Here is a 115,343-nt window from a genome sequence, read left to right on the forward strand (position 1 = left end):
AAATTACTTTGAAAATTGTAGCATACATATTAAAAAGAAATTTATGCTACTACCTCATGCAAAAATTTTTATAATTAAAACTAATACTACATTTTTTTATGTAAGTTAGTATTATGAGTAAAATTTCTAAATATCAATTAAAGGCATTTATTGGTTTATATATTTTTTGTATTTTAAGTGGGATTTTATTTTGTAGATATATAAATAAGCATTTTTTTAAATTCAACTGGCTTGTAAGTGGGTTAATCGTAGCTAATGCGTTCTTTTTATTATTGGTTAATGATGCGTATACATCAAATAAGCAAAGTATATGAAATTTTAAGCATAACACTTAATTCTCTTAGAAGTGGGCATTATATAATTTAAATTTGACACACAATGTACCTGACGAACTTTTAACCTTATGATTTTTATAACTAAGAAAGGATAGGATATGAAAAAGTTTAATTTGTCAGTATCAATAATTTTTGCTTTATTGCTATTTATAGCAGGGATTTCAAGCAGCTTTGCTATAAATATCGATGGAGAGGACAGCGTACCTCAAGAGGCTAATCATTATTATTTTGATAAATTTTTATATGATGATGGGAAGTTTCTTTATTTTTCGATACAAAAAGCTGATTCATCTATTCCAATAGAAGATAAAGACCTTAAAGTAGCTAAGATAGACTTAAATTTAAAATCAAATGCAGTTTTGCTATCTGATGACGAAAAAACTAAAATATTAAGTCAATATGAAAAACTAAACCTAAAAAAGGTTAGAATATGTGAAAATAGAGATGGATATAAAGGTGTTGATGAGGAATGTGTGCTTGGTAGGCAAAATAACACATTAATAGATAAGTCAAAAGGACTTTTTCTAATTGACTTAAAAGATTATATTTCTGATAACGATAAATTTTATGCAGAAAATAAAAATTACCAAAAAACGGATATTTATGTATCAGCTACACGTTTTGAAATTGATAAGGAGTATTATATCTATGGAATAAATACAAGATATAGCCTATCAATACCACCACCATATACACCCAGCTTTTATGACGTGATTGCGGTAAAAAATGGAAAAGTGTCAAAGTTGAACGTATCCAAAGAATTTGACTTAGATAAGGTTTATAAAAATTCCGACGGTTCATTTTTCTTAGCCGGAACAAATGAAAAAGGTAGATATGACAGACAGGAGATGATATACCACTTGTCTGCTGACGGCAAATTGACTAATATAAACAGCCTAGTCAGCAAACAGGGCATCAATGCAGGCTATATGGGCTGGCAAAATGACAAGTTAGTATTTTATGTAAATCAAAAGTACACTGGTATAGCTGCGCCAAATTACAAATACGAATTTTATCAGGTTGACAATAATTTAAAAGTTACTAAACGTACGGAAAAAAGGATTGTTGGGAAAAAAGACTATACTATGTATTTATTTAAAGGCGATATTTTTAACTATTTAAGTAGTCAAAATCACATTTATACCTTTGACAATTATAGCGAAAAAATAATAGATTTAACCGCAAATAAAGCCGGAAATATAGATTTTAATCCAAATAATTACAAGCTATCAGAGCCGATTGGTAAATTTGAGAGTACAAAAGAGGTTATAGAACTGTCTACTAATCCTGAGACAAATGGATTTAAGCCATTTCCGATATATAAAGTGGATAATAAACCGTATATAGTGGCAGAGGACCTTGTATATATAGGATTTGAGCATATATGGGATGAAAACTATCGCATATCTGCTTTTGTAGGTGCAGAGCCTAAAAAAGGAAATCCCGCAAGAAAATTTAATGATGGAGACATTTATCATAGTGACGTTGTGATATTAATTGATAACAACAAGGTATATGCAAAAAATATTGGAGGTTTCTCACTTATACCGGTAGATAAAAAAAATATTTATGGAATAGTAGACAAAAAAACTTATAAACCGGTAGTAATGGACAAGAACAATCCTGATTATAAATATGGACCGGAATATGCTAACAGAAAAGAAGTAAGTGTAAAAATACCTAACAAGGATAAAATAACAGTCAATGGGCAAGCAATAGATAACAAGACTAGGAAATATCCGTTTATAAAATACAAGGACATCACATATGTGCCTATGACTACTAGCGATATGAGCTTTATGGGAGCAAAAATTGACTGGAATTACAAAACTAGAAAATTATCAGTGACTACAATTGATAAATATGGAGCTTACATTCCTGATTTAGCCCAAAAGACAAATCCGCTAATAGGTACTGCGACTATACCTGAATACGACATAACAGTACAAGCTCTTAAAGTAGATAACACTAAAGAGCAGTATCCACTGCTGAACTTTAGAGACGTAACATATTTTCCGTTGACATGGAGATTTTGCACAGAGCAATTTGGATGGAATTATAATTGGTCAGAAAATATAGGACTGGTAATAACTAGCCACTGATTTAATAGAAAAAAATTTGAATTTAAAATGTTGCATGATGATATTTCTAAAAATATTTATGAATGGAATTCATTTTTTTATCCGGATGACTTAGATTTAGAAAATAGAAAAAAAGAATTAGTTCAAAAATTGGACAACCTAAAGTTTTTAATTTGGAAAAATGAACAGCATTTTGATGAAAATAGATTTTTTCTATAGCCTTAAATAAATTTTTGTTTTAAAAATAAATAAGAGTGTGTAAACCTATTTTGATACAGCCCATCAGTTCGATTAATTCTAGTATTGATTTATTGAATTGTATGTGTTATAATAGCAAAGTTAATAATATTCAAGGCAATAACAAAGTAACTATTGCCCATTATTCTATGAGGTGAAATAATGAAACCAGGAATACATCCAAATTTTAAAGAAGTGACAGTTCATTGTGCGTGTGGTAATTCATTCACTACAGCATCTACAAAAGACGAACTAAACGTAGAAATTTGTTCTGCTTGCCATCCATTCTTTACAGGTCTTAGTAAGAATGTTGAAAAGGGCGGTAGAGTTGAAAAATTCAACAAAAAATTCAACAGAAAAAAATAATAAAATTCTTAAAGGTGTGCTTAGGCACGCCTTTTTTATTTTGTAAAAATTTCCTACCAAATAAAACAATGTAATTACCTTTGCTAATTTATCAAATTTTTTAAGTTATTTTATGTTATTTGGGGTATTAAATCTAAAAATGTTAGCAAATTTATTATATAAATGGGGGATATTTTGGGACTTTTTGATTTTTTAATGGGTAGTGATATAAACCAAGGGTTTGAAGAATATAATCAAACGGATGGGGCTATTTTGCTTGATGTGCGTGAAAAGGATGAGTTTAGAGCAGGGCATATAGAGGGCGCAAAAAATTTGCCACTATCAGCTATACAAAAGGCAACTTCTACTTACAAAAATTTTGATACTCCATTATTTATTTATTGCCACAGTGGTGCTAGAGCAGGCAGTGCGCTTAGAGAGTTAAAGAAAATGGGTTATACCAATGTTAAAAATATTGGCGGAATAATTAGTTTTAAGGGTAAAATTGTAAAATAAAAAATGTGTGGATATTTGATTTAGTATCCACACATTTTTTGTTTTAATAATTTTTTTTGGTATACGTTATAAACTGGTAAGGAACAGGGTCTGCTCCCATGCCGGTTATTTGTTTGTCATACAGCTGTTCATTAATTTGAGGGAAATACACATCTCCATCAAAGGCTTTATCTATTAGGGTCACATATAATCTATCAGCAAGAGCAATTGTCATTTCGTATACTTTACCGCCACCTATTATAAATATTTCTTTATTTTCTTTTTTAGAAATATTATTGGCTATCGAAAAAGCATCTTCTATATTTTCTGCTACATATGCACCGTCTACTGTAAAATTTTTATCTCTAGACAAGATTATGTTTATGCGGTTTGGTAAAAGCTTGCCAATGCTATTGTAGGTGTTTCTTCCCATGATGACTATGTTGTTAGAGGTTAATTTTTTAAAATGAGCCATATCTTCTGGGATATCCCAAGGCATAACTCCATCTTTTCCAATAACTCTATTTTTATCATAGGCTACTATAATAGATACCATGAATTAGTGGCAACCTCCTGCACAAGTGGCACAACCACCAGCCATTGGTTCTATGTCAGGCTTTACAAAAAGTCCATGGAAACCATCTTGCTCAATATATTGGATTTCAAATCCACCAAATTCGTCTATTAAAGCCTTGTCAGCGACATATTTTATACCATCAAAATCATATTCATAGTCATTTTCTTGTAATGAGTCCTTTGCCACATTAAACATAGGTCCGTTGCAAGCCATTCCTGATATAAATATTCTTAAAGTATCTGTATCTTTCATATCAAGCCCTTCTAAAAGACTTTTCAATTCATCAGATGCTTTTTGGCTTATCTTTATACTTTGTTCCATAATTATCCCCTTTGCGATTAAATAACAATTATTATCTATTTTAATTATACACCATTAATTAGTTAAGTAAACAAATTACTTTACATCATATTTTGTTCTTAAATCATTGATTTTCTTAACATAAACCTCTTGCTGTTTTCTCTTTGTAAGACTTTGTTTTAATCTTTCCATTATTGCTTTAAGCTCTTGTTTAGGTTCTACTTTTTTATCTGTTACTTTGATTATATGATAGCCAAACTGGGTTTTTACAGGTTCACTTATTTCTCCAACTTCCATTGCAAAGGCTGCATCTTCAAACTCTTTAACCATAGCACCCTTACCAAAGAAGCCTAAATCTCCTCCTTTGTCCTTTGATGGGCATGAAGAATATTCCTGTGCAAGGTCTGCAAAGTCTGCTCCATCATCTAATTCACTTTTTATTTTCTTTGCCTCTTCTAAGTCCTCCACTAAGATGTGGCTAGCTTTTACCATGTTAGACTCTCCAAATTCTTCTTCATTATCTTTATAAAATTTTTCGACTTCTTCGTCCGTTACTGTAGCCTCCTGCATAATCTTATTTATTGCATATTGATTTATGAAATTTTCTTTCATTTGCTCTAATTCAAAATTAAAATCAGCATCATTTTCAAGCTCTTTTTCATATTCAATAGCCATCAGCTTTTGGTTGACTAATTCCTGAATTAGATAATGCTCTCCTTCTTCACCTTGAAACTGTGCAAGCACATTTGGAGCTAGACTTTTTTTCATAAAATCTAATTCTTTTTGAGTGATATTTTGACCACCAGCAGTTGCTAATACCTTTTCTTCCATTTAATTTCCTCACTATTGTTAAATTATAATAATATGTGCATACTAAGGTTTTAAATTTCTATATAAAATCATATAGCTGATTTACATCATTTAATATGATATTGTTACCTTGGCTTTTTAAAAATTCATAGTCTCTAAATCCCCAAGATACGACCAACAAATCAAGATTACTATTATTTGCTGTAAGTATATCTACCTCAGAATCTCCGATATATATGGTTTTATCACAAGAAGAGCCTACATGAGACAATACGTCATCAATCATTTTTGGAGATGGTTTTTTTTCTTCGCCCAAGATTTCTCCTCTTACATAATCCAGCTTGCCATCAAAAAATTTATTACAGATAATTTTTGCATAGGAGTCAGCTTTATTTGACGCTACACACACCTTTGCTCCCTTAGCTTTTATAAAATCTATAACATCTACTATATTTTCATAAGGTCTTGTGTTATCTAGCAAGTGGTCGGAATAATATGTTTTAAAGTCTGAAAATGTCTTTTCAAATCTAGGGTCGTCAACCTCCAAGCCGGAGGATAATTTAATTAAATTTTTTATACCATTTCCAAGATAGCTTTTTATCTCAAGGACATCTTTTTTTTCAAAATAATTTTTGATAAGAGCAAAATTTACTGCATTTGCTAGGTCAACAGATGTATCACATAGCGTGCCGTCTAAATCAAAAATATATGTCTCGTATTTAGCATTATATGACATGGTCATGACTCCTAACAATACAATATTTTCTTATTTAAAAAATTGCATAAAATATATTTATTAAACCATTAACTATTATATAGGTAACTGAGTTAAATATCAATTAAAAGTGTAGAAAATGTAATAAAAAAGGAGAGATTTCTCTCTCCTGAAAAGCTCTGCCTATCTTTTCTTTTTTCTAGCAGCTTCCATTTTTTTCTTTCTTTTTACACTAGGCTTATCATAGTGTTCTCTTTTTCTAACTTCTGACATAACACCGGAAAGGGCACATTGTCTTTTGAATCTTTTTAGAGCACTATCAAGCGACTCGTTTTCTTTAACTTTGACTTCTGTTGCCATTACATATCCCTCCCCTCAAAATAAACAATGTTATCAAAAATTAGTATACATACTAAACTTGATATTTCAGTATTATATAACGTTTTTAAGAAAATTTCAAGTATTTTTTAATATTTAGATAAATTAACCTGCCGGCCAGCCAAATTTTCTGCCTGCCATTAAATGAAAATGTAAGTGTTCAACAGTTTGTCCGCCATCTTCTCCAGTATTGCACACTACTCTGAAACCATTTTTAACATCCAGTTGTTCAACTATTTTGTTGATAGCGTCAAAAATTTTTCCGACCTGTGATGAATCCTTAACCTCAGTAATATTTTTATAATGATTTTTTGGTACTACAACAACGTGTACGGGAGCTTGCTTGTCTATATCTTCAAAGGCATAGACGTAATCATCTTCATATATCTTAGTGCTTGGCAACTCTCCTGCTATTATTTTACAAAAAAGGCAATCCTGCATACTACCTCCTAGTGAAATCATAAATTATTAAAATACGATACATGGTTTTTAATGAATACTGCTGTTTAAAAATATTTTATAACATTTCCATAGATTGTACCACAAAGAAATGCTTTATTCAAGAAAATTGGCACAAAAAAACCACTACTAAAAGTGGTAAATGGTGGGCCATCCGGGACTCGAACCCGGGACACCCTGATTAAGAGTCAGGTGCTCTAGCCAACTGAGCTAATGGCCCGTATCAAACAACTATGACATTATACGACAAGATTTATATTTTGTAAAGTGTTTTGTAAAATTTTTTTGATTTTTTTCACCGCATAGTGGTATAGAATATGAAATTTTATAAAAAAGTTGTAATTTTTGATATTTTTGGTATAATAATTAATTTATCAGAGCAATATAAATTTGTAGATTTAAAATATTATGGTATAAGGCAGGATTGGAAAGAAAAACTTTAAAAATTTATACATTTTTTGACTCCTATGCAAGAAATTTCATAGGAGTTTTTTTACTTTTATAGCATCAAAAATTTCATTTTATACTACTATATATTAAAAAAATCACTGCACTTTCAATCAGGCTTTAGTATTATGCATTTATTAATTTAAACGAATGATAAATTTCCATAGCAAGCAAATAATTTATTAAAATTTTTATTTAGATTGAAATACTATCATTTTCTTATTATAATAGAAATTGCGGATTAATCAAGGAGGAGTAATGGATAACAAACTTGTGAGAGCTAATATTTTTTCAAAAAACAATCTTATGAAATTTTTAAGGGTAAATATAGGTACTATTTTGGTAGCTGTCAGTTTACATTTTTTTACTGCGCCTGCACATTTGTCGGTTGGGGGTGCATCGGGTTTTTCATTGTTATTATCAACAGTTACTGGGATACCTATGTCGCTTATATATTTAATTGTGAATTTAATTTTAGTTGTGTTGGGTATTGTGACGATTGGGATGAGCTTTGGGGCACTTACTATATATTCATCAATAATTGGTGCACTGTTTTTGGGTGTGCTGGAAAAAGTATTTCCTATGAATGCTGCGTTTATTGATGATTTGTTGATAATACTTATTTTTGGCATACTAATTCAATCTTTGGGCATAGCTATGGTTTTAAACGCCGGGGCATCTACCGGTGGCTCAGATATAATTGGTAAAATTATTGAAAAATATACTTCATTATCATTTGGCAATGGTCTTATAATTTGTGATGGTCTGATAACTATAGGTGCTTGTGTCATTTTTGGACCTAGACTAGGTATGTATGGTTTATTGGGTGTAATGATAAATTCTCATTTTATAGATAGATTTATAGCAGGATTTAATAGTAAATACAATGTTACAATCATATCCAAGGAGCATGAGGCTATAAATAATTTTATTCTTGTAAGTGTTCATAGAGGTTCAACGGTTTATGAGGCTACAGGTGGATTTTCGAATAATACAAAAAAGATAATCACTACAATTGTTGACAGGAGAGAATATATTAAGATACATAAATTTGTAAAAAATATTGACCCGGTTGCTTTTTTATTTGTTTCAAATGTATCAGAAATAGAGGGTGAAGGATTTACTTATAGCAAAAATTAATACTATTCTCTAATAAAAGGCGGGGTATATCATCTCGGAGTGCTTTTCGCCTACGGCGATGGCTCACAATCTCCTTAGATGAACATAGCTCGCCTTTATTGATTATTTAATTAGGTATTAGTATAAATTATATATGAAAAATGACCAAAACAATTATTTTGGTCATTTTTTTAACATCTATTTAAATTATTTTACTTTTACCTGATGGAAAGTTTTTTTGCCTTTTTTAATCATTATTAGTCCATCTTTTAGCATTGATGAGTCTACTTTGAATGTCTTATCTGATATTTTTTCATCATTGACAAGTATTCCGCCTTGGTCGACTAATCTTTTTGCCTCTGATGAGGTAGGGGCAAGTCCGGTTTGTTTTAGTAAGGATACGATGTCAATACCTGTGTCTAAGTCTGTTTTATCTATAAAAGTAGTAGGGGCATTTTCTGAGGAGCTGTTTGATGCAAATATTGCCTTTGACGCCTCAAGTGCTTTGTCAGCATCTTCTTTTCCGTGGACTATTTTTGTTACTTCGTAGGCAAGAGTTTCTTTTGCTTTATTGATTTCGCTACCCTCTAATGCACCAAGTCTTTTTACTTCTTCCATTGGTAAGAATGTCAGTAGTCCTAGGCACTTTTCTACGGAGCTGTCTTCGATATTTCTCCAGTATTGGAAAAATTCGTAAGGGGTAGTTTTATTTCTATCTAGCCATACTGCACCGCCCATAGTCTTACCCATTTTTTTACCATCTGAAGTAGTAAGTAGGGTAAATGTCAGTCCGTAGGCTCTGCTTTGAGTTTTTCTTCTGATTAAATCTGTTCCTGCGAGGATGTTTGACCATTGGTCATCGCCGCCACATTCCAGCTTGCAGTTATATTTTTTGTTTAATGTATAAAAGTCGTACGCCTGCATAATCATGTAGTTGAATTCTAAGAAGGTTAAGCCTTTTTCCATTCTGCTTTTGTAACATTCAGCGGTGAGCATTCTGTTTACAGAAAAATCTGCACCAATTTCTCTTAAAAATGGAATATATTCAAGTTTCATCAGCCAGTCTGCATTGTAAGCTAATATTGCCTTATCATCAGAAAAGTCAATAAATCTTGACATCTGCTCTTTAAATTTTTCCGCATTGGCTCTGATATCTTCAATGCTTAGCATTTTTCTCATGTCAGTTCTGCCGGATGGGTCACCTATCATAGTAGTACCATCACCTATTAAAACAACAGGTCTATGTCCTGCTAGTTGCATATGTCTCATGGCGATTAGCTGCATTAAATGTCCTACATGTAGTGAGTCTGCTGTTGGGTCATAGCCTGTATAAAATGAAATTTTTTCGTTATCAAATAAATCTCTCAGTTCGTTTTCATCAGTAACTTGTGCTATAAAGCCTCTTTCTTTAAGCACGTCAAAAGCGTTTTGCATATTCTAACTCCTTTATATTTAGATGCTGATTGTAAATTTGTTAAAAAGTCAGCATGATTTTTCTTAATTATAGCATAAAATGAGTTTTTTTTCTACTTTTACTAATCATGATAGAAAATAACAAGCATTTATGATATAATTTCAGTTAATGCAATCAATTTTTCAATATTTTTTTAAAGATAGAATATAAAAGCTGATTTTTATAATTAAGGATTATAATGAAAATAGGAATTTTTGGCGGTACTTTCAATCCGATACATTTTGGACATATTTTTATTGCTGAATATATGGCAGATTATATGAATTTGGATAAGGTAATCTTCATACCATCTGGGATACCTCCGCATAAGGAGAATTTTGTAGATAAGTCGCATAGGGCAAAGATGGTAGAGCTTTCCATAGAGGGCAACGATAAATTTGAAATGAGCGATTATGAAATATCAAAAGTGGGCAAGTCGTATACTTTTGATACAGTTACTTATTTTATGGAAAATAATCCGGAATGTGAATTTTATTATATAATAGGGCAAGATGCTATACTATTACTAGATAAATGGTACAAATACAAAGCTCTAATGAAAATAGTAAAATTTTTGGTAGTGACTAGAGGACAAGACGTAAAGTCACAAATAGAGGAAAAATATGGTAATTCTGAGCATATAACCTTTATAGACACACCAAGCATAGAAATCTCCTCTACCCAAATCAGGCGAAGGGTAAAAGAAAATAGAAGTGTAAAATATTTTGTAAAGGATGAAGTTAATAAATATATTGAGGACAACTCACTTTATAAGCTATAATTTATAAAGGTAAATAATATTAATTATTGGAGGAAAAATTGGAAACTCTCTCAGAGATTATAAAAAAAGATTTACAAGAGGTTTTGGACGAAAAAAGATATATTCATACCCTTGGAGTAGTAAAATCAGCTATAGAGTTATCTAAAAAGTATGGAGTAGATGAGCAAAAATCAGAGCTTGCTGCATTACTTCACGATTATGCAAAAAATTTTGATTCTGAAAAAAAACAGGAGCTTAAAGAAAAGTATAATGTCAGGTATGACAAGGTAGAAGAGGTATCTAAACAGCTACAACACGCTATATTTTCTGAGGTAATAGCAAAATACAAATACAACATAAAAGACGAAGATGTTTTAAATGCCATAAGATTTCACACCACCGGCAGAAATAAAATGAGCAAATTGGAAATGGTTGTATGTCTTGCAGATTATATTGAAGAAAACAGAGATTTCCCAGGAGTCGATGAAATAAGGAGACTTTCCAAACTTAGCTTAGAGGATGCACTTTATTATGCGACAAATAACACAATAATACATCTATGTGAAAAAAATGTACTGGTGCATAAGGACTCTCTAAAAGCTAGAAACTACTTTTTAGAGAATTGTACTTTATTTAAATAAATAAGTAATATAAGGAAGTTAAATGGCAAAAAAAATTATTAAAAATTTAGTAATTGTATTTCTCACAATTGTTGTATTGACCGGAGTGTTATATTTTGCCTTGGCAATGTTATTTAACTGTGTAAAAAATAAAGGGCAAGATGAATTAGAGCTAAAAGATTTGCAAGAGCTATCAAAGTCGGTGGGCGATGAAAGAATAAACGTACTAATGCTAGGAGTTGACTCCCTTGATGGAAAAAATAAGGACAAAACCATGCGTACAGATACCATGATGCTATTGTCAATAGACCCTAAGACAAAAACAGGCTTTATACTGTCAATACCTAGAGATACAAGAGTACACGTGGAAGGCTCGGCAAAAAAATTCAATAAAATAAATGAGGCACACGCAATAGGAGGCGTTTCATATACCATTAAAAGTGTTAAAGAACTTTTAGGTATAGAGATAAACCATTTTGTAAAAGTGGATTATCAAGCAGTTAATAAGACAGTAAATGACATTGGCGGGGTTGAAGTAAATGTGCCTATGGATATGTCATACGATGACCCTTATGCAAAGCCTCCTCTTCATATAGACATAAAGCAAGGACCACAAATACTAGATGGAGATAAGGCAATGCAGTTTTTGAGATTTAGACATGGCTATGCAAACCAAGACCTAGGCAGGATTGAGTCTCAACAAAAATTTATACAGGCATTGATGGACAAGCTACTTTCACCTGAATCCATAGTGCATATTACAGATTATATAGATACATTTTCACAATATGTGCAGACAGATTTGGAATTTTCTGATATGCTAAAAATTGCATCAAAAGCAATAGAAATTAAACCATATAATATTAAAAAGGCTGTTGTACCGGGTAAGGCAGATTATTTGTATGGAATATCATATTTTATAGCTGATGAAGAGCAAATAAAGACTCAAATTAAAGAGCTTTATGATGGAGAAAAATATTATATAGATAAGCCTATACCTGAAGTCCAACCACAAAATACACAAAATGCTAGTGACAATGAAAATACAGCTAATGGTGATGATAAAGCAAAGCAACCTGATACTAAACAAAACAAACCTCAGCAAAATGTATATGACCCTTATGTGGTTGTCCTAAACGGTAGCGGAGGGCAAGGACTTGCCCAAAGGGCGAAAGACCTTTTATATATAAATAACATTGCAGTTGATGCCACATCTAATGCAGACAATTTTGACTACAATGAGACTATGATTTATTACAAAAATAATATCACCCTAGCTCAAGAGGCAAGAACAATACTTGGCACTGGCAAAATTGTTCAGGAAAATAAAGCCTATTACGATAAGCCAACGGATATATTAGTTGTACTTGGTAGTGATTTTACAAAATAATTTTTGAAAGGAAAATAATGCAAACAAGAGAAAAATTAAAAGCAATATACAAGGTTTTAGACGAAAAGCTGGCAAAAGATATTAAAGTGCTTAACATTGAGAAAATATCAAGCGTAGCTGATTACTTCGTTATAGCATCAGGCAGTAGCTTACGACAGGTAACAGCTTTAGAAGATGCAGTTAATGACGAATTAGCAAAATATGGAGAAAATCCAAGAAGTGTTGAAGGTAAAGTATCAGCGACTTGGATATTGATGGATTATGGCGACATAGTAGTAAATATATTTGAACCGGACGTAAGACAGACCTACAATCTTGAAAGATTGTGGGTAGATGCAAAAGTAGAAGATATGGAAACAGTCCAAGCATAGAAATATGCTTTAAAGTTTTTGTAGTATAATCTTAAAAGTCAAAAAAACAAAAAAGTTTTTAAATCATGCTCCCAAAAGTTAAAAAAATAAAAAGTTTTTGGACTATGCTCCCAAAACTTTACAAAAATATAACCTCTTGATATAATATTTATATATCAGGAGGTTTTTATGTTAATAAAAAGAGAGCCATACTTTTCAAAAATTTTAGGATATAAGGATAAAAAAATAATTAAGGTTGTAACAGGTGTAAGAAGATGCGGAAAATCCACTTTACTTAGTATGTATAGGCAGTATTTATTAGACAATGGAGTGGATACAGAGCAAATTATATTTATAAATTTTGAAGATTTAAAATATGAAAATATTTTGGACAAGTCTAGTTTATATGAATATCTGACTGAAAATATGTCAAAGGATAAAATGAATTATATTTTTTTAGACGAAGTTCAAAATGTTTCTGAGTTTGAAAAGGTTATAAATAGTGTATTTTTGCGTGAAAATGTAGATATATATATAACAGGCTCTAATTCTTATATGCTTTCAGGTGAATTAGCAACTTTTTTGACAGGTAGATATATTCAAATTGAGATGCTACCATTTTCACTTGCAGAGTATGAAAAAATATTAAATATAAGTGATAATTCAAAAGGGTATCGCAGTTATATTGAAAATACATCATTTCCCTATGCAATTAACCTAACTGAAAAAAATCAAAAAAATGAGTACCTAAAAGGAATTTATAATTCCATAGTCTTAAAGGACATAGTACAAAGAAAAAATATCACCGATGTCATGATGCTCGAAAGTGTGCTAAGATTTGTATCTGATAATATAGGTTCTATACTTTCCACAAAGAGTATAAGCAACTCCATGACTTCCAATGGCAGGTCAATTAGCACAAAAACAGTGGAGTCATATCTGAATTCATTTATGGAAAGCTATCTTATATATAAAGTGGACAGGTTTGATGTAAAGGGCAAGGAATACCTAAAAACACTTGAAAAGTATTATATAGTCGATGTAGGACTTAGAAATACTATGCTTGGCAAAATAAATGGGGCAGACCTTGGGCATATATTAGAAAATGTTGTATTTTTAGAATTAAAAAGAAGAAACTATGAATTATTCATAGGCAAGGTTGGTAGCTTTGAAGTTGATTTTGTGGCAAAAAAAGAAAATGAAATCAATTATTTTCAGGTAGCTCTAAGTGTAAGAGACGAAAATACTTTGCAAAGGGAGCTTAGACCACTTTTGATGATAAAAGACAACTATCCAAAGTATATATTGACGTTAGATGATGACCCACAAACGACATATGACGGTATTGTGATTATAAATGCGTTAGAGTTTTTGCAATCAAATTAATAGATAAAAAAGAGCTGAGTTTATAAAATATATAGACTCAGCTCTTTTGAAGTTTTATTAAATACTAAATTTATAAGTGGGTTAGTTTACGCAGTAATATTATAAGCATTATAATGCTAACAAAAGAAGAGATTGTTAATGAAATAAACCTTTTTTTCAAAAAGCTATATTCTTTAAATATTATATTTACTACCAAATAAATCACTATATCCACTATTGTAATTACTATAACAACCAATGGTATATAAATCACTTTATATCCTCACAAATTTTAATTTGATTGTAGATTAAAAAAATCTCTACAATCTCTTTTTAACTCGTTTATTTAAATCACTTCTTTTTAGCCATACTATTGAGCCGCATTTTTCACATTCCAGCTTGATATCCATACCCAGCCTAGATATCTTGAAGGTATTTCCTCCGCAGGGATGTTCTTTTTTCAGCATTACTCTGTCACCAAGAACATAGGGAATGACTAATAATTCATAGGCTGCATATTCAATCTCTTCAATATTTACAAATCCGCAATGTTTAAATCCATGTGACTTTAATATGGTCTTGTACTCGTCATTATTTTTGATAATGTGAGACCTAAGTGACCTTATTTGCTTTTTTTTGCAGGTATTTATAGCCAAAGTGATTATTTTATCTACTAAGTATGATGAATTGATGTCTGTTTGTATATTGTAAATTGAGACATAGTCAAAATTACTAAGCCATTTGCCGTTTTTTATGTTACTGTATGGCTCTAGCTCTTGTTTTTGAAATATAAATGATGCGACTTCATTAGCATTATCTAATACTAGGTACTTACCTGCAATTTCGTTTGATTTTTTAATTTCCAATTATTTCACCTTTATTTAAAGTAAGGTAGTGTCAAAAATAACACCACTGATATATATTAATAACTTAGTATTTCAAACATTTTCAATATTTTTTAAATAAAAATAGCAATGACTCCCATTTTTTGAAGTATAATTTGATTACATCACCAATCAAATTTACAAAACAAACAAGGGATTTCATTATTAACTTGCTTGATGATGCTCCTAATAGCCTTTTAAGTGGCAGATGTTGATTTTTCTTGGTTGGCAGTATGTTTTAAATGGTGTCAAGGGTAAATCTAACTACGCATTTAAGTGATTACAATACTTTAAAGACCATTTTGTTGTGATTTCATCACGGCTTTTTGTGGTGCTTTGAGTCATAATTTCGGCATTTTTTTAAACTATTTTTACTTTTTAAAGACACTATGTGGTCTTTTTTTATTGCTTTTTTGTGTGATAGTTTTTCATAATCTATTTTACACTACCTAAAGTAAAATATTATACAAATTTACTTCCCAAATACTGTTTAATCTTTTCTGAGTCATCATCACTTGTGACGGTAACCTTGTTGCCTGTTTCTATATTGTCGATAATTATTGTAACATCTTCTGATTTAAAATTTTTAATTACAGTTGACTCTAGTACAGGTCGTGTTTGCTTTTTATCTTTTTTTCCGCCGTCATATTCTTTTATATAGTAGCTACCCTTGAGGGTTAAAAATTTTGTGTAAGTTATCATTGTCTGCTCCTTAAAAATTATTGTAGACATTACAGCTTAATTACATCGTCTATATTAAGTGGCTTGCTAAAATATGAGCCTTGCATATTTTTGATACCATTTTTTAGTAAAAAATCACATTGTATTTTGGTTTCTACTGATTTTGCTATTAATACTATACCTGATAATTTTGAAAATTCAGCAAGAGAAGATATTATAACCTCATCTTTTTTGTTTACTCCTATACCGTTTATAAAAGCCTTGTCTATTTTAATAACATCTACCGGTAGGTATTTGAGGTAATTTAAAGAAGAGTAGTGTGTGCCAAAATCGTCTATGGCTATATTTACTCCAAGGCGTTTTAGACTGTCAAAATCTTTTTTTAGTACCTCCAATGGTTTCACCATGTATGTTTCAGGTATATCTATATATATTTTTTGTGGGTCAAGGTTATAGGCTTGAATTTTCTCACAAATCATGGCAATTATTTTTTGAGTGTCAAATTTATCAAAGCACATAGTTAATGAAATTGCTAATGAATGTCCGTTGACTTTTTCCAAGTCATGTAATTGCCTTAATATGGAGTCAATTGTCCAATGAGTTAGATTGTTTATAAAATCTGTTTTTTCAGCAAGAGCGATAAAATTTTGTGAAGATAAAAGACCTCTTTTCGGATGTTTCCATCTAAGCAATGAGTCATATCCATAGGTTTTACAATGCTGACTATCGGAAAAATGCACAACCGGCTGATAATACATAACTAACTCGTTATTTTCTATAGACTGATGCAAATCTTTGGCTAGGGTAAAATCTATTTTTACACCTGCAATGTCATGCTTAGGCTCGTATTTGGCATATTGACTTTTACCTTGAGCTTTTGCTTTATACATTGCAGCGCTTGCATGTTTTACTAAAGCGTCTATGTCTGTACCGCCACTAGGGTATGAGCTAAATCCGATAGAGGCTGATATTGAGATAGCACGACCATTTATTTGATATGGCTCTTTAAATACTTTTATAAACCTTATACCCAGTGCGTCTATCATGTCGTCTTGATTGGTATAATAATTTTTTATAAAAATGACGAATTCGTCTCCGCCAAACCTTGAAATTATACTATCTTGTGGCACATTTTTTTTGAGTCTGATTGCAATTTCGTTTAACAACTGGTCACCTAAATGGTATCCTAAAGTGTCATTTATATTTTTAAATTCATCTAGGTCAATGAAAATTACTATATGCTTTGTTATATATTTGTATGAGGTTTTCAGTATTTCATAGCACTGCTGTAAAAAGTATTCCTTGGAGTATAGACCGGTTAGGTAATCTTTAGTAGAAATCTTGAGCATTTCTTGCTCTGAGGCAACCCTTTTTTTAACCTGCTTTTCGATAAGACAGTTAATTTCGTTGAGTTTATTTGTGCTTTCCTCAAAAATTTTGTTTAGGTATTCATTTATAGCTGCAAGCTTTTTTTGGTCATTTACAATGAAGGTTACATCGTACAGTGAAACCATAACTAAACCGTTTTTTAGGAAATTCTTTTTACTGATATAAATACGGTCATCTAATTTTAACTCAAATATTTTATCCTCATCGACCTCAGACTCTATTAATTGCTTTGGAAATAGCTGATAGACATCCTTATAAGTCAGAGTCTTTTTGTCATCGAAATTAAAAAATGAAATGAAAGCCTTATTTAAATATAAAACCTTAGAGTCCTCTAAAATACCTATGGCTATTGGGATAGTGTCAAGAGTTTGAGAAATATAGTCCTGTTTAAATACCAACAAATAATTGTATTTCTTGAATACATAAAAAAGGGCACTAAGAGGAATTAAACCTATTTTGCAACTATAAGACGGGATTGTCACATAAGTCAGCTTAGGCAAGATAAAATCGCAAAAAATTAGCAAAATACCGCTTATAAAGTAAGCATACATCAAAATGATTGCAGACTCATTATCAGCTCTTGTTTTTGCATTATAGGCTAAATTGAAAAATATGATAATACACGATGACAAAATTAAAAAATAAAATGTGCCATCTATGTAAAACCTATAACTACCGTAAATATCATTTAATATTTGAACAAAATCATGTTCATCATCAAAAATAAAGTGAAGTCTTAGATATAAATTGGGTAAGCTAAGCAAGACTGCTGTAATAAATAAAACTACAGTTACATAGGGACTGAATATAATTGATTTATAATTTTTTTTGATAGAAATTTCTTTTGCGATTGTAAAAAAAGTGAATGCAAGAAATGGAGCTATCACCCTATATGTAAGTGAATAATAAAAATGCAAATGATAGCTGTCGATTATAAATGCAACATCTAAAACACAAAAGATGTTTAGCAATCCATATAAAAAGCTTGCAACACAAAAAGCAAAGGTAAGCTTATTTCTAGTACACGTATTTGCTATAGTAATTATGAAAAATATGTAAAAAAATATTGCTAAGACACTCAAATAGTCATTTATTAGCATTAGACCACCGTCGAAAAAAACATAAGATTGGAATATAGCTTAATTATAACATAAAAAGCTTGAACTTAATACATCAATTATGTGAATTAAAAAAAGTGCTTGGTAAGATTATTACCAAGCACTATAATTTATTGATAATTACTAACCAGTATACAATGTTAATTGGCAAATGCTTATAAGAATAGATATTTCAATATAAATAATAAAGCTAAAATATACATCAAAGGAGTAATTTTTTTGTATTTACCCTTAACGACATTCATTATAACATAAGTTATAACACCCATTGATATACCTTCAGATATACTGTAAAAAAATGGCATAGCAATTATACATATATAAGAAGGAATAGCATCAGCTGCATCATCAAATTTTATATTAATAATGTTGGTAAACATATAAAAACCAACTACAATAAGTGCAGGTGCAGTTGCAAAAGCAGGTATAGCTAAAAATATTGGAGACAAGAATAATGAAAGTCCAAATAAAATAGCCGTAGTAAGAGAAGTTAGACCGGTACGACCACCCTCAGTTACACCTGAGGCAGACTCTACGAAAGTAGTAACAGTGGAAGTGCCCAGCAAAGCACCAAGACAAGTACCTATAGCATCAGAAAGTAGAGCACCCTTTATTCTTGGCAATTTTCCTTCGCTATCTAACATTTTGGCTTTTGAAGAAACCCCAATAAGAGTACCGATTGTATCAAACATATCTACAAATAAGAAAGCCGCCATTACAACCACGAAATCAATAGAAAAAATATTGCTAAAATCCAATTTAAACATTATTGGAGAAATATCAGGTATAGAAAGACCATTAGAAAAATCAGGTAAAAGATTATAAAATCCAAGCTCAGGGTTTGGCACATAAAGACCTGATATTTGACAAATTACACCAAGAAGCCAAGTGATAAGTATACCTAAAAGAATATTCCCCTTTACATTTTTAACTACTAAAATGCCAGTGATTATTACACCAATTATAGCTAATAATACAGTAATACCCACATTGTTAAATGTTGCAGTAGTAACGTTGTGAGCTAAATTATATCCATCAACGGAAAATAATGTAACTAAGGTTGGACCTGCAATAACAATCTTTGCATTTTGTAGCCCTATAAAAGCTATAAAAAGTCCTATACCTACACTTACAGCAGATTTTAAATTGTATGGAATAGCATTAAATATTGCCTCTCTGACATCTGTAACAGACAAGGCAATAAAGACTATACCCTCAATAAATACAGCAGTTAACGCAGTTTGCCAGCTATATCCCATAGCTAATACAACAGTGTAAGAAAAATATGCGTTTAAACCCATACCGGGAGCAAGTGCAAAAGGATAATTTGCCAAAAATGACATCAACAACGTGCCTATCATAGATGCAATTGCAGTGGCAGTAAATACCGCACCTGAGTCCATGCCTGATGCAGATAATACAGACGGATTAACAGCTAGAATATACGCCATTGTCATAAATGTGGTGATACCGGCTGTTATTTCTGTTCGCAGATTTGTACCATTTTCTTTTAGTTTAAAAATACTCTCTAAATTCATTGAAACTCCTTTCATAATAAAGAGCAAAAATAAAAAATGATGAAAATAATTGCTGAAATATTAATTTTTCCTTAAAGAATAATTATATATTCAAAAAAATAAAAAGTCTACAAAAAAATATCATATAGCTTGAAAATATTAGTGAAATTTTTTAAAAATAAAATCACCTAAATATTTGAAGCTGTTCCTTTAGGAGAAGTTCAAAAATATTATAAGGTAATTTTTTGTTAATTGTTATTGTTTAAATAAGTCAGCACTTTTTTGTATTTTTTGATATATTTGTTTATACTTTTAAAGCATCTTTTTCACCGCAAGCGACATTTTTTGTCAGCGAACTTTTAAGTAAATGCAAAAGCTGTGATTTCATCACGGCTTTTTGTGGTGCTCTGAGTCATAATTTCGGCGTTTTTTTAAACTATTTTTACTTTTTAAAGACATTATGTGGTCTTTTTTTATTGCTTTTTTGTGTGATAGTTTTTCATAATCTATTTTATACTACCTTTAGTTATACTTTTTTCAAAATTATTATTAGAACTATTAGTACGTTATACATAACGCTTTCTCCGATTTTATAGTTTTTTGACAAATATATGGTATTATTTTTAAAAATTTTATTTTTATATTTTTTGTGTGCTATAGTCGTCTTAATTATCTACTAATTATACAAATACCATGGTTTTAAGTCAATAATTTTTGTTTTCTAGTTAGATATAGCATTAAATAAGTTTATAGCTTTAACATAATTTAATATTTATTTTTAATTTCTATAAAAAATGAACCTTTTTAGTAAATTTTGACTCTTATATGTAGATGCATCAAAAGAAGGGAGGAAAAGTTGGATAATAATAATATTGTTAAAGGCATAAAAGCCGGCGATAAAAATGCCTTTGATATTCTTTATCAGCAGTACAATCTTGAATTATTTAGGACAGCTTTTTTAATACTTGGCAATTCACAAGATGCGCAAGATGTCCTACAGGAAACTTTTATATGTGCATATATAAATATTAAAAGTTTAAGAGATGAAGAGAAACTAAAAGCTTGGCTATTTACTATAATGAAAAATTTTGCTTATAAAAAAATAAAAAAAAGAGATAGGGAAGTGCCTGATGAAAATATACTTTTAAAAGTTGATAGTTATTCAATGAAAAATGAAGAAATTGATTATTCTTGTGATGTCAAAATTGAAGATGCACTTATGAAAATAAATCCCAAGCAAAGGGAGGTCTTGGTATTATATTATTATAGTGGATTTTCAATAAAAGAGATTGCTAAAATTACAGGAAATTTTCAGGGTACTGTCAAATCTAGGCTACACTTAGCTAAAAAGCAATTAAAAAAGATTATAGAAAATGATTTTAACTTATTTGAAAGTGAGGGAATAAATGAGGGATAGTAATGAACAAGGATTAAATGAATTTATTAATAAAAAATTAACTGAGTCTACTGAAACGCTATTTCCCTCAGATTATGTTAAATATAAAATAGATTTTGAGATACAAAATCAAGTGGAAAATAGAGGGGAGCTTGTTATGAAAAATAAATTCAGATTAGCTATAGTTATGTGTTTATGTCTTGTATTTTTAGGTGTTGGCGGGTATGCAATAGGTAAGATTACCGGTGTGCTAAGCTCTACAACGTCATTTTATACTTATAAAAATTATGATGATATTGAAAAAGCTAAACAAACAAGCGGTTTAGAAAATGCTTTTGTACCTAAGTCATTATATTCAGGATATGAATTTGATGGTATAAATATAGTTGATGTTGCTGATGTAGATGACTCAGGTAATGAGCAAAATATGAGAAAAAGCTTGGATATAACATATAAAAATAAAGAAAATGAAAAAATTTATCTGTCTATAGATAAAAAAGTTGACAGCTATGATATTTCTAAGGGGCTTTACAAGGAAACTAAGCAATTTGACGGCAGAAATTTCTATTTTTCAAGAATTGAAAATCTTTATGTCAAACCAAATGCCAAGCTGAGTGCGGAAGAAGAAAAAAGGCAAAAGGAAGACCCATTTTTTAACGTAGGCTATGGTTATGCAGGCGATGGAGAAAGGGAGACTGTCGTATCAACTGATATAGTATTTGAAGATAGTGAAATGGTTTATAGTATACTATTATTTGACGATGTAGAGTCTGATGAAATGTTTAAAATTGGAGAAAATTTTTTCAACAAATAAATAGAGCAATAATTAGAAAAAAAGAGCCTTAGAAACAGTATTCCATAGGCTCTTTTATAAATTTATAATATTATTGAATATGTTTTAAGGTATAAAAAATGTTATTCAACTGTAACAGATTTAGCTAGATTTCTTGGTTTGTCAACGTTTAGTCCTTTATCTTTTGCTACTTCCAGTGCCAATATTTGTAGAGGTATTATTGATAGTATAGGTGCTAGTAGGTTGTCGCTATCAGGAATGTATAAAACTTTTTCTGATACTTTTTCTACTTGTTTATTTGACGCTTGGGTTACTGAGAATACTTTAGCACCTCTTGCTCTAACCTCTTCTATATTAGAAATCATTTTTGTGAGCATCACATCTTGTGTCATTATAGCAATTACGGGGGTGTCTTTTTCGATTAAGGCTATTGTACCGTGTTTTAGCTCTCCGGCAGCGAAAGCCTCAGCGTGGATATATGAGATTTCTTTTAGTTTTAATGAACCCTCTTGAGCTAGTGAGTAGTCGATAGTTCTGCCTAGATAAAAGGCGTGTTGCTTTTTTGATATAAATGCTGCAACGTCATGTATATTTTCTTTATGGTCTAATATATATTGGATTTTTTCAGGTAGGGCAAGCATTTTTGATATAATTTTGTGATAGTATTCTTTATTTATAGTGTAAAGCTTTAATGCAAAGTCAAGGGCGACAAGATAAAGGGCAACTATTTGCGTGGTGTAGGCTTTTGTAGATGCAACAGCTACTTCAGGACCTGCCCAAGTGTATATTACATCGTCTGCTTCTCTTGCAATAGAAGAGCCGACAACATTGGTGATAGCCAATATTTTTGCTTTTTGTTCTTTGCAATTTCTTAAAACTGCAAGAGTGTCTGCTGTTTCGCCGGATTGAGACATTAATATTACCAAAGTCTTATCGTCTATATGATTGTCGTTGTATCTAAATTCTGATGCTATATCACATACTACATATTTACCGAATAATTTTTGCATAGCTGCTTTGCCAACCACGCCTGCGTTGTATGCTGTACCGCAGCCGACTATGCAAATTTTATTAATATTTACTATAAATTCAGGGGTAATATTTTTAAAACCTAAATCTATATCCCCGTTTTCGTCTAATCTATGCTCAATAGTAAGTCTTATAGCCTCAGGCTGTTCGTTTATTTCTTTTTCCATGAAATAATCATATCCGCCTTTTTCGGCAGCCTCCATATCCCAAAGTATATGTTCTTTTTTCTTGTCGACTACATTTTTATATTCATCATATATGGTCAGTTTATTTGCGTTTGCGTATAAGATTTCGCCATTATCAAGATAATAAACGTCTTTGGTATATTTTAACAGGGCAGGTACATCAGAGGCAACGATGACATCGGTGCCAGTAACACCGGCTACAAGTGGGGAGTCTTTTCTTACAGCGATTAGTTCATGGTTGTGTTTAGAACTGATTACTGCAAGAGCATATGCTCCTTTCAATCTTGATACAGCTTTAAATACTGCATCTAAAAGGTCGCCTGAGTAATATTTTTCTATCAAATACACAACAACCTCTGTGTCTGTTTGAGATTTGAATTTAATTCCGTCTTTTTCCAGCTCATTTTTTAGTGTCATGTAGTTTTCTATTATACCGTTATGGACTATTGCAAAAGTCTTGTCGTCATTAAAATGAGGGTGAGCATTTTCATTAGATGGTGCACCATGGGTAGCCCATCTAGTGTGACCAATGCCTAGATGACCTTTGATAGGGTCTTTTTTTAGTTCATCTTCAAGTACGGAAAGTCTGCCCTTAAATTTTTTTATTTGAAGAGAGTCTCCATCATTTATTGCTATACCTGATGAGTCATATCCTCTATACTCTAATTTTTCTAAGCCATCTATTATAACTTCACTTGCCTCTTTTTCGCCTAAATAACCGATAATTCCGCACATACATATTCTCCTTAATATTGTAGACTATAATCTACTTGCTATATTTAAATTTTTCTAATTTATCTATCTAAAGTGTCAAACAAGATTTTTCTATTGAAAATAAGTTTATTTTCATATAAACTATAGTATAGTTTAATTTTAAAAATATGGTGGATACATGAAAAAAATATTGCTTTATATTACTTTGCTGGGTGCAATTATATCACTGGTGGTATTTTTTAGCAAGGAAAAAATTGCAAACAAAGATGACTCAAGCATTCCGAAAATTGAAGTGGGAAAAAACAGTTTCAACTATAAAAATAAAATGCAGGTGCTACCTTATAAAGATGGATTTATAATTTATGATGGTAATGACTTAGCGTTTAAGGACGATAAATTTAAGGACAAATTTGATGTCAGATTAAAGTCTGACAATTTTGTTTTAAAGACTTCTAAGGATGATTTCATATATGTGCTGGACAAATCTAATAGGATACTATACAAAATAGATAGCAGTGGCGACATTTCTTCTCAGGCTAAGTTTGTAGAGACGGGAATAGATGTATATCCTCTTGAAAATAAACAAGTCGTACTGCATTACTCCACTAGCGTTAAAACGGACGGGGTTATAATCTATGACAAAGACCTACAGGCGATAAATAACATCAGCTATCCAAATGCACTTATCAACGATATAATTTATGATAGCTATACAAAAAAAATTTTACTCAGTGCACAAACCTTAGACTACACTCAGATATTGAACGCAATTTACTCTTATAATGACAAATATGAGGTGCAAGAAATAAATCAATTTAAAAATCTTGTGACGACAGCTATGGAGGTTACAAACAATAAAATTTTCCTTTGTGACCCTCAAAGTGTGTATATAATGGATAAAGAGCTGACAGCTACTAACAAGATTGAGGCAGATGACTCATTTTCAAATGTAAGAGTTGTAAACGATAAAATTTACTTACAGGACGGACCTAAATTAGTAAAAATCTTTGACAAGGATGCAAAGCTTTTGAAAGAAATGGCATCAGATGAGCCGATTTTTAATATATATTTTAAGGACTCAAACCCGATTTTAATCGGGAAAAATTTCTTCACTTATCAAAATGAAAAAACAGATGTTACTCAAGATGTGCTAAAATCTGTTTTTGTGAATAACAAAACTTTGATTTTATTTTTTAGAAATTCATATCAAACTATAAAATTACAATAAATACTATATAGGGGGCATATAAAAATAGAAAACATAGATATTTTTATAATAATTTACAATTTATATAACATTTTAATATTTGGCAAAAGAGGTCTGCTAAAATCGGCGATAGTAAGTGTTGGGTTTGCTTTAAAGATACTGATAACATATTTTATATATACAAGTGGCTTATTTGAGCAGATTTCAAAAAATGATAGCGTAATAAGCTTTATAAACTGGATAAAAGAGCTTTTATTTAAGCAATTTCCGGCACTAAACCTTGCCAAGGACAGCTTGGATGGAGCAATCGTTGTAGTTTTAATTTATATAATCTTGACAATCATTTTTTGGATAATATATCCGATTTTTAGAGGTGTCGTATTGTCAAAAGATGATATGAACCTTGGTGATAAATTCTTTGGAGCAGTGTTAGGCTTTATTAAAGCTACCATATTTATAATGTTTATAATTTATGTATTGGATAAAGTTCCAAGTACAGTATTTAAATCAAACATACATCAGTTTATTGCAAATTCTAAACTTATTACACCGTATTTCACATATAACATATTTATGAATATTTTTGGAGCTTAATTAAAAAAAGAGGTAATTATGAAAAAATTAAATTTGGATGTGCGTGGCTTTGCTTGCCCAATGCCTGTCATAAAGACAAAAAATATGCTTGAAGAAAATGACGGCAGTTTGTCACTAGAGGTTATAGTGGATAATGATGTTGCAGTGCAAAACGTCACAAAATTTGCAAAATCACAAAATCTTGAAGTGACCAGCGAAAAAATAGGTGATGACTTTAAACTGATAATTAACAGGGACAATTCCAATGAAAATGGTGAATATCAGATTTCAAAACAAAATGACAAATCAGAACTAAAAGCTTTACAAAGCAGTTCTAACGGAGCACAGACATTATTAATTACCACAGATAAATTGGGCAAAGGCAATGATGAGCTTGGTGCAATATTGATGAAATCTTTCATTTTTTCATTAAAAGAGAGCAAGCCAATCCCGCAAAAGCTTATATTCTTAAATTCGGGAGTAAATCTTACAACTACAAACAAAGAGGCTATAGAAAATCTAAAAATTATGCAAGAAAATGGCACTCAGATAGTATCTTGCGGTACTTGCCTAGACTTTTACAATCTAAAAGACCAAGTAAAAGTTGGCACAATAGGAAATATGTATGATATAGTAGATAGCTTAAACCAAGCTACAAATAAATTTGTAATATAGAGGGAAAATGTTAGTTATTAGTTTTAATTCCACAAGTCAGGCAATGAAAGCAGACAAATTTTTTGATAGTACAGATATAGATAAAATGGTTGTACCAACTCCAAGAGCCATTAGTCAAAGTTGTGGCATTTCGATTAGAATAATATCAGAGCAACTGGAAGATGTAATTTCTATGCTTGAAAAAAATGAAATTGGGATAAAAGGGATATATAATGTGACAAAAGATGAGGCTCAAAAGATATATTAGATTAAATAAAATATTGTTTAAGGAGAAAAAATGTCAAATAAAGTAAAGATAAAAGATACAAGTGCAAAAAAGCAAACATCAGGCGAAAAAAAGACTGCATCAGTCCAAAATAAAGTCAATATAAATGGAGCAAAAGTAAGACCTGTCCAATCAGAAAGCTACAGCAAACAAAAAAGAGATAAGAGGAAAAAACAATTTGCAATAATTGCTTTAGTTGCTATGCTTGCAATGGTCGTTACAACTGTATTAGGCTCAGTAACTTCACTTTTCTAATATAAAACCTGTAAACAAACGTTGTTACACAGATTTAATTATAAATGAATTTTAAAGTGGTATAATTATACATGAGCAACCGTCTACTTGATATTGTAAAAATAAATTTTTGAGGATAATTATGAAAAAAGTAAAAAAAGCGGTTATACCGGCGGCAGGACTTGGTACAAGATTTTTGCCGGCTACTAAGGCTCAACCAAAGGAAATGTTACCCATAGTTGATAAGCCAACTCTTCAGTATATAATAGAAGAGGCGATTAACTCCGGTATAGAAGACATACTTATAATTACCGGAAGAAATAAAAAAAGTATAGAAGACCATTTTGACAGGTCAATTGAGCTTGAATTAGAATTAGAAAAATCAGGTAAGACAGAACTTTTAAAGATGGTTAGAGATATTAGCGATATGATTAATATCCAGTATGTTAGACAAAAATCTCCAAACGGACTTGGTCATGCAATACTTTGTGCAAAAAACTTTATAAATGATGAACCCTTTGCAGTCATACTTGGAGATGACATAGTCGACTCAAAGACGCCTTGCTTAAAACAGCTAATTGATGTATATGATGAGTACAATACGACAATCATAGGTGTGCAGGAGGTGCCAAAGGCTCAGGTTAATAGATATGGGATTATAGACGCAAAGTATATCCAAGATAGAGTATATCTGATAAATGATATGGTTGAAAAACCTGACATTGACAACGCACCGTCCAATATAGCTATTTTGGGAAGATATATACTTACCAGTGATATTTTTGATATTTTGAGCAAACAAAAGCCCGGTAAAAATAACGAAATACAGCTTACAGATGCACTAAAGACGCTTAGCACCAGTCAAGCTATGTACGCCTATGAATTTGAGGGCAAAAGGTATGATGTGGGTGATAAATTCGGATTTTTACAAGCAACTGTAGAATTTGCATTAAAAAATGAAAATCTTCATGACAGATTTGCGGCTTATTTAAAAGACATTGCAAAAAATTTATAAATAATAACAAACTCAGTATTTGAGGGTTATCTTATTATTTTGGAAAGGAAAACTATGAAACTAAGACATAAATTATTAAGTTTAAGTGCCGCTTTATTAATGGCAACAACTCAGGCAGGAGCGATAATATATTCCGATTTACAAGGATATGGCTGGGCATCAAATTATATTTATGATGTTACTAACAAGCAAATAATTGCAGGTTATCCGGACAAGACTTTTAAACCCGGCAACTCAGTAACTAGGATAGAATCTCTAGTTATGATGGCGAACTTATTTCCAAAAGCGGATATAGATAAAATTTATGCCGAAAAAGAACCCGTTTATAGAGAGTCAATGATTAAAAATGATATTGATAAATGGGCAAGACCATATGTAATATTTGCACTGGAAAAAGGAATAATACCAAATACCCCTGAAATGATTAGAGCTTTGGTAGATGTTAAAACCAAAAAACCAATAATTGCTATGAGGTATGAAGTAAGCGTCTTTTTAGTCCGCACATTGGGACTTTTAAATGAATTAAACAATTCTGCAAAATTAGATTATAAAGATACTAAAGACATACTTACTCAGGCAGTGCCTTTCATAGAGTTATTACAAAGAAAGGGCGTGCTGTCTAAAAAAGGTGATGGCAAAGGGTATTTCAATCCTAACAAAGGAATAACTAGAGCTGAAACAGCCGTAATGATATCCAATGCCTATAAATATTCGCCAAAAGCAAAAGGCACATCAACTGTATCACCAACTACACCGACAGCACCTCAAGTAAATACACAAGTAGTAGAAGGTACAATACAGCTTATAACATTAGCAGATAGTAATATTACAATCTCAGCTAAGGACTCTAAAGGAAATACTAATAATTACACAGTTAATAAAAATAATCTTGTGGTAAATCTTGACGGAGCACAGGTAAATATAAACAACCTAAAAGTAGGGCAAACTGCAAAATTCACCTTAACAAACGGAGTGCTATCTAAAGTTGATATGACTAGCGTTCAAGAGAGATTTTCAGGTAAATTGCTTACATTAGACTCAGCTAACAAAACTATGACATTAGAGCTGGCAGACAATAAGCAAATAAAAGCGTTTTTATTCAATGACACATCTAAGTTATATTTAAACGATAAAGAAGTAAAACCGGAGAGCTTACCACTTAACAATCCGATAGAAGTTTATGCTATAAACAACGTGATTGTTAAAGCAGCAGAAACTCAAACTATAGGCAATGCACAAGGTGAGGTTTTGGACTTCATAGACAACCTAATCACAGTGCAAACTGCTGATGGTAAAAAATCTTATAAAATAAATTCAAATACAAAGATTATAAGAAATGGAAGAACTCTTACAAACATTTATCAAATAGCAATAGGAGATAAGGCAAACATCAAGTACAACAACGATACAGCAGAAGAAGTATCTATTGAAACAAGTAGGGAAAAATACTATGGAGTGGTAATAAAATCTATAGAGCTAAATACCGGATATAACAAGATATTGGTTGGCGACAGAGATGGAAATGAACATTCATTTACTATCAATAGTGACAGCTCAATCAGAATAAATGACAAAAAATCCTCCGTATATGACCTAAAACTAGGCTACGAAGTAGATTTATACACCGATGGTGGACTTGTGGAAGAGTTAATTTCCAAGGGAGAATTTAAACAAGCAACCATTTCAGGAGAAATTATATTTATTGATACAATAGATAAATATATTGATATAACCACAAGTAAAGGCGAAAAATTGAGAATAAATTATAACAATGACACAAAGACAGAAAAATTATCAAACAGCACAAGTATGGACCCAAGAAATTTATTTAAAGGAGATAAAATTTCCGTAATTGGTGTAATGAATGGTGGAAATCTTCAAGCCACAATGATTATTGCCGACATAAAATAGTTTTTAAAATTTTTGGATAAAAATTTAATATACAATTCTGATAAAATGTGGAGGAAAAAATGAAAATATTTTTAGACACTGCCAATCTTGATGAAATTAAAGAGGGGGCAAGCTGGGGAATAGTTGATGGAGTTACTACAAACCCATCACTAATAGCAAAAGAAGGTAAAGACTTAAAGGAAACTATAAAAGCAATATGCGAAATAGTTGACGGACCAATATCTTCAGAAGTATTATCTGAAAACCATGAAGATATGATAAAAGAGGCAAGAGAATTAGCAAAAATACACAAAAATATCGTAGTAAAAATACCAATGACAATCGAAGGACTAAAAGCTGTAAAAGTATTGTCAGCCGAAGGTATACACACAAATGTAACATTGATATTCTCAGCAAACCAAGCCTTACTTGCAGCAAAAGCAGGAGCTACTTATGTATCACCGTTTTTAGGCAGACTTGATGATATTGGCATAGAAGGAATGGAATTGGTTAGAACAATAGTAGAAATATTTGACATCTACGGCTACGATACACAGGTAATAGCTGCAAGCATAAGACACCCTATGCACGTTATAGATGCAGCTCTAGCAGGCTCTCATATAGCTACTATACCAATGAAAGTATTAAAACAAATGGCAGCTCATCCACTTACAGATAACGGCATCGAAAAATTTAATAACGACTGGAAAAATGCTTTTAATAAATAAATCTTAATTAAATAAAACAAATCAAGTCAACTAGAGAAATGAAATTCAAGTTTTAGTATTAGACTGGAATGTATTTTCTCTAGTATGACTTTATTATGGCTTTTTAAAAGCTTAAAATATTAAGATATCAAGCAAATACGAAAAAATACCACACAACTTTGGAATTGTGTGGTATTTTTTCGTATTATAACCCCATCAACCAGTACGAATAAACAATCTCACTTTCAAAACTTAAAATTTTTTTGACTTTTGAAAGTAGTATATTATTTACTTTTAAAACTTTCAAGTTTGCCTATAATTGGATGCAAATGTGGGATGTTGGATGTCGGATACTCAAATAATGGGTAGCCTCTTAGGACCTATTCATACGAGAGGATACTTTGCGACTTTATAGCCAACAAAGATAAAATGGATATTGAAGTGTATGTTAAGCTAATTCGTTCATACTCTGATTACAAAGAAAAAGACATACATTCACTTCAAGAAATCTCGAAAAAAATGGGGATTGAAGATAAAGTGCGTGAAATTATGGAGGTAGCCTATGAATAAAGCAAAATTAACAGCTCTTTGCCATAAAATAAGTAAAGAAGTTCATCTCTCTTTTAATTTTGTAATGCTGTATTATTTTTTGGAAAGTATATTAAAAAAGTTGGCTGATAGCGAGTACAATGATAACTTTATTTTCAAAGGTGGATTTCTACTTTCTAATGTTGTAGGAATTGACTCAAGAAGTACAGTAGATATTGACTTTTTACTGAAAGATACACAGCTTTCTGAAGAAAATATCTTAAAAATGCTAACAGAAGCATTAAAAGAAAAAGATGATGATGAAATACTCTATGAAGTCCAAGATTTTAAGAAAATCAAGGAAGATGATGAGTATGGTGGATTTAGCGTAAATGTCCTTTGTAAAATGGAAAATATAAGGCAAGTAGTGCCACTTGATATTGCCACAGGAGATGTAATCACTCCACACCCGATAGATTATAGTTATATTAGTTCTTTTGGTAAAGAGGATATTTCGATTAAAGCATATCCGTTAGAAACAATGCTTGCTGAGAAGATACAGACGATTTATACAAGAGGATTTTTAAACAGCAGAAGCAAGGACTATTACGACCTTTATATCATTTATAAACTAAAAGATAAGGAAGTAGACACTGAAACTTTAAAAAGAGCTTGCAAAAGAACCTTTGAATAAAGAAAAACTGACTTAGATGTAACACTTTGATTGAAAGTTATCCATACACCTATGATAAAGACGATGCAGCAAGTCAAAAAGAGTTATTACAGATTAAAACAGACATCGGCTTTTGGAGCTTTAATGAACTTGTATCTGTAGATGAAGAAAAGCTAAAAAATGTACTCGGACTTGAAATAGATGATGATGGTAACTTTTACGATCCACTATCAAAAGATATTGACTTGGATAATGTCCCCGACAGATATGATGCTGACTTTAGGGACAGTAAAGTACAAAATATGGGAGATATGGACAAAAAAGAAAAATCATCAGTCTTAGAAAAACTAAGCGAGTACAAAGAAAAAGTACAGCAAGAAGATAGACAGCCAAGTGAAAGCATTGATAGAAACACAAAACAAAAAGAAGTGATTTAACCATAAGAAAGAGTATTTTAATGATGTAGTTATCTTAAAATGCTCTTTCTTTTATATTCAAAAATAAATTAAACGGAGGAATAAACTATGAGTTTAGAAAAAGGAAATGTTATAAAGACGAATTTATCTGATAACACAATGATTTTAGATGTTAAAAATAAAGAAAAACAAGCAGTCCTATTTACAGGTACTCAATTTGTATTAGCATCAGGCATAAGAGAAAACAAGGAGAGTGGAAAATTTGAATGGGACAATGGCAGATATGCTAATGAAATCAAAACCATTGCTGAAATGCAAAATAACAGCTTTGAAGCAATGAAAGAAACAATATCGTTTTTAACAGAATACAATCATAAGGATTTTACAAAAGCTTTAATTTCTATTGAAACTGGAATTGAAAATGAAGATCTCCTCGACAAAGCTTATGATGAATATATGGAAAATGACGCAATGACTTTGATTGATAATCAGTTCTATGATTATGTTGATAAGAGTGGATTGGAAAGGGCGATTGTCGAAAAAGAAAAAAACGGTAGATAACTCAAAAGAAGATTTAGAAAATAAGCAAACCGGAAAAGAAAAAGTAACTGAACAAAAATCGGATAGATCAGAAAAAGCTGATACTATAAATGTAACAGGAAGTATAGTAAAAGATGTGGGGGTAAAAAGCCTTATATCTAAAGACGGCAAAGAATATATAAGCCTTAAAGTAAATGAGGTAAAACCATTAAAAGTTAAACATCAGGAAAAGCAGGAAACAAAGGCTAAAGATGAAATCTCTGTGATGGATAAATTAAATCAGTACAAACAAAGATCAGAAAAAATAAAATCTGAACCTGTAAAAAAACTAATCGACAAAGAAATTTAATACTTAATATTTAAAAGGCAATAAAAAAGAGGTGTATGGAAAAAATTGCTATACACCTTTATTTTTATTGCTCATAAGTATAATTTATTTTTAATCTTGCACTTCCGGTAGAAGGTTTATACGGATTTGTATCAGCTGTAATTATAGATACTTTCCATGTTCCATTAGGTTTTTCGTCTTTAAATTCAGTGAAATTTACTTCACCACTTTTTTGTATAAGTTTTGAATATATACTACCATTAGGACTTTCAACATATAGTTTGAATGGAGAACCTTTTGAACTGAAAGTTACATTTGCAACAACAGTTGAAACTTTAGAATCTTTTGGTAAAGTTGGAGAAGGAATATTGTATTTTTTTGATTCAACTGCACCGGAGTATGGATTATATAAAGAATTCATAGTTCCAGTTTGACCTGAAAAGTAATTCGTTTTCGTAATGGCATAAGAATAAGAAGCACTATTAAAACTTGTATTTATGTTTGCAACAGGGAGAGCAAAAAATGCACCTGTAAATAGCAATGTACTCAAAAATAAAGATGTAAATTTTTTCATAACATTTCTCCTTTTATTAAATGAAAATTTCAGAGATTAAATAGTAATATCAATATGTGTTTCATCTAAAATTTTAGGATCAAAAGGCTCTCCCCATACCCAATTTGGATTATGCTGTTTTATTATGCTAAAAAATTTTTCGTCTTGATTACTAACTATTTTAGTTAATGTATGAGCAACATTTGCTTTGTCTTTTATTGGCTCTGTTGAGCTGAACTTCTTTATCATTTCATTTACTTTTGTTTTATCACCTCTTACAAGCCCATAGCCGTCGATCCATTCTTTTTTGTTTTGTTCTAAAAGTTTATTAACGTATTCTTGTTTAACAGGAACAATTTTTAAACTTGTCGGGTCAACATTTAAACGTCCTCTTGCTTCCGGATTTTGTTTTAAATAATATTCATCTACTTCCTCAGATGTCAAACGCCTATAAGAACCTGAATTTTGAATATTGTTTACCATATCGTTTATTGTCATGACTTAACCTCCTCTTTTATCATCCAATTATTTGGTATATCGGAAAATAAACAAAAAATCTTTAGAATTTAATATATAATATCTCTCTCATTTTCAATATATTAATCCGTATTTTTCTTTAGGTTCTGTAAATAACTCAACTTTCCCAGCATAAATTCCTAAATAAATTATTGATATAACTCGATTGCGAAGCAATCCAATTACTTAATTGACTTTCTATCATCCTTGTGATTTTCTTCGGTAATTCTTTGAATATATCAGTTAATATAATCATCAAACTTCTTAATGCTATTGAAAAATCCATGTCTTGGATATCTTCACAACAAACGTAAAATATTTCTCCTTGACTTTTTAGGTCATTTGTATTTCTTCTAATATACTCAATTATGACGTACCTCGTAAATACTATGGTTGTATGTGCATATATTGACATGTAGTCTCTTACTTGAAATTCTGTTTCAAGCTTCATAAGCGACTTAATGGCTTTAAAAAAACATTCGATAGACCATCTATTGCCATATATCCTTACTATTTCTTCGTCAGATAGTGTCATGTCAGTGCAAAGTATATACAAGCATTCACTTTTCTTGTTCCTGTTTTTTACAAATACAATCTTTACTTGTATTGCATCTTTAGTTGTTACTTTTAAAGAACCTAAAATGTCTGATACTTTGCTAAATTTCACGAGTCTTTGAAGCTGAACAAGCGTGTAAGATTTTTCATTGTAGATATATCTTTGCTTTAGCTGTTTTACCATTCATATTACTTCAAGACCTAATTCTGAAATGGACTTAAACATAGGCTCGTTTGTAAATCATGTGTCCATCAAAACGTATTCGGCGATTATACCACTATCCAAAGCATTTTTTAGGAGTTTAATTGTCGCTTTCGGTTTTGACAACATACTTTGTTTTCTGATTTTGTAACCGTTGCTTCTTTTGTCTAATTTGTCATTTGCTTCTTGATAACGGTTGGATTCTTTAGCAGAAGAAAGTAAATTAAAGCCAACAGGGACAAAGCTGTATCCATCAGTCCAGCCAAGGGTAAGCATTGTGAATCCTTTTACAAATGAATGTCCAGCATGGTCAAAAACTTTAGCAAGTAGTTCTACGTTTTTACTGCAATTCCTCTTAAAAACAGAATCATCTATTACAAAAGCTTTAACTCTATCAGGTTTAGTCAAATGTGAAAAATAAGATATTACCTTACAGCTTAGAAGTGATAAAAACTTAATCCAGTTATATGAATTATTTGAAAGAAATCGGTAGTAAGTGTTTTTAGAATTGGCTTTTTCCTTACGATTTGAGTTCAAAAATCTAAAAAGATTTTTACCTTGAAAAGCAAGCAAGAGAAGAAAGTTAAAAAGAACTGAAACAGGAACACCGCATGATTTAGAGATATTGGAATTACGAAGAAGAACAGACAATTTTAAATCTTTGATAGCTCTAAAAAAAGCATTTTGGGTATTTTCAAATTCATTATTTTGATATATCATTAAATTAGCACCTCTTTTTGTTTGTTTATTTGTGGTAATTTAATTATATCAAAAAGTTGGTGCTATTTTAATGTCAAGATTAATATTTTTTAACTAATTTAGTTTGAAAATTTAATGAGTATTATCTAATTTTTAGGTGGGAAAGTTGAGTTATTCAGATTTTAAATTTTATTATGTTTAGAATTATATTATAAGGATATATAATAATAGGTTAAAAAAATAAGATTTATATCTTAATATAGAAATAAATTAATGTGAGTGATTTATTTATATATTTATGGCATCTTAATATATTTCTAATATTAAAATATATAGTCTTATAAGGATTCATTTAAAAAAGCTTATATAAATTTTTTAAGTGGGTAAAAAAGTTTATCTTGGGTATAAATATAGAGATAAAAAGTATCAAAAAACTTTATATAAATTAAAAGGAGGACATAAATGTCACAAGTAGGAAAGAAAATGCCAGAGTTTGTTACTAATGGCTATAACCCAAAAAAAGAAGAATTTGTAACAATATCAAATAAGGATTTTGAAGGTAAGTGGAATGTTCTTATGTTCTACCCAGCAGACTTCACATTTGTTTGCCCAACAGAACTTGAAGATATGCAAGATCAATATGCAAAATTACAATCACTTGGAGTAGAAGTTTATTCTATGTCTTGCGATACACATTTCGTGCATAAGGCATGGCACGACCATTCAGAAGCTATCAGCAAATTGGAATTTACAATGTTAGCTGATCCTCACAAATCAATTGCTAGAGATTTTTATGTTTTAGATGAAGAAGCAGGACTTGCTCAACGTGCAACTTTTATTATAGATCCAGACGGAGTCATTCAAGCTGTAGAGGTTAATGCAGACGGAATCGGAAGAGATGCAAGCCAAGTTTATGACAAAGTTCGTGCTGCTCAATTTGTTCGTGAAAATCCTGGACAAGTTTGCCCTGCAAAATGGAAAGAATCAGGCAAAACTTTGACTCCAAGTCTTGACTTAGTTGGTAAGATATAATGTTAGACCAAAATTTAAAAAATCAGCTAAAAGAGTATTTGAAGCTTCTTGAAGGAGAAGTTGTATTTGCTCTAAGCTTGGATGATTCTGATAAGTCAAAAGAAGTTAAAAGCTTTGTAGAAGAAATTGTTTCACTATCAGATCTTTTAAAAATTGAAGAAAAAAAATTGGACCTAAGCCCATGTTTTAGCCTTTCATCAAATGGAAGATCTGGAATAAGCTTTGCTGGAGTTCCACTTGGTCATGAATTTGAATCTTTTGTGTTGGCACTTTTACAAATAAGCGGTCGTCCACCTAAAATTGATGACAATCAAGTGAGAAGGATTAAATCAATAGATAAAGAATTATCTTTTGAAACAGTAGTCAGCTTAAGCTGTCACAACTGTCCAGAAGTAGTTCAAGCTTTAAATATTATGGCTGTTTTAAATCCAAAAATAAGCCATCGTATGATTGATGGAGCAAGCTTCCAAGAATATGTTGATGGGCTTGGAGTTATGGCAGTTCCAGCAAGTTTTTTGAACGGTAAAAGTTTTTATAATGGAAAAATTAATCTAAACAAAATTCTTGATTTGGTTACTGGACAAAAAGAAGGACCTTCACTAAAAGATAAGCCAGTTTATGACCTTCTTGTAATTGGCGGTGGCCCAGCTGGTGCTACTGCAGCAATTTATGGAGCAAGAAAGGGAATAAAAACTGGACTTATAGCAAAAGATTTTGGAGGTCAAGTAAAAGAAACTTTAGCCATTGAAAATATTACAGGTTTTACCTATACAGAAGGTCCAAAATTTATGGAAGCTGTAAAAGAACATGTTTTAAAATATAAGGTTGATATAATAGATGAAGTTGAAGTTGAATCTATCCAAGAAGCTGACCTTATAAAAATTAAAACAGATTCAGGGGAGCTTCAAGCTAAATCTATAGTTATAGCTACAGGTGCTAAGTGGCGTTTGATAGGAATTCCTGGAGAAATTGAATTTAGAAATAAGGGAGTTGCCTACTGTACTCACTGCGATGGTCCACTTTTCAAAAACAAAAAAGTTACCGTTATTGGTGGAGGTAATTCAGGAATAGAGGCTGCAATTGATCTTGCAGGACTAGCAAAAGAAGTTTTAGTTTTGGAATTTTTACCAGAATTAAAAGCGGATTCAGTCCTTCAAGAAAAATTAAAAACTTTGAAAAATGTTCGTGTAGTTACTAATGCACAAACAAAAGCCCTAGAAGGTAAAGAAAAACTTGAAAGCATTGTTTATGAAGACCGAATAGGTGGACAAACTCATAAAGAAGCGACTGATGGATGCTTTATTCAAGTTGGATTGGTACCTGTTACTGAATGGATTAACGGAATAGAAAAGAATAAAAGAGGCGAGATAATTGTAGATCAAGTTGGAGCTACAAGTATGCCTGGAGTTTTTGCTGCAGGAGATTGCACTAACAGCGCCTTTAAACAAATAGTAATTGCACAAGGAAGCGGGGCAATAGCTGCCCTTGGCAGTTATCAATATTTGATGAGAAAATAAAATAAAAATCAAGAATGGACTCATGAAGAGTCCATTTTTTTAATTCTTTATTATGTGTAACTTGTCAAATTTTTTTGCAAGAGAAGGCAATTTTATTTATGTTTTTGGCTCGGAAATTTTTAGCACTTAAATATCAAAAAAATGCCCCATAAACATCATCTTGTGTTATGATTGTTTCGTCACAAAATAATCAAGGAGATGATGTAATGGAGCATACTAATTATATTAAAAATCACAAAAAAGGTCAACATATTACTTTTGCCCAAAGATGCAAAATTGAGTTTCTCTTAAAAAATAAAAAATCTCTTAATATTACTAACCAAGATTTAGCTGATGAAATTGGTGTAGCTCTTAGAACTCTTCAAAGAGAAATAAAAAGAGGTATGGTTTATGGTTTAAAAAATTCAGATTTGACTCTTAAAAATGAATATGTTGCTGAGTACGCACAACAAAAATATGAAGATAATATCAAAAATAAGCAAGGAAATTTAAAAATTGGTAAAAATATTGAGTTATCAATGTTTTTAGAAAAAGTGATCATTAATGAAAAGTGTTCACCTTATGCTGCTTTACAAAAAGCAAAACAAGAAGATATTGAAGTTAATATTTGTGAAAAAACTTTGTATAACTATATACATAAAGAGATATTTGTAGAATTGACAGCTAGTAATCTTGTGTATAAAAAGAAATATAAGAAAAAATACAAAGGACACAAAAGAATTAGAAAAAATGGAGCAATGAGTATAGAGCAAAGAAGCGATATAATAAATAATAGATTAGAACTTGGACATTGGGAGATGGACACAGTAGTAGGCACAAGAGAAGGAAAAAGTGCCTGCTTATTAGTATTAACCGAAAGAGTAAGCAGAAAAGAAATCATAAGAAAAATACCGGCTAAAAAAGCTGAATTTGTAGTAGCTGAAATACTTAAATTAAAAAGAAAATATAAAACATTTAATGATAGATTTAAAAGTATCACAACAGATAATGGAAGTGAGTTTATGGACTCAAAGTCCATACAAGATTTAAATGTGCTTTATTTTTATGCACATGCATATTGTTCAGGAGAAAGGGGAAGTAACGAAAACAACAATAAATTTATAAGAAGATTTATACCAAAAGGAACTGACATAAGCATAATATCAAAAAGAAAGGTACAAGAAATAGAAGATTGGATCAATTCATACCCAAGAAAGATGTTTAATAGAAAAAGTGCAAATGAAATTTATTTAGAAGAAAGAATTAAAGCTGCTTAAAAAGTTTTAAATTTTGTGACATTTACTATTGCAATTTACATTTGGAAATGGTCAGTGAAAAAAAGTATTGACAAGTAGGTTAGCTTATGCTAACATACTTATCGACATGAGTGTCGACAAAGAGGAGGGCAATATGATAAGAAAGCGTTTGACGCCTGCTGAAAGAAAAGAAGAAATCCTAAACATTTCACTCCGGGTTTTTTCAGAAAAAGGATACAAAAACACCAGCATGAGAGACTTGGTGAATGCAACCGGGCTTTCTGCAGGAGGTTTGTATCACCATTACAAAAGCACGGTAGAAATCCTATATGATTTAATGTTGCAGGGTTGCGTTTATCGTGAAAACAAAATCACGCAAAGCCTTAGGGAACTGACGGAGCCGTTGAGCGCAAGGGCTTTAGCAAAAATCATCGTTGATAAGGCTTTGGATAGCAATCCATTTATTCCTGTGTATGTGATGTTTTTACAGTCCATGCAGGAGAATGAACAACTGCTGTGCCTTTATCAAAAGCTTAGAGAACGCAGTATCGGCCATCTTACACAAATGCTGACGAATCATGGATATAAAGATTTTTCTGAGGAAACGTGGACGTTTATCAATGATTTTATCAATACGCTGATTCTAGGCTGCGAAACATTAGGCGTCCGGCAAGATTTTGTTTCTAAACGCCTTCTTCTGGAAAATATTATGGTTGATGTTTTAAAAGAAAATAGAAAAGAGATTGATTAAGATGAACAAAAACAGTCAGGAACTTCTAACGGAAAAACCGTTTAACATCATGTTAAAGCTCTCGCTGCCAGCCATCCTGGGCATGATCGTCATCGGGCTTTACCCATTAATGGACGGAATTTTTGCCGGTCAAATTTTGGGGGAGAAGGCGATGACCGCCGTGGGAATCGCAATGCCGTTTACCTATATTAACACGGGGGTCGCAACGCTGATCGGGGTAGGATCGGCGTCTCTGTTGTCCAGAGCGCTTGGAGCGCACAATCAGGAAAAGATTGACAAGATCATGGGAAATCTTTGTTTCTGGATTTTATTGCTGTCGTCTTTTGTTACAGTTTTGGGTTTTGTTTTTTGCAGACAACTTCTCATGCTCTTCGGTGCAGGCGGAGAGCTTTTGGATTTGTCCGCCCGGTATCTGCGCATCATTTTTATCGGTTCCATTTTTGTAAATTTTGCTCAAGCTGCCAATATGGTAATGCGTGGCGAAGGATTGATGAAACGAGCTATGCTGATTATGGCAATTGGAGCAGGTATCAACATCATTCTGGATCCGATTCTGATGACGCTTATGGGAGAGCGCGGCATAGAAGGTGCAGCGATTGCCACCATTACAGCGCAATTCATTCAGGCAATATTTACCCTTTGGTATTTCAAAGCAAAAAGTGAAGTTGTAAAAATCGGTAAGCTCAAACAGGAACCGGAAATATCCGGTGAAATGTTTTCCGTCGGCGTATCCGCAATGCTCATGCAGGTTTTAACGATCATCCAGCAGCGCTTTCTTTACAGCCAAGCGTTTCATTACGGTGGGGATACGGCGGCGGCTATTATGGCAGCCTCTTTAAGGATACAGGCCTTCTCTTTCATTCCGCTTTGGGGGATGAGCCAAGGGCTTCAACCCGCTATAGGCGCTAATTTCGGCGCGAAGCAATTTGCCAGAGTGAAAGAAATTTTTAACGTTTTCACGGTTAGCTCCATTGTTTTAGCGGCTTTCTTTTGGCTCCCGGGAGAAGCTTTCGCGAAACCCATTCTCCACTTGTTTGGTTTATCTGATCAAACGCTGGTTTTGGCTGTCCCAAGTTTTCGCATTATGTACAGCATCTTCATCATCTATGGTGTGATGATCATGCTCATGACGTTTTTCCAAGCGGTTGGAGACGGAAAAACAGCCGGCATTCTGGTCATGCTGAGGCAGATTATATTCTATATCCCAGTTGTTATTCTTCTTCCGCTTCTGTCTGGAGGGCAGGGCCTTTGGTACGTTTTGCCGATTGTTGACGGAGCCATCGTGCTGTTAGGTCTTTACAGGTATTATGCAACTGTAAAAAAATGGAGAGAACCCCTTGATGTTTCTCATAGGATGACAACACATAGGATACAGCCGGATTCAAAAATATAAAATGTGTTTACCGTGAGCTGATTATTTTTGTTATAAATTCAGCTTCCTTTTGCCTATCGGATACGCTGACAATACAAACAACGGTAATCATCAAATGGAATTTGGACGCGGAGGTCGCTATGTCACAAACGTCAGAAACGTCGTTTCACGCGAAAACGACAGGTAAAGGACGCAAAAATGTTATTTTTCGGAACGTAATCATCGTTGTTCTTTTAGTTTTTACTGTAGGCTTTTTCATCATAGGGTCTGCTGCATATTATCACTATTGCAGCATACGTAAACGCCCGCTAACATGAATCCGGATATCTCTAAATACGAGCATCTGAAACGTACCGAATACTTTGTCCCTTCGGATAAAGGTTTGAATCTTGCTGCCTACCTATATCAAAACACGGATGAAGTAAAAGATGGGTCAAAACCTCTTGTGGTTCTTTCGCATGGACTCGGTTTAGGCGGACACATCCTCTATATTGATGTTATTGATATTCTGGTCAACAACGGTTACCGTGTTTTTACTTATGATGCTACGGGCTGTGACAACTCAGAAGGGAAAGGTATTTATAGCTATGCGCAGGGGCTGAAAGATCTGGACACGGTTCTGACCTTTGTAAAGATGCAAGACGAATTTAGAGGGATTCCGATACTGCTTTGGGGTCATAGCTGGGGTGCGTATAATTCCTGCGCAGTTGCTCAAAACCATACTGAAGTCATCGGAATCGCGGCTCTTTCAGGATATAACAAGATGACACAGCCCATTGCCTGTAACGGTGTATCAGGGAAAATCTTTTACCCCTATATCACACTGTTTAATCGTCTAATCTCAGGTAGAATAGCGAATGTGACCGCCATAGAGAGTCTAAAGATGTCTCGGGCAAAAGTATTCATTGCCCATGGCACAAAGGATAAGATGATTAGCGCGAATATTGGCTATAATGATTTTTACAAAGCTTTCAAAGAGGATGAACGCTTTACGCTCACATGCCTGCAAAACAGACAACATATGAACATTTATTGCGATGATAAAACAGCGAAGTACAGGGCTTCTTTTGAAAAAGGGATGGATTTATCTGGCTACGCTGAAGCGGATCGGGAAATGTGGTACGGTGCGGATTCTGATTTGATGCGGCAGATTCTGAACTTCTATGCCGATTGTTCGGCTAATTACGAATGCAGCAAGTAAAAGTTGAAGCATAAAGTAATCTTTGTCACAATTCGGCAGAAACCAACATGAAGGAGTGATTTATATGAAAAGCAAAAAATGTGATTTTGATGAAGTGTTTGACCGCGCTTCGAACAGCAAGGAGCTTATGCACAATAAAGATTTACTAAAAGAGATAGGGAGTTTAAACCTTGACGTTCCTCATGAGGTTATGCAGCGGATAGAGAGTGATATTGAGCAAAGTGAAAACCAGCCTAAAATCAGTGTGAATGGCCTAAACAAAGCACTTATGAGCGTTGCTCCAGAGTACAAGGGCAGAATGCGGCTTTCTGTTATTTTTGCCTGCCTTGGGGAGATTTTTAGTTTCGCCTCCTATTTCTTTAGTGCTTACGCTGCCGGTTGGCTTATAAAAAGTGCCGGCGGCAATCCGACCGGTTTTGATGAACTTTTGAAATATGCTTTGCTCGCCATGGGTTCATTATTGCTTTACTTTACACTTACCGGATTCAGCACAATCATTTCACATAAAACATCCTTTTCCATACTTGAAAAACTTAGACAGACTCTATTTGAAAAACTGAAGGTGATTCCAATGGGATACCTGGTGGATAATCCGGTCGGTAAGATCAAGGTGATTATTATGGATCGAGTTGCGGATATGGAAGATTGGGTAGCCCATCTCATGCCGGAGCTGCCAAGCCGTCTTTTACATCCAATACTTTGTGTGATTATTTTGTTTTTCTTGGATTGGCGTATAGGCTTATCAATTTTCGCTCCACTGCCTGTTGTTTTTATAGGGATGGCGACGATGATGTACAAATACCGCAGCAGGATGGCTGTCTGGCTATCAAGCTATGCCAATGTTGCGGATAGAAGTGCTGAATATGTTCGTGGAATCCCTGTCATCAAAGCTTTTGCACAAGATAAGGTTTCTTACGGAAAATTTGCAGATGCAGTGAAATTCTATCATTTCTCCACAATGAAGTGGTGGAAGCAAAGCTGGTTTGGCAAAGCCTTAATGACTGCAGCAATGATGACGCCGCAGATAGTGAGTATGCCATTAGCTTTTTATTTATATGGGAACGGACAAATAGGCATCGAAACCCTACTTTTATCACTTATCCTGCCGATTGCCATTCTTCCGCAGGCTTATGCGATCATGATGAGTTTTGAACTCTTTCAGATGGCATCCAATACCTGGGTGTCTATACAAGAACTGCTTGATATGCCTGCCCAAAAACGCCCTGATGCTGGCAATAGAGTGGCTATCGACAAAAATAAAGGAATTAAATTAGACGATATAAGCTTTTCTTATCACGATGGAACTGAAGTATTGCACCATATCTCCTTTGAAACCAAGCCTGGCGAAGTAACCGCACTTGTAGGTCCTTCCGGCGGAGGGAAATCTACGATTGCAAAACTTTTGGCGGGTTTTTGGGATCAGTCGTCAGGTGAAATTTCTCTTGGCGGCGTGGATACGAGGAATATCTCGTTTAATCAGCTTGCTGAAGAGGTTTCTTTCGTTTCTCAAGATAACTTCCTGTTCGATGTAAGTATCAGGGATAATATTCGTCTCGGCAAGCCGAGCGCGACGGAAGAGGAGATTATTACGGCGGCAAAGGCTGCGCATTGTCATGAGTTCATCATGGAGCTGCCTGACGGGTACGATACCAAAGCAGGCGAAGCTGGCGGTGCAATGTCGGGCGGTGAACGCCAACGAATAACGCTTGCCAGAGCTATCTTGAAGCCCGCTTCAACCATTATTTTAGATGAGGCAACCGCTTATGCCGATCCGGAGAATGAAGCGCTTATTCAAGAAGCAATATCTCATCTTGTAAAGGGAAAAAATCTTGTGATCGTCGCGCATAGGTTGAATACCATCAAGCAGGCACATCAAATCATTTTAATTGATAAAGGTCAAATTATAGCCAAGGGCAGACATGATGATCTGATGAAAGAACCACTCTATGCAAGTCTGTGGAAACAATATTTAGGGGAGGAATAAGAGATGAAGTTTATCAGATTGTCGTTTAAATTAGCGGGACAGTATAAAAACCGCCTGAAAGCGGGAATATTCCTTATTTTTCTGCAAAACGCTTCCATGTTATTTGGCTTTTTCGCTCTCTTTCTTGCATTTGGTTGGATGAATGAGACTACCGACAGCCATATTTGGACGATTTTCGGCGTGCTGTTTGCTTCTTTCCTTTTCAATTTTCTGACAGGTTGGGCGAAAAGCGGTCTTAGCGATGGTGTTTTCTTTGGTATTTTCAAGGATTACCGACTTGCAGTCGGCGAAAAGCTTAAAAAAGCTCCTATGGGATATTTTGCCGAACAGAGTCTTTCAAGAATTATGGCGGCTTTTACTAATGTCATGAAAAGTCTTGAAAACTACTCGTCAATGAGTATTGACTTTGCCGTTTCCGGCATTTCAATATCCTTTTTCCTCTTGATTGGTATGTTTGGCGTAAATACTAAAATCGGAATTTTAACCTTAATTTGTTTAACTCTGATTTGGCTCTGTGTGTTTACTATGATAAATCAAGCAAAGAAAGAGATTGTCCGGGAACACGCTGCAATTACCAAGGTGGGTGACGCCCTTGTTGACAGCATTAGCGGTATTCCCGTGCTTCGCAGTTTTCCATTTGCGGATACGGGTGTTGTAGAAGAAATACATTCTAAATTGAAGAATGCTTCTGAGGAGCTCAGACTTTCTCAGGTACATTTTGAGATAGTTTTTGTTATTTGTTCAAGAATTTTTACGACCGTCATCAATCTTTCGAGCCTGCTTGTCACACTCTTTTCCTGTTATCTTTACACTAAGGGAGAGGTTTTATTGCCACAAGCACTCACCGTTTCGGCGGCAGGCTTTATGATTTTCGGAGGTCTAAAGCAGCTTGAAAATGCGGCAATACTGATGGTAAAAAACCCTGCCAACATGCAGTATTTGGACGAGGTTTTAGATATCCCTGAAATAAGCGACGGTACTTTGGAAGCCGTAAGAAATCAAGACATTGTATTTAACAAGGTAAGCTTTAGTTACGATAAGAGAAATCCGATTCTAAAAGATATATCATTCACTATTCCTCAAGGCTCAAAGACAGCAATAGTAGGACCCTCCGGCTCTGGGAAAACCACCATTATCAATTTGATATCCCGTTTTTATGACGTTGACAGCGGTGAAATCAGATTGGGAAACAGGAATGTACGGGATTATAAAGTCGAAAGTCTGCTTAAAAATCTCTCCCTTGTTTTTCAGGATGTATATCTTTTCCAAGATACCATTGAGAACAATATCCGCTTTGCAAATCCAAAAGCAAGCCATGAAGAAGTGGTGGAAGCTGCTAAAAAGGCGCGTTGTCATAATTTTATTATGGAACTTCCTGATGGCTATAACACCATGGTCGGCGAGGGGGGAAGCTCCCTTTCCGGCGGAGAAAAGCAGCGGGTTTCCATTGCCAGAGCATTACTTAAAAATGCACCGATCATCCTTTTGGATGAAGCGACCAGCTCGGTCGATCCTGAAAATGAATATGAGATTCTGGCGGCTATCGAAGAATTGTCAAAAGGGCATACAGTAATTTCCATAGCTCACAGACTTTCTACTGTGAGAAAAGCCGATCAAATCTTAGTGATTGATGACGGCAAATTAGTGCAAGAGGGTAAACATAGCGATCTGATAAACATGGAAGGTATTTACTCAATGTTCATCAAGGCAAGAGAACGAGCAGCCAACTGGAAATTATAAAAATGATAAATTTTTCCTGCAAACCATAACCAATTGTTGGGTTTGGTAATTAATAGCTTTTTCAAGAACGTACAGATTATTTTTAAAGCGACTAAGAACAAAATGATATGATACTCCATAAGTAGACACGGTAAATAACCAAAAGTACTTATGGAGGTTTTTTTATGGCAAAATCACCACATACTCCAGAATTTAGAGCAAAGGTTTCACAAGAATATCTTTATGGTTTAGGTTCATATCCTTTTTTATCAAGTAAATATAATATTGGACTTAAAACATTACAGTCTTGGGTCGCAAAGTATAAACTTTATGGTATATTAGCTTTTCAAAAAGCTACAGGTAATAAAAAATATACTTGCGAATTTAAAACAATGTGCGTTGAAGCAGTTTTATCTTGAGATGGAAGCGTTGATGATATAACAGCAAAATATAATATCTCTTCACGTTCTGTTTTAAGAAGTTGGATTTTGAAGTATAATGCTAATATAAAGCTCAATGATTATGATCCTAAAGCAGAGGTATATATGGCAAATTCAAGAAGAAAAACAACAATCGAAGAACGCAAAGAAATAGTTAAATATTGCATAGAAAATAATAAGAACTACAAGCAAACAGCAAGCTTGTACGATGTTTAATATAGCCAAGTTTATACATAGGTTAAGAAGTATGATGTAGATGCAGAAGAAGCATTAATAGATAAAAGAGGACATCATAAAACAGATGAACAAGTAGATGAAATTGAAAAACTTCGTCGTGAAAATTCAAGACTAAAGAAGCAACTTGAAGAAAAGGACATGTTGGTAGAACTGTTAAAAAAAAAGTGAAAGAATTAGAAGGGATGTGAGGCTGGGCAAACAAAGATATGAAAACAAGTATATGGCGATAAAATACTTCAACGATAACAAATCATGGAGTATAAAATGGATGTGCAATAATTTGAACATTGCAAGAGCTTCATACTACAAATGGCTCCATAGACAAATACCTGCTCAAGAACAAGAAAATATTAAATTAGCAGGATTAATCAAAGAATATGATGAAAGATTTAATCACATATTAGGATATAGAAGGATGGCCTCTTGGATAAACCATTTCAATCACACAAATTACAGCAAAAATAGAGTCCATAGAATAATGAAAAAATTAGGAATACATTCCTTAATCAGCAAAGAAAAGAAAAAAGTATAAAAATACTACAGCACAAGCAGTGTCAGAAAATATACTACAAAGAAATTTCTATGCTCCAGCCCCTAATCAAAAATGGGCAACAGATGTAACAGAATTCAAGATACCAGGAGAAAAGAAGAAATTGTATTTAAGTGCAATAATTGATTTGTATGATAGGTATCCAGTAGCCTACGTAATAAGTTGTAGAAATGATAACAACTTAGTGTTTAGAACGTTTGATAAAGCAATAAAAGACAATCAAGATGCAAAACCAATATTTCATAGTGATAGAGGATTCCAATATACAAGTAGAGAATTTCAAAGAAAACTCAAAGACCAAGAAATGCAGTAATCAATGTCAAGAGTAGGACATTGCATTGATAACGGACCAGTAGAAGGATTATTGGGAATAATAAAGTCACAAATGTATCAAATGTACGAAATAACAGATGAAAAATCTTTAAGATATGAGATTAAAGACTATATTAGATTTTATGCACAAGAAAGGCTTCAAGATAGATTCAACTGCAAGACACCATTAGAAGTTAGAACAGAGGCTCTATATACAAGTAAACCAATTGGATATCCAATACCAGAAAATAATAGAATATTAAAATACAAAGAAAAATGGACAGCATAAAAAAACTAGCACACAGTTTATTGTCGTGTGGTAGTTCAATAAATTTTTTTAGATATTTAACCTGTCTACTTGACAAGGTGCATATCACTATGGTAGGTGGATGTCTTTACTTTTTGTATAGTTTTTAAGATATTTCATATTATTGTATAGTAGCAAATGTATGAAATTTTTCATATAACTTGATATTATCTTTTATATAGTGTAAAATATTAAAGATTGATTTATGTGATAATAGATATTATCGTGGGTGTATAATCTTAAATGCAATTATTTTTGAGTTTATAAAGGTAGGAAAAACTTTGTCTGAAAGTAACAACAAAGCTGTAAAGACTGTAAGCTACATATTTATAATAACATTTTTGGGTAAGATTTTAGCCTTGGTAAGAGATATATTTTTGGCAAATCAGTATGGCACGAGTATGTATTCCAATGCTTTTTTGACTGCCAGTAGGATACCAAGGGTGCTTTTTGATGCAATATTTGCATCTGCTATCACGTCTAGCTTTATACCGATATTTAATAAAAGTATGAATAAAGAGGGAGAGCAAAAGGCATTCGAGTTCTCAGATGTTTTTATCAGCTGTATATCAATTTTTATGACAGCTATTATGATACTTTGTTTTATTTTTGCAAGACAAATTACGTCATTTTTTGCGGACGGTTTTGACGAACAAACCTTAAATCTAAGTATTAAATTGTTATATATATTACTTCCTACGATGATATGCACAGGACTTGCTTTTTCATTCACAGGGATACTACAGTCCATGGATGAATTTTTAATTCCTGCATCAATTAGTGTGGTTTTCAATTTAGTAATCATTTCATATTATTTCACTTTAAACCGTTTCTTTGGCATTTTCGGTTTAGCTGTATTTTATCTGATTGGCTGGATAATGCAGGTTTTAATACAAGTGCCATCTCTAAAGCGGATAGGATACAAATATAATTTTAAACCGCAGTTTGATCATCCATATTTTAGGGAAACTCTATTTTTAATGATACCGGTAATGGTGAGTACATGGGTACAGCCATTTAATATAATGATAAATGCAAAGTACGCATCTAGGCTTTATTTTGGAGCTGGGGTTTCAGCAATTGAGTTTGCAAACAATCTATATACAATGTTGGTTGGCGTTATCGCAATATCTGTAATGAACTTTATGTTTCCAAAGATTTCTATGATGGTTCAAAAAAATGAGGAGCAAAAGTTTAAAGATGCGGTTAGTGATACATCGCTTAGTACACTTTTTTTAGTGATACCTTTGATGTTTGGGGTTATGAGTCTGAGCGCTTCGCTTATATCGCTTATTTATGGCGGAAATAAATTTGATTCAAATTCTGTAAATATAACTTCAACTGCACTGTATTATTTTTCCTTAGGTATGCCGGGTTATTGTCTGCAAGCTATTTTTTCCAAGGTATATTTTGCTAAGGAAAATGGAAAAGTGCCAATGATTGCAGCTATTGTTGCTATAGCGGTAAACTATGTATTATGTATAATTTTGGTCGAGCCATTTGCAATAGGTGGAGTTGCACTTGCCTCTTCTATTTCTGTAACAGTAAACGCATTGATATTATTGATGTTTATGCAAAGAGATAGCATAAAATTGCTTGACAAGGATTTTTTGTCAGAAATTATTAAGATGGTGCTTGCGTCTGCTGTTATGTATATTATGATTAAGCTGGTCGGCTTGATTTTTGGGATTAGCTCTTCAAGCAGATTAATGATGCTTGTTAAAATTGGTATTCAATTTGTAGTTGGGGTTATAACTTATTTTATAATTGTCTTTATTTTAAAGACTAAACAGACAAAATTCATAAAAGACTTATTAAACTCAAAACTAAACAAAAATAGAGGTTCTAAATGAAATTAAATAAGATTTATGTTGTGATACTGCTACTTACTATTGTAAGCTCAATGTTTGTAGTATATAAAAGGACAGTGGTCGAGTCACCATACAAAACCTATGAAACAGTGATGGACTACGAAGATGTAAAAAACTTTGCAGATGCCACCGAAAGTGACCCTATAGATGTCGCTAAGGATTTTATGGATGTGGGTGTTAATTCATTTGCAATAAATGAAAACACTATCAGTTCGCTTAAAATCAATCAGAATTATGACATATCAGTCAATTATCATGGATTGGATATGTATATAACCGGTGACAAAAGTATATTAAATTATATCAAAAACGGCATAGCTGACGTTGCTAGTAGGCAAAGAAATTTGTACTTTAAAGACGACAATACGCTAGTTATAGAGGGAAGGTTATCAGATTTTTCTTATGGTAGCTATGATATTTTAAGGGACTATTCTGCAAAAAGGATAGGTCAAGACCGTAAAGTACAATCCATATTTGAAAATGTCGGTTTAGGTTTCACTGATAGTGAATTGGAAAAATTAAAGGCAAATGACATTCCTTTTAATTTAAGACCTGTTTATACTGAATTAGTGCAGGACTCAAAAAAAACAATAGACAGATATTTTGCCTATGTAAGAGAGTTTGTCAAAAATCCAAGTTTACTTATATTTAGTGGTAGAGAATTACTTGGTGGCGAAAAGGGTGTAGATTATTTAGCTCAAAAAATCAAGGAAACGGATATTATTCCGGTGACCATTGAAACCAGCGAGCAAGATGGCAATACAGATTTGCCAGGCATTAAAAAGCTGGCAAAATTGATAAATTATAAATTTACAAGACTTTTTTCCACCTTTACTTATATACAAGATAGATACGATTACAAAATACCGGGTCATCACAATGGTCAAGAAATAATGAACTCTTATTATAGAGCTATTACAGAAAGAAATATAAGGGTGATTTATTTTAAAGTATTTCGACCAAAAAATGGTGCAGTAATTACTGATATGAATTTATATAAGGTAAGATTTGATGAGTTAAATGCTAGATTAGCCGGTTACCATGGTATTTATCCGGTAGGTAAGGGGTTATCTGTAAATACTATGCCTTATATGGAAACTGGTAAGCTTATGCAGATGCTTGCTATGATAGGTGTAATAGCAAGTGGCTTGATAGTATTCGATAATATTTTTAAGAACACTACTAAATTTCAATATTCTATTTTAATATTGGGAATATTGGGAGTAGTGGCTGTTTCTAGGACATCTCAGTTTAGAACCTTAAATGTTTTATTTGGTCTTATAAGCACTATTACATTCTCATCATTGGCTGTTACAGTGCTGTTAAATGAAGTTAAAAAGGCAGAGATAATAAAAAGACATTTTGAAGATGGTACATTTATCCAGTTTTTACACGCATCTAAGGTTTTATTTTATGTTATGTGTATAAGTCTTTGCGGCACGTTATTTTTAGCTACACTATACGGCAATAGTGAGTATATGCTTGAATTTTCTAAGTTTTCAGGTGTAAAAATATCTCAGCTTACTCCGCTTATTATCATCGTATTATCATATTTAAGCATAATTGGTTTTTCGAAGTATTACGATAAAAATAAATCTATGATGGAGCAGGTAAAGCTCTTTTCAGGTTCATATATAAAGGTATGGCAGGCAGCTATTGTATTTATAATGCTTGCTGCATTAGCTATGATGCTTTTAAGAAGTGGACATAGCAATACGAATGTAGAGCCATCGTCTACAGAAATTCTTATGCGTAATGTCTTTGAGTTTGTATTCCCTGCAAGACCAAGAAACAAGGCAATCTATGTTGGCTATCCGGCGCTGCTTGCAATGATGATGTTTGCATATAAAAATAAATATAAAGTTATATATCCAATTCTTGCATTAGCTGCAACAATTGGGCAAACTGATATTTTAAATACATTTTCTCACATTAGAACTCCTTATATATTGTCACTAAAAAGAGTTGCAATAGAGTATGTGTTTGCTGTATTATTAACATTTGTTGTAGTATTAATTGTCCACTTGATATATACTTTTTACAGAAAAAGGAATTTAAAATAATGAGCAATATTTTGTTATCCGGATATTATGGTTACAATAATGCCGGAGACGAAGCCATCCTAAAATCTATAATAAATAATATAAAACAAATAGATAAAGATGCTGTTATTACAGTTTTGTCTGACAATGTGGAATTTACAAAGAAAAAATATTCCATAAATGCTACAAAAAGATTTAATCCGTTTAGCATACTAGCCTCACTATTAAGCTGTGATATTTTAATAAGTGGAGGCGGCACACTATTTCAAGATAAGACCAGCACTAGGTCGCTAGTGTATTACACAAGTATAATTAATTTTGCAAAATTCTTTGGCAAAAAAGTTATGATTTATGCAAATGGTATTGGCCCTTTAAATAAACCTAAAAATAGGAAAAGAGTAAAAAAAGCCATAGAAAATGCGGACATAATTACATTAAGAGACCAAGAGGCTTTAGATACAGTAAAGTCTCTTGGAGTTGACCGCAAAAATATATATCTTACAACAGACCCGGTATTTTGCTTGCAAGAGGATGAAAGTGGCTCAGTAAATGAAATTTTAGAAAAATCGGGGATTTCAATAGGTGACAGGTTTGTGGTATTATCTGTCAGAAATTGGGAGAATAAGGGGAAATTTATTGATATTTTTGCAAAAACTGCTGACTACATAAATACGAAATATAAGCAAAAGGTAATTTTTCTTCCGTTGCAGTTTCCGCATGACGTCAGCGTGATAAAAGAAATCCAGTCAAAAATGCAAAGTAAGTCCGTAATCATACAAGATATTTCTCCAATGCAAATGATGTCTATTATTAAAAAGGCTGACTATGTATTTGCTATGAGACTGCACGCATTGATATTTGCTGCAAATATGGGGACGCCGATGATTTCTTACAGCTATGACTCAAAGGTCGACAACCTTATGAACCAAATAAAAATGCCTTATAACTGTAGCTTAGAAAAAAGCACGTTACAAGACATTTTAGATACGATAGATAAAGTTGAAAATAATTTATCGGGCATAAAAGAAGATTTAATTGAAAATACAAGGCTAATAAAACAAAAATCACAAGAAAATCTTGATTTCATGAAACAAATATTTAGTTTATAATTAAGCGTTAAATTTTGAATTTAAAAAATATTTTTTAGGGGGACTAATGTTTAATTTTGATAAAGTTACTATAGATAGACTTTCAAAAACAGATTTATTAGCAATCATTCAAGCACTTGATTATACCTATGAGCATAAAAATATCGAGCAGTTTAAGATATTAAAGGACTCTATACTTGAAGATATGTGTAAAATCTCCGGTATAAATGACCAAGATGAGCTTATAAAAGTTCTAATGAAATAAGTTTTTAACGCTTTAATGAGATGTTTTAATTTAATATATTTTTAAAATCCTCAGCAATTTTTTTAGCAGTAGCTTTTGAATTTACATTCATATAGTTTTTTTCAAATTTTACCTTTGGTATGTTGTAATTGATATCATAATATTTTAAGCAGAGGTCTTTTAACAAACTATCGAAATCGCCATTATCAATATAATTATAATATTTTTGCATTCTTTCACTTGATATATATTTTTCCAGCTTTTTGATAAATTCTTTCATAAGAGAGTTATCATTTCCAAAGTCGGGGAGATATATATTTTTTATTTCATTAATTCTAAAATCAATATCAGCGTCAATATATATTTTTATGCCGTCATTCATTTTATCGAGTAATCGTTTTGGTACAGTGACTTTTCCTATTTTTGAAGACTCTCCCTCTACAAAAACATAGGAGTTTTCATATTTTTTTAAGTCATCAAATAAAAGAGAGTCAAATTTTTTCTGAGAAAACTGTTCATTTTTGCCTATATTACCAAGTAAAGAGCCTCTATGGTTAGCATATCCCTCTAGGTCTAGGATTTTAAATCCAAGTGAGGATAATTCTTTGAGTATGGAAGTTTTTCCAGTACCGGTAAAGCCGTATAAGGTTATAGGCTTAACAGAGTCAATAAGCCTTGGGAGATTATTGATAATATAATTTCTATAGTATTTGTATCCTCCTTGCAATTTATAAACTCTTTCGTCAAGGGCATTTAATACAGATACTATAGAGTTACTCCTATAACCACCTCTAGAGCAAAAAAAGTACAAATTTTCATATTGTTTTTTTAACTCTTGAATTTGTTTAAACATTTCGGGAAGTCTTTTGCTTACAGCATCTACTCCAAGCATTTTTGCTTTTTCGACATCACCATTTACATATAAAGTGCCGATTTGAGCTCTTTCATTGTCTAACAAAGTAGGTATGTTTATAGCTCCGCTGATTGTAGATTTTTTATATTCACTTGGCGTTCTGCAATCTATATATATTTTAGATTTTTTGCCCTTAAGAGTTTCTTCATAGGTAGGATTTTTTTGCATATAATTCTCCAATTTGCTTAGATATTTAAATATATTTGTTAATTTATTTTAATACTATATAATATAATTAGTCAAATTTGTTAATTTATTTTAATACTATATAATATAATTAGTCAAATTTGTTAATTTTTTTGATTTTATAGGGAGTTTAGGGTAGTGTCAAGTTTTTTGTGTAAACTCTTTTAAATTTCTTGTAAAAATAAATGGTCTTTTGAGAAAATGTACCTTGTCTATCCCTTGGAATTTTAAGGATAAGTTCGCCAAACTCGATTTTAAAAGTCCTGTGATAGTAACCATTTCTAGAATTAGCGTTATTGTAGGCTGAAACATCATAAGGTTCGTAACCAAGAAAAGCAGTTGTTTGTGTTTCTAAAAGCATATTCATAGAATCTTCAAGCTGTTTACGAAAAATTTCATCAATATTTATTGCTTGTGATAGCGCAGTTATTAATTCTGTATTAAAATTAGTCATGAGGACCTCCATCTTCTTGAAAATTTTTATTTGGTAACTTAATTTTACAAATTATGGTCCTCTTTTTCTATACTAAGGAACAAATTTTCAGTTTACACATAATATTTTACACTATGCGTATAAAAAGTGTATTTATATAACAAAGCTTTAAAGATACGGCTGAATAATGTCGATTTTTTATATTGTAATTGCGGGAAAATTTTGATATAATATTATTGAAAATGATTATCAATATAATCGAGGAGGTATTAAGAGATGAAGAAAAGAGCGTTGGCTCTGATTTTATGTATTATGATGATTTTTAATCTGACTACTGCATTTGCAAATGGCGAGGTTGATGCAGCCAGTAAAGATATAAAATTAACTTTGACAGCTGAGGACAAAAGCAGCATGGAGATATCAATAGAACCGGAAACCATAGCAAAAGATATATCTGGGGTAAAAACTGATACAGTTTTTGAGCATAAAAAGATAACTTATAAAGGTGGTATTGGATGGACACAAGGTAAAAGCTACTGCGTTTCAGATGGCAAACTCTACATTGATCCGATTAGAAATAAACACACTTTGACTTTGAAATTAAATTCAGGGGAAGAGCTACATTTTATTCGGAAGGATAAAAATTTTGAAAGGATTGACTTGGCTCATCCGCCCAAGGGCAAACTACATATCAAGCTTGAGGGATATTTTGAAGGGGCTCTTGTAGGTCAAAGAAAGTATGATGCGGTAAGCGCTGCTACTGGAACGACAAGTGATAACAAAAACTCGAACATCAAGGTCTATGGACAAATTACAGACGAGAATAAAGGACCTATCCCGGGAGCTTGGAAGGAGCTTTCCAAGTCGGATATAGAAGTGGACAAGGGACGCACAAAGATTATACTAGATGAAAAATCTGGTATGAAGCCTAGCTATAATGCGGGAGATTCTTCTATAACTCTTGCCGGAGAACCCAAAAATGTTGGAGACTATCCAGTAAAGGTAGAGCTTGTAGACATCTATGGCAGAACGGCCAGCAGCAATGAAGCCTGGTTTTCTGTTTCGGATATAGAAACAACTTATCTTGACAAGGTAATGAAAGATGTAAATACAAGACTTAAAACAACTGCAAATGGCAAGGTCCTCTTTAATCAAGAACCTTGGTATATTGCTTATTTCAATGAAAATAATAAGGGAGAGGGTCAAGAATATATAGTACCCAAAAATATAAATCTATGGCAAGGCTCACATGAAAGTGGAACTTATGGACAATTGGGTCTGATTTTTAATTTGAGCGATAATCCTAGAAGAGAAAAGTTTGAGTACAAACCGGATGAGGATAGGATTCCTATCCAAAATTTTGTTTTGCAAGAGGGAAGCGACTTGACTCTTGTTAATATGAAAGTTTTTTCTGGAGTGAATATAATCGTCAACAAGGGTGCGATTTTAAATATACATGATTCTTCAATTTACGGAAAGATTACAGTTAATGGCGGAAGGCTCAGGGTAAATTATGATCCTGATGGAAAATTCCAAGGAGAATTTGGAAAACCGTCTGATACAAAAGTGGTCTCGGGTTCATCAATTCAAGGTCAAATCATATTAAATGATGGAGCCGTATTGGAAAGCTCCTACATCTATTCTAATACAAACAACTTGACAGATGTCAATAAGGCTGTCAAGAACACAAGACCTGTTGTACTTGTAAAGGGCAAGGCCTTTATAAGAGGAAATGTCTTTGTAAAAGGAGATGAATCTCCAACAGGAAGCGAATCCAATGGTAGGCCTTATAGAGGACAAACTGGGGTAGAGGTTGACGGAGGATCTCTTACAATTTTAGAAAATTCAAATCTCTATACCTATGGAGGAGGAACATCTGCCACAACATCAAGAGGAGGAAATGCCCTAGTCTTAAAAAATGGCGGTAAGATTCTCGGCGACGGAGGACTTGTTGCCTTGGGAGGCACAGGCCATAGTGGAGAAGGTGGATATGCAGTTTGTGGAGAAGGAACAATTTCTAGCAAGATTGCATATTTAAGAGCTGGAAATGGAAGTGATGTTAGTCCGGCAACAGAAAATGGTGTAAAGATAACCAAGAATGTCATAGGAAAGGTTGAGGCTGGCAAAAAAGGCAGTGGAAAAATTGCTGAAGAATACCCTGAGTACTGGGGCCATAGTTCAGTGCCTAAGAAGTTAGATGAGAATACGATTGGAGAAGCTCTCATAAACCCATCTGGTGAAGAAGGTATTAATGGTGAACAAGCACCTATTTTTGAAGATGCAAAACCGGGTCAAAAAATAAAAAGAGTTGAGTTTACAACAAATACATTCCACCAAAAATCAATTCAAGTAGCACAAAAAAGTGACGATTCTAAGGCTTGGATAAAGAAGCTTGAAAATAAACAGGGCATTGTATCCTTGGGTTCTGAAAAAATTGAAATGCTAGATAAAGAGGTGGAAGGACGAAAAGGCTACAAGGTTGAAGGAAGCTTTTTATACATCTATGGTCTAAATGTAGGTGATAAGGTTGATATAAAGGTTGATGGCTATGTGCCAGTGAGCCTAAAGGCAGTTGCAAGAGAAGATGTAGAAAATATGTATAGGCTTGAAATATTTTCTAAAGAACCGGAAGAAAAGCCTTACATCCCAGAAGAAGAATTAGACATATCTAATGAAAATGTTGCACGTGCAAAAGAATATATAAAAAATCTAAAGTTTGATAAAGATGCCTTAAAGCAAGACGGAGTTAATACAGGAAGAAATTCCTCAACCATAAAGGACTTGACAAAAAGCATTGAAAGGGCAAAAGAACTAGCATCTAAAGAGAATCTCAGTCCAGATGAAAAGAAAGAATTAGTTTTGATTCATAAAAATAAATTTGAAAACAAGACTAAAAATATCCTAATAGATATGGATTTGGAAGATGATAAAGTTGTTGCCAATAGACACGACAACAAGAGGCTACATGCCAAAATAAAAAATGGCAAGGTGACTTATTCATCTGAACTAGCATCTATATCAAAGCAGACCTATCCAAAACTCACAGTTTATAGAATTGACAAGACTGAATATGAAACAGATGTAGTAACAGGAGCGACTCCTAAATTTGAAAATAATGAGTTGGATGGCAAATACTATGACATCAAAAGGGTCTTGCCAGAAAATCAAGTAAGAAGTGCTCAAAGTAGCAAGTATGAAATAAGCTTCAACGAAGCAGAAATAAAAAAAGACTTTCCAAATGCTCATTTGCTAAAAATTGTATTTTCGGTAAAACTTGCAGATGATATTTTCGTAAAAAGTACAGATTATGTATTTTTGAGTGATACAAAAGCTGTTGAAAAAGAAGATGATAATGACAACATCGTAAGTGAACAAGACCCAACAAAAGAAAATAACAAAAATATCGTAAGTGAACAGGACCCAACAAAAGAAAATAACAAAAACGAAGGCCCTAAAGACAAGAATGATCAAAACAAAGGTCACTATGAATATATAAGTACAAGAAGGCATGTGCCGGTAAAGGTAAAAAGTTCCGAAAAATCTGTTGTCAAACCTTACATTGAAGGATATGCAGACGGACTTTTTAGACCTAATCTTGCAGTTACAAGAGCAGAAGCTGCTCAGATGATTTTAAAATTGCAAAAAGCAACAGCGTCTAAGAACAAGCTAGATTTTGATGATGTAAAAGACGCTTGGTATAATGAGGCTCTTAACTATACCTATTCAAAGAGTATGATTCTTGCAAAAGATGGCAAACTAAGACCGGATGATAAGATGACAAGAGCAGAATTTGTCAGGATGATTTTCCCACTTCTTCCACAAAAATCGACAGAGGAAGCATTCACAGATATAAGAGGTCACGAGTTTGAAGAAGCCATATTAAGAGCCACTGCAAATGGAATTGTAAAGGGCTATCCTGACAAGACCTTTAGACCGGATGGCAAGGTTACAAGAGCAGAAGCTGTTGCTATGCTAAATCGCCTTTACAAGAAGACTTTGACAGCAGATGAAATCGAAAAGAATATGTTCAAGCTAAAGACTTTTGAAGATGTAAAAAAATCTCATTGGGCATATAAAGAAATTATGTCTGCCATGAACTATGAGTTTGTAAAATCTGCCGGAGATGATAGCTACACATACGAAATGAGACATGAAGAAGTATGGGATAGGGTATGGGTAGAAGATTCTGTAAAAAAAGAAAAGAAACCGGAAATCAAGAAGGAATTTATAGCCAAAAATTTGACAGATAAAAATTCTAAGATTACTTTAAAAGGCAAGCTATCCAAGGACGCCAAGCTTGAAATAAAAGATAAGAGTGAATTGAAGGCTGGCAAGGTGCAAATCACAGTGCCAGAAAGCATTTTAAAAGACTACAGGAATTTAAAGGCAAAAGAAGGGAAGACCTATGAAATCATAAAGTCCTATGATGTGAAACTAATAGGAGATTATCAAGGAAAACTTCAAGTTAGTCTAGCTGTGGGCGATGAATATAATGGCAAAAATGCCCTTATAAAACACCTATCAAAAGACGGACTAAAGAGCTATACAGATGTAGTAAAAGAAGGCAAGGTTGAAGTCGAAGTAGATGGACTATCGCCATTCGTTGTCATAATTGAAAAAGATAAGATAAACCAAGGAATGCTTGATTTGAAACACAGCCTAAATGAGAAACTTGATGCTGCATCGAAAAAAGATAAGCTCAAGTTTACTAAAAAGTCCTTCGACATCCTTGAAAAGGAAATTAAAAAAGCTAAAACTCTTAAAGATTCTAAAGATAAAGAAGCTATCAAGCAAGAAATAGCAAGCCTTGAAAGAGCAATAAAGGGCTTGCAAAAACTTGGCGATATAGACGATTTACAGAAAAAATTAAATGCCGCATGGAAAAAGATAGAAGACGAGTCCTATACACAAGAAAGTAGAGAAAAGTTAAAAAGCTTCTTAGGAAAATTTGCAGACTACGATTTTGACAATGCAACTGAAGAAATTGTCGAAAAAGAATTAAAAGCAATCGCTGATGAAGTTGGAAAGCTTGTAAAAAAACCAGTGGTGGAAGAAGTTGCACTTGAAATAGACAAGACAAATGGAACAGTCGATCATGCAAAGGCAGTTATAGGAAAAACTTTTAAAGACGCTACAACTTCTACTGGACTTTATGAGTTTGAAGAACCAAGCATAAGTGGCAAAAAATTCCTAGGCTGGAAAATAAATGGAGAAGGAGAAACTTTTACAAGCGAAAATCTAAAGAACCAGACTATTAAAAAAGAAATGGTAAAGGAAGGCAAGATAAGATTAGTTGCTCAATTTGAAAACGTAACTCTACCAGCAGTAGAAAAAAAGAATGTTAAATTAACAGAAGAGAAAAAGCCTAAGGCAATAGGCGTAGATGGAACTGACGCTGATACTATTGCTTGGCTTTCAAAGTTGAAGAAACAAAATGGCAGTATCAGCAAGTATCCTAGTGGAGAAAAACTGGATAAGGTTAGCTCAAGCTCATATGCATTGGGATATTATGTATATTCTGGACGATCATTAGGAATAGCGAATGCAAAAGTAGGCGATATATTTAAGGTAGAGGTAGAAGGCTATAAGGACATCTTTTTGAAGGCAGAAGAATTTGGTTCAAGCTACCACTTGGTTCAAATAGATAATCCACAAGCACAAAAAGAAGATCCACCCAAGCTCCAATTAAAAACAGTGGTTTTTGAAAACTCAGAAAATCTAAAAATAGTGTTAAAAAAAGACCACGAAAACAGCGGGATTTGGCTAGACACTCTTGATACTAAGGGCAAGGTTGAAAAATTGGAAGGAAACACTTATGTAGATTTTCCTAAAGAAAATCTTAAATTTTACAACAAGAATTCAAAAAAATCCTTGACTATATACAATTTGAAGATTGGGGATATAGTAAAGATATCTGTCGAAGGCTTTGAAGATGTTTACTTACAAGCGGAACAATACGGAAGTAGTTATAAATTAAAGCAGGTTAAAAATCCACAAGCAAGTGGAAACGAAGAAGACACCCCTTCACAGGAACCTAAACCAAATCAAAAACCTAAAATAGGGCCCCCTTTAAATAGACAGCTAAATATTTTAAGCAATGAGTCTCCAGATGAAAATACTATGAAATGGTATAAAAAGCTTTATGACGAAGGCGAAGTTTTATTAAATGGAACTACCATGGAAAAGATTGAAGAATTTGGAACGGAAAAGGGTTACTATCTAAATCCACCAGATAAAGCAGTTAGAATAAAATTCAGGAAACTGAGCAAGGATGATATAATCACACTTAAAGTGCCCGGTTGGGAAGATATTAGATTTAAAGTGGTAGACTTAATCTCTTATTTAGGTCCTAATGGAGAAAAAGAAGCTGAATTTACAGAACTAAAACCTGGAGAAAATTAAAAAAAGATAAAATAAAACATAGTCTTAGAAGCTCTTAATTAGGGAACTATTTTCTTAAAACGCAATCGGCATTAAGGTATTGACCTTTATGCCGATTTTTATATGCTAATTTTCTCTGAAAAATCCCAATAAAACTAAATAGTTTGTTTCTTTAATACTAACTTACATAAGAAAATGTAGTATTAGTTTTAATTATAAAAATTTTTGCATGAGGTAGTAGCATAAATTTTTTTTAATATGTATGCTACAATTTTCAAAGTAATTTAGTATAATTAGTCAAAATTTTTAATTTTTTTGATTTTATATGGAGTTTAGGCTCAAAAATCAATTTAAAAAAACTACGAAGTATGATATAATATCTTAATTAATATGTAAACCTTAGGGAGAATATTATGCAAAGAAAAAGGCGTTTAGGAGATATACTTGTAGAGTCGGGAGCAATAACCCAAAGTCAACTGGAAAAGGCACTTGCAGTTCAAAAAAAGACTAGAATGAAATTGGGGGAAACTCTTGTAGAAGAAAAAATACTGACTGAAGAAAAACTGCTTAAAGTTTTGGAGTATCAGCTAGGCATACCATATCTTAATTTAAATGAAATGCAGGTAGATAAAAAGGCAGTAAACCTGATAAACAGGACTATTGCTAAAAAATACAATGTAATACCGGTTAAAATGCAAAAGGGCAAACTGATTTTAGCCATGTCAGACCCGTTGGATATATTGGCGATAGATGACGTAAGGCTAATTTCAGGGATGGATGTAGATGTTGCCATTGCATCAAAAGCGGATATACAAAAAGCAATAAATGCTAATTACAGCACATCAGAGGTTGCGTCAAAGGCTGCAAAGGAATTTAGCGAAGAAATGAAACAAAACACTGTAGCTCAACAACAAGCTGATGAAGAAGATGCCGGAGTAACCAATGCTCCTATGGTTAGACTGGTCAATTCTATAATAGCTCAAGCCGCAACATTAAATGCCAGCGATATACATATAGAACCATTTGAAAACCTTGTAAGAATTCGTTATAGAATTGACGGAGATTTGCAAGAGGTTATGACTCCTGATAAAAATACGCATCTTGCGATAGTTACTAGGATTAAAATCATGGGGAAAATGGATATAGCAGAAAGACGTATACCACAAGACGGCAGAATAGAGACGACCGTTGATGGTAGGCTGGTTGACCTGCGTATATCAATACTACCTACTGTTTATGGTGAAAAGGTCGTAATAAGGCTATTATATAGAGACAGCATAAACGTAAGCAAGGCAGACTTAGGCTTTACAGACTATAACTTGCAACTATTCGACAAAATAATAAAAGCACCGGAGGGTATTATATTAGTTACAGGACCAACCGGTTCAGGTAAGTCTACTACGCTTTATACAGTTTTAAGAGAATTAAACGATATCAAAAAGAATATAATCACTGTAGAAGACCCGGTAGAATACAGACTTAGCGGGGTAAATCAGGTACAGGTAAATGCAAAAGCAGGACTTACCTTTGCTAGCGGACTTAGGTCAATACTGAGACAGGACCCGGATATAGTAATGGTTGGGGAAATAAGAGATAATGAAACAGTAGAAATAGCAATACGTGCATCTATTACAGGACACTTAGTATTATCCACTCTCCATACAAATGATACAGCATCTACAGTCTCAAGACTTGAGGATATGGGAGTAGAACCTTTTATGGTATCAACCTCAGTAGTTGGTATTATTGCTCAAAGACTGGTAAAAAGATTGTGTCCGAAATGCAAAAAAGAACATTTAACTACTCCTGATGAAATGAAAATGCTTAAGATTACTGAGCCAATTCAGATTTATGAGCCGGTTGGGTGCAATTATTGCTCAAATACAGGGTATTCCGGCAGAATAGCTATTCACGAAATCATGGTATTAGATAGAGAAGTAAAAAGTCTTATAAATAACAGAGCCAGCGTGGAAGAAATAAAACAAAAATGTATACAAAAGGGCATGAAAACACTTAATATGACAGCTGGAGAATTAGTTGTGCAAGGTATTACGTCCTTAGAGCAAATGCTAAAGGTAACTTATAGTGTTGATGAAATTTAAAAGGATTTAAAAAGGATTGGCAAATGCTAAAATTAAATAGTGACAACCAAATTGACCAAATTATAAAACAACAAAATATACAATCCAAGTACAATATAAACGGCATATTAAAAATGGCAGTGGATTTAAAAGCATCAGATGTGCATATCACTGTAGCAGCTCCGCCATATGTAAGGATAAATGGGAAACTTGTACCAATGATAAAGGATACCTTAAGACTTGAGGACTCCTATGACTTAGTAAAGCAAGTATTAAATGAGTCTCAGTTTGAATATTTAAGAGAAAATGGAGAAATAGACCTATCATATTCAGTGCCTGACGTTGGAAGATTTAGAGTAAATGCCTTTAAACAAAGAGGCAGCTATTGTATGGTTTTAAGACTTATAAGCTTTCAAGCTCCTACTATGCAAAGCCTTGGATTACCGGAAAACTTTAAAAATCTTTGTGCATTAAGAAGAGGCTTGATATTAGTTACCGGACCAACGGGGTCGGGAAAATCAACTACACTTGCATCAATGGTGTCTTATATGAACAAGACGAGAAATGACCATATTGTAACTATAGAAGACCCGATAGAGTTTTTGCATAAGCATGGGAGCTGTATAGTAAATCAAAGAGAAGTTGGAATAGATACAAAATCCTTTGCAAACGCCTTAAAATCGTCTTTGCGTGAGGACCCCGATATTATATTGGTAGGAGAAATGAGAGACCAAGAAACTATTGCAACAGCAATCACTGCTGCCGAAACCGGACACTTGGTGCTAACAACCCTACATACAATAGGTGCAACAAAGACTATAGACAGAATTGTTGATAGTTTTCCTCCACATCAACAACAGCAAATAAAAATACAGCTTGCGGGTATGATAGAGGCGGTTATTTCACAGCAGTTACTGCCTACAATTGATGGAAAATCAAGAGTAATTGCATTAGAAGTTATGACAGCCACTCCTGCGATTAGGAATTTAATTAGAGAGGGAAAGACACATCAATTACAAACAATTTTGCAGACAGGCTCAAAATATGGTATGATTACAATGGATAAGAGTATAATTAACCTTTATAGAGAAAGAAAAATTTCTATGGATACAGCTATTAAATTTGCAGTAGACCAAGAATACATTATGAAAGAGTTGGGGGTGTAGTTATTGGCAGAGTTTACTTATAAAGAAATTACAAAGCAAGGTACTGTAGTAGAAGGTAAGCAAGAGGCAGCTACAAAGGATGAAGTGATTGCAGCTATCAGAAGTAGAGGCTCAAGCCCAATACAAGTAAATGCAATTGAAGAAGGCTCAAAAAATATTAATATAAGCTTTGGTCAAGGAAAGCCAAAGTCAAAAGTGCTTTCCATATTTTCAAAGCAGCTTTATGTACTGTTAAACGCAGGTATGCCATTATTAAACAGCATTGAGGCATTGGAAAAACAGACTGAAAACAAAATGCTAAAAGACGCCTTAGCTGATATCAATGTTCAGTTACAAAAGGGTGCAATATTTTCAGCTGCATTGGATAAGCATCCAAATGTTTTTCCTCAATTGTTTAGGTCAATGGTAAAGTCGGGGGAAATGAGCGGTAATATTGATGGAGTGCTTGACAATTTATCAACTCACTACCAAAAAGATGCGGCACTAAGTAGTCAGATTAAAGGTGCAATGATGTACCCTATAGTAATATCTATTTTTGCCATAGGAGTAGTAGTCTTACTGGTAGTTAAGCTGATACCTATGTTTAAATCACTATTTGAAGGTAAAGAATTACCAGCAATTACACAGTTTATGCTTGATTTAAGCAATTTATTAATTACAAAATGGTGGCTAATAATACTAGTAGTAATAGGTATAGGTGTAGCATTTTCAGCCTATAAGGCATCACCTCAGGGCAGATTGAGTTTGGACAAGCTTAAAATAAATATGCCAGGTTTAGGTAAATATATAAAAATTATAATCACATCAAGATTTGCATCTACATTAGCGGTGCTAATCTCCAGTGGTATACCAATACTTCAAGCGATAGGCTCTGCAGCTGCGGTTACAAATAATAAAGTAGTAGAGCTAAAGATGCAAGACGCAGTAGAGAACATCAAAAAAGGTATACCTATGTCAACGGAATTTGAAAAACTAAATGTATTTCCTCCTATGATGATATCTATGATAAAAGTAGGAGAAGAATCAGGTGCTATAGATAGTATGCTACTCAAGACCTCAGAATTTTACGAAGAAGAATTAGAGGCAGCAGTCAAAAAAATGACATCACTTATGGAGCCTGTTATGATAATTTTCTTTGGCGTTGTAGTAGCTGTAGTGCTATTATCCATTTACCTACCTATGTTTGAAATGTCAACATCAGGTGTAGGTTAAAAATCTTGGAGGATAAATATGTTTGAATATGAAAATGAGAAGGTTGTAATATCTAAATCAGCAATACAAACAATAGTAAGACTTGCGATTGAAGAAGTAAAAAGCGTTGCAAACTTTTCAAAAAGTATTAATAGAAATGAGAAATTATACAATCTGAAAATAAGCGAAAACGTGGTAAGTGTAAACGTATTTGCAGCATTTTATTATGGATACAATCTAAAAGAAGAAATAGAAAAACTGCAAGATAATATAAAAAATTCTATTGAAACCATGTTGGGCATGGAGGTAGATAGAGTAAATGTTTATGTGTACGATTTAATTATTAACCAGGAGCACTAATAAAATATGCAAGATTTAAATAACCAAAAGACAAATACAAAATCAGGTAGACATAAACAGCGTACCAATGCAATGAAAATAATATATCAACTGATTTTTAATGATGATTTTGAAGAAGTAGTGCCTATATACTTTGAGGAAAATGAAATTGATAGACTTTCGGCTACTTATTTGAATGAAATCTTGGATATATTTAAACAAAATAAGTCTGAGGTTGACGATATACTGGAAAATTCTTTGCATGAAAATTGGAACATAAAAAGACTTTCGAAAATTGATTTGGCAATATTAAGGGTAGCAATTATAGAAATGCAATTTTTAAAAGCACCTTATAAAGTAGTAATAAATGAGGCAGTAGAGCTTGCAAAAGAATATTCTGATGAAGAGTCATATGGATTTGTAAATGGAGTATTAAAGACATATTTGCAAAAATATCAGGGAGAGCAATCTGATGAAGCTTAAGACATTTACTGTCACAAAAGTTAATCAGTTACTGTCAAACTACGTTTCAGAAAATCCTATATTTAATGTCTTGTCAATTACAGGAGAGGTCATAGACTACAAGGAAACAAACTATGGATACAATTTCTTGTCATTAAAAGACGAACAATCTAGAATTAGAGCTATGGTTTTTACAAAAACCTTGGGAGACATAAAGCTAAAAGACGGAGATGTGATTACAGCTGTTGGCAAAATTAGCTTTTACTCAAGATATGGGACTTACACCTTTTTAGTAAATAAACTGGAGGTTCAAGGAATTGGTTATAATTTTGAGCAATTTGCAAAATTATATAAAGAGCTTGCTGCCTTAGGCTATTTTGAAGAAAGTAGAAAAAAACCACTGCCAAAATATCCAAATGTTATAGGAGTGGTGACTTCAACCACTGGAGCTGCATTACAAGACATACGAGCTGTAATAATAAGGAGATATCCGAAAATCACTATGCTGGTTTGCCATGCAAAAATGCAGGGAGATAATGTAGATGTTGAAGTAGCAGACGCAATCCATAGACTAGAAAAACTTGGAGTTGACACAATAATCTTATCAAGAGGTGGTGGAGATGCTGATGACTTAGCAGCATTTAATTCCAAATTAATAGCGGACACAATATATAACAGCGATGTACCAATAATTTCTGCCATAGGTCATGAAATAGATTTTAGTATAAGCGATTTTGTAGCAGACAAAAGAGCAGCTACACCCTCTATTGCTGCTGAGATATCTGTACCTGAGATTAGTGAAGTGATAAAAAAAATTGATGATTTAAAAGACGACATCACTCAGTCGTTTAATCAGGTATTACAAAATTATAAACTCAAGCTTAGTTTTCTTGAAAAAGAAATAAAGCTAGGCTCACCAGCTCAAAAAATTTATGAAAAAAAGATGATGATGAAGGATTTACAATCAATGCTTAATAGTCAGTTTACAACACTTATTTATAGTTATAAGCAAAGACTTCAAAATATTGAAAAAATATTATCTTCATCAGATTATTCTAAAGTCTTGGAAAAAGGCTTTGCCATGGTAAAAAAAGATGGCAAGATAATTCAGTCAGCCGATGAGCTTTTAGTTGGCGATGATTTATTAATTGAGTTTATGACAGGCAGTGCGAGTGCTACTGTAAACAATATAACAAAAGGAAGATAAAAATTGAGTACAAAAAATGATTTTGAAAATAAAATGAATAGGTTGCAGGAAGTAGCGACAAAATTAAAATCTCAAGACATCACCTTAGACGAAGCATCTAAATTGTATGAAGAAGGTGTGAAGTTATCTAAACAGTGCAAGAAATATATTGATGAAAAAGAGCTTTTAATCAAAAATGTTGATGAAATGTAATTAAATACCTAATATAACAATTTAAAATTTAATTGTAGGGGAAAACTTCGTTCACATGAAAGTGTAAGACTATCAATAATTATTAATTATACTAGTATCTATTTAAAAAATCACTATGCTTGAAAAAGTGTAGTAGTGTTTGACGAGCAAGATTGCTAACGCTATGAGCGTAGCGAACAAAAGTGCCCCGAGGAAAGAAAATACAATTGGATTTTCAATCAGGTTTTAGGATAAATCAATTTTTCGAGTTTTAGTTCAGAGTATTTATAATAAATCATTTTAAAAAGCTCTATAATCTTAATTGGGCAAACCCAAAGAGAGATTATAGAGCTTTTTTTGTTTATATTTATTTTTTCTATCATGATACATAAAATGAGGTAGAAAAGCAAATGTTATACTAACTTATACTGACATACCTTTAAATTTATAGTAAAATAATGAATTATGAGAAAAGTATACGAAATAAGTGAACAAGAATATAAACAAGTTGAAGAAATAAGAAAAGCTAACAATAATAAGACGCTAGATAAAAAATTACGAGTAATAACTCTAAGATTTCAAGGATATAAGAATGTTGAAATTGCAGAAATTATATAGTACACACCTAACTATGTAGTGCGTAGCAGTCAATACTTTGGACACATTTTTGGAATATTTTTTCTAATAAATATAAAAAATTACACACTCATTTCTTGATATTTTTTCTCGTACTCATTTGGAGTTAAGTAACCAAGTGAACCGTGAGGTCTTTTATTGTTGTACCTTTGGATGTATTCGAAACAAGAAAAATATAACTCTTTTATGTTCTTATAAGTTCTGCATTTACAAGCTCTCTATTCGAAGGCTTTGAAAAAAATGTTTGTAATATGTGCTTCTATTCACATTCAAAACTCTGCAAAGAGTATTGATATTATGTTCTTTTCTAAGTTTGTAGACATCAGTTAGTCTCTGCCTGAGTGTGGCGTGAATATGGCAATCGCTTTTTTTAATATTAAGTTTTCCTCTGGTATGAAAAACTTTAGAAAATTTAGAAATAAGATATTATTAACTCTTAATTGAAAGATATGTGTTTTAGACAGTATAAGTAAAAAAATCTGTCAAGATAATATAAATCTCAACAGACATTTTGACAAATTTCAACAACCTATTTAGATAAAAATGAAAATATCTCTAAAATAGGTTTGTTTGCTATACAAAAAAATAAAACATTTATAAATCAATAGAAGTAAAGACAATTATTGAAAATAAAACACAAGGAAAATATTAAACAAAAAATTTTTTTAATTATTTTTCACCCTACTATTGACAAAGAACCTTTATTATTTTACTGCATTTGCTATTTTTGTTTTGCGTGTAAGGATTGAATTAGCATATTTTGTATTATAGTTTCCTTTTGATACGTTTCCGCTGCCCCAGTTGTAAGAGGAGAGCGCTCTTATTTCGTCTCCAAACATTTTATATCCTGTTGATAGGGCACTTACACCTGCACGAATGTTGTCTTCAATTATTAAGGCTCTGTCTACTGTTATTCCCATATATGGCATTGCACTGTAGTATAGTTGCATTAGTCCATATGCACCATTACCTACTGCGTTTGGGTTAAATCTGCTTTCTTGTTCCATGATTGCATAAACTATATATTTGTTTATTCCGTAGTCTGCTGTGTTTTTATTTACTGCGTTGATAATTCTTAATGCTTGGTCTGTACTTAAAGCTGGATTGGTCCTCATGATGTAATTGAATATGTTGTTGTCTTCTTGTGAAAGCTCAGAGGATGTATTTACTTGAGTTGAATATTGGGATTTTGCCTCTGTTTCTTTTTTTAGTCTTTCTTCTTCAGCTTTTTTTTCAGCTGCCAGTCTTTCTTTTTCGGCTACCAATTTTTCTGTGTCACCGACTACTGTGATTGCTGAATTAAGGTTAGCAACTTTTTCGGTGCTGTCTATATACACGAAATCAGGGGAGTCTGCAAATGATACCGTTAATGGACAAATTGATATTGCCAGTGCTAGCAAAATCTTTTTATTTAATTTTAACATAAAATATATCCTTTCTTGGTAAATACTCTATTTTCTATATAAAGTTAAAGTTTTTAAACAATTCTTTTACATAGATTTCAAATATTACAATCTGTAAGATATTATACACTAATTTTAAATAAAATGCAATAGACCGGATATATTGGAATTACACAATAGTTGTTCACGATACAAATATTTCAAATTTTCAATAATTTGTTACAAATGTTAATTTGTTTTTGCAATTTGTAGTAAACGTCAATTTAAAATGTCATGTCGTTTTAATAGGTATTGCTGATACAAATAATTAAATCATCAATAAAGGCGGGGTATGTTCATCGAAGGAGCTTTTAGGCTAACGCTGTAGGCGAAAGCACTCCAAGATGAATTTACCCCGCCTTTTATTAGAAAATAGTAGTGTTAATATTTTTTGCTGATAAAATTTATTTTGCAAGTAAAAAGTTTTCTTATCTACCATAGGATTTAAATTTTTCTTTCATAAATTTCATTTCATTGTCGTCTAATATGAATGGCTTACCTACAGACCTAGCAATCATATAGGTCATAGAGCATTCTTCTACTGTGCTGGCTAAGCTAAATGCCTTTTCTATATTTTCTCCATAAGCGATTTGACCATGATTGGCAAGTAGGCAAGCTTTTCTATCTACTAATGCGGCTACAGCTGCCATGCCGATTTCTTTTGTGCCAAATGACTGATATTCAGCACATCGTACATTATTTCCACCGCCGGAGGCAACAAGATAATTAGATGCCGGTAATTCTTCTCTCAAAATAGATAAAGAGGTCGCATAAACAGAGTGACAATGCACTATAGCATTTGCCTCAGGGTAATTTTTGTAAATCATAGTGTGCATTTGTAATTCGGTAGATGGCTTTCTTTTTCCCTCTACAATATTACCGTCAAAATCAAGCACTGGTATATCATCAGGTTTCATTTCAAAATAATCTTGACCGCTTGTGCTGATTACCATAAGACTTTTTTCTCTGTCAATAATAGATATATTTCCACCTGTACCCTTTGTAAGACCTGATTTAATCATTTTTTGACAATAAGTGATTACATCTTTTCTTTGTTCTTCTAATAACATTGAAACCTCCAAATTTAATTCTGTTTTATTTATTTCAAGTTAATTATATAATCAATCTTTAAAAATTAAAATATAAATTTATATCTTAACTTATTTCCTTTTGTGTACTTTATTTTGTTGATGTTGTATAATGTAATTAACATCCAGTCAAACTAAAAAAAGGGGTTATTTATGATAAAAAAATATGAAGTAAACAGTAAGGATTTAACATCGGATATAAAGATAAAAAATCATAAATTTAATACAACCTTGGACTTTGGAAAAGTAAAAGGAAATTTAGGACAAAAAAGAGCTTGTGATGCCTTGGACTACGGAATGAAAATGCGTATAAAGGGATACAATATATTTGTAAGTGGACTAACGGGTACAGGAAGAAGTACCTATGTGCATAGACTTAGCGATGAATTTGCAAAACAAAATTTTGACAAAAAAACTATAAAAGATTACATTTATGTGTATAACTTTAAAAACCAGTATGAACCTATATGTATAGAGCTACCGGCTGGTGAAGGAAAATTATTTCAGACGACAATTCAAAAAACATTTTCTAAAATAAAAAATGAGCTGACAAAAAGCTTTTCATCCACAAAATATATTAATAGCTACTCAAAATTTGAAAGTGTATATGATGAGGCAGTAGACAAATCACTGGAAAAACTAAACAAAAAGGCAAAGACCAAAAAAATAATGTATCATGCTGTAGACGATGGCTTGGTAAGCGTACCTATAAACAGTGACGGAAGTATACTTTCGGATGACGATATGGAAAATCTTACACATGATGATTTTATAAGATACAAAAATAATATCAGCAGGCTGAGTACAGACTTAAATAAAGCACTGGATGAAATAAAAAATGCTCAAGAAAATTATGAGAAAGCCATTGAAACCTTTGACAAGGAGATTGTCCAAAAAATATTGGACAATTGGTTTGAAAATTTGTATGTTGAATATTCCTATAACAAAAAGATAATGGAATACCTAAATGATGTTGAGCAGGACATCATTGATAACCTTGACAAGTTTAAAATGTCGGAGGCAAAGGGCAGGGTAATCATATCTTCTATTGCAAAAAGTAGAGATTTTTTCGACAGATACAAGGTTAACCTGTTTATAGATAATTCCAAGGCAGATAGACTGCCGGTAGTTACAGAAATCAATCCGACCTATTATAATTTAAATGGATATTTGGAATATAGGAATAAGCAAGGTTCATTTTACGCAAGCTTTTTAGATATAAAATCCGGAGCACTTCATAGAGCAAATGGCGGGATTTTGATAATAAATGTGCATGATTTGCTTGCAAATCCTTATTCTTGGGATTGCATAAAAAGAGCACTAAATACTCAGAGTGTGAAAATAGACTCACTTTCACAACACAGTGCCTATATAATCACCACATCATTAAAACCTGAAAAAATAGATTTAAATGTGAAAATAATACTTATAGGTGATTACGAAACCTATGATTTGCTATATGATTATGATGAAAATTTCAGCAAATTGTTCAGAGTTTTGGCAGAATTTGACACGCAGATGGATAACACAGCCACAAATCAGAAAAATTTTGCAAGCATAATAAAACTAAAGTGTGAAGAAAAACACATAAAACAACTTGATAAAGAGGCACTATTTGAGCTGATAAGATATAGTAACAGGCTAGCAGAAGATAAAAACAAGCTTTCATCAATGTTCAACAAGATAATGGATGTAATATATGAAGCAAACTTTTTATCAGAAAGCCAAAATGAATTCATCACAAAAGACGATATTAAAAATGCTCTAAAACAAAAGATATACAGAAACAATATGTATCAAGAACATTTGTACGATATGTATAAGGATGGCTCACTGTTAATCAAGATTGATGGAGAGGAAATAGGTCAAATAAATGGCTTGGTAGTAATTACAGAGGGGGATTATACCTTTGGCTCAGTTTCAAAAATAACTGCGTCCAGCTATATAGGCAAAGAGGGCATCATAAATATCGAAAGGGAAATAAAAACCTCAGGTTCATCGCATGATAAAGGCATAATGACACTTGCAGGCTATATCGGCAGAAGATACGGCAAAGAAAAAAATCTTTCATTCACATCATCCATAACATTTGAGCAAAATTATGGCTATATAGATGGTGACAGTGCATCGTCTACAGAGCTTTACGCAATATTTTCTTCCATCGCAGATATACCACTAAAACAATATATTGCGGTGACAGGCTCAGTTAGTCAGCTTGGTGAAATCCAGCCAATAGGAGGAGTTAATGAAAAAATTGAAGGTTTTTACAATATTTGCAAGCTTAAAGGTCTTACAGGAAACCAAGGTGTCATTATACCGAAATTAAATGTGCAAAATCTTGTATTAAATGATGAGGTAATAGCATCATGTGAAAGCGGAGCTTTTCATATATATGCGATATCAACAGTCGATGAAGGATTAGAAATATTGACAGGACTAAACAAAAAACAAATTGATGAAAAAATGAATGATACACTCCAAAAGTTTATAGACTATTTTGAGGCAGATGTAGACCAGCAGGACGATTGATAATAAAATAAATTACTGGTATTAAGGAGAAATTGTGAGTAAAATAGAAGAAGTAATAACTCTTAAAGAAACGGACTACTTAACCCTTTATGATTTAAAATACACAAATCGTCTAGGACAAAAAAAATCATGGTCTGCTGTATCTAGGAAGAAAAAAGCAGATTATGAAAAAAGACTGTTCAACAAAGAAAGCAAAAAGGACGCAGTGCTGATTGCCGCCTATCACGAAAAACAGGACAAGCTGGTGCTTGTAAAGCAATTTAGAGTACCAATAAATGATTATATCTATGAGATACCGGCAGGACTTATTGACATGGGTGAGGACACGGCAGTTTGTGCAAAAAGAGAGCTAAAAGAAGAAACAGGACTGGAGATAAAAAAAATAGTAAAAATACAAAAAAATGCCTTTATATCTCCGGGTATGACTGATGAATGTGCAGACTTGGCTATAGTAATATGTGATGGCAAAATATGCTATGACTACCTAGAGCCGGATGAAGATATAGAAATAGTGCTTTGTTCAAAGGAAGAGTTAGAAAAATTAATTAATAGCGGTGAAAACCTTGATATAAAAACAATTATGACTATAAATATGTTTTTGTATGCAAAACAAAGCTATTGGAATTTGTAATTTAATCAAAAATAACAAAAACTAGTTTTTTAAAATATTTTTATATGATAAAATATATAGAATACGAAATTTTTGTGGACTGCGAACTCAATTTTATAAAATAATTATCAAATGGGAGGAAAAATGAAAAGAAAAGTTATTTTTGCGATTTTATTTTCTTTTATAGCATTATCGTCTTTGGATTCCCATGCCTTGACAACAAGCCAAAGAGAACACCTTATAGGTTACGTTCCATCTAGCAGCTATGTATATGATGGAGAGTATTACGATGAGGACGAGGATAGATACTACGAAAGATATTACAACAAGGACGATTCGCAATATTACTACAGGTATATTTACAATGACAGCACTTTTTACAACGGCAGATATAACTATGGGATTTTTAGAGAGTCCAATTATGATAAATTAAATAATTATAGCAAAACAATTTATAGATTTGAAGATACCTACACAAAAAATGACAGGAAACATTATGTGACTGTCGAATATTATTATCAAAATAATGACAAGGTTTATAGTGTTTATGACTATTACTATGACAGCAACGATAAAAAAATTTACGATGTCAATGTGACACAAAGAAAGCTTTCAAACAGCGACTTGGAATATTACCTAGACAATTATCTACCTGCATCAAAATACACTAAAGACGATGAAAGATATCGTAATTATTACAGGGACAGATATTATTATAGAAATGATATATTCTATGAGGACAGCTATAGGAGGCATACAATCAACAATAAAACCACATATGTATATGATGACAGCTATTATGATAGAAATGACTACAGACATTATGTAAGCATAGAATATTATTATGAAAGTGGTAAAAAAGTATACACTGTCCAAGACTATTATTATAAGAATAATAGCAGGAAATACTTAGTAGATGTGAAAGACAAAAAGTTATCCGATAGCGAATTGGACGATTATCTTTACGATTATTTAAGATATAGAATTAATAATGACAGGTATTATGACAGTAGATATGACAGATACTATGATGACTACTATAATGGCAGAGGTAAATATTATGAAAAAGTGCCAAAATACACAACAGAGCATTCATTTTTAGACAAGCTTGACAGTATACCATATTATAGGTATAGAGATAGATATAGAAATGACAGATATGTGAATAATGACCCAGTACCAACAACTCAAGAAGAGTATTTCGCACAAAAAAACAAAAAAATTCTTGAAGAGAGAAAGTAAGAGGAGAAATAGATGGAGATTAAGCAATTCAAAAAAATACTGGTTGCAAATCGTGGAGAAATAGCAATCAGAATTTTTAGAGCGTGTAAAGAGCTTGGCATTAGAAGTGTAGCAATATATTCTGCCCAAGATAAAAAGTCGCTTTTTAGGACAAAGGCAGATGAGTCATATCTTATAGGAGCTAATAAAACACCTGTTGCAGCATATCTTGTAATAGACGAAATAATCTCTCTAGCAAAAAGAAAAGGTGTAGATGCAATACACCCCGGCTATGGATTTTTGTCAGAAAATGCAGAATTTGCAAGAAAATGCGAACAAAATGGAATTACATTTATAGGACCTAGTGCAGACTCCATAGAGTCTGTCGGAGATAAAATAAAATCCAAAATTGTAGCACAAAAAGCCGGTGTGCCTACATTATCAGGCATACAAAAGGCAGCAAGAAATGATGAAGAGGTAAAACAATTTGCTACTGAATGTGGCTACCCAATCATGCTAAAGGCATCTGCCGGTGGCGGCGGAAGGGGTATGAGGATAGTCAAAAATGAACAAGAGCTTTTAGATAAATATCATCAGGCAAAATCAGAGGCAAAAAAAGCATTTGGCATAGACGATATTTTTGTAGAAAAATATATACATTCGCCAAAGCATATAGAAGTGCAAATACTTGGTGATAGCCAAGGCAACATTGTGCATTTATATGAAAGAGACTGCTCAATCCAAAGACGACATCAAAAAGTAGTTGAGTTTGCACCTTCATTGATACTTACAGATGAAAAAAGAAAACAAATTTGCGAAGATGCAATCAAAATAGCAAAGCAAGTAAATTATGTAAGTGCTGGCACTGTCGAATTTTTACTTGATAAAGACATGAACCATTACTTTATCGAGGTAAACCCAAGAATACAGGTTGAGCATACAGTAACAGAGGAAGTTACAGGCTATGACATAGTTGAAAGTCAAATATTAATAGCACAAGGTTATCCATTATCCTATGAAGGTATCGGCATAAAAAGCCAAGCAGATGTATCTCCTAGAGGATATGCTATCCAATGCAGAATAACAACAGAAGACCCATTAAATGACTTTGCTCCGGACACCGGCAAGATAGACGTTTACCGAAGTGGCTCAGGTAAGGGCATAAGGCTTGACGGTGGCAATGCTTTTGCAGGTTCTGTAATAAGCCCATACTATGACAGCTTGCTGGTAAAAGTAACCTCACATGGCAGAACATTTACAGATGCTATTAAAAAATCAGCAAGAGCAATAGGTGAAATAAAAGTCACAGGAGTAAAAACAAACAAGTCATTTTTACTAAATGTGTTAAATTCTGAGCAGTTCCAAAAAGGTACTTGTACTACATCATTTATCAGTGATAACCCATGGCTTTTTGAGATAGAGACAGAACCTGACAAGGAATTAAGAGTATTGAATTTTATTGGTGAAAAAATAGTAAACGAAACCGGCGGAGATAAAAAGACCTTTGACGTAGTTAAACCAATGAAAATTAAAGACCTGCCTGACTTATATGGTACAAAACAGATACTAGAAGAAAAGGGCGTAGACGGTCTTATGGCTTGGGTAAAATCCCAAAAGAAACTGCTGATGACCGATACAACCATGAGAGATGCCCATCAGTCACTACTTGCAACAAGAGTTAGAACTGTTGACATGATAAATTGTGCAAAAGCTACAGCAATGTACGAAAAAGATATGTTCTCCCTTGAAATGTGGGGCGGAGCTACCTTTGACGTTGAATATAGATTTTTAAAGGAGTCTCCATGGGAAAGATTAAGGGAGCTGAGAAAAAGAATTCCAAACATACTTTTTCAAATGTTATTTAGAGGCTCAAACGCCGTAGGATATAAAAATTATCCTGATAATGTCATAAGAGCCTTTATAAAAGAGGCAGCGGATGAAGGCATAGATATATTTAGAGTATTTGACTCTTTGAACTGGCTTGAGGCAATTAAGCCATCAATCTATGCAGTAAAAGAATGTGGCAAGGTAGCAGAAGGTACAATGTGTTATACAGGGGATATAACAGACGAAACTAGAGATAAGTATACACTAGAATACTATGTAAAAATGGCAAAGGAAATAGAAAAATCCGGTGCAGACATGGTCGGTATTAAAGATATGTCATCCTTGCTAAAGCCAAGAGCGGCTACAAAATTAATAACAGCACTAAAAAATGAAATCTCTATCCCAATACATCTACACACGCATGATACATCAGGTAATGGTGTAGCAACAATACTTGCAGCTACTAAAGCAGGAGTAGACATTGCTGATGCAGCACTAAGCTCAATGTCAGGCTTGACTTCTCAGCCATCATTAAACTCTATAGTTGCAGCCTTAGAAGGTGATGATAGAGATACAGGCTTTAATTTAGACGATTTAGAAAAAGTTTCTCAGTATTGGTCAAGTCTAAGACCTATATACGAGCATTTTGAGTCAGATTTAAAATCAGGCACTACAGAAATTTATAAACTGGAAATCCCTGGCGGACAATATTCCAATCTTAAACCGCAGGTAGACAGTTTTGGACTTTCAGATAAATTTGATAGCGTAAAGCAGATGTATCGTACAGTTAATAAAATGATGGGCGATATAGTTAAAGTTACACCATCTTCTAAGATGGTTGGTGATATGGCTATATTTATGGTACAAAATGATTTAACAGATGAAAATATTTACGAAAAAGGAGCTAATCTAACATATCCGGATACAGTAGTAAACTACTTTACAGGAATGATGGGGCAACCTGAGGGAGGATTTCCTGAAAGACTTCAAAAGCTAGTATTAAAGGATAAAAAACCAATCCAAGGCAGACCGGGTGCACTAATGCCTGATGAAGATTTTGACAAGGTGAAAAAATATCTTGACGAAAAATACGGCATAGATGCAACTATGAAACAATGTCTAAGCTATGTGTTATATCCAAAGGTATACGAAGATTACCTAAGCTCCTTAGAGGAATATGGAAGATTATCTCACATGACCAGCGATGTATTTTTCCATGGCTTAGCAGAGGGTGAAACCTGTGAAGTTGAAATAGAAAATGGCAAAATTTTAATCATAACTTTACTTGAAATAGGCAAGCATCAAGATGGCGGAAAAGTAAAATTATCATTTGAAATAAATGGCAACAGAAGAGACATAATGATAAACGATAAAAACTTCTTAGCGTTGCAGACAAATGAGGAAATGACAACTGTATTTGTAAACGAAAATGATAGTAGTGATGTAGGTTCGTCAATACCCGGCACGATTGTAGAAATAAATGTCAAAGAGGGCGACCAAGTAGCAGAAGGACAAAGCCTAGTTGTAATTGAGGCTATGAAAATGGAAACAGATATAGTTGCTAAACAAGATGGTATAGTTGAGGCAATATATGTAAAAGAAAAAGACCAAGTGCAGTCCGGACAATTAATAATGAAATTGAAATAATATAAGGCTAAACCGTACAATAGATTTGTACGGTTTGGTGTTTTACATATTTTTATAGCATAGATTTTTAGAAATGAGGCTGAATAAAATATTTAATAAGGGTTATTTATACGCTACAAGTGCTGCTTTTTTATTTGGAGCTATGCCACTGATGACAAGGGTGTTATACACCATGGGGTTTGACTCACTAAGCTGTGCATTTTATAGGATGAGCTTGATGTTGGTTGTTATGCTGGCATTTAATTATTTTGTGACAAAACAAAATTTAAAATTGAGCTTTTCAGATGCAAAAAGATATTTTTTTGTGGCGTTGTTTTTTGCATTAAATGCGTTGACATTATTTGCGTCATACAACTATATTGAGTCAGGCGTGGCTACATCAATTCACTTTGTGTATCCTGCAATCACTTTTGTAGCTGCCGGGTTGTTATATAAAAGGAAACCAAGTAACGTTGATATTTTTTGTATTGTAGCTAGTATGTTGGCAATATACATTATAATGGATTTTAAAAAGATGAATAATGTTGCTGGGGTAGTTTTGTCATTAGCCTCAGCGTTTGCATTTTCTGCATACGGGTTATTGCTTGAGAGGTTTAAATTTGAAAATAAGTCTGCATTAGTTAAGCTTTTTTATGTGAATTTGTTTAGTGCAGTAATCATATTTGTTTATTCGCTTTTTCAACCAAAGGGAATTTATGTGCCAAGTAAAGATTTAAACGCATGGCTTTTAGTTATTATATATGCGTTTTTTGTAACTTTGGGTGGAACATTATTATTTCAGCAAGCTATTTGTGCAATAGGAGCGACTTATTCTTCTCTTATTTGCACATCAGAGATAGTTGTAAGCATAATTTTGGGATTTATATTTTTATCTGAAAATCTTAGTATTAAGCAGTTGATTGCAATTATATTAATTATTATGTCTACGGTTGTACTTATATTATCAAAGGCAAAAAATAAAAATTAAGAATTAGTCAAGTAAATTTTGATAGAATTAGTCAAAATAATAAAGATAATACAAAGGAATTTTGATGAAGAATAAATATCTAAAAAATATGCCTATGAATTTAGCGATTATAGCCATATTAATATTTATAACATTTAAATATCTTATAACAGGATTTAGTAGTCAGGATATTAAAGACGCATATAATATTTCACAAAAGAGTTATTTAGTCGTTGCAATGTTATTTGCTATTTTATATATGTTTTGTGAGGCTAAAAATACGAAAAGGCTGTTAAATTCTTTTGGTTATGATGCAAAAATATTTCAGACAGTAAGGTATGCCTTTACAGGTTTTTTCTTTGCGGGGTTAACCCCATCTGCTACGGGTGGGCAACCTGTGGAAATATTTGTAATGAAAAAAGAGGGGATAAAGATTTCTCACTCCTCTTTAGTGCTTATGCTGGAGCTATGCTCTTTTCAGCTAGCTACTGTAATTATGGCACTGGTAGGGTTCTATTATAATTTTGATTACATTGTGAATGGTGACAACATTTATACTTATGTGATATTTTTTGGTATTATAATTAATTTCTTAATTTTTTTATTTATATTTTTTGCGATTTTTTCAAAAAGATTTTTAAAATATATAAAGGGAATATGTTATTTTTTCATTGATAAATTAAAGTTCATAAAGGATAAGGATAAAAAGAAAAAACTGGTTGACAGCGGACTTGATGACTACAGATATAGCTCAATATATGTAAAATCAAACAAGCTGATAGCATTTAAGACACTTGTCACTTCTTTCATACAAGTATCGATTTTATATTCAATTTCATATATTGTTTACAGAGCACTTGGATATGAGGAGTTAAGTTTTTTCTCAGTGTTTTTCTTGCAGGCTTTGGCATTTGTGTCTGTATCGGCAATGCCTCTGCCCGGTGCTATAGGTATCAGTGAAAAGGTCTTTAACTTCTTATTTTTACCAACCTATGGCAAATTATTAAATGAGGGGCTTATCTTAACTAGAGGGATAAATTTTTATTTTTTGTTTTCGGTAAGTGCACTTGTTTTTTTTGTATCCTATAATAAATATGTATTTGGAAGAAATAAAGTAAATGGAAAAGCTTAAAATAAATGAAATAATAGTAGTAGAGGGAAAAGACGATGTGTCTGCTGTGAAAAAGGCAGTAGATGCTGAGATACTAATGACCAATGGGTATAGCCTTGATAAAAGGGCAAGAGATTTGATAAAAGCTGCCTCACTCAGGAAAAAATTGATAATACTGACTGACTCAGACTATGCCGGAGAGGTCATCAGAAAAAGAGTAGAAAAGCTTGTGGGCAGTGAAAATGTTGCTCACGCATTTTTATCTAGAGAGGTTAGTACAAAAGATGGAGATATCGGTGTGGAAAATGCCTCTCCTGAGTCTATAGCTGAGTCACTTTCAAAAGTGCGTTTTACAAAAAAAGATAAAGAGGATATTTTTACCCAAAAAGATATGCTGTATAATGATTTAGTAGGCGGCAATAATTCATCAAATAAAAGAGATTTTGTGGGAAAATTGCTTGGCGTTGGATATTGCAATGCAAAACAATTTTTGTCTAGGTTAAATACATTTGACATCACTAGAGAAGAATTTAATGATGCACTAAATAAATATGAAAATGAGGTATCAAATGGCTGAGCTTAGTTCAAGAAATAATGTAAAAAGAATAATTGAAAAATATAAATTTAGATTTTCAAAATCCCTTGGACAAAACTTTTTGGTTGATAGTGCGGCACTTGATACTATTATAGATGCGGCTGATGTAAACAAGGATGACGTGGTGCTTGAAATAGGTACAGGAATAGGCACACTTACTGAAAGACTTTGCCAAAATGCAAAAAAAGTCATAGCAGTTGAAATAGACAGCTCACTTGTCCCAATTTTAGAGGAAACTCTTGAAGGCTATGACAACTACGAAATAATCAATCAGGACATTTTAAAAACTGATATAAGTAAATTACTAGAGCAAAGAAATATTATGCAAAGTATAAAGGTTGTGGCTAATCTACCTTATTACATTACAACAGCTATAATTTTAAAGCTTTTGGAAGAAAATATTAATCTTGATTTAATGGTACTTATGCTACAAAAAGAAGTGGCAGACAGATTAAATGCCAAAAAATCTACAAAAGACTACGGTTCGTTATCTATTGCGGTACAATTTTACTGCGATACAGATATAGTCGATACGATTTATAAGGAGTCATTTATACCGGCACCCAAGGTAGACTCCAGTGTAATCAGACTTACAAAAAGAAAAGAAAAAAAATATATAGTAAAAGACGAACAGTTATACTTTAAGCTTGTAAGGGCAAGTTTTGCTAAAAGAAGAAAGACTATTATAAATTCTATTTTGGGGTATGAAGATTTTACCGATAAAGAAAAAATTTTAAAAGCACTTGAATTATCTGAACTAGACCCTAAAATTAGAGGAGAGGCACTTTCATTAGACGAATTTGCTAGACTTGCAGATAATTATTATGATTTAAATCAGAAGTAAAACAGCAAAAATATAGAGGTGAATAATGAAATTTGTTTCATGGAATGTAAATGGTCTAAGAGCCGTTATGAAAAAGGATTTTGAAGGAATATTTAAAAGTTTTGACGCAGATGCCTTTTGCCTGCAAGAAATAAAATTGCAAGAGGGGCAGGTAGATATCAAATTTGATGGATATTATGACTACTGGAACTATGCTCAAAAAAAAGGCTACTCAGGTGTAGCCATCTTCACAAAAAATAAGCCAATAAACGTAAGCTATGGTATGGGTATGGAAAAGCATGATACAGAGGGCAGGCTAATTACTTTAGAATATGAAAATTATTATCTAATTACCTGCTACACTCCAAACTCCAAGCCGGAGCTTGCAAGGATTGACTATAGACAGGAATGGGAGGACGATTTTAGAGAATATCTAAATAATTTAGACAAGATAAAACCCGTTATAATTTGCGGAGATTTAAACGTGGCACATCAGGAAATAGATTTAAAAAATCCTCAATCAAATCGCAAAAATCCGGGATTTTCAGACCAAGAAAGAGAAAAATTTACAGCATTACTTGCTTCAGGCTTTACGGATACATTCAGATATCTTTATCCTGATAAGACAGATGCCTATAGCTGGTGGTCATACAGATTTAATGCTAGAAAAAATAACGCAGGCTGGCGTATAGATTATTTTTGTATATCTGACAGATTGAAAGATAATCTCAAAGAGGCAACAATACATGACGATATTTTTGGCTCAGACCACTGTCCAGTATCAATAGATATAGAGTTATAAGAAATATTTTTTAAATATAGTAGGGGCGAACTATGTTCGCTAGTAAATCGGGATTTTTATAAAAAATTTGATATAGGGTCTTATTATAAACATCAATGATATTTTGGTAAATCGGATTTGGCAAATAAAAATATTGAAAGCTTGATTGAAGATAGTAGTATTAGCAAAAATTAAAAGTCGAACTTATTTTGTAGATAAGTTCGACTTTTTTTACAAGACGGGGTCTGTATCATGCAGGATGTTTCGTATTTTAGTTTTAATTTTTTCACTACCAATTACAGCAGGCTGAAAATTATTTCCGCCATATATTCCAGTCCAAAGGACAGGCACATTTTCATATTTTGCAGTGACTTTGCCGGCAGAGTCTTTTGTAAGAGAAATTTTTACCATAATTGTTTCAGGAAATGAGCTTGAATTATAATTTGGGAAAAAGAAATTTCCAAGAGAATAATATATTTTTTTATCCTTATAATATTCGGTCTTTTGCAGTGCATGAGGGTGCATTCCTAGCACTAAATCCACTCCGTTATCAATCATCCTATGGGCATTTACGACTTGTGCCTGATATACATCGTAAGTTTCTTGACCTCCGCCGTGCATATAGGCAAATATGAAGTCTGCACCTTGAGATTTAAGTTTAGCAACTCTTTGCTGTATTACATCATCAGTGGCATAACTGCTAACGAACGCATAAAACCCAAGCATACCTATTTTAAAGCCATCTTTTTCAAAAATTTGAGTTTTGTCTACAGTAACTGCTCCAAGCTCTGGGTCGTTTGTAGGCATTAAATTTGTACCGAAAATTTTGAAATTATTTTGAGTTAAAAATTGATTAGACTCGTCAAAGCCCGCTTGTTTATAGTCCTGCATATGATTATTTACAACATTTAGATACATTATGTTGCTGGTCGAAAGTATTTTTGCATACTCTTTACTTCTAACCTTGTATGAGTAAATTTTGCCCGGAAGATAGCTTTTAGAGTCTGTAAACACACTTTCAAGATTGGCAACATTAAAATCAGTGCTTTTTAAATATGGTTGTAAATTTTTTAGAAAAAATTCAGGACCATTTTTTTCATATACTGAGTCAAAACGTATTCTTTGACCAAAAAATGAGCCTAGAGAAATATCGCCCATTGCATAAAAATTAATAGTTACCGGCGGCACAACAGATGGAGTTTTTTCCTCAACACTGTTTGTATTAGAAGTATTTACCTTAGCCTCAGTAATATTTTTTTGCTCTTTTGTTATTTGAGGTGTCACTTTAACCCCAAATACAAAGTAGCTTGCGAAGATAAATGTAAAAACAGCAACGCATAAAATAATTATTGTATTTTTCATTTTTAATCCTTTCATTCATTTACTTAAATTTTACAATTTTTTGTAAATAATTACAAGGGTGGTTAATGTATTATTTTTGATTTTATGGTATAATAAGCAAATAATTTATTATACAAGGAATGTAAAATTAAAATGTATTCATTTAAAGATTCTATAGTAGAATTACAAAACAAAATAGGGTATGAATTTAAGAACCAAAAACTAATAGCAACAGCTCTAACACATAGCTCGTATGCCAACGAAAATAAGAGAGTGCACGACAATGAGAGATTGGAATTTTTGGGAGACTCAGTGCTGAGCCTTGTAGTGTCGGATTATATATTTAAATATAAAACAAAAAGGGAAGGTCAGCTTAGCAAAATACGTTCCAAGGTAGTGTGTGAGGAGTCTCTTGCAGTAGTTGCCAATAAGCTCCAGCTTGGCAAATATATCAGGCTTGGAAAGGGTGAAAAAGCAGCAGGGGGCACAAGGAGAGATTCAATACTAGCGGATTGTGTTGAGGCGATAATAGCTGCAATTTATCTTGATTCCGATTTAGATAATGTGAGCAAATATATTATTTCATGGCTTGAAGAAGAAATTGTTTCTACCAGTAAGGTAAAAGATATTAACGACTATAAGAGCAAGCTACAAGAGGAAGTCCAAAAAGTTGCCGGCTCTGTATTAAAATATAGTGTAATTTCTGAAGAGGGGTTACCTCACGAAAAATTATTTAAAATGGGAGTTTATCTAAATGATGAGCTAATTGGTACTGGTGTGGGCAAAAATAAAAAGCTTGCTCAGCAAAACTCTGCAAAAGACGCTCTTGAAAATCTTGATAAAAAGAATTAAAGTAAAAGCTATGACAAAAATTTTATATATAAAATATTTAGAAAATGGTTCAAAAAAATTAAAAAAAACGGCCTCTGTTTTTATACCGCATTATGGTTGCAGATATGATTGTGTATTTTGTAATCAGGTAAAAATATCAGGAATGGACAAAAAGTTTGACTACGAAAGGGCAAGACAAGATATTTTAAGAGACATTGGTTCAATGGATGAGGGGGTTACTCCTGAGATAGCATTTTTTGGAGGTAGCTTTACAGCTATTGATGAAGAGGTGCAAGAAAATTGCCTTTCAATGGCAAATGAAATCAGAGATTTATTTGGAGGGAATTTACTTATCAAGATGTCAACTAGACCTGACGCAATTGATAAAAATGTTATAGATAGGCTCAAAAGATACAAGGTTGACACTGTAGAACTTGGCGTGCAGAGCATGGATGACGAAGTGCTTTTAGCAGCAAATAGGGGTCATAACAGTCAGGACGTGTATGCTGCATCATATATGATAAAAGAGGCAGGCATAGAGCTGGGGCATCAGATAATGGTAGGGCTACCAAAGGATACTGAGCAAAAACTTCACGATACTGTTGAAAAGGTATTGGAAATTCGTCCCAATATTGCTAGAATTTATCCGGTGCTGGTTATTAAGGATACTCAGCTGGAAAATATGTGCAAGTCAAATAAGTATAAGGCACTTAGTGTAGCTGAGGCTGTTAGATTATCAGCTTATGTATATAAAAAGTTTACAGACTCAGGTATAAATATTATTAGGACAGGTCTACAAGCTACTGATAATATAAATATCGACAAGGATGTAGTTGCAGGACCTTTTCACAGTGCATTTGGTGAGCTGGTAATAAATTATTTGCTGAGACAAGAAATTGAAAGGGTGCTTATAGGTGAAGATTTTATCAAAAAGAAACTGGTAATCAGGTCTCCTAAAAGCTACATTTCCAAGATTATTGGAAACAAAAAATCAAATGTGAAGTATTTTAAAGAAAAATATGATGCTAAATTAATAGTGTTAGAAGATAATAATAATGATTATATAAATGTTGAATGTATTTCATAGTTAGTGTGACGTACTATTAAAACAGGAGAAATCATGCTTATAATTTATTCAAAAAATATAGTTTTAAAAGAAAAGATAGTAGCAGGCTATATTAAAATAATTGGAAATACTATTGATTCCATTACCGACTATGTAACAGAGGATGAAGAGGCTTTTGTTGTGGATGTTGGAGAGTCCTTTGTGATGCCGGGATTTATCAATCTAGGGAGCAGTGTTTTTAATGATGCAACAAAGCAATGCAACACAAGGGAAGAATTGTTAAGAGCCATTAGACCGGTTATATACAGCTACACCATAAATGGCGTCACAAGGCTATATCACACAATTAAATATCATTATTATGAACAAGAATATGAAAAGCTAGCCGAAGTTTTGCGTTTTATAAAAACTCAGGCTCACATTACCCCTATCGATAATTTTGTTCATTTGAAGTTTCAAATAAAAACTGAGCAAACTACTGATGCTATAAAGAAATTGATAGATGATAAATTGGTAGATTTCTTGTCATATGATGCTTTAAAGGATTATAAAAATGTGAATATGTATAGAGATTATTATACAATTAACAACCTTGAGCAAAAGCTTAATTTATCATCGGAAATGTCAGATAAATTGTTTGAAAAGCTTAGACAGCTAAGAGAAGATGTAAATATAGATGAGTTGTCATATTTAGTAAAGTACGCTCACTATAAGGGATTAAAGATAGGTACATCAAGACTTAGGTCAGGGGAGCAATTGTTAAAGCAGTACAAGGACGCCCCAGATATTTTAAATATTAAAAATACTTATGATTATTCACTAAAACACGATGACTGGTTTAAACTAGTATCATCGTCTGCAATAATAGAAAACTTTGATGAAAGCTATACAAAAGAGCTTTTATTAAAAGACAAAGTGATTGTGGCGTCTTTTTCCAATCCATGCGACCATTTGCTATATCTTGAGATGGCGGAAAAATATATGGGACTGCCAAAAGCAGTGTCCACAATTAGTAAAAATCCTGCCCAAATGCTAAACTTAAGACATTATGGAGAGATTAAAACAGGAAACATAGCGGATTTATGTATATACAAAAAAATTGATGATAAATATACCCTTACAAATATGATAAAAGATGGAAAAATAAGAATTTCATTAGATATATAGCAAAAAAAAGTTTTTAAAAAATAGGAATATAAAATGTATAATAAAATTAATTTATTATATTTTAGTCCAACTGGTAATTCAAAAAAAGTTGTTGAAACGATAGGTAAAGAATTAGGAGAAATTAAAATAGTATACGATTTGACATTAAAACCCAATAGACAAAATCAAATACAGTTTGGCAGTGATGATTTAGTAGTTTGTGGCGTACCGGTGTATGGAGGGAGACTGTCATAGCTGTTACTTGACGCATTTAGTAAAATTTATGGCGATAACACACTTGCAGCACTAGTAGTTTTATGGTAGCAGAGCTTATGAGGACGCATTATTAGAGCTAAAAGATATATTTTCAAATAATGGGTTCTTGCCAATAGCTGCAGGAGCATTTTTGGGATAACATTCTTATACTGAAAAAGTTGCCACAAATAGACCGGATACTCAGGACATAGCTATTGCCAAAGATTTTGCTTAGAAAATAAAAGCCAAGATTGAAAAGATAGATAATCTTAGTGAATTTTCAAAATTGGAAGTTCTAGGCAATTTTCCATATAAAATATGGAACACAAGACCATCTACACCGCTTACAGACGAAAAATGTGTAGATTGTAAAATATGTGCAAAAACCTGCCCGACTGAGGCAATTGACCTTGAGGATGTTACAAAAATAGATGCTGAAAAATGTATAAAATGCTCAAGTTGTGTTCAAAAATGCCCAGTGAAAGCCAAACATATTGTGACAGAAGATATAGAAAATATTAGAAAAATGTTAATTGCAAATTTTGCAGACATAAGAAAAGAACCAGAATTATTTATTTAAGTTTATAAAATTTTTGTAAAAATTAATCAATGTTTAGGAGAACAAATGGAAAATCAAAGCGTATTAGTAATAGACTTTGGTGGTCAATACAATCAGCTAATAGTAAGAAGAGTAAGAGATGCAGGAGTGTATGCACAGCTACTTCCTTATACAGCGACATATGAAAAAATAAAAGAAAAAAATCCATCTGCAATAATTTTTACAGGTGGACCTCATAGCGTTACCGCAGAAGGTGCACCGGATATAGACCAAAGAGTGTTTGACATGGGAGTACCAATACTTGGAATTTGCTATGGAATGCAGCTGATTGCTAAAAAATTAGGTGGCAAAGTAGTAGAAGGAGAAAAAAGAGAGTACGGAAAAATTGATGTGGAGCTGGATAAAAATACTGAGCTATTTTCAAATATAGGTTACGAAAAACAAAGCTACATGAGCCATACATATATGGTAGGGCAAATGCCTGATGGATTTGAAAATGTCGCAAAAAGTGCACAATGCCCAAACGCAGCGATGCAAAATATTAACAAAAATATCTATGCCGTACAGTTTCACCCGGAAGTAAACCATACACTTTTTGGACAGAAAATGCTTGAAAATTTCCTATTTAAAATAGCAAAACTAGAAAAAAATTGGAACATGGATGATTTTGCAGCACAAAAAATAGCAGAAATAAAAGAAAAAGCAGGCGACAAAAAAGTAATTTGTGCATTATCAGGCGGAGTAGACTCATCAGTGGCTGCTGTATTAGTGAATAAAGCCATTGGTAAAAATCTTACCTGCATATTTGTTGACCATGGATTACTTAGAAAAAATGAAGCAGACGAAGTAATGAAATATTACGGTGAAGCATTTGATATGAATATCATAAAAGTAGATGCCTCACAAAGATTTTTGTCGAAATTAGCAGGAGTAACAGACCCCGAAAGAAAAAGAAAAATAATAGGCGAAGAATTTATCCGAGTATTTGAAGAAGAAGCAAAAAAAATAGGAGACATAGACTATCTAGTCCAAGGTACAATTTATCCGGATGTAGTAGAGTCAGGTACAGCAACCAGTGCGGTGATAAAATCACATCATAACGTAGGAGGCTTGCCAAAAGATATCACATTCGGATTAATAGAGCCACTTAGAGAATTGTTCAAGGATGAAGTAAGAGCAGTAGGCGAAAGCCTAGGTATACCACATTTCATGGTATGGAGACAGCCATTCCCAGGACCGGGGCTTGCCATAAGAATAATAGGCGAAATCACACCCGAAAAGCTGGAAAAAGTAAGAGATGCAGATGCGATATTTAGAGAAGAAATAGCTAACGCAGGACTAACAAAACAAATTTGGCAGTATTTTGCAGCCCTACCAGGAATAAAATCCGTAGGCGTAATGGGCGACGAAAGAACCTACTTTGATGCCATAGCACTAAGAGCCGTAACATCAAAAGACGCCATGACAACCGACTGGGCAAAAATACCATACGAAGTCCTAGACATCGTTTCAAGAAGAATAGTAAATGAAGTAAAAGGAGTAAATAGAGTAATCTACGACATAACAAGTAAACCCCCAGCTACGATAGAATGGGAATAATCGCAAAATTTTCTAAAATGGCTTGATTACAAGCTATAGAGAGAATGAAAAATGGATACTGGTACTCATATGGTACTGGAAGCAAAAAAGAATAAATTGAATAATTCTTCCAAGTGGTTTACATTTGGACAAAATAAGACCGTAGTTTAAAAACTGCGGTCTTTTTGCGTTCATTTTATTATTCTTTTTCTCTAGAGAAGGGTCAAATTAACGTAATTTAATTTAATTAAAATTTTTAAAGCTAAATGTATATCGCAATAGGTATTACCATAATAACTGGTGCACTTATTACAGTTTTAATTCCGCCCTCACCAACGAATTGATCTAAAGATGGATCAGAAAAAAATTCTTGAAATTCTTTCATTTTATCTAATTGGAGCTTAGAAAAAACTGTATTTCTAAGTAGGCTTATCTCCCCATCATCCATACAAACTTTAATAACCTTTCCTAATATTTTATAGTTTCCATCGGTAACTTCACTCATATTATTATTTAAAAAGTAATTTTCATCTGTTGGAAGGATTATATTAATTTTATCTGCTTCACAAATTATATCTTTTTTTCCATCTGCTTGAAGCCCTTTAATTAAACCATCTATTTGGGAGTTTAGCCTTTTATCTGTCAACATATTTTCTTTTCTGTTTTTATTATTTTTAGGATTGTTATCAGTAAATAAGTTTGCTAAAGTTATAATTTCTTTGAATCCAGATAACATATCAATAACTGGATTGTTTTTCAGAGTTCCTTGAACTTCAACAAAATCTCCAATATTTAAGTTATTAATGTCACGATTAATAAACTTTGCATTCTCCAATTGTTCTTTTAGTTGCTGGAACAAAGAAACTGGAGTATGGGTTCTTTCTTCAATAATAGTTTCACCATCATTTGACGTACCTTTATGATTTCCACGAACTCCTATATTCAAAAACGCAAATAGATTGTTAGTGCCTATATTTGATTCTATATCATTTACTTGATTTTTATTTTTTGAAGTTTGAACATTTTTAACATCTGCAAAGCCATCCTCAATTGTAGCTAACATATCAAAAACTATTTTAGTATTAAGATAGATTGGTATTGTAAGCTTATTCTTTTCTATTTTATTCACTACTTTAAATCACCTTTCCTATAAATTGTATGGTTTTCATGTTATTTATCTTATATTCTAGATTTATTATTTTTATTTTAAAAATCTTGATTTTTTAGGGTAAGATAACTTCCAATCTTCAAATTCTTCGTCAGTTATCTCATCGTTGTAATGCTTTTTTCTCATCTCATTCCATTCTATAAGAAAATTATTGAAGTCTACATCATTTGATAAAAGTCCAGTAATTTCTCCGTCGCCTGCTGAGGGTCTAAACTTCATGTCTTTTTCATAATCGAATATTATATGCATTATTTCAAAAATAGAATTAGGTTCATGATTAATTAATGCTGATATATCACAATCAAGTGCTTCAGATATTTTTTGTAATTGTTCTTTACTTGGAGATCTATTTCCAAGTTCGTAATTTCTTATAGCAGCATCTGTCAAACCAGACTTAATGGCAAGTTCTTTTTGAGTTAAGTTTCGCATAAGTCTTAACTTTTTTAATTTTTCTCCAGAAATCAAACTAACTCCTCCTTATTTCACAATAACTATAAATATTTTATCACAAAACGAACAAAAGCTCAACAAAACTGTTCTGTTACAAATATTTGCAAGTATCTGAATATTTTAGAAAAAAATAAATAGAAAAAACTTGGCAGAACAAATATGAACTGTTATTATATATACATACCGTTCGATATTGAACGGAAATTGTAAGACATATAAATTAATGCTCACCTTTTTTGAGGATGTAGAACCTTACAAACTATAAAAGGAGGACATTATGAAAGGTATTTTTATGAATGCAAAAGATGTACAAGAATTTCTTGATGTAAGTAGGACAACAGCATATCAGATAATAAACGATATGAATCAAGATCTACTTAAATTAGGCTATCGTGTACAAAGAGGAAAGGTAAATAGAGAATACTTTATGGAAAAGTATTGCTATAAACCAACAAATACAAAGGAGGTTTAAAGTGCCAGCATACAGAGATGAAAGTGGAAATAAAACTTGGTATTGCAGGTTTTATTATACCAACTGGAAAGGAGAAAAATTAACTAAGAAAAAACGTGGATTTTCAACAAAAAAAGAAGCATTAAAATGGGAACAAGAATTTTTAAATCAACATTCTGAATCAATTGAGATGAGCTTTAGGAAGTTTTTTGAACTTTACAAGAGGGATAGAAAACCAAGAATAAGAGAAAATACTTGGAGGACAAAAGAAGCAATTGTAAATCAAAAAATACTTCCCTATATTGGTGATTTAATGCTTAATGAGATAAGTAATGTAACTATCATTCAATGGCAAAATGAGCTTATGAAGATTAAGGATAAGAATGGGAAAAACTACTCTCCTACTTATTTGAGAACTATTCATGCCCAGTTATCTAGTATCTTAAATCATGCTTGTAGGTACTACAATTTAAAAACTAATGTTGCTCGTGATGTAGGTTCCATGGGAGAAAAAGAAGCTGATGAAATGCTCTTTTGGACTCAAGATGAATATGAAAGATTTATAGAAGCTATAAAAGATAAACCTGAATCATTCTATGCTTTTGAACTTTTGTATTGGTGTGGTCTTAGAATGGGAGAATTATTAGCCTTAACAAAAGAGAAATTTGATTTTGAAAGGCATACATTAAAAATTGATGAATCTTTACAAAGAATTGGTGGGAAAAATGTAATAACAGCCCCTAAGACTAAAAAAAGCATAAGGACAATAGTTATGCCTGAATTTCTAACTTATGAGATCAAAGAATATATAGATAGCTTTTATAAGTTAAAACCAAAAGACTTAATATTTAATTTCTCTAAGAGCTACCTACACCATGAAATGGATAGGGGATCAAAGAAAGCTCAAGTAAAAAGAATTAGAATACATGATTTAAGGCATTCTCACGTTTCTCTCTTGATTGAACTTGGATTTTCTGCAACTGCAATAGCTGATAGGGTTGGACATGAATCGATTGATATCACCTATAGATATGCTCATCTTTTCCCTAGCAAGCAAAAAGAAATGGCAATGTCTTTAACGCAAGTAAGAAATAATACGGCAAATGATTGGAAAGATTTATTAGAAGAGGACGAGAAAGATGTTTAGAAGGCATTCATTAGATGAAATTTCTAAAAAAACGAGAAATAAAGAGAAAAATAGAAAAAGAAATCGCATTTTAAATTTCAGAGTCTCTGAGGAAGAATATGATCTAATAAACAAAAAGATAGAAATAAGTGGACTTAAAAAACAAGATTATTTTCTACAAATGTTATTAAATCATGAAGTTAAGTTAGTAAGTGATTACAGACTTTCTGATAATATAGCCAAGGAAATATTTCAACTAGCAAAAGCTATTAAAAAGTTTGGAAAACTAGATGACGATGAATCTAATATTTTAATCTATATTTTAGAAATATATGAAGAAATCAAAAAAGAAAAAAGCCCCTACTACAAAGAGTAAAGGCATACACTCCTGTGAGAAGTGTTCTCTAGACAAGTTCATTTTACCACAGGAGTCTTATTTATACCAGACAGGAGGATAAAATGGAAAACACATATAAAACTATAAAGAGATTAGATGGTTTTAAAAAGAAAAGGAGTAAGCCTTATGACAGATATTAAATTAAAATTCCCGGAAATAGATCAGACTTACGCCTTTTTAGACTTACAAACTACAGATAAGGGGACGGTTAGACAAATTACTGGAAATATTGTAACAGCTATTTTAAATCCAAAATATTGTCAAAACCAAAAAATAATTGATGGACAAATATTCTTTGATAAATTTACCAATGAAATAAAATTCCAGGGAAAAATCATCGGAGAAAGAAATATAAAGGAAAATCAAATACGACTTTGGGATGATTCTTTAAACAATAGACTGGGCTTAGAGATAGAAAAACACTTTGGAATTAATTATAATGCCAATAAAATGTGGGAAGCTATTCGTTTTGTAGCTCATCAATATGAAGTTAGTCCACCAAAGCAATATCTTCAAAATTTAAAATGGAATGGAGATAAAAATGCCATTAGAAAACTATTACCAAGGTATTTGGGAGCGAATGATACAGAGCTTAACAATTGGATAATGGAACATATGATATTGGGCATGATAAAAAGAATTTTTAATCCAGGATCTAAGTTTGATGAGATGATTGTTTTAGTTGGTGGACAAGGTATAGGCAAATCGACTTTTGCAAGATACCTGTCCATAACAGACGATTGGTTTTGCACAATAGAAAACATTCAAGGCAAGGATGCTATCATGAACCTTATGGGTAAAACTGTTGTTGAAATCGAAGAATTCGTTGCTTTAAGAAATGCAAAATCGGCTAATGAAGCTAAATCTTTTTTATCAAAATTAAGCGATAGGATAAGGATACCCTACGAAAAATATGCAACAGATGTGCCTAGGACTTGTATCTTCATAGGGACATTAAATGAAAGAACTTTTCTTAATGACCATACTGGAGAAAGAAGATATTTACCTGTTGAATGTAACCCGAATAAAAGAGAAAGGACTATATATCCAGATAAAAATAACAAGGAAAAATTTTCAGATAAAGAATATATGTCATGCATAAGAGAAGATTTTAATCAGGCTTTAGCCTTGGGATATGAAATATTTAAAAACAAGACTCACGCATGGACTATACCAAAAAATCTTTTAAAAGACTTGTATAAGGAACAAGAAAAGTTCAAATATCTTAACCCAGATGTGGAAGACATTATGTATTTCTTAGAAGAATATAAGCCAAAAAGTGCAGATCCAAATATAACTTGTTTCAAAGAACTAACCATGCAAGGCTACCAAATAAAATCAAAATCTTTCTCAGAGATCATGGATAATTATTTCCAAGAATGGATTCCAGTTAGGTCATCAAAGACCCAGAGAATATCACCAAGTGGAGTCTCAATTCCAGTAAAATTATATTATGAAAAGAAATTAGAAAAAGAAACTGACTTTATAGAAGTTGACAAGAATTTATTGCCAGACGAATGGCAAAAAGAAAAACAGTTAGAAATAGATACAGCAAATCAGGTAAAGATACAAATGTAACTTTGTAACCTGTAACCCATTGTTATAAATCTTCTTAAATTAGGATTACATAAATTAATGGCTTGATAATAAGGAGTTGTCATAGACTCTTAAAATAAGCTCGCCTAATTTTGGAAGTTTTTATTTTGTAAGTTACAGTTACACTTATTAATTCCTATTTGAAAAAATATTAAAAAATAAATTTTAGACTTGTTAATAATAGCAAGCACAGTAAGTGAGTACCCACTTACGAAAAAATCAAAAAATCAATAGCTTATAAGGCTATATAATTTTATGATTTTTACCTTGTTAGGGAGAACCCTAAGACCCCAAAAGATAAGTGCAAAGGAGAAAAATATGGAGAATAGAAAAAGAAAAAATCAACTTAAAATATATTTAACAGATGAAGAAAAAGAAATTTTTGAAAAGAAAATGAAACTTGCAAATTGCAAAACCATGTCCAATTTTCTTAGAAAATGCGTATTAGAAAAAGAAATTTATATTGTAGACCTAGAACCATTTAGAGATCTTCAATGGTTACTTTCAAATGCAACAAATAATATAAATCAGATTGCTAAAGCTACTAATACAACTGGTGTTATTTACAAAAAAGATATTGACTATATGAGAGAAAAAATAGAAAAATTATCAAGAGAAATATGGCAGATCCATTCTCTACTTCTAAATAAATCAAAAGAAAGTTCTGGTGATTAGTATGGCAATTACAAAAATACATCCAATAAAATCAACTCTAAATTTTCATGAAAAATTGATAGTTTATCAAAGTTGTGTAAAATTAAGTAAAACTCCAATTCTAGAGGAATGGATAAACATTGATAAATAAAAAATGTATCAACCCTTACCTTTTTACCAGGATTTAGGTTGATACACAAAATTATTTACAGACCCTTAAGATTTTAATTATTGATGTTACATCATTTCATATATTCCATCCGCTACCGTATTTAGAAACTCATAATCATGCGAAACAACAATTACAACTTTATTGGATTTTTTCGCCAAATCTTTTATGGCTTCTGATACAATTATCATATTTTTGAAATCTAAACCACTTGTAGGCTCATCAAAGATTATGATTTCTTTATTTGAAAGTAGAGCTAAGGCAATTGTTAACCTTTGTTTTTGTCCTCCTGAAAGCGACATTGGGTGCTTATCTTTATATTTATCTAATCCAAGCCTATTTAGAACTACATCTACCTGATTTAATCTATCCTCAGGTAAATTTAATTCACATTCTTCTTTTACGCTTCGAGTGAATAATTGTGAATTAATGTCCTGTGTTACAAGGTATGTATTTTTTAATCGATCTTTATTATTTAAAAGTTTATTGTTAAAAAAAACACTTCCTGTATTTTTCTTCATAAGTCCTGAAATGCACTTTAACAGACTAGTTTTTCCTATACCATTTTTTCCTATTATTCCTAAAACTTCTCCTCTATTTAAAGAAATATTAATATCTTTAAATATGAGATTTCCATTTATTGTATACGATAAATCTTCACATAAATACTCATCATTTTTATTAAATTCTTTTTCAAGAACTTCCAACTTCGGAGTAGATAAAGTTCTAATTTTGAGATTATTTTCTTTTTTTGAGTTAAATAATTTTATCTCTTCTTGTGTAAAACAATCCTTAATTATACCTTCGTCTATATAATATGCTTTATCAATTATATCTTTTAAATAATATAATCGATGTTCTGCAACTATAATTGTCTTGCCTTCTTTTTTAAATATTTCAATATTATTTTTTATCGTTTCAATTGTATCCATATCAAGATTTGAAGATGGTTCATCCAATACGACAATATCTGTGTTTAATGCAAAAATAGATGCAAAAGCTAAAATTTGTTTTTCTCCACTTGACAATGAGATGACATTTTTCCCCAGTAATCTATCTATGTTTAATCTATTAATAGTTTTTTTCAAGCTTTTTTTTATTAACTCTGGATCAGCTCCCATGTTTTCAGGGCCAAATACAATTTCTCCCTCAACATCAGAATTAAAAAATTGAGATTTTGGATTTTGAAATATTGAACCAACTTTTTCTGAAATTTTATATTGTGATATATTTCTAGTAGATTCTCCATCTATTAAAACTTCTCCAACAAAGTCAGTTTGTTCTTCAAAATGTGGTATAATTCCATTTATTAATTTAGTCAATGAGGTTTTGCCTGAACCACTTAGTCCCATAAGTAGTATACATTCCCCTTTTTCAACATTCAAATTGATGTCTTTTAATATTTTATATCCCGTTTTAGATGTACAAGTTACATCATTTATATTAATATAATCCATTACAACTCACCTAAAATATAGCCATAATTAAAACAACAGATAAAATCACTAATACATCATAAACAGTAAATTTAAAATCAATTATTGTTGTTTTTCTACCTGGATTCTCAACTCCTCGTGTTACAGCTGCCTTAGATAACTCTTCAGACATATCAATCGCAGAATTTATTATAGGTACAACAAATATATCCATGTTTTTAATCATACTAATCCCCCTTATTTTCATTGATTCTCTAACACAATGTATATCTTGTCTTAATGTGGGAAAATATCTATAAGTTATCATAAATGCTAAAATAAAATTTTCTGAGAATTTAAATTTTCTAAAAACTCCTGCAATTCCTCTTACAGTCACCGTTTTGTATAACAATGTTCCTGCCATTATGCAAGGAAAAATCTTCCTTGCATAAGAAACAGGTACAATAAATGTCGTTACAATCCACTTGGGTGAATGGGGAAAAACAAAATAATTTATTATTAAAAAAGTAATAAAAGTTAAATATACTTTTAATCCCGATTTAAAATTTCCGCAAACCGTCAATATAATCAACAAATAGCTCATTAAAACTAATTCACTTGCCACCGTTCTACTTTTAAAGAAAAATATATTTACCAATAAAAGCAGTATTATTGAGGTTCTAGGATCTAATTTTAATCGCCTGAACATTTTAATTTCTCGCCTCAAAATTTTTATATAGAAATGATTTTAAAATCCCACAAGATAATAATCCAAAAACAAATGGTGTTACAATTAACACAATTAACATTGGTGTATTAATAAAGCTTTTTAATGTATTAACATAATCTACTGGCATTCCATTTTCAAGCATTTTTGATATGAATTCATCTTTTAAAATCCATACTTGTGATGGAGAACCTATCATACCTAGTGAAAAAAAAGCATATGAAAGTGAATTCCCTTTATAACTATCATACTTTGATAGGTATCTTATTAGCTCTGCCAATATACTGGCAATTGCTAATGATGCAATTATTATTAAACTAAATTGACCAGTTAAATAGTATATTATAGCAACAATAACCCCCATTATTATGACTGCTCCTGTTTTTTTAACTTTTTGAACCATAATCATATATGGGATAGAACCAACTAAAGCTATAAAACCAGGCATAAGCACCCACATTAATGGATGAAGACCTCCTAAAAGCATAAAACCAAAATTGATTGCAAAATATATTGCAGTAAATATACCTATCGTAATAACGTCTTTTCCTTTTAACTTTTTATTATTCATTCTAATCCTCCTAATAAATACACTCTTCTGCTATTTTTGTTTTTTCTCTTTATTTTTAATTATTTACATTCATATTTGAAAGAGCCTTGGCTTGCATTACTAAACCTACCATTATCATAGTAAAATCTACAACTGGTTCTGCCCACCAAACAGCCCCTGCTCCAAATATTCTTGGCAATATAAGTAAGGCTGGAACAAGTAGTATTAACTGTCTTAGCATTACGATCATTCCAGCTTTTTTCCCATCCCCAATCGCTTGAAAAAAAGTTATTGTCATAATCATAATTCCATAAAGAATAAATACTGAATAGAATATTCTGAAATTATTAACTCCGCTTAAAATTATATCCTGACTTACTTTAAATAAACCAAGTAACTGTTTTGAATATACTTGTGCTGGTAACCAAAAAATTGCTGCAAGTACTGTTCCTCCTATAGAAAATATCTTCATAGTTTCCTTTACTCTGTTGTATTGTTTTGCTCCAAAGTTTGTGCCAATAATCGGCTGTAACCCCTGACTCATTCCCCAAATTGGTATAAATGAAAACCCATAAAATCTCAAAGTTGCTGACATCAATATTGCATTTGGATCTCCACCATATTTAAAAGCTTGTTTATAAAGTAATGTTTGTTGAACCATGAGAAATACTTGCATGATCATAGCTGATACTCCTACTCCAAACATTTCCTTTGATATATCTTTTTCTTTTTTTATTTTCCCTATTTTTACATTTTCACTTTTATTCTTAAAATAATAAAGAGTAATGACAGCTTGAATTATTTGTGCTGTTACAGTGGCTATAGCTGCTCCCTCAATGGCATAATCACCCATTAATTTCATTAGTATTGGATCAAGAGCTATATTGATAAAGGCACCAAGCCCCATGATACTCATTGCTCTTTTCATAAGCCCTTCACCACGCATAACCATATTGGCTGACTGAGCAAAGTTTACAAAAATTGAGCCTAGAAATATTATTCTTAAATACCTTATGCCTAATGCCTTTATTTCTCCTGTTGCTCCAATTAAATCTAAAAAATATGGTCCTAGAAGTATTCCTCCTATTGTTATAATCGTTGAAAAAAAGATAACCCAATAGATAAGATTTCCCATAAGTTTGTCTATAGTATCATTATCACCCTTTCCCATGGCTCTTGATAAAATGGATGCCGAACCTATCCCTATAAGCGTTGCAATCCCATTATTAAAAAATGTAAGTGGCATAGCTATTGAGCAAGCCGCCATAGCATTCTCGCCAATTATTTGTCCAGCAAATATTCCATCCATAAGTGGATATAGGCCTATAACTACCATCCCAATTACTGCTGGTATAGATAATTGAAACATTAAAGACAATGGCTTCTTGGTTAACAACTGTTTTTTCATGTTTTGTTTCATTTTTAATCCCCTCAATAAATAAATTCTTCTGCTAGTTTTGTTTTTTCTAATAAATTGTTATACAATTTTGATTCTTCTATCAGTTCTTTATGATTGCCTTGACTTTCCACATATCCATTTTCTATGACTATAATTTTGTCTACATTTTCAATAGATTTTAATCTATGGGATATAATAATAACGGTTTTATCCTTTATTAATTTATTCAAACTTTCTTGGATTTTCTTTTCATTGTCCACATCTAAACTTGCTGATATTTCATCTAATATAAGTATTGGTGCGTCCTTCAGAAAGGCTCTAGCTATAGAAAGTCTTTGTCTTTCACCACCAGAAAGCTCTGACCCATTTTCTCCTATAACTGTATCTAACCCATTAGGAAGTTTATTAATAAAATCCATACAATTTGCAAGGGTAGCTGCCTTTATAACTTCTTCATCGCTGGCATCTTTTTTACCTATACGAATATTTTCTAATATAGATGAGTTAAATAAAGTAACATCTTGAAAAACAATAGATATTTTCTTAAATAAAGAATCTGTGGAAATGTTTTTTATATCCTTTCCATCTATTAAAATTTGACCTTTATCATAATCATATAATCTTGATATTAATCTTAATATACTTGTCTTTCCAGAGCCAGAAGCTCCAACTAGAGCCGTTACCTCTCCCTGTTTCGCAGTAAAGCTAATGTCCTTTAAAACCTGATTATCACCATAAGAAAAAGCTACATTTTTAAAGACTATATCAAACATATTCAGTTCTACATCTTTACCCTCTTGAATTTTTGTTTCCTTAATCTCCCTAATCCTTTCAACACTTGGATCTATAGAGAACACTTCTAATAATCCTTCTTTTGATAAATCGAAAATATCTTTTATTTTTATGGCAGCCATTAAATAACCTAAGAGATATAAAATGTCAATCTCCCCAGATAGAATAAGGCTAATCCCAACAAAACTAACTACTGCAATACTTACAAAGCCAAGAGCAGAGGATAAACCCATTACAAAAAGAGAGCCTTGTTCAACTTTAAGATGTATTTTTTCACTTTCATCCATCTGCATATATAACGAAGACCTCACTTCATCGGATAAGTTAAAACTATTTATTTCTTGTTGAAGTTCAATGGTTTCTTGGAATTTTTCTGAGTTTTCTCTAAGTACCTTGTGATATTTCTTGTTTCCTTTTACCTGCGACTTTTTAGCAATAGGTATTAGTATAAAACTTAAAATAGTTGGGATCATTACTGCAAGCCCCATCTTAAAATTACCTATCATTAACATAATTCCAATTAGTGGGAAAAATAAAACCATTCCTCCTACTTTAGGTATTGAATGACTCATAGCATGTTCTACTTTTTCCACATCTGCCATAATCGTTTGAGATATATCTGATAAATTATGTTTTGAGAAGTAGGATAGGGGAAGTTTTGATAGAGTTTCAGCAATATCTATTCTTAAATTAGCACTCTCTTCATAAGTTGTAGTATAAAGATCATCATATTCTTTGGCTAACAAAACATACATTATTACTAATGTAACAACAGAAACGCCAAAATATAAATAAGGGCTTTTAATATTTTTCAAAAGAAGCTCATCTGTTAACATCATTAAAATAAAGGCAGGAACCATATTAATACAGTAAACCAAGAAACTCGATATAGTAGATTTAGTGAGATCTTTTGCCCCTTTATCAGTCAGACAAAAGCGTTTTTTATAAAATTTCCTCATCTTTAACCCTCCATTGATTTGCACTATCGTAAAGCTCTAATAATTCCTTATATTTTCCACCTTTTGAAATAAGTTCTTGATCACTGCCTCTTTCAATTATTTCACCATTATCCAAAACTAAAATTTCATCAACGGAACGAATACTACTTATTCTATGGGCAATCATAATAACTGTTTTATCTTTCATAAGGTTTTTAAAGGCCTTTTGAAGCTCATACTCATTGTCTGGATCAATAGAAGCACTAGCTTCATCCATAATTACAATTTTAGATTTCTTGAGCATGGCTCTCGCAATAGCAATTCTCTGTTTTTCTCCTCCTGATAAATAGACTCCTTTTGAGCCAATCATGGTATTCTCCCTTTCAGGAAACTTATTTAAAATAACATTACAACCTGCAAGTTCCATAGCCTTCATAACTTCTTCTCTACTTGCCTTTCTATTAGCAAGAGCAACATTTTCGTAAATAGATGTCTTAAAAAGTTTGCTATCCTGAAAAACAAAAGAAATTGTGTTTATTAGAGTATCCTTACTATAAGATTCTAAGGGTCTCTCTCCAATCTTTATGCTGCCACTATCTACTTTGTAAAAACCAGATAATAGCTTTACAATAGTCGATTTACCTGATCCTGAATGACCCACCAAAGCATATTTTTTTCCTTCTTCTAATTTAAAAGATAAATTTTCTAATACTTTATTTCCATTGTAACCGAATGTTACATTATCAAACTCTATATTATAGTTTTTGAAATTAATATTCTCTCCATAAGACAATTTATCTTCATTCATCTTTTTATATAAATCTTCCAAAGTATCTACCGCATACCTAGCATTAAAGATGTTCATACTAGCCCACATAATTTTCATAAATGAAACCATCATTACTCCACTTAAAAACAAAATCATGAATAGTTCAACAATAAGCAAATTAGCATTATTAACTTTATTTATGGTAAAAACTAAAGGGATAGACAAAATTGTAATAATTCCAAAAAATATCCATTGATATAGTACATAAGGTTTTTTAGAACTAATTGAGTAATCAAGAGCATACTTAGAATAATCCTTAATCGCCCTATAAAGAGTTTTAAAAGACTCTACAGTAGCTCCGAATATTTTAACAACTTGCATGCCTCTGACATATTCAACTGTTTCACCACTTAAAATTTCTAAGGATTTTTGGTAGTATTCCATGAACTCTCCTCCACCCATCATGTTCTTTAAAATAAGAGCCCCTACTATTGTTAGTATAAGAATAACTAATCCCACTCTGCTACTAATAGAAAAGGCAAGTATTAAAGATAATACTGGAATTAAAAAAGCTTGAGAGTTATCTGGTATCATATGTGCTACTGCCGTATGAGTTTTAGCTGCATTGTCATCAATAGTTTTCCTTATAATTCCAGATGGGTTTAAATCATAAAAGCGAAAACTTGCTCCTGTAAGTCCATCTATACCTTTTTTTCTTAAATTAGTTTCTAAGCGAAATCCAAGTTTATGAGAAAAAAAGCCCGACAAAAAGTAAACTAGTGCCCCTATCGTCAAATATAAGACAGCTTGAATGGACAAAGTCCTAGCTACTAATAAATCCCCCTCAACAATTGAACTTCTTAAAAGTTTATACAGTAACGAATACCCGTACACCATTAAAAATGCAGATAGTGCTGATAAAAAAACTGCTATATATCCATTATGTTTTTCTTCAGGCACATAGGAAAAAAGCCTTCTATAAATTTTCATATTCCCTCCTTAATATTCCTATTAGATTCAAATTCGTCTAGACGATAATAATTATCATTGCATTTTTATTATACATCAGTTATAATTACTAATACAATAGTTTTGAATTAATAAGGCTAATTGGAATATTGTCTAAAAGGGATAGGATTGTTATGACTTATTATGATTTTGTAAAAGAATACATGAAGGTAGATGAATGTAAAAACAATAAGAAATATTCAAGTGCAGGGCATACATTTTGTTGGAGTAAAGATGATTCAATTTATGCAGAAGGCCTATATTGGTTTTATGAAGGAGATGGATTTATTATTGATGTCCATGATTTTTATATCAAAGAAGAAGTTATTCAAAATAGTACTTATAGTATGGAAAACTATGTTTCGATATGCTCTAGCTATATTGTAAGTGCAAACGGTGAAAAATTTAACCCTTATCAAACTTTGACGCCAAACTCCTTATATACTCTTGATTTTGACAATATAGAAGATGACTTTCTATTTTTATTACACGAGAATAGTTACTATCTCACTGTTTCTGTTGGATTTAAAAGAGAACTTTTAGAAAAGCATCTGTCATCCATTAATATCGATCTTGAATCCTTTTATAGGGCTTTACTTCAAACTAATCAAATAATACTTACAAAGTCTTTAGAAAAAGTGGCAATGGAAATATTAAATTGTAAGATGGACACTCCAGCCGCTGATTTTTTCTTTAAAGCAAAGGCAAATGAGTGGATAAGCATAGTAATCGATACCTACTTAAATAGAAAAAAATATAAAATTGAGTTTGACGATAATAAAGCACTTGAAGATGTATCCAGGTTTTTAGATGATCATTTTGCCATGAATGTAAATCAAGAAACCCTTGAAAAAATATCTAAAATGAGCGGAACAAAATTAAAAAATTTATTCAAAGAAAAATATGGTCAAAGCATTACAGAATACACCCAAAGAAAAAGAATGAATGTAGCTGAAACTCTTCTCTTAAATACCAAACTACCTATAAAGGAAATAGCTGAATCTGTTGGATACACATCCCATAGCAAATTTTCCATTTATTACAAAAGATACAAGGGAAAACTTCCTAGTGAAGTCCGTAATTTAGCTTGCGAGCATCATAATTTAAATTGTGATTGCAGTGATTAAACTAATTTTTTATTTATAGACCCATATTTTTAGTTTTAATGGATATGTATAGATATTTGTATTTGTGTGTATAGAGTTGATTAAAAAAATAATCAAAAAAAATAAAGGCAGTCCGAAGACTGCCGATATTTACCTCTCTGCACCTTTGCTATGTTTTTTCTTATTTGACTTGGCTTTATCATCTGTCTTAAAGTTTTTTATTTGCCCTAATATAGACTTTTTATCTTTATCTTGACTCTTTACTTATTTTTTTACTTTTAAGAGCTTAGAAGACAAAAATAGATATTATATTAAAACAATATTTCTCCGGTACTGGGACTGGGACGGGACTAAAAATTTGAAAACGTCCTATAATTAGGTGGATTTAGTGATACTAGAAAAAATAGAATCTAGTATTTTGAATGGTTTGGGATATATCGTACGTTTGGAAAAGAAGAATGGGAATAGAGCGAAAAATCATAAAAATGGCTTACAATAGAATAAAAAAATTTAGACCGTAGCTTAATTGTTACGGTCTTTTTTGCGTTACATTCAGAGTATAATTTGGACAAACAGGTATTTATCAATTGCAAATTATATCTTTTAATACTAATATTCTATACAAATGTTACTTATACTAATATACCTTTAAAATCGTAGTATAATAAATTTATATCTCACTTATCCATTTTCTTAATGTTATATTTTTTATCATTTCATTCGTTAGCTTATTTATTGTTTTGCATAATCTGTTAATTACATATTTTAATGTTTTAAATACTTCATTATTGAACCCCATCTGACGGATTTATTTCAATATCTGTTCTATGGGGTTCATTTCTGGTGTATATGGTGGTATTGTAGTATCTCTACATTATCAGGTATATCTAATCCTTTTGATTTATGCCACAGTGCTTTGTCACAAACCAATATAATCATATCTTCTTCATATTCTGATGATAACCGGTTTATAAATACATTCATACAATCTGTGTTGCAATTTGGCATTACTAAAAAGAAAATTTCTCCTGTCTTTGGTTCTACTGCTGCGTACACATATCTGCAATCTCTTATGTGATGGCATGGCACTGTTGGTCGGATTTACTCGTTACACCAACAATACCTTGGTTTGTTTATTCGTCCAAATCCTGCTTTGTCTTGAAACATTAGCCTTACTCTTTTATTAGGGTAATAGTTTTCTAGCTTCATTCCTACAACCCTTTTTCTTTGAATCTTCTTAACAAGGTGGCTACATAGTTAGGTGTGTACTGTATAATTTCTGCGATTTCAACATTCTTATATCCTTGAAATCTCAGAGTTATTACTCGTAATTTTTTATCTAGCGTCTTATTATTGTTAGCTTTTCTTATTTCTTCATCTTGTTTATATTCTTGTTCACTTATTTCGTATATTTTTCTCATAATTCATTATTATACTATTAAATTTAAAGGTATGTCAGTATTAGTTTTCATTGTAAAAATTTTTGCATAAGGTAGTAGCATAAAATTCTTTTCAATATGTATGCTACAATTTTCAAAGTAAACTAGTATAAAACAAAAAGGTATGCCTAAGTGAAATTTCACTTTTGCATACCTTTATTTTATATTAAGTTTTATTCTTTAAAAAAGTCTCTTAGTTTATCTAGAAAGTTTTTGCTTTGTTCATTTACTTCTGAGCCTGTTATTTTAGCAAATTGTCTAAGTACATCTTTTTGCTCATCGGATAAAGATTTTGGTACTTCTACTGTGATTTTGATTAGCTCATCACCACGACTTGAACCTCTTAAATATTTTATACCTTTACCCTTCAGTCTAAATATTGTACCATTTTGAGTTCCTTCAGGTATTTTGTATTTTACTTTACCGTCAATAGTAGGTACTTCTACTTCATCACCAAGAGCTGCCTGCACAAATGTGATTGGCATATCGATGTGAATGTCATTGCCATTTCTTTTGAACAGTGGGTGAGGTTTAACAGTAACTATGACTTCTAAGTCACCGTTAGGACCGCCGTTATATCCACCTTGACCTTGATTTTGTACTCTTAATACATTTTGGTCGTCTATACCGGCTGGTATATCAAGTTTAACTTTACGTTTATTTTTAAGTCTGCCTGTGCCACCGCAGTGAGTACATTTTTCCAGTATTACTTCACCAGTGCCTCCGCAAGTAGGGCAAGGAGATTGGTTCATCATTGTGCCAAACGGAGTACGTACAGTATTGCTTACATAACCTTGACCATGACAGGTTTCACAAGTTTTTTTAGAAGTACCGTCTTTTGCACCTGTACCCTTACAGAATTGGCAACTGTCCTCTACGGGGATTTCTAAATCCTTTGATACACCAAATGCTGCCTCTTCAAAGGAGATTGACAATCTGATACGAACAGTTTGTCCTTTTCTTGGAGATTTGCTGTTGTTTCTTTTTTGAGAAAAGCCACCTCCACCAAATCCTCCGCCAAAAAAGTCGCTGAATATATCTTCAAAGTCAAAGGAAGAGGAAGAAAATCCACCAAATCCTCCGGCACCAGCACTGCCACCATTGGTAAATGCGTCAGGTCCAAATCTATCATACTTGGCTCTTTTATCTTTATTTGATAATACTTCGTAAGCCTCGTTTATTTCTTTGAATTTTTCTTCTGCATCTTTGTTACCCTGATTTTTATCAGGATGATATTTCATAGCTAGTTTACGATAAGCTTTTTTTATGTCTTGCTCCGTTGCGTCTTTATTTACTCCAAGCAGCTCATAGTAGTCTTTTTTTTGTGCCAAATTTAGTTCACCACCTTGTGTTAATACAAAATACTAATCTTATAAATTAAAAGCGGGAGATATATCTGTAAAATTTATAATCACTTTGTAAAATAAAGCATTTAAAATAATAACAGATATATCCGGCTAATTCAATGATTTATTTTTAAATATTTGTTAATTTTTTATATAAGATTAGTAAATGCTGCCTGATTATTAATTATTTTTGTTATCGTCAGTTACATCTGTGAAGTCTGCGTCTACTACGTTATCTTCTGAATTTTGAGTGCCTTGGTTAGGAGCAGCTCCTTGCTGTGTCTGACCTTGAGCTGCTTGCCCAGCCTGCTGAGCTTGTTCATATATTTTTTGAGATATAGGTTCAAATGATTTCATAAGGGCATCTATTTTTTCTCTTATTTGTTCTGTAGTAGAGTTTGCATCGTCTTTTGTCTTTTTAAGGTCTTCTATAGCACCTTCAACGGCGGTTTTTTCGCCTTCTGTTGCTTTATCTGCTATATCGTTAAGAGATTTTTCCATCTGATAGATTGTGTTTTCAGCGTGGTTTACAGCCTCAACTCTTTCTTTTCTCTTTTTATCTTCTTCTTCGTGCATTTGAGCCTCTTTAACTTTTTTGTTGATTTCGTCTTCGGAAAGGTTAGTTGAAGAAGTGATTGTGATTTTATTTTCTTTACCAGTACCAAGGTCTTTCGCAGTAACGTGAACTATACCGTTTGAGTCTATATCAAATGTAACTTCTATTTGAGGTAAGCCTCTTCTTGCTGGTGGGATTTCGTCTAATCTAAATCTACCAAGTGTTACGTTGGCATCTGCAAATTCTCTTTCGCCTTGTAATACGTGTATATCAACAGCTGTCTGATTATCTTCTGCTGTAGAGAATACTTGAGATTTTTTAGTAGGGATTGTAGTATTTCTTTCGATTATCTTAGTAAATACTCCACCTAATGTTTCGATACCAAGTGATAATGGGGTAACATCAAGTAGCAATACGTCTTTAACATCACCTGCTAAGACACCTGCTTGTATAGCTGCACCTAAGGCTACACATTCATCAGGGTTGATATTTTTAGAAGGTTCTTTTCCTGTGAATTTCTTTATAGCGTCTTGAACTGCCGGTATTCTTGTAGAACCACCAACTAGTAATATTTTAGCTAAGTCATTTACAGAAAGACCTGAGTCTTGAAGTGCTTTTCTTGTTGGCTCCATAGTTTGTTCTACTAGGTGAGCTGTCAATTTGTTGAATTCAGCTCTTGTGATATCCATATTTAAGTGCTTTGGACCTTCGGCAGTAGCTGTGATAAATGGTAGGTTTATGTTAGTTGTCAAAGTAGAGGATAGTTCTTTTTTAGCTTTTTCTGCTTCGTCTTTAAGTCTTTGAGCGGACATTTTATCTTTTCTAAGGTCAACACCATCAGTTTTCATAAATTCTTCTGCTATATAGTCAACTAAAACTTTATCGAAGTCGTCTCCGCCAAGTCTGTTGTTACCGTTTGTAGCTAAAACTTCAAATGTTCCATCTGCTATTTCAAGTATGCTGACATCGAATGTACCACCACCAAGGTCAAATACTAAGACTTTTTCATCAGATGTGTCTTTGTCTACGCCGTAGGCTAGGGCTGCTGCTGTTGGTTCGTTGATTATTCTTTTAACTTCAAGACCTGCAATTTTACCGGCATCTTTAGTAGCTTGTCTTTGAGCATCTGTAAAGTATGCAGGAACTGTTATAACTGCTTCTGTTACTTTTTCGCCAAGGTAGCTTTCAGCATCGGCTTTTAATTTTTGTAAGATTATTGCTGATATTTCCTGAGGAGTGTAATTTTTACCATCTATATCAACTTTATAATCTCTACCCATTTCTCTTTTTATAGAGGATATTGTTCTATCAGGGTTTGTAACTGCTTGTCTTTTTGCTGGTTCTCCGACTATTCTTTCCCCGTCTTTAGTAAATGCTACTACTGATGGAGTGGTTCTCATACCTTCTCTATTTGTTATTACTACTGCCTCTCCGCCTTCCATTACTGCGACGCAAGAGTTTGTTGTTCCTAAATCTATTCCTATTGTTTTACTCATTAGTAAATTCCTCCGATTTTTAAGTTTTTTTAATTAAAATTATATTATTGTTTTATACTTTTAAAGATAAGTGTTTATTTCTAGTTTGAAACCTTAACCATCGCTGCTCTAAGCACCTTGTCTTTAAGCTTGTAGCCTTTTTGCAATACCTCTAATACCATTCCTGGGGTATCAGCTTCTTCTTGCATAACTGCGTGGTGAAAATTTGGGTCAAACGGCTGGTCTTTAGCCTCTATATCTTGCAGACCATATTTTTTAAGTGTATCAATTAGTTGTTTTTGGATTAATTCAACTCCTTTATATAATGGGTCGTCCTTGTTTTCCTCTATGCTAATGGCACGCTCGAAATTGTCCAGTACAGTGATTAAGTCGGACATTATTTTTTCATTGGCAAAGACTGTAATGTCTTGCATTTCTTTTGCGGTACGTTTTTTGTAGTTCATAAATTCTGCTTGAGTTCTTTGAGCTAAGTCTTTCATCTGCTCAGCCTGTTTAGTAAGTTCATCGATTTTTTTACTTTTTTCATCTTCCAAACTAATTTGTGCGTCATTATTTTGCTCTGATTTTTGGTCAATGTCCATTTCAGACACTTGCTCTTGCGAATTTTCGGTATTTGGTGTTTCGTCATTTGGACTAACACTGTCTAGTTCAGTATCGTTTGGATTTACAGCTGTATCTTCAGGATTTATAAGTTCCTTATCATCAATATTATTAATTTCAGCCATTTTCCCTCCTTAAATTTTTCACAACTTATCATTAAGATATTTTGTAATATAATTAATCAATGTAAATACTTTTTTATAATCCATCCTTCTAGGACCGATTATGCCAATTTTTGCTAATGATGAGTCATTTTCATCAAAATTAGCTGTCAGTATTGAGTAATTGTCAAACAAATCTCCCATAGACTTGTCGCCTATAATTATGTTTACATTATCCTTTTCTATCCCCTTAGTCTTAACTATGTCAACTAAACTATTTTTATCCTCAATCAATGTGAAGAATGATTTTGCAATGCCAATATCATTAAATTCAGGATAGTTAAAAATATTATTGGCTCCATTTAGCATTATGCTTAGTGGGCCTGAATTGTCTATATTTTTATCTAATGTTTTCATAATATTTTCAAAGAAAACATCGTAGGAATGTATCTCCTCTTTAACATAGGAACTTAATGTGTCTCCAAGCTCGTATATGCTTTTTCCTACAATATTACCTGATATACTAGTTGAAATTAAATCAAGCTTTTCTTTAGAAATGCTGTTTCCTACATTAATGATATCGTTGTGAACTTTTCCATCTTCCATTACTATTATCATTACAACTAGATATTCAGAAATAGGGACTAATTCAAAATGTTTTATTAAATTTTTCTTTCGTTTTGTCTCTTTGTTTAAAATAGCTATTGAAGTGTAACTGGTAAGATTGCTGAGCAACTTTACAGTTTCATTTAAAAGGTCATCTATCTTGCATATGTTAGAGTTTAAAACTTCTTCGATAGTATCTATTTCATCATGCTTAATTGGCTCTGTCTGCATAAGTTCATCCACATACAGGGAGTAGGCATTTTGAGATGGCACCCTTCCTGCTGACACATAAGGTTGAACCAAATAGCCAAGCTCCTCTAGGTCGGACATTTCATTTCTTATCGTAGCTGCACTTAAATTAAGCTCGGTATTTTTTGAAATTGTCCTTGAACCTACAGGCTCGCCGGAGCTTATATATTCTTCAATTATTAATTGAAGTATTTTTAATTTCCTTTCTGATAGTTTATTCATAATAATTCTCCGTTTATAATATTACGGGTTTTGTTAGCACTCTTTAATATAGAGTGATAACTATATTATTAAGATATCATTTTTAATATCAAAAGTCAATAGAAATCATAAAAAATATTAAAAAATTATAAAAATTTGAGTAATAATAAGTGTAATATATAAATGAATGAAGGAAAATTTTATGTAAAGTGTTTACTAAAAATTAAAATTTTAAAAATATTATATTGATAAATTTTAAATTTTAACTTAATATTTAGCTGAAAGAAAAAAAACTAATAAAAAAATGCAAATTAGAAGGTAAAATTTCTTGACATAAAGCACCTTTTATGGTAAAGTGTGTAGATGGTGTTTGACACCACAACCAATCTATTTTATATTAACAATTCCTTCTATTATTTAGTTTATTAGGAGGTAGAAATGAGAGTTAAAGTTACCCTGGCTTGTCAGGAATGCAAAAACAGAAATTACAACACTACAAAAAACAAGAAAAATGACCCCGACAGAATTGAACTAGAGAAGTATTGCAAGTTCTGTAAAAAGCACACAGTTCACAAGGAAACTAAATAGTTAAAAAGGGTGTGAAGACTTGGCTGAAACTAGTAATGAAGTAAAAAAACAACAAGTGAAAACTCTAACGCCCGAGGAACCTAAAGAGCATAAATCTTTGGCGACTTCTTTCAAGGAAACTAGAATGGAGCTTAATAAAGTTCATTGGCCTAAACCTGAAGAATTAAAGAAATACACAGCAGTTGTTGTAGCTACAGTGTTATTTTTTAGCGTGGTAATTTATATTATCGACTCTGCTTTAGGTTATGCTATATCTTTACTAGTAAAATAAGGAGGATATATGCAGGAAAAAGGTGAAATGCTTTGGTATGTTATTCACACATATTCAGGCTACGAAAACAAAGTTAAAGCGTCGCTTGAAAAAATGGTTGAAAATTTATCAATGCAAGATGATATTGAGCAAGTAGTTATACCAGAAGAAACAGTTGTAGAAGTAAGAAATGGCAAAGAAAAATCTAGACAAAGGAAATTATTCCCCGGATATGTACTTGTAAAAATGAATGTAACAGATAAATCTTGGTATGTCGTAAGAAATACTAAGGGAGTTACAGGATTTGTAGGTACTACATCTAAGCCGATACCGCTTACTGAGCAAGAAGTTGAAGATATGCACTTAGAAGACAGTGTACAAATAACTAATCTAGACTTCCAAGAAGAAGATAGAGTGCTAATTACAGGTGGACCGTTTGCAGACATCGAAGGCGTTATCAAGGCTATTATGCCGGATAAAAATATGGTAAAAGCCGAGATATTGATGTTCAGAAAACCAACACTAATTGAACTTGGAGTTTCTCAAATCAAAAAATTATCTTAAGGGATGAGGGGGTGCACAGATGGCAAAGAAAATCATAGGACAAATTAAATTACAAATACCAGCAGGAAAAGCTACACCTGCTCCACCAGTTGGACCTGCACTAGGACAACACGGTGTAAATATAATGGCTTTTACAAAGGAATTCAATGCTAAAACAGCAGACCAGGCTGGAATGATAATACCAGTAGTTATATCCGTATATCAGGATAGGTCTTTCAGTTTTATCACAAAAACTCCACCAGCTGCAGTTTTAATTAAAAAAGCTGTTAAGATTGAGTCAGGTTCAGGTGAGCCAAACAAAAAGAAAGTAGCTAAGATAACAAAAGCACAGTTAAAAGAAATAGCAGAATTAAAACTTAAAGACCTCAACGCAGCATCAGTTGAATCAGCTATGAGTATGATAGCTGGTACAGCAAGAAGCATGGGAGTTACAGTAGAAGAATAGTTTTATTTATAGATTGGTGGGAGGAAATTTTATTTACCGTTATTACCACGAGGAGGAAATATGGCAAAAGTTGGTAAGAGATATAAGGAAGACCTTAAAAAGTATGATCCTCATAATCTTTACGATGCCTCAGAAGCCTTAGCAAAGGTATGCGAAATGGGTACAGCTAAATTTGATGAAACTGTTGAAGTACACATCAGATTAGGTGTTGACTCAAGACACGCAGACCAACAAGTTAGAGGAGCAGTAGTGCTACCTCACGGTACAGGAAAAACTAAAAGAGTTTTAGTTTTTGCTAAAGGTGACAAGGCTAAAGAAGCTGAAGATGCAGGAGCAGACTTTGTAGGTGCAGAAGATATGGTACAAAAAATCCAGAGTGAAAACTGGTTTGACTATGATGTTATAGTTGCTACACCTGATATGATGGGTGTTATAGGTAGATTAGGTAAAGTGCTTGGACCTAAAGGTTTAATGCCTAACCCAAAATCCGGAACAGTAACTATGGACGTAGCGAAAGCAATAGAAGAAATTAAAGCAGGTAAAGTTGAATACAGACTAGACAAAGCTAATATTGCTCACGTTATCATAGGAAAAGTATCCTTTGGACAGGAAAAACTATTTGCAAACTTTAAAACACTTATGGATGCAATAGTTAAAGCTAAACCATCTGCTGCTAAGGGTCAATACTTAAAGAGCGTTACTACAGCTAGCACAATGGGACCTGGAGTAAAGGTTAACCCAGTTAGAATAAACGACTAATAAAAAATTTAATACGCCAAAGACGGTAGGAGCTAAGGCTTAAAATACAATCCTATTTAGGCAATTAGATGAAAATCTCTAACCTATTTGTCCGTCTTTTGCGATGAATAGGTTTTTTATTGAAAAAAATTAATAAGGAGGTGCAATTCGTGGGCGAAAAAGCAATAAAAGAAAAAGAGCAAATTGTTAGCAATATAGTTGAAAGCATCAAAAACTCTCAATCTTGCATAGTTGTTAACTATAAAGGACTAACAGTAGCAGAAGATACAGAGCTTAGAAGTAAATTTAGAGAAGCAGGCGTTGAGTACAAAGTATTAAAAAATACAATGGTAAGACGTGCAGCAGCTCAAATAGGCAATATGGAAATGTTTGATGACGTTAATCTAGTTGGTGCAAATGCCTTTGCATTTGGTGTAAACGATCCAGTTGCTCCAGCAAAAATCGTTAAGGATTTTGCAAAAACACACCCAAAATTGGAACTGAAGATGGGATATGTTGAAGGCGAATATTATGATGCTGATAAGCTTATGGCATTGGCAAATATACCATCAAGAGAAGAACTTATCGCAAAATTACTTGGCAGCTTAAAAGCTCCTATGTCAAACTTCGTGTACTTGTTATCTGCAGTAGCAGACAAAAAGCAAGCTGACGAACCAGCAGCAGAAGCTGCTCCAGTAACAGAAGAATAATTATAAAATATAAAAATACGGAGGGTTAAAATGAATATAGAACAAATATTAGAAGCAATTGAAAACATGAAAGTTCTTGAATTAAATGAATTAGTTAAAGCTGCTGAAGAAAAATTTGGCGTATCTGCATCTGCACCAGTAGTAATGGGTGGAGCAGTAGCAGCTGGAGATGGCGGAGCAGCTGAAGAAAAAACTGAATTTGATGTTATCTTAACTGATGCTGGCTCTTCTAAAGTTGGCGTTATCAAAGTAGTAAGAGAAATCACAGGTCTTGGTCTTAAAGACGCTAAAGATCTTGTAGATGGAGCTCCAAAGCCAGTTAAAGAAGGTGCATCTAAAGAAGAAGCTGAAGAAATCAAAGGTAAACTTGAAGCAGCTGGAGCAAAAGCAGAAGTTAAATAGTTTTAAAAATACTTTAAAAATCAATCCCATGGATAGTATCCATGGGATTTTTTGATATGAAAGAGATTGGTTCTATGATATCTGTTGGGGGAGGTAACCCTCAGCAGATTTTTTTGGGTTCTTTGTCAACTGTTGTGGGATAGAAATTTGTGATATAAGAGATGCATTACAATGCGTAGGAGTTGGAAAATAAGAACAAGAGTAGATAACACGAAAGATTCATAAGTTTACAAAGTAATTGAGTAATAGTATAATTTAGAAAAATATATTAGAAATTTATAAAGATTACAGGCTTATACTAAATTACTTTGAAAATTGTAGAATACATATTAAAAAGAAATTTATGCCACTATCT

At 32.4% G+C, this 115,343-nt stretch carries 114 protein-coding genes, 1 tRNA gene, 3 pseudogenes and 1 other annotated feature; of the genes and pseudogenes, 80 read left to right on the forward strand and 38 right to left on the reverse strand.

All coding sequences use genetic code 11. From position 1 onward, the window contains the following. Nucleotides 1–433 precede the first annotated feature (433 nt). From BBG48_RS01175 to BBG48_RS01185, 4 genes are all read left to right on the forward strand, one after another. Entirely contained in the window at nucleotides 434–2,437 is a 2,004-nt protein-coding gene (locus BBG48_RS01175) for a hypothetical protein (RefSeq protein ID WP_068912109.1), read from the forward strand. A gap of 27 nt (nucleotides 2,438–2,464) precedes the next feature. Further along, a complete protein-coding gene (locus BBG48_RS10935; protein WP_158527887.1) occupies nucleotides 2,465–2,635 on the forward strand; it encodes a hypothetical protein in 171 nt (56 codons plus the stop codon). Between the two features lie 180 nt (nucleotides 2,636–2,815). Beyond that, on the forward strand, nucleotides 2,816–3,019 hold the full coding sequence (gene rpmE / locus BBG48_RS01180; RefSeq protein ID WP_068912111.1) for a 50S ribosomal protein L31: 204 nt from the start codon (nucleotides 2,816–2,818) through the stop codon (nucleotides 3,017–3,019). A 174-nt stretch (nucleotides 3,020–3,193) separates the two neighbouring features. Next, nucleotides 3,194–3,514 (forward strand): rhodanese-like domain-containing protein, encoded by a 321-nt coding sequence (locus tag BBG48_RS01185; protein WP_068912113.1) that lies wholly within the window; start codon nucleotides 3,194–3,196, stop codon nucleotides 3,512–3,514. Between the two features lie 43 nt (nucleotides 3,515–3,557). On the opposite strand, the gene BBG48_RS01190 is transcribed toward BBG48_RS01185, so the two are convergent. The 7 genes from BBG48_RS01190 to BBG48_RS01220 all read right to left on the reverse strand — a co-directional run bounded on the left by BBG48_RS01190 (nucleotide 3,558) and on the right by BBG48_RS01220 (nucleotide 6,952). Continuing rightward, nucleotides 3,558–4,049, reverse strand: a complete 492-nt coding sequence (locus BBG48_RS01190; RefSeq protein WP_068912114.1) for a dihydrofolate reductase — start codon at nucleotides 4,047–4,049, stop codon at nucleotides 3,558–3,560. A gap of 3 nt (nucleotides 4,050–4,052) precedes the next feature. Then, on the reverse strand, nucleotides 4,053–4,391 hold the full coding sequence (locus BBG48_RS01195; protein WP_068912116.1) for an iron-sulfur cluster assembly accessory protein: 339 nt from the start codon (nucleotides 4,389–4,391) through the stop codon (nucleotides 4,053–4,055). A gap of 75 nt (nucleotides 4,392–4,466) precedes the next feature. After that, nucleotides 4,467–5,201, reverse strand: a complete 735-nt coding sequence (locus BBG48_RS01200; RefSeq protein WP_068912118.1) for a peptidylprolyl isomerase — start codon at nucleotides 5,199–5,201, stop codon at nucleotides 4,467–4,469. Nucleotides 5,202–5,259: 58 nt separating this feature from the next. Further along, entirely contained in the window at nucleotides 5,260–5,916 is a 657-nt protein-coding gene (locus tag BBG48_RS01205) for an HAD family hydrolase (RefSeq protein ID WP_068912120.1), read from the reverse strand. 162 nt (nucleotides 5,917–6,078) lie between these two features. Beyond that, complete coding sequence (rpsU, locus tag BBG48_RS01210; protein ID WP_068912122.1) at nucleotides 6,079–6,255, reverse strand: 30S ribosomal protein S21; 177 nt, start codon at nucleotides 6,253–6,255, stop codon at nucleotides 6,079–6,081. A gap of 123 nt (nucleotides 6,256–6,378) precedes the next feature. Then, the gene (locus BBG48_RS01215) at nucleotides 6,379–6,714 is read right to left on the reverse strand and encodes a histidine triad nucleotide-binding protein (RefSeq protein WP_068912123.1); all 336 of its coding nucleotides are present in this window, start codon (nucleotides 6,712–6,714) and stop codon (nucleotides 6,379–6,381) included. A 161-nt stretch (nucleotides 6,715–6,875) separates the two neighbouring features. After that, nucleotides 6,876–6,952, reverse strand: a tRNA-Lys gene (locus tag BBG48_RS01220). 97 nt (nucleotides 6,953–7,049) lie between these two features. On the opposite strand from BBG48_RS01220, the gene BBG48_RS11360 reads away from it, so the two are divergent. Both BBG48_RS11360 and BBG48_RS01225 read left to right on the forward strand, forming a co-directional pair. Next, nucleotides 7,050–7,175 (forward strand): hypothetical protein, encoded by a 126-nt coding sequence (locus tag BBG48_RS11360; protein ID WP_274541819.1) that lies wholly within the window; start codon nucleotides 7,050–7,052, stop codon nucleotides 7,173–7,175. A gap of 262 nt (nucleotides 7,176–7,437) precedes the next feature. Further along, the gene (locus BBG48_RS01225; protein ID WP_068912125.1) at nucleotides 7,438–8,319 is read left to right on the forward strand and encodes a YitT family protein; all 882 of its coding nucleotides are present in this window, start codon (nucleotides 7,438–7,440) and stop codon (nucleotides 8,317–8,319) included. Nucleotides 8,320–8,505: 186 nt separating this feature from the next. On the opposite strand, the gene tyrS is transcribed toward BBG48_RS01225, so the two are convergent. Then, nucleotides 8,506–9,732, reverse strand: a complete 1,227-nt coding sequence (gene tyrS / locus BBG48_RS01230; protein ID WP_068912127.1) for a tyrosine--tRNA ligase — start codon at nucleotides 9,730–9,732, stop codon at nucleotides 8,506–8,508. Between the two features lie 218 nt (nucleotides 9,733–9,950). Between tyrS and nadD the strand changes: the two genes are divergently transcribed. The 5 genes from nadD to BBG48_RS01255 all read left to right on the forward strand — a co-directional run bounded on the left by nadD (nucleotide 9,951) and on the right by BBG48_RS01255 (nucleotide 14,257). Then, on the forward strand, nucleotides 9,951–10,532 hold the full coding sequence (gene nadD / locus BBG48_RS01235; RefSeq protein ID WP_068912129.1) for a nicotinate-nucleotide adenylyltransferase: 582 nt from the start codon (nucleotides 9,951–9,953) through the stop codon (nucleotides 10,530–10,532). Between the two features lie 38 nt (nucleotides 10,533–10,570). Continuing rightward, on the forward strand, nucleotides 10,571–11,152 hold the full coding sequence (yqeK, locus tag BBG48_RS01240) for a bis(5'-nucleosyl)-tetraphosphatase (symmetrical) YqeK (RefSeq protein WP_068912131.1): 582 nt from the start codon (nucleotides 10,571–10,573) through the stop codon (nucleotides 11,150–11,152). A gap of 22 nt (nucleotides 11,153–11,174) precedes the next feature. Further along, entirely contained in the window at nucleotides 11,175–12,521 is a 1,347-nt protein-coding gene (locus BBG48_RS01245; protein WP_068912133.1) for an LCP family protein, read from the forward strand. Between the two features lie 17 nt (nucleotides 12,522–12,538). Continuing rightward, complete coding sequence (rsfS, locus tag BBG48_RS01250) at nucleotides 12,539–12,892, forward strand: ribosome silencing factor (RefSeq protein ID WP_068912134.1); 354 nt, start codon at nucleotides 12,539–12,541, stop codon at nucleotides 12,890–12,892. Between the two features lie 168 nt (nucleotides 12,893–13,060). Further along, on the forward strand, nucleotides 13,061–14,257 hold the full coding sequence (locus tag BBG48_RS01255) for an ATP-binding protein (protein WP_068912136.1): 1,197 nt from the start codon (nucleotides 13,061–13,063) through the stop codon (nucleotides 14,255–14,257). 299 nt (nucleotides 14,258–14,556) lie between these two features. On the opposite strand, the gene BBG48_RS11195 is transcribed toward BBG48_RS01255, so the two are convergent. From BBG48_RS11195 to BBG48_RS01275, 4 genes are all read right to left on the reverse strand, one after another. Next, complete coding sequence (locus tag BBG48_RS11195) at nucleotides 14,557–15,102, reverse strand: DUF951 domain-containing protein (protein ID WP_068912138.1); 546 nt, start codon at nucleotides 15,100–15,102, stop codon at nucleotides 14,557–14,559. 480 nt (nucleotides 15,103–15,582) lie between these two features. Then, on the reverse strand, nucleotides 15,583–15,822 hold the full coding sequence (locus BBG48_RS01265; protein WP_068912140.1) for a hypothetical protein: 240 nt from the start codon (nucleotides 15,820–15,822) through the stop codon (nucleotides 15,583–15,585). A gap of 29 nt (nucleotides 15,823–15,851) precedes the next feature. Beyond that, nucleotides 15,852–18,290 carry a putative bifunctional diguanylate cyclase/phosphodiesterase gene (locus tag BBG48_RS01270; RefSeq protein WP_068912142.1) on the reverse strand — a complete coding sequence of 813 codons (2,439 nt, stop codon included), beginning with the start codon at nucleotides 18,288–18,290 and terminating at the stop codon, nucleotides 15,852–15,854. Nucleotides 18,291–18,463: 173 nt separating this feature from the next. Then, complete coding sequence (locus BBG48_RS01275) at nucleotides 18,464–19,846, reverse strand: NCS2 family permease (RefSeq protein ID WP_068912144.1); 1,383 nt, start codon at nucleotides 19,844–19,846, stop codon at nucleotides 18,464–18,466. Between the two features lie 835 nt (nucleotides 19,847–20,681). Between BBG48_RS01275 and BBG48_RS01280 the strand changes: the two genes are divergently transcribed. Continuing rightward, nucleotides 20,682–21,242, forward strand: a complete 561-nt coding sequence (locus tag BBG48_RS01280; RefSeq protein ID WP_068912145.1) for an RNA polymerase sigma factor — start codon at nucleotides 20,682–20,684, stop codon at nucleotides 21,240–21,242. Beyond that, complete coding sequence (locus tag BBG48_RS01285; RefSeq protein WP_068912147.1) at nucleotides 21,232–22,035, forward strand: hypothetical protein; 804 nt, start codon at nucleotides 21,232–21,234, stop codon at nucleotides 22,033–22,035. The genes BBG48_RS01280 and BBG48_RS01285 overlap by 11 nt, the downstream gene beginning before the upstream one ends. A 101-nt stretch (nucleotides 22,036–22,136) precedes the next feature. Here BBG48_RS01285 and glmS read toward each other — a convergent pair whose 3' ends face one another. Beyond that, a complete protein-coding gene (gene glmS, locus BBG48_RS01290; protein ID WP_068912149.1) occupies nucleotides 22,137–23,963 on the reverse strand; it encodes a glutamine--fructose-6-phosphate transaminase (isomerizing) in 1,827 nt (608 codons plus the stop codon). 157 nt (nucleotides 23,964–24,120) lie between these two features. On the opposite strand from glmS, the gene BBG48_RS01295 reads away from it, so the two are divergent. The 13 genes and pseudogenes from BBG48_RS01295 (at nucleotide 24,121) to BBG48_RS11205 (ending at nucleotide 33,014) form a co-directional block, all read left to right on the forward strand. After that, entirely contained in the window at nucleotides 24,121–25,170 is a 1,050-nt protein-coding gene (locus tag BBG48_RS01295; RefSeq protein WP_068912151.1) for a hypothetical protein, read from the forward strand. Between the two features lie 45 nt (nucleotides 25,171–25,215). Then, a complete protein-coding gene (locus tag BBG48_RS01300; RefSeq protein WP_274541820.1) occupies nucleotides 25,216–25,743 on the forward strand; it encodes a CvpA family protein in 528 nt (175 codons plus the stop codon). Between the two features lie 18 nt (nucleotides 25,744–25,761). Further along, the gene (yedF, locus tag BBG48_RS01305; protein ID WP_068912155.1) at nucleotides 25,762–26,397 is read left to right on the forward strand and encodes a sulfurtransferase-like selenium metabolism protein YedF; all 636 of its coding nucleotides are present in this window, start codon (nucleotides 25,762–25,764) and stop codon (nucleotides 26,395–26,397) included. A 7-nt stretch (nucleotides 26,398–26,404) separates the two neighbouring features. Further along, on the forward strand, nucleotides 26,405–26,644 hold the full coding sequence (locus BBG48_RS01310) for a DUF3343 domain-containing protein (RefSeq protein WP_068912157.1): 240 nt from the start codon (nucleotides 26,405–26,407) through the stop codon (nucleotides 26,642–26,644). A 30-nt stretch (nucleotides 26,645–26,674) separates the two neighbouring features. After that, the gene (locus tag BBG48_RS01315; RefSeq protein WP_068912159.1) at nucleotides 26,675–26,917 is read left to right on the forward strand and encodes a hypothetical protein; all 243 of its coding nucleotides are present in this window, start codon (nucleotides 26,675–26,677) and stop codon (nucleotides 26,915–26,917) included. 121 nt (nucleotides 26,918–27,038) lie between these two features. Further along, entirely contained in the window at nucleotides 27,039–27,911 is an 873-nt protein-coding gene (gene galU, locus BBG48_RS01320; RefSeq protein ID WP_068912161.1) for a UTP--glucose-1-phosphate uridylyltransferase GalU, read from the forward strand. Between the two features lie 54 nt (nucleotides 27,912–27,965). Beyond that, nucleotides 27,966–29,822 carry an S-layer homology domain-containing protein gene (locus BBG48_RS01325; RefSeq protein WP_068912164.1) on the forward strand — a complete coding sequence of 619 codons (1,857 nt, stop codon included), beginning with the start codon at nucleotides 27,966–27,968 and terminating at the stop codon, nucleotides 29,820–29,822. 59 nt (nucleotides 29,823–29,881) lie between these two features. Next, nucleotides 29,882–30,529 carry a fructose-6-phosphate aldolase gene (gene fsa, locus BBG48_RS01330; RefSeq protein ID WP_068912166.1) on the forward strand — a complete coding sequence of 216 codons (648 nt, stop codon included), beginning with the start codon at nucleotides 29,882–29,884 and terminating at the stop codon, nucleotides 30,527–30,529. A 408-nt stretch (nucleotides 30,530–30,937) separates the two neighbouring features. After that, nucleotides 30,938–31,078, forward strand: coding sequence for a hypothetical protein (locus BBG48_RS01335; protein WP_243446720.1), 141 nt, complete (start codon nucleotides 30,938–30,940; stop codon nucleotides 31,076–31,078). Continuing rightward, a complete protein-coding gene (locus BBG48_RS01340) occupies nucleotides 31,071–31,730 on the forward strand; it encodes a nucleotidyl transferase AbiEii/AbiGii toxin family protein (protein WP_094754365.1) in 660 nt (219 codons plus the stop codon). Before BBG48_RS01335 ends, BBG48_RS01340 begins: the two co-directional genes overlap by 8 nt. 116 nt (nucleotides 31,731–31,846) lie before the next feature. Then, a pseudogene (locus BBG48_RS01345) lies at nucleotides 31,847–32,146 on the forward strand (hypothetical protein); the annotation flags it as partial. Nucleotides 32,147–32,233: 87 nt separating this feature from the next. Next, nucleotides 32,234–32,686: a hypothetical protein gene (locus BBG48_RS11200; RefSeq protein ID WP_243446721.1), complete on the forward strand. Its 453-nt coding sequence runs from the start codon at nucleotides 32,234–32,236 to the stop codon at nucleotides 32,684–32,686. Further along, nucleotides 32,658–33,014, forward strand: coding sequence for a hypothetical protein (locus BBG48_RS11205; protein ID WP_243446722.1), 357 nt, complete (start codon nucleotides 32,658–32,660; stop codon nucleotides 33,012–33,014). The genes BBG48_RS11200 and BBG48_RS11205 overlap by 29 nt, the downstream gene beginning before the upstream one ends. A gap of 64 nt (nucleotides 33,015–33,078) precedes the next feature. On the opposite strand, the gene BBG48_RS01355 is transcribed toward BBG48_RS11205, so the two are convergent. The 4 genes from BBG48_RS01355 to BBG48_RS01370 form a co-directional block, all read right to left on the reverse strand. Beyond that, on the reverse strand, nucleotides 33,079–33,567 hold the full coding sequence (locus BBG48_RS01355) for a hypothetical protein (RefSeq protein ID WP_068912170.1): 489 nt from the start codon (nucleotides 33,565–33,567) through the stop codon (nucleotides 33,079–33,081). 36 nt (nucleotides 33,568–33,603) lie between these two features. Continuing rightward, the gene (locus tag BBG48_RS01360) at nucleotides 33,604–34,044 is read right to left on the reverse strand and encodes a DUF3879 family protein (protein ID WP_068912172.1); all 441 of its coding nucleotides are present in this window, start codon (nucleotides 34,042–34,044) and stop codon (nucleotides 33,604–33,606) included. Between the two features lie 136 nt (nucleotides 34,045–34,180). Next, entirely contained in the window at nucleotides 34,181–34,801 is a 621-nt protein-coding gene (locus tag BBG48_RS01365; RefSeq protein WP_094754366.1) for a transposase, read from the reverse strand. Between the two features lie 57 nt (nucleotides 34,802–34,858). Beyond that, nucleotides 34,859–35,539: an IS4 family transposase gene (locus BBG48_RS01370; protein WP_094754367.1), complete on the reverse strand. Its 681-nt coding sequence runs from the start codon at nucleotides 35,537–35,539 to the stop codon at nucleotides 34,859–34,861. A gap of 441 nt (nucleotides 35,540–35,980) precedes the next feature. On the opposite strand from BBG48_RS01370, the gene ahpC reads away from it, so the two are divergent. The 17 genes from ahpC (at nucleotide 35,981) to BBG48_RS01450 (ending at nucleotide 53,441) form a co-directional block, all read left to right on the forward strand. Continuing rightward, the gene (ahpC, locus tag BBG48_RS01375; RefSeq protein ID WP_068912174.1) at nucleotides 35,981–36,550 is read left to right on the forward strand and encodes an alkyl hydroperoxide reductase subunit C; all 570 of its coding nucleotides are present in this window, start codon (nucleotides 35,981–35,983) and stop codon (nucleotides 36,548–36,550) included. Then, nucleotides 36,550–38,067, forward strand: coding sequence for an alkyl hydroperoxide reductase subunit F (gene ahpF / locus BBG48_RS01380; RefSeq protein WP_068912176.1), 1,518 nt, complete (start codon nucleotides 36,550–36,552; stop codon nucleotides 38,065–38,067). Before ahpC ends, ahpF begins: the two co-directional genes overlap by 1 nt. 206 nt (nucleotides 38,068–38,273) lie before the next feature. Further along, on the forward strand, nucleotides 38,274–39,323 hold the full coding sequence (locus tag BBG48_RS01385; RefSeq protein WP_068912177.1) for an IS30 family transposase: 1,050 nt from the start codon (nucleotides 38,274–38,276) through the stop codon (nucleotides 39,321–39,323). Between the two features lie 133 nt (nucleotides 39,324–39,456). Then, nucleotides 39,457–40,053, forward strand: a complete 597-nt coding sequence (locus tag BBG48_RS01390) for a TetR/AcrR family transcriptional regulator (RefSeq protein WP_068912179.1) — start codon at nucleotides 39,457–39,459, stop codon at nucleotides 40,051–40,053. Between the two features lies 1 nt (nucleotide 40,054). Beyond that, on the forward strand, nucleotides 40,055–41,446 hold the full coding sequence (locus BBG48_RS01395; RefSeq protein ID WP_094754368.1) for an MATE family efflux transporter: 1,392 nt from the start codon (nucleotides 40,055–40,057) through the stop codon (nucleotides 41,444–41,446). A gap of 292 nt (nucleotides 41,447–41,738) precedes the next feature. Then, entirely contained in the window at nucleotides 41,739–42,626 is an 888-nt protein-coding gene (locus tag BBG48_RS01400) for an alpha/beta hydrolase (protein ID WP_068912181.1), read from the forward strand. Nucleotides 42,627–42,690: 64 nt separating this feature from the next. Then, on the forward strand, nucleotides 42,691–44,610 hold the full coding sequence (locus tag BBG48_RS01405; protein ID WP_068912183.1) for an ABC transporter ATP-binding protein: 1,920 nt from the start codon (nucleotides 42,691–42,693) through the stop codon (nucleotides 44,608–44,610). A 3-nt stretch (nucleotides 44,611–44,613) separates the two neighbouring features. Next, nucleotides 44,614–46,350: an ABC transporter ATP-binding protein gene (locus BBG48_RS01410; protein ID WP_068912184.1), complete on the forward strand. Its 1,737-nt coding sequence runs from the start codon at nucleotides 44,614–44,616 to the stop codon at nucleotides 46,348–46,350. A gap of 164 nt (nucleotides 46,351–46,514) precedes the next feature. Further along, nucleotides 46,515–46,748: a helix-turn-helix domain-containing protein gene (locus BBG48_RS11210; protein ID WP_243446723.1), complete on the forward strand. Its 234-nt coding sequence runs from the start codon at nucleotides 46,515–46,517 to the stop codon at nucleotides 46,746–46,748. Nucleotides 46,749–46,817: 69 nt separating this feature from the next. Beyond that, nucleotides 46,818–46,985: a hypothetical protein gene (locus BBG48_RS11215; protein ID WP_243122980.1), complete on the forward strand. Its 168-nt coding sequence runs from the start codon at nucleotides 46,818–46,820 to the stop codon at nucleotides 46,983–46,985. Between the two features lie 205 nt (nucleotides 46,986–47,190). Further along, a complete protein-coding gene (locus BBG48_RS01420) occupies nucleotides 47,191–47,538 on the forward strand; it encodes an IS3 family transposase (RefSeq protein WP_094754369.1) in 348 nt (115 codons plus the stop codon). Nucleotides 47,539–47,557: 19 nt separating this feature from the next. Then, the gene (locus BBG48_RS01425) at nucleotides 47,558–47,869 is read left to right on the forward strand and encodes a DDE-type integrase/transposase/recombinase (protein WP_094754370.1); all 312 of its coding nucleotides are present in this window, start codon (nucleotides 47,558–47,560) and stop codon (nucleotides 47,867–47,869) included. Between the two features lie 3 nt (nucleotides 47,870–47,872). Then, entirely contained in the window at nucleotides 47,873–48,157 is a 285-nt protein-coding gene (locus BBG48_RS01430) for an IS3 family transposase (protein WP_094754371.1), read from the forward strand. 299 nt (nucleotides 48,158–48,456) lie between these two features. Continuing rightward, nucleotides 48,457–50,028 (forward strand): murein biosynthesis integral membrane protein MurJ, encoded by a 1,572-nt coding sequence (murJ, locus tag BBG48_RS01435; protein WP_068912186.1) that lies wholly within the window; start codon nucleotides 48,457–48,459, stop codon nucleotides 50,026–50,028. Then, nucleotides 50,025–52,109 carry a DUF5693 family protein gene (locus BBG48_RS01440; protein ID WP_068912188.1) on the forward strand — a complete coding sequence of 695 codons (2,085 nt, stop codon included), beginning with the start codon at nucleotides 50,025–50,027 and terminating at the stop codon, nucleotides 52,107–52,109. Before murJ ends, BBG48_RS01440 begins: the two co-directional genes overlap by 4 nt. Continuing rightward, on the forward strand, nucleotides 52,109–53,197 hold the full coding sequence (gene csaB, locus BBG48_RS01445) for a polysaccharide pyruvyl transferase CsaB (RefSeq protein WP_068912189.1): 1,089 nt from the start codon (nucleotides 52,109–52,111) through the stop codon (nucleotides 53,195–53,197). Before BBG48_RS01440 ends, csaB begins: the two co-directional genes overlap by 1 nt. Before the next feature lie 46 nt (nucleotides 53,198–53,243). Then, nucleotides 53,244–53,441, forward strand: a complete 198-nt coding sequence (locus BBG48_RS01450) for a hypothetical protein (RefSeq protein ID WP_068912191.1) — start codon at nucleotides 53,244–53,246, stop codon at nucleotides 53,439–53,441. 25 nt (nucleotides 53,442–53,466) lie between these two features. On the opposite strand, the gene mnmH is transcribed toward BBG48_RS01450, so the two are convergent. Next, nucleotides 53,467–54,501, reverse strand: coding sequence for a tRNA 2-selenouridine(34) synthase MnmH (gene mnmH, locus BBG48_RS01455; RefSeq protein ID WP_068912193.1), 1,035 nt, complete (start codon nucleotides 54,499–54,501; stop codon nucleotides 53,467–53,469). 148 nt (nucleotides 54,502–54,649) lie between these two features. Continuing rightward, nucleotides 54,650–54,973: a transposase gene (locus BBG48_RS01460; RefSeq protein WP_158527888.1), complete on the reverse strand. Its 324-nt coding sequence runs from the start codon at nucleotides 54,971–54,973 to the stop codon at nucleotides 54,650–54,652. A 255-nt stretch (nucleotides 54,974–55,228) separates the two neighbouring features. Here BBG48_RS01460 and BBG48_RS01465 point away from each other — a divergent pair, with 255 nt between their 5' ends. The 9 genes from BBG48_RS01465 (at nucleotide 55,229) to BBG48_RS10945 (ending at nucleotide 68,568) form a co-directional block, all read left to right on the forward strand. Beyond that, nucleotides 55,229–61,354, forward strand: coding sequence for an S-layer homology domain-containing protein (locus tag BBG48_RS01465; protein WP_068912196.1), 6,126 nt, complete (start codon nucleotides 55,229–55,231; stop codon nucleotides 61,352–61,354). Between the two features lie 392 nt (nucleotides 61,355–61,746). Next, complete coding sequence (locus BBG48_RS01470) at nucleotides 61,747–63,435, forward strand: GspE/PulE family protein (RefSeq protein WP_243446724.1); 1,689 nt, start codon at nucleotides 61,747–61,749, stop codon at nucleotides 63,433–63,435. 23 nt (nucleotides 63,436–63,458) lie between these two features. Next, nucleotides 63,459–64,580, forward strand: a complete 1,122-nt coding sequence (locus BBG48_RS01475; RefSeq protein ID WP_068913802.1) for a type IV pilus twitching motility protein PilT — start codon at nucleotides 63,459–63,461, stop codon at nucleotides 64,578–64,580. 3 nt (nucleotides 64,581–64,583) lie between these two features. Beyond that, on the forward strand, nucleotides 64,584–65,792 hold the full coding sequence (locus BBG48_RS01480) for a type II secretion system F family protein (RefSeq protein ID WP_068913800.1): 1,209 nt from the start codon (nucleotides 64,584–64,586) through the stop codon (nucleotides 65,790–65,792). A gap of 18 nt (nucleotides 65,793–65,810) precedes the next feature. Continuing rightward, complete coding sequence (locus tag BBG48_RS01485) at nucleotides 65,811–66,131, forward strand: Asp23/Gls24 family envelope stress response protein (RefSeq protein ID WP_068913799.1); 321 nt, start codon at nucleotides 65,811–65,813, stop codon at nucleotides 66,129–66,131. A 6-nt stretch (nucleotides 66,132–66,137) separates the two neighbouring features. Then, nucleotides 66,138–66,593, forward strand: coding sequence for a transcription antitermination factor NusB (gene nusB, locus BBG48_RS01490; RefSeq protein WP_068913797.1), 456 nt, complete (start codon nucleotides 66,138–66,140; stop codon nucleotides 66,591–66,593). After that, a complete protein-coding gene (gene xseA, locus BBG48_RS01495) occupies nucleotides 66,583–67,779 on the forward strand; it encodes an exodeoxyribonuclease VII large subunit (protein ID WP_068913796.1) in 1,197 nt (398 codons plus the stop codon). The genes nusB and xseA overlap by 11 nt, the downstream gene beginning before the upstream one ends. A gap of 3 nt (nucleotides 67,780–67,782) precedes the next feature. Beyond that, nucleotides 67,783–67,971, forward strand: coding sequence for an exodeoxyribonuclease VII small subunit (xseB, locus tag BBG48_RS01500; RefSeq protein WP_243446725.1), 189 nt, complete (start codon nucleotides 67,783–67,785; stop codon nucleotides 67,969–67,971). A gap of 444 nt (nucleotides 67,972–68,415) precedes the next feature. Then, on the forward strand, nucleotides 68,416–68,568 hold the full coding sequence (locus tag BBG48_RS10945) for a hypothetical protein (protein ID WP_158527889.1): 153 nt from the start codon (nucleotides 68,416–68,418) through the stop codon (nucleotides 68,566–68,568). A gap of 80 nt (nucleotides 68,569–68,648) precedes the next feature. Here BBG48_RS10945 and BBG48_RS11550 read toward each other — a convergent pair. The 4 genes and pseudogenes from BBG48_RS11550 to BBG48_RS01515 all read right to left on the reverse strand — a co-directional run. Next, nucleotides 68,649–68,783, reverse strand: a pseudogene (locus BBG48_RS11550) (IS3 family transposase); the annotation flags it as partial. A gap of 8 nt (nucleotides 68,784–68,791) precedes the next feature. After that, nucleotides 68,792–68,981 (reverse strand): annotated as a pseudogene (locus BBG48_RS11555) (IS3-like element ISSag5 family transposase); the annotation flags it as partial. Between the two features lie 309 nt (nucleotides 68,982–69,290). Beyond that, the gene (locus BBG48_RS01510) at nucleotides 69,291–70,010 is read right to left on the reverse strand and encodes a lytic transglycosylase domain-containing protein (protein WP_068913795.1); all 720 of its coding nucleotides are present in this window, start codon (nucleotides 70,008–70,010) and stop codon (nucleotides 69,291–69,293) included. Between the two features lie 446 nt (nucleotides 70,011–70,456). Continuing rightward, nucleotides 70,457–71,098 (reverse strand): L-fuculose-phosphate aldolase, encoded by a 642-nt coding sequence (locus BBG48_RS01515; RefSeq protein WP_068913794.1) that lies wholly within the window; start codon nucleotides 71,096–71,098, stop codon nucleotides 70,457–70,459. A gap of 171 nt (nucleotides 71,099–71,269) precedes the next feature. On the opposite strand from BBG48_RS01515, the gene BBG48_RS01520 reads away from it, so the two are divergent. The 9 genes from BBG48_RS01520 to BBG48_RS01560 all read left to right on the forward strand — a co-directional run bounded on the left by BBG48_RS01520 (nucleotide 71,270) and on the right by BBG48_RS01560 (nucleotide 83,227). Then, nucleotides 71,270–73,645, forward strand: coding sequence for an ATP-binding protein (locus tag BBG48_RS01520; RefSeq protein ID WP_068913793.1), 2,376 nt, complete (start codon nucleotides 71,270–71,272; stop codon nucleotides 73,643–73,645). A 34-nt stretch (nucleotides 73,646–73,679) separates the two neighbouring features. Beyond that, nucleotides 73,680–74,276, forward strand: coding sequence for an NUDIX hydrolase (locus BBG48_RS01525; protein WP_243446726.1), 597 nt, complete (start codon nucleotides 73,680–73,682; stop codon nucleotides 74,274–74,276). A gap of 123 nt (nucleotides 74,277–74,399) precedes the next feature. Beyond that, nucleotides 74,400–75,497, forward strand: a complete 1,098-nt coding sequence (locus tag BBG48_RS01530) for a hypothetical protein (protein ID WP_068913790.1) — start codon at nucleotides 74,400–74,402, stop codon at nucleotides 75,495–75,497. Nucleotides 75,498–75,509: 12 nt separating this feature from the next. Continuing rightward, nucleotides 75,510–78,950, forward strand: coding sequence for a pyruvate carboxylase (locus BBG48_RS01535; RefSeq protein ID WP_068913789.1), 3,441 nt, complete (start codon nucleotides 75,510–75,512; stop codon nucleotides 78,948–78,950). A 73-nt stretch (nucleotides 78,951–79,023) separates the two neighbouring features. After that, nucleotides 79,024–79,917: a DMT family transporter gene (locus tag BBG48_RS01540; protein ID WP_068913781.1), complete on the forward strand. Its 894-nt coding sequence runs from the start codon at nucleotides 79,024–79,026 to the stop codon at nucleotides 79,915–79,917. A 64-nt stretch (nucleotides 79,918–79,981) separates the two neighbouring features. Beyond that, entirely contained in the window at nucleotides 79,982–81,028 is a 1,047-nt protein-coding gene (locus BBG48_RS01545) for a lysylphosphatidylglycerol synthase transmembrane domain-containing protein (protein ID WP_068913779.1), read from the forward strand. Next, complete coding sequence (rnmV, locus tag BBG48_RS01550) at nucleotides 81,015–81,584, forward strand: ribonuclease M5 (protein WP_068913777.1); 570 nt, start codon at nucleotides 81,015–81,017, stop codon at nucleotides 81,582–81,584. The genes BBG48_RS01545 and rnmV overlap by 14 nt, the downstream gene beginning before the upstream one ends. Further along, a complete protein-coding gene (gene rsmA / locus BBG48_RS01555; RefSeq protein ID WP_068913776.1) occupies nucleotides 81,577–82,446 on the forward strand; it encodes a 16S rRNA (adenine(1518)-N(6)/adenine(1519)-N(6))-dimethyltransferase RsmA in 870 nt (289 codons plus the stop codon). Before rnmV ends, rsmA begins: the two co-directional genes overlap by 8 nt. 25 nt (nucleotides 82,447–82,471) lie before the next feature. Continuing rightward, the gene (locus BBG48_RS01560) at nucleotides 82,472–83,227 is read left to right on the forward strand and encodes an exodeoxyribonuclease III (protein ID WP_068913774.1); all 756 of its coding nucleotides are present in this window, start codon (nucleotides 82,472–82,474) and stop codon (nucleotides 83,225–83,227) included. A 210-nt stretch (nucleotides 83,228–83,437) separates the two neighbouring features. On the opposite strand, the gene BBG48_RS01565 is transcribed toward BBG48_RS01560, so the two are convergent. Next, nucleotides 83,438–84,568, reverse strand: a complete 1,131-nt coding sequence (locus tag BBG48_RS01565) for a CapA family protein (protein WP_068913772.1) — start codon at nucleotides 84,566–84,568, stop codon at nucleotides 83,438–83,440. Nucleotides 84,569–84,700: 132 nt separating this feature from the next. Here BBG48_RS01565 and rnc point away from each other — a divergent pair, with 132 nt between their 5' ends. From rnc to guaA, 6 genes are all read left to right on the forward strand, one after another. Continuing rightward, a complete protein-coding gene (gene rnc / locus BBG48_RS01570) occupies nucleotides 84,701–85,399 on the forward strand; it encodes a ribonuclease III (RefSeq protein ID WP_068913771.1) in 699 nt (232 codons plus the stop codon). A gap of 10 nt (nucleotides 85,400–85,409) precedes the next feature. After that, on the forward strand, nucleotides 85,410–86,465 hold the full coding sequence (locus BBG48_RS01575; RefSeq protein WP_068913830.1) for an elongator complex protein 3: 1,056 nt from the start codon (nucleotides 85,410–85,412) through the stop codon (nucleotides 86,463–86,465). Nucleotides 86,466–86,498: 33 nt separating this feature from the next. Next, nucleotides 86,499–87,611, forward strand: a complete 1,113-nt coding sequence (locus BBG48_RS01580; protein WP_068913769.1) for an amidohydrolase family protein — start codon at nucleotides 86,499–86,501, stop codon at nucleotides 87,609–87,611. Between the two features lie 33 nt (nucleotides 87,612–87,644). Then, nucleotides 87,645–87,845, forward strand: coding sequence for a flavodoxin family protein (locus BBG48_RS01585; RefSeq protein ID WP_094754456.1), 201 nt, complete (start codon nucleotides 87,645–87,647; stop codon nucleotides 87,843–87,845). 286 nt (nucleotides 87,846–88,131) lie between these two features. Next, the gene (locus BBG48_RS01590) at nucleotides 88,132–88,425 is read left to right on the forward strand and encodes a 4Fe-4S binding protein (protein WP_158527890.1); all 294 of its coding nucleotides are present in this window, start codon (nucleotides 88,132–88,134) and stop codon (nucleotides 88,423–88,425) included. A gap of 45 nt (nucleotides 88,426–88,470) precedes the next feature. Next, a complete protein-coding gene (guaA, locus tag BBG48_RS01595) occupies nucleotides 88,471–90,003 on the forward strand; it encodes a glutamine-hydrolyzing GMP synthase (RefSeq protein ID WP_068913767.1) in 1,533 nt (510 codons plus the stop codon). A gap of 241 nt (nucleotides 90,004–90,244) precedes the next feature. Here guaA and BBG48_RS01600 read toward each other — a convergent pair whose 3' ends face one another. Together BBG48_RS01600 and BBG48_RS01605 are read right to left on the reverse strand one after the other, a co-directional pair. Continuing rightward, nucleotides 90,245–91,111, reverse strand: a complete 867-nt coding sequence (locus BBG48_RS01600) for a DUF6414 family protein (protein WP_068913765.1) — start codon at nucleotides 91,109–91,111, stop codon at nucleotides 90,245–90,247. A 72-nt stretch (nucleotides 91,112–91,183) separates the two neighbouring features. Then, nucleotides 91,184–91,615: a helix-turn-helix domain-containing protein gene (locus BBG48_RS01605; RefSeq protein ID WP_068913763.1), complete on the reverse strand. Its 432-nt coding sequence runs from the start codon at nucleotides 91,613–91,615 to the stop codon at nucleotides 91,184–91,186. Nucleotides 91,616–91,877: 262 nt separating this feature from the next. Between BBG48_RS01605 and BBG48_RS01610 the strand changes: the two genes are divergently transcribed. The 5 genes from BBG48_RS01610 to BBG48_RS01630 all read left to right on the forward strand — a co-directional run bounded on the left by BBG48_RS01610 (nucleotide 91,878) and on the right by BBG48_RS01630 (nucleotide 95,845). After that, nucleotides 91,878–92,072, forward strand: a complete 195-nt coding sequence (locus BBG48_RS01610; RefSeq protein ID WP_004835545.1) for a hypothetical protein — start codon at nucleotides 91,878–91,880, stop codon at nucleotides 92,070–92,072. Between the two features lies 1 nt (nucleotide 92,073). Then, nucleotides 92,074–93,198, forward strand: a complete 1,125-nt coding sequence (locus tag BBG48_RS01615; protein WP_068913761.1) for a site-specific integrase — start codon at nucleotides 92,074–92,076, stop codon at nucleotides 93,196–93,198. Beyond that, on the forward strand, nucleotides 93,191–93,553 hold the full coding sequence (locus tag BBG48_RS01620; RefSeq protein WP_068913760.1) for a plasmid mobilization protein: 363 nt from the start codon (nucleotides 93,191–93,193) through the stop codon (nucleotides 93,551–93,553). Before BBG48_RS01615 ends, BBG48_RS01620 begins: the two co-directional genes overlap by 8 nt. Nucleotides 93,554–93,670: 117 nt before the next feature. Beyond that, entirely contained in the window at nucleotides 93,671–95,152 is a 1,482-nt protein-coding gene (locus BBG48_RS01625) for a VapE domain-containing protein (RefSeq protein ID WP_068913758.1), read from the forward strand. 336 nt (nucleotides 95,153–95,488) lie between these two features. Continuing rightward, on the forward strand, nucleotides 95,489–95,845 hold the full coding sequence (locus tag BBG48_RS01630; protein ID WP_068913756.1) for a plasmid mobilization protein: 357 nt from the start codon (nucleotides 95,489–95,491) through the stop codon (nucleotides 95,843–95,845). Nucleotides 95,846–96,061: 216 nt separating this feature from the next. Here BBG48_RS01630 and BBG48_RS01635 read toward each other — a convergent pair whose 3' ends face one another. The 6 genes from BBG48_RS01635 to BBG48_RS01660 are packed head-to-tail and all read right to left on the reverse strand — an operon-like array spanning nucleotide 96,062 to nucleotide 103,573. Continuing rightward, complete coding sequence (locus BBG48_RS01635; protein ID WP_068913754.1) at nucleotides 96,062–97,450, reverse strand: ABC transporter ATP-binding protein; 1,389 nt, start codon at nucleotides 97,448–97,450, stop codon at nucleotides 96,062–96,064. Between the two features lie 10 nt (nucleotides 97,451–97,460). Then, complete coding sequence (locus BBG48_RS01640) at nucleotides 97,461–98,117, reverse strand: energy-coupling factor transporter transmembrane component T (protein WP_002839659.1); 657 nt, start codon at nucleotides 98,115–98,117, stop codon at nucleotides 97,461–97,463. 1 nt (nucleotide 98,118) lies between these two features. Further along, complete coding sequence (locus BBG48_RS01645; protein ID WP_068913753.1) at nucleotides 98,119–98,706, reverse strand: MptD family putative ECF transporter S component; 588 nt, start codon at nucleotides 98,704–98,706, stop codon at nucleotides 98,119–98,121. A gap of 55 nt (nucleotides 98,707–98,761) precedes the next feature. Then, the gene (locus BBG48_RS01650; RefSeq protein WP_068913751.1) at nucleotides 98,762–100,105 is read right to left on the reverse strand and encodes an MATE family efflux transporter; all 1,344 of its coding nucleotides are present in this window, start codon (nucleotides 100,103–100,105) and stop codon (nucleotides 98,762–98,764) included. Nucleotides 100,106–100,116: 11 nt separating this feature from the next. Further along, nucleotides 100,117–101,835 carry an ABC transporter ATP-binding protein gene (locus tag BBG48_RS01655; RefSeq protein WP_068913749.1) on the reverse strand — a complete coding sequence of 573 codons (1,719 nt, stop codon included), beginning with the start codon at nucleotides 101,833–101,835 and terminating at the stop codon, nucleotides 100,117–100,119. Beyond that, nucleotides 101,819–103,573 carry an ABC transporter ATP-binding protein gene (locus tag BBG48_RS01660; protein ID WP_068913747.1) on the reverse strand — a complete coding sequence of 585 codons (1,755 nt, stop codon included), beginning with the start codon at nucleotides 103,571–103,573 and terminating at the stop codon, nucleotides 101,819–101,821. The genes BBG48_RS01655 and BBG48_RS01660 overlap by 17 nt, the downstream gene beginning before the upstream one ends. A gap of 152 nt (nucleotides 103,574–103,725) precedes the next feature. Here BBG48_RS01660 and BBG48_RS01665 point away from each other — a divergent pair, with 152 nt between their 5' ends. Next, complete coding sequence (locus tag BBG48_RS01665) at nucleotides 103,726–104,718, forward strand: helix-turn-helix domain-containing protein (RefSeq protein WP_068913746.1); 993 nt, start codon at nucleotides 103,726–103,728, stop codon at nucleotides 104,716–104,718. Between the two features lie 813 nt (nucleotides 104,719–105,531). Here BBG48_RS01665 and BBG48_RS01670 read toward each other — a convergent pair. The 6 genes from BBG48_RS01670 to hrcA all read right to left on the reverse strand — a co-directional run bounded on the left by BBG48_RS01670 (nucleotide 105,532) and on the right by hrcA (nucleotide 111,312). Further along, nucleotides 105,532–105,786 carry a transposase gene (locus tag BBG48_RS01670; RefSeq protein WP_408608345.1) on the reverse strand — a complete coding sequence of 85 codons (255 nt, stop codon included), beginning with the start codon at nucleotides 105,784–105,786 and terminating at the stop codon, nucleotides 105,532–105,534. Nucleotides 105,787–105,908: 122 nt separating this feature from the next. Continuing rightward, nucleotides 105,909–106,118 (reverse strand): helix-turn-helix domain-containing protein, encoded by a 210-nt coding sequence (locus BBG48_RS01675; RefSeq protein ID WP_068913744.1) that lies wholly within the window; start codon nucleotides 106,116–106,118, stop codon nucleotides 105,909–105,911. A gap of 191 nt (nucleotides 106,119–106,309) precedes the next feature. Further along, nucleotides 106,310–107,467, reverse strand: coding sequence for a molecular chaperone DnaJ (dnaJ, locus tag BBG48_RS01680; protein ID WP_068913742.1), 1,158 nt, complete (start codon nucleotides 107,465–107,467; stop codon nucleotides 106,310–106,312). Between the two features lie 195 nt (nucleotides 107,468–107,662). Continuing rightward, nucleotides 107,663–109,534, reverse strand: coding sequence for a molecular chaperone DnaK (gene dnaK, locus BBG48_RS01685; RefSeq protein ID WP_068913741.1), 1,872 nt, complete (start codon nucleotides 109,532–109,534; stop codon nucleotides 107,663–107,665). An 80-nt stretch (nucleotides 109,535–109,614) separates the two neighbouring features. Beyond that, nucleotides 109,615–110,259, reverse strand: a complete 645-nt coding sequence (gene grpE / locus BBG48_RS01690; RefSeq protein WP_094754453.1) for a nucleotide exchange factor GrpE — start codon at nucleotides 110,257–110,259, stop codon at nucleotides 109,615–109,617. A gap of 18 nt (nucleotides 110,260–110,277) precedes the next feature. Next, on the reverse strand, nucleotides 110,278–111,312 hold the full coding sequence (gene hrcA, locus BBG48_RS01695) for a heat-inducible transcriptional repressor HrcA (protein ID WP_068913739.1): 1,035 nt from the start codon (nucleotides 111,310–111,312) through the stop codon (nucleotides 110,278–110,280). A gap of 417 nt (nucleotides 111,313–111,729) precedes the next feature. Between hrcA and rpmG the strand changes: the two genes are divergently transcribed. The 7 genes from rpmG (at nucleotide 111,730) to rplL (ending at nucleotide 114,988) form a co-directional block, all read left to right on the forward strand. Beyond that, nucleotides 111,730–111,879 carry a 50S ribosomal protein L33 gene (gene rpmG / locus BBG48_RS01700; protein ID WP_068913737.1) on the forward strand — a complete coding sequence of 50 codons (150 nt, stop codon included), beginning with the start codon at nucleotides 111,730–111,732 and terminating at the stop codon, nucleotides 111,877–111,879. A gap of 19 nt (nucleotides 111,880–111,898) precedes the next feature. Then, nucleotides 111,899–112,150 (forward strand): preprotein translocase subunit SecE, encoded by a 252-nt coding sequence (gene secE / locus BBG48_RS11225; protein WP_243446727.1) that lies wholly within the window; start codon nucleotides 111,899–111,901, stop codon nucleotides 112,148–112,150. 9 nt (nucleotides 112,151–112,159) lie between these two features. After that, entirely contained in the window at nucleotides 112,160–112,693 is a 534-nt protein-coding gene (nusG, locus tag BBG48_RS01710; protein WP_068913735.1) for a transcription termination/antitermination protein NusG, read from the forward strand. 19 nt (nucleotides 112,694–112,712) lie between these two features. After that, entirely contained in the window at nucleotides 112,713–113,138 is a 426-nt protein-coding gene (gene rplK / locus BBG48_RS01715) for a 50S ribosomal protein L11 (protein WP_068913733.1), read from the forward strand. Nucleotides 113,139–113,198: 60 nt separating this feature from the next. Next, nucleotides 113,199–113,897 carry a 50S ribosomal protein L1 gene (gene rplA / locus BBG48_RS01720; protein WP_068913731.1) on the forward strand — a complete coding sequence of 233 codons (699 nt, stop codon included), beginning with the start codon at nucleotides 113,199–113,201 and terminating at the stop codon, nucleotides 113,895–113,897. Next, nucleotides 113,896–114,024 (forward strand) — a sequence feature (ribosomal protein L10 leader region). Its footprint overlaps the gene before it by 2 nt. Nucleotides 114,025–114,046: 22 nt before the next feature. Beyond that, the gene (rplJ, locus tag BBG48_RS01725; RefSeq protein ID WP_068913727.1) at nucleotides 114,047–114,586 is read left to right on the forward strand and encodes a 50S ribosomal protein L10; all 540 of its coding nucleotides are present in this window, start codon (nucleotides 114,047–114,049) and stop codon (nucleotides 114,584–114,586) included. Nucleotides 114,587–114,616: 30 nt separating this feature from the next. After that, nucleotides 114,617–114,988: a 50S ribosomal protein L7/L12 gene (gene rplL / locus BBG48_RS01730; RefSeq protein WP_068913725.1), complete on the forward strand. Its 372-nt coding sequence runs from the start codon at nucleotides 114,617–114,619 to the stop codon at nucleotides 114,986–114,988. Nucleotides 114,989–115,343: the final 355 nt, after the last annotated feature.

This window comes from Criibacterium bergeronii (genome assembly GCF_001693775.2).
GTDB lineage: Bacteria > Bacillota > Clostridia > Peptostreptococcales > Filifactoraceae > Peptoanaerobacter > Peptoanaerobacter bergeronii.

What these genes read in the sequence shown, in the direction of transcription:
- BBG48_RS01175 (WP_068912109.1), top strand. Translation starts at nt 434, where the DNA reads ATGAAAAAGTTTAATTTGTCAGTATCAATAATTTTTGCTTTATTGCTA.
- BBG48_RS10935 (WP_158527887.1), top strand. Translation starts at nt 2,465, where the DNA reads ATGTTGCATGATGATATTTCTAAAAATATTTATGAATGGAATTCATTT.
- rpmE (WP_068912111.1), top strand. Translation starts at nt 2,816, where the DNA reads ATGAAACCAGGAATACATCCAAATTTTAAAGAAGTGACAGTTCATTGT.
- BBG48_RS01190 (WP_068912114.1), bottom strand. Translation starts at nt 4,049, where the DNA reads ATGGTATCTATTATAGTAGCCTATGATAAAAATAGAGTTATTGGAAAA.
- BBG48_RS01195 (WP_068912116.1), bottom strand. Translation starts at nt 4,391, where the DNA reads ATGGAACAAAGTATAAAGATAAGCCAAAAAGCATCTGATGAATTGAAA.
- BBG48_RS01200 (WP_068912118.1), bottom strand. Translation starts at nt 5,201, where the DNA reads ATGGAAGAAAAGGTATTAGCAACTGCTGGTGGTCAAAATATCACTCAA.
- BBG48_RS01205 (WP_068912120.1), bottom strand. Translation starts at nt 5,916, where the DNA reads ATGTCATATAATGCTAAATACGAGACATATATTTTTGATTTAGACGGC.
- rpsU (WP_068912122.1), bottom strand. Translation starts at nt 6,255, where the DNA reads ATGGCAACAGAAGTCAAAGTTAAAGAAAACGAGTCGCTTGATAGTGCT.
- BBG48_RS01215 (WP_068912123.1), bottom strand. Translation starts at nt 6,714, where the DNA reads ATGCAGGATTGCCTTTTTTGTAAAATAATAGCAGGAGAGTTGCCAAGC.
- BBG48_RS11360 (WP_274541819.1), top strand. Translation starts at nt 7,050, where the DNA reads ATGAAATTTTATAAAAAAGTTGTAATTTTTGATATTTTTGGTATAATA.
- BBG48_RS01225 (WP_068912125.1), top strand. Translation starts at nt 7,438, where the DNA reads ATGGATAACAAACTTGTGAGAGCTAATATTTTTTCAAAAAACAATCTT.
- tyrS (WP_068912127.1), bottom strand. Translation starts at nt 9,732, where the DNA reads ATGCAAAACGCTTTTGACGTGCTTAAAGAAAGAGGCTTTATAGCACAA.
- nadD (WP_068912129.1), top strand. Translation starts at nt 9,951, where the DNA reads ATGAAAATAGGAATTTTTGGCGGTACTTTCAATCCGATACATTTTGGA.
- BBG48_RS01245 (WP_068912133.1), top strand. Translation starts at nt 11,175, where the DNA reads ATGGCAAAAAAAATTATTAAAAATTTAGTAATTGTATTTCTCACAATT.
- rsfS (WP_068912134.1), top strand. Translation starts at nt 12,539, where the DNA reads ATGCAAACAAGAGAAAAATTAAAAGCAATATACAAGGTTTTAGACGAA.
- BBG48_RS01255 (WP_068912136.1), top strand. Translation starts at nt 13,061, where the DNA reads ATGTTAATAAAAAGAGAGCCATACTTTTCAAAAATTTTAGGATATAAG.
- BBG48_RS01265 (WP_068912140.1), bottom strand. Translation starts at nt 15,822, where the DNA reads ATGATAACTTACACAAAATTTTTAACCCTCAAGGGTAGCTACTATATA.
- BBG48_RS01270 (WP_068912142.1), bottom strand. Translation starts at nt 18,290, where the DNA reads ATGCTAATAAATGACTATTTGAGTGTCTTAGCAATATTTTTTTACATA.
- BBG48_RS01275 (WP_068912144.1), bottom strand. Translation starts at nt 19,846, where the DNA reads ATGAATTTAGAGAGTATTTTTAAACTAAAAGAAAATGGTACAAATCTG.
- BBG48_RS01285 (WP_068912147.1), top strand. Translation starts at nt 21,232, where the DNA reads ATGAGGGATAGTAATGAACAAGGATTAAATGAATTTATTAATAAAAAA.
- glmS (WP_068912149.1), bottom strand. Translation starts at nt 23,963, where the DNA reads ATGTGCGGAATTATCGGTTATTTAGGCGAAAAAGAGGCAAGTGAAGTT.
- BBG48_RS01295 (WP_068912151.1), top strand. Translation starts at nt 24,121, where the DNA reads ATGAAAAAAATATTGCTTTATATTACTTTGCTGGGTGCAATTATATCA.
- yedF (WP_068912155.1), top strand. Translation starts at nt 25,762, where the DNA reads ATGAAAAAATTAAATTTGGATGTGCGTGGCTTTGCTTGCCCAATGCCT.
- BBG48_RS01310 (WP_068912157.1), top strand. Translation starts at nt 26,405, where the DNA reads ATGTTAGTTATTAGTTTTAATTCCACAAGTCAGGCAATGAAAGCAGAC.
- BBG48_RS01315 (WP_068912159.1), top strand. Translation starts at nt 26,675, where the DNA reads ATGTCAAATAAAGTAAAGATAAAAGATACAAGTGCAAAAAAGCAAACA.
- galU (WP_068912161.1), top strand. Translation starts at nt 27,039, where the DNA reads ATGAAAAAAGTAAAAAAAGCGGTTATACCGGCGGCAGGACTTGGTACA.
- BBG48_RS01325 (WP_068912164.1), top strand. Translation starts at nt 27,966, where the DNA reads ATGAAACTAAGACATAAATTATTAAGTTTAAGTGCCGCTTTATTAATG.
- fsa (WP_068912166.1), top strand. Translation starts at nt 29,882, where the DNA reads ATGAAAATATTTTTAGACACTGCCAATCTTGATGAAATTAAAGAGGGG.
- BBG48_RS01335 (WP_243446720.1), top strand. Translation starts at nt 30,938, where the DNA reads ATGGATATTGAAGTGTATGTTAAGCTAATTCGTTCATACTCTGATTAC.
- BBG48_RS01340 (WP_094754365.1), top strand. Translation starts at nt 31,071, where the DNA reads ATGAATAAAGCAAAATTAACAGCTCTTTGCCATAAAATAAGTAAAGAA.
- BBG48_RS11200 (WP_243446721.1), top strand. Translation starts at nt 32,234, where the DNA reads ATGAGTTTAGAAAAAGGAAATGTTATAAAGACGAATTTATCTGATAAC.
- BBG48_RS01355 (WP_068912170.1), bottom strand. Translation starts at nt 33,567, where the DNA reads ATGAAAAAATTTACATCTTTATTTTTGAGTACATTGCTATTTACAGGT.
- BBG48_RS01360 (WP_068912172.1), bottom strand. Translation starts at nt 34,044, where the DNA reads ATGACAATAAACGATATGGTAAACAATATTCAAAATTCAGGTTCTTAT.
- BBG48_RS01365 (WP_094754366.1), bottom strand. Translation starts at nt 34,801, where the DNA reads ATGGTAAAACAGCTAAAGCAAAGATATATCTACAATGAAAAATCTTAC.
- BBG48_RS01370 (WP_094754367.1), bottom strand. Translation starts at nt 35,539, where the DNA reads ATGATATATCAAAATAATGAATTTGAAAATACCCAAAATGCTTTTTTT.
- ahpC (WP_068912174.1), top strand. Translation starts at nt 35,981, where the DNA reads ATGTCACAAGTAGGAAAGAAAATGCCAGAGTTTGTTACTAATGGCTAT.
- ahpF (WP_068912176.1), top strand. Translation starts at nt 36,550, where the DNA reads ATGTTAGACCAAAATTTAAAAAATCAGCTAAAAGAGTATTTGAAGCTT.
- BBG48_RS01385 (WP_068912177.1), top strand. Translation starts at nt 38,274, where the DNA reads ATGGAGCATACTAATTATATTAAAAATCACAAAAAAGGTCAACATATT.
- BBG48_RS01390 (WP_068912179.1), top strand. Translation starts at nt 39,457, where the DNA reads ATGATAAGAAAGCGTTTGACGCCTGCTGAAAGAAAAGAAGAAATCCTA.
- BBG48_RS01395 (WP_094754368.1), top strand. Translation starts at nt 40,055, where the DNA reads ATGAACAAAAACAGTCAGGAACTTCTAACGGAAAAACCGTTTAACATC.
- BBG48_RS01400 (WP_068912181.1), top strand. Translation starts at nt 41,739, where the DNA reads ATGAATCCGGATATCTCTAAATACGAGCATCTGAAACGTACCGAATAC.
- BBG48_RS01405 (WP_068912183.1), top strand. Translation starts at nt 42,691, where the DNA reads ATGAAAAGCAAAAAATGTGATTTTGATGAAGTGTTTGACCGCGCTTCG.
- BBG48_RS01410 (WP_068912184.1), top strand. Translation starts at nt 44,614, where the DNA reads ATGAAGTTTATCAGATTGTCGTTTAAATTAGCGGGACAGTATAAAAAC.
- BBG48_RS11210 (WP_243446723.1), top strand. Translation starts at nt 46,515, where the DNA reads ATGGCAAAATCACCACATACTCCAGAATTTAGAGCAAAGGTTTCACAA.
- BBG48_RS01430 (WP_094754371.1), top strand. Translation starts at nt 47,873, where the DNA reads ATGTCAAGAGTAGGACATTGCATTGATAACGGACCAGTAGAAGGATTA.
- BBG48_RS01440 (WP_068912188.1), top strand. Translation starts at nt 50,025, where the DNA reads ATGAAATTAAATAAGATTTATGTTGTGATACTGCTACTTACTATTGTA.
- csaB (WP_068912189.1), top strand. Translation starts at nt 52,109, where the DNA reads ATGAGCAATATTTTGTTATCCGGATATTATGGTTACAATAATGCCGGA.
- BBG48_RS01450 (WP_068912191.1), top strand. Translation starts at nt 53,244, where the DNA reads ATGTTTAATTTTGATAAAGTTACTATAGATAGACTTTCAAAAACAGAT.
- mnmH (WP_068912193.1), bottom strand. Translation starts at nt 54,501, where the DNA reads ATGCAAAAAAATCCTACCTATGAAGAAACTCTTAAGGGCAAAAAATCT.
- BBG48_RS01460 (WP_158527888.1), bottom strand. Translation starts at nt 54,973, where the DNA reads ATGACTAATTTTAATACAGAATTAATAACTGCGCTATCACAAGCAATA.
- BBG48_RS01465 (WP_068912196.1), top strand. Translation starts at nt 55,229, where the DNA reads ATGAAGAAAAGAGCGTTGGCTCTGATTTTATGTATTATGATGATTTTT.
- BBG48_RS01470 (WP_243446724.1), top strand. Translation starts at nt 61,747, where the DNA reads ATGCAAAGAAAAAGGCGTTTAGGAGATATACTTGTAGAGTCGGGAGCA.
- BBG48_RS01475 (WP_068913802.1), top strand. Translation starts at nt 63,459, where the DNA reads ATGCTAAAATTAAATAGTGACAACCAAATTGACCAAATTATAAAACAA.
- BBG48_RS01485 (WP_068913799.1), top strand. Translation starts at nt 65,811, where the DNA reads ATGTTTGAATATGAAAATGAGAAGGTTGTAATATCTAAATCAGCAATA.
- nusB (WP_068913797.1), top strand. Translation starts at nt 66,138, where the DNA reads ATGCAAGATTTAAATAACCAAAAGACAAATACAAAATCAGGTAGACAT.
- xseA (WP_068913796.1), top strand. Translation starts at nt 66,583, where the DNA reads ATGAAGCTTAAGACATTTACTGTCACAAAAGTTAATCAGTTACTGTCA.
- BBG48_RS10945 (WP_158527889.1), top strand. Translation starts at nt 68,416, where the DNA reads ATGAGAAAAGTATACGAAATAAGTGAACAAGAATATAAACAAGTTGAA.
- BBG48_RS01510 (WP_068913795.1), bottom strand. Translation starts at nt 70,010, where the DNA reads ATGTTAAAATTAAATAAAAAGATTTTGCTAGCACTGGCAATATCAATT.
- BBG48_RS01515 (WP_068913794.1), bottom strand. Translation starts at nt 71,098, where the DNA reads ATGTTATTAGAAGAACAAAGAAAAGATGTAATCACTTATTGTCAAAAA.
- BBG48_RS01520 (WP_068913793.1), top strand. Translation starts at nt 71,270, where the DNA reads ATGATAAAAAAATATGAAGTAAACAGTAAGGATTTAACATCGGATATA.
- BBG48_RS01530 (WP_068913790.1), top strand. Translation starts at nt 74,400, where the DNA reads ATGAAAAGAAAAGTTATTTTTGCGATTTTATTTTCTTTTATAGCATTA.
- BBG48_RS01535 (WP_068913789.1), top strand. Translation starts at nt 75,510, where the DNA reads ATGGAGATTAAGCAATTCAAAAAAATACTGGTTGCAAATCGTGGAGAA.
- BBG48_RS01540 (WP_068913781.1), top strand. Translation starts at nt 79,024, where the DNA reads ATGAGGCTGAATAAAATATTTAATAAGGGTTATTTATACGCTACAAGT.
- BBG48_RS01545 (WP_068913779.1), top strand. Translation starts at nt 79,982, where the DNA reads ATGAAGAATAAATATCTAAAAAATATGCCTATGAATTTAGCGATTATA.
- rnmV (WP_068913777.1), top strand. Translation starts at nt 81,015, where the DNA reads ATGGAAAAGCTTAAAATAAATGAAATAATAGTAGTAGAGGGAAAAGAC.
- rsmA (WP_068913776.1), top strand. Translation starts at nt 81,577, where the DNA reads ATGGCTGAGCTTAGTTCAAGAAATAATGTAAAAAGAATAATTGAAAAA.
- BBG48_RS01560 (WP_068913774.1), top strand. Translation starts at nt 82,472, where the DNA reads ATGAAATTTGTTTCATGGAATGTAAATGGTCTAAGAGCCGTTATGAAA.
- BBG48_RS01565 (WP_068913772.1), bottom strand. Translation starts at nt 84,568, where the DNA reads ATGAAAAATACAATAATTATTTTATGCGTTGCTGTTTTTACATTTATC.
- rnc (WP_068913771.1), top strand. Translation starts at nt 84,701, where the DNA reads ATGTATTCATTTAAAGATTCTATAGTAGAATTACAAAACAAAATAGGG.
- BBG48_RS01575 (WP_068913830.1), top strand. Translation starts at nt 85,410, where the DNA reads ATGACAAAAATTTTATATATAAAATATTTAGAAAATGGTTCAAAAAAA.
- BBG48_RS01580 (WP_068913769.1), top strand. Translation starts at nt 86,499, where the DNA reads ATGCTTATAATTTATTCAAAAAATATAGTTTTAAAAGAAAAGATAGTA.
- BBG48_RS01585 (WP_094754456.1), top strand. Translation starts at nt 87,645, where the DNA reads ATGTATAATAAAATTAATTTATTATATTTTAGTCCAACTGGTAATTCA.
- guaA (WP_068913767.1), top strand. Translation starts at nt 88,471, where the DNA reads ATGGAAAATCAAAGCGTATTAGTAATAGACTTTGGTGGTCAATACAAT.
- BBG48_RS01610 (WP_004835545.1), top strand. Translation starts at nt 91,878, where the DNA reads ATGAAAGGTATTTTTATGAATGCAAAAGATGTACAAGAATTTCTTGAT.
- BBG48_RS01620 (WP_068913760.1), top strand. Translation starts at nt 93,191, where the DNA reads ATGTTTAGAAGGCATTCATTAGATGAAATTTCTAAAAAAACGAGAAAT.
- BBG48_RS01625 (WP_068913758.1), top strand. Translation starts at nt 93,671, where the DNA reads ATGGTTTTAAAAAGAAAAGGAGTAAGCCTTATGACAGATATTAAATTA.
- BBG48_RS01630 (WP_068913756.1), top strand. Translation starts at nt 95,489, where the DNA reads ATGGAGAATAGAAAAAGAAAAAATCAACTTAAAATATATTTAACAGAT.
- BBG48_RS01635 (WP_068913754.1), bottom strand. Translation starts at nt 97,450, where the DNA reads ATGGATTATATTAATATAAATGATGTAACTTGTACATCTAAAACGGGA.
- BBG48_RS01640 (WP_002839659.1), bottom strand. Translation starts at nt 98,117, where the DNA reads ATGTTCAGGCGATTAAAATTAGATCCTAGAACCTCAATAATACTGCTT.
- BBG48_RS01645 (WP_068913753.1), bottom strand. Translation starts at nt 98,706, where the DNA reads ATGAATAATAAAAAGTTAAAAGGAAAAGACGTTATTACGATAGGTATA.
- BBG48_RS01650 (WP_068913751.1), bottom strand. Translation starts at nt 100,105, where the DNA reads ATGAAACAAAACATGAAAAAACAGTTGTTAACCAAGAAGCCATTGTCT.
- BBG48_RS01655 (WP_068913749.1), bottom strand. Translation starts at nt 101,835, where the DNA reads ATGAGGAAATTTTATAAAAAACGCTTTTGTCTGACTGATAAAGGGGCA.
- BBG48_RS01660 (WP_068913747.1), bottom strand. Translation starts at nt 103,573, where the DNA reads ATGAAAATTTATAGAAGGCTTTTTTCCTATGTGCCTGAAGAAAAACAT.
- BBG48_RS01665 (WP_068913746.1), top strand. Translation starts at nt 103,726, where the DNA reads ATGACTTATTATGATTTTGTAAAAGAATACATGAAGGTAGATGAATGT.
- BBG48_RS01675 (WP_068913744.1), bottom strand. Translation starts at nt 106,118, where the DNA reads ATGAGAAAAATATACGAAATAAGTGAACAAGAATATAAACAAGATGAA.
- dnaK (WP_068913741.1), bottom strand. Translation starts at nt 109,534, where the DNA reads ATGAGTAAAACAATAGGAATAGATTTAGGAACAACAAACTCTTGCGTC.
- grpE (WP_094754453.1), bottom strand. Translation starts at nt 110,259, where the DNA reads ATGGCTGAAATTAATAATATTGATGATAAGGAACTTATAAATCCTGAA.
- hrcA (WP_068913739.1), bottom strand. Translation starts at nt 111,312, where the DNA reads ATGAATAAACTATCAGAAAGGAAATTAAAAATACTTCAATTAATAATT.
- rpmG (WP_068913737.1), top strand. Translation starts at nt 111,730, where the DNA reads ATGAGAGTTAAAGTTACCCTGGCTTGTCAGGAATGCAAAAACAGAAAT.
- nusG (WP_068913735.1), top strand. Translation starts at nt 112,160, where the DNA reads ATGCAGGAAAAAGGTGAAATGCTTTGGTATGTTATTCACACATATTCA.
- rplK (WP_068913733.1), top strand. Translation starts at nt 112,713, where the DNA reads ATGGCAAAGAAAATCATAGGACAAATTAAATTACAAATACCAGCAGGA.
- rplA (WP_068913731.1), top strand. Translation starts at nt 113,199, where the DNA reads ATGGCAAAAGTTGGTAAGAGATATAAGGAAGACCTTAAAAAGTATGAT.
- rplL (WP_068913725.1), top strand. Translation starts at nt 114,617, where the DNA reads ATGAATATAGAACAAATATTAGAAGCAATTGAAAACATGAAAGTTCTT.